The 111,767-nt window shown below is 72.0% G+C and carries 102 protein-coding genes, 1 tRNA gene and 1 pseudogene (2 of these 104 cut by a window edge); 41 read left to right on the top strand and 63 right to left on the bottom strand.

Annotated elements, in window-relative coordinates:
* From ACIHCX_RS21550 to ACIHCX_RS21560, 3 genes are all read right to left on the bottom strand, one after another.
* Positions 1 to 243: the 5' portion of a helix-turn-helix domain-containing protein gene (locus tag ACIHCX_RS21550; RefSeq protein WP_400031740.1), read on the bottom strand. The gene continues 324 nt to the left of window position 1, outside the view; the window shows 243 of its 567 coding nt (coding positions 1-243); it begins with the start codon at positions 241 to 243; its stop codon lies beyond the left edge, outside the window.
* Between the two features lie 293 nt (positions 244 to 536).
* Entirely contained in the window at positions 537 to 3,152 is a 2,616-nt protein-coding gene (locus ACIHCX_RS21555; protein WP_400031742.1) for an ABC transporter permease/substrate binding protein, read from the bottom strand.
* Positions 3,145 to 4,233 carry a glycine betaine/L-proline ABC transporter ATP-binding protein gene (locus ACIHCX_RS21560; RefSeq protein ID WP_400031744.1) on the bottom strand — a complete coding sequence of 363 codons (1,089 nt, stop codon included), beginning with the start codon at positions 4,231 to 4,233 and terminating at the stop codon, positions 3,145 to 3,147. The genes ACIHCX_RS21555 and ACIHCX_RS21560 overlap by 8 nt, the downstream gene beginning before the upstream one ends.
* Positions 4,234 to 4,438: 205 nt before the next feature.
* Between ACIHCX_RS21560 and ACIHCX_RS21565 the strand changes: the two genes are divergently transcribed.
* Positions 4,439 to 5,368 carry a 5'-3' exonuclease H3TH domain-containing protein gene (locus ACIHCX_RS21565; RefSeq protein WP_400032057.1) on the top strand — a complete coding sequence of 310 codons (930 nt, stop codon included), beginning with the start codon at positions 4,439 to 4,441 and terminating at the stop codon, positions 5,366 to 5,368.
* Between the two features lie 103 nt (positions 5,369 to 5,471).
* A complete protein-coding gene (locus ACIHCX_RS21570; RefSeq protein ID WP_400031746.1) occupies positions 5,472 to 6,320 on the top strand; it encodes a siderophore-interacting protein in 849 nt (282 codons plus the stop codon).
* A gap of 50 nt (positions 6,321 to 6,370) precedes the next feature.
* Here ACIHCX_RS21570 and ACIHCX_RS21575 read toward each other — a convergent pair whose 3' ends face one another.
* The 4 genes from ACIHCX_RS21575 to ACIHCX_RS21590 all read right to left on the bottom strand — a co-directional run bounded on the left by ACIHCX_RS21575 (position 6,371) and on the right by ACIHCX_RS21590 (position 9,700).
* The gene (locus ACIHCX_RS21575; RefSeq protein WP_400031748.1) at positions 6,371 to 7,147 is read right to left on the bottom strand and encodes an ABC transporter permease; all 777 of its coding nucleotides are present in this window, start codon (positions 7,145 to 7,147) and stop codon (positions 6,371 to 6,373) included.
* Positions 7,144 to 8,172 carry an ATP-binding cassette domain-containing protein gene (locus ACIHCX_RS21580; protein ID WP_400031750.1) on the bottom strand — a complete coding sequence of 343 codons (1,029 nt, stop codon included), beginning with the start codon at positions 8,170 to 8,172 and terminating at the stop codon, positions 7,144 to 7,146. Before ACIHCX_RS21580 ends, ACIHCX_RS21575 begins: the two co-directional genes overlap by 4 nt.
* A 191-nt stretch (positions 8,173 to 8,363) precedes the next feature.
* Entirely contained in the window at positions 8,364 to 9,011 is a 648-nt protein-coding gene (locus tag ACIHCX_RS21585; protein WP_400031752.1) for a PadR family transcriptional regulator, read from the bottom strand.
* 107 nt (positions 9,012 to 9,118) lie between these two features.
* Complete coding sequence (locus tag ACIHCX_RS21590; protein WP_400031754.1) at positions 9,119 to 9,700, bottom strand: GNAT family N-acetyltransferase; 582 nt, start codon at positions 9,698 to 9,700, stop codon at positions 9,119 to 9,121.
* 77 nt (positions 9,701 to 9,777) lie between these two features.
* On the opposite strand from ACIHCX_RS21590, the gene ACIHCX_RS21595 reads away from it, so the two are divergent.
* Positions 9,778 to 10,728, top strand: coding sequence for an RluA family pseudouridine synthase (locus ACIHCX_RS21595; protein ID WP_400031756.1), 951 nt, complete (start codon positions 9,778 to 9,780; stop codon positions 10,726 to 10,728).
* A gap of 161 nt (positions 10,729 to 10,889) precedes the next feature.
* On the opposite strand, the gene ACIHCX_RS21600 is transcribed toward ACIHCX_RS21595, so the two are convergent.
* From ACIHCX_RS21600 to ACIHCX_RS21650, 11 genes are all read right to left on the bottom strand, one after another.
* Complete coding sequence (locus ACIHCX_RS21600) at positions 10,890 to 13,742, bottom strand: DEAD/DEAH box helicase (RefSeq protein ID WP_400031758.1); 2,853 nt, start codon at positions 13,740 to 13,742, stop codon at positions 10,890 to 10,892.
* A 75-nt stretch (positions 13,743 to 13,817) separates the two neighbouring features.
* A complete protein-coding gene (gene tatC, locus ACIHCX_RS21605; protein WP_400031760.1) occupies positions 13,818 to 14,792 on the bottom strand; it encodes a twin-arginine translocase subunit TatC in 975 nt (324 codons plus the stop codon).
* A gap of 49 nt (positions 14,793 to 14,841) precedes the next feature.
* Positions 14,842 to 15,138, bottom strand: a complete 297-nt coding sequence (gene tatA, locus ACIHCX_RS21610) for a Sec-independent protein translocase subunit TatA (RefSeq protein WP_400031762.1) — start codon at positions 15,136 to 15,138, stop codon at positions 14,842 to 14,844.
* 255 nt (positions 15,139 to 15,393) lie between these two features.
* Entirely contained in the window at positions 15,394 to 15,588 is a 195-nt protein-coding gene (locus ACIHCX_RS21615; protein WP_400031764.1) for a hypothetical protein, read from the bottom strand.
* A 10-nt stretch (positions 15,589 to 15,598) separates the two neighbouring features.
* On the bottom strand, positions 15,599 to 15,859 hold the full coding sequence (locus ACIHCX_RS21620; protein ID WP_400032059.1) for a hypothetical protein: 261 nt from the start codon (positions 15,857 to 15,859) through the stop codon (positions 15,599 to 15,601).
* A gap of 29 nt (positions 15,860 to 15,888) precedes the next feature.
* Positions 15,889 to 16,974 (bottom strand): helix-turn-helix transcriptional regulator, encoded by a 1,086-nt coding sequence (locus ACIHCX_RS21625; RefSeq protein ID WP_400031766.1) that lies wholly within the window; start codon positions 16,972 to 16,974, stop codon positions 15,889 to 15,891.
* Positions 16,975 to 16,993: 19 nt separating this feature from the next.
* Positions 16,994 to 18,019, bottom strand: coding sequence for a helix-turn-helix transcriptional regulator (locus ACIHCX_RS21630; protein WP_400031768.1), 1,026 nt, complete (start codon positions 18,017 to 18,019; stop codon positions 16,994 to 16,996).
* 139 nt (positions 18,020 to 18,158) lie between these two features.
* Positions 18,159 to 18,530: an FKBP-type peptidyl-prolyl cis-trans isomerase gene (locus tag ACIHCX_RS21635; RefSeq protein ID WP_400031770.1), complete on the bottom strand. Its 372-nt coding sequence runs from the start codon at positions 18,528 to 18,530 to the stop codon at positions 18,159 to 18,161.
* Between the two features lie 91 nt (positions 18,531 to 18,621).
* Positions 18,622 to 19,623 carry an FKBP-type peptidyl-prolyl cis-trans isomerase gene (locus tag ACIHCX_RS21640; protein ID WP_400031772.1) on the bottom strand — a complete coding sequence of 334 codons (1,002 nt, stop codon included), beginning with the start codon at positions 19,621 to 19,623 and terminating at the stop codon, positions 18,622 to 18,624.
* Between the two features lie 218 nt (positions 19,624 to 19,841).
* Positions 19,842 to 21,203 carry a Pup--protein ligase gene (pafA, locus tag ACIHCX_RS21645; protein WP_100567758.1) on the bottom strand — a complete coding sequence of 454 codons (1,362 nt, stop codon included), beginning with the start codon at positions 21,201 to 21,203 and terminating at the stop codon, positions 19,842 to 19,844.
* A gap of 9 nt (positions 21,204 to 21,212) precedes the next feature.
* A complete protein-coding gene (locus ACIHCX_RS21650; RefSeq protein WP_400031775.1) occupies positions 21,213 to 22,481 on the bottom strand; it encodes an MFS transporter in 1,269 nt (422 codons plus the stop codon).
* Positions 22,482 to 22,602: 121 nt separating this feature from the next.
* On the opposite strand from ACIHCX_RS21650, the gene ACIHCX_RS21655 reads away from it, so the two are divergent.
* Positions 22,603 to 23,619, top strand: coding sequence for a LacI family DNA-binding transcriptional regulator (locus tag ACIHCX_RS21655; protein ID WP_400031777.1), 1,017 nt, complete (start codon positions 22,603 to 22,605; stop codon positions 23,617 to 23,619).
* A gap of 81 nt (positions 23,620 to 23,700) precedes the next feature.
* On the opposite strand, the gene prcA is transcribed toward ACIHCX_RS21655, so the two are convergent.
* From prcA to arc, 6 genes and pseudogenes are all read right to left on the bottom strand, one after another.
* Positions 23,701 to 24,453: a proteasome subunit alpha gene (gene prcA / locus ACIHCX_RS21660; protein ID WP_400031779.1), complete on the bottom strand. Its 753-nt coding sequence runs from the start codon at positions 24,451 to 24,453 to the stop codon at positions 23,701 to 23,703.
* A 56-nt stretch (positions 24,454 to 24,509) separates the two neighbouring features.
* On the bottom strand, positions 24,510 to 25,355 hold the full coding sequence (gene prcB, locus ACIHCX_RS21665) for a proteasome subunit beta (protein ID WP_400031781.1): 846 nt from the start codon (positions 25,353 to 25,355) through the stop codon (positions 24,510 to 24,512).
* Positions 25,307 to 25,492 (bottom strand): annotated as a pseudogene (locus ACIHCX_RS21670) (endonuclease domain-containing protein); the annotation flags it as partial. The gene prcB and the pseudogene ACIHCX_RS21670, both read right to left, overlap by 49 nt.
* A 181-nt stretch (positions 25,493 to 25,673) precedes the next feature.
* A complete protein-coding gene (locus tag ACIHCX_RS21675) occupies positions 25,674 to 25,892 on the bottom strand; it encodes a ubiquitin-like protein Pup (protein WP_100567752.1) in 219 nt (72 codons plus the stop codon).
* A gap of 180 nt (positions 25,893 to 26,072) precedes the next feature.
* Entirely contained in the window at positions 26,073 to 27,584 is a 1,512-nt protein-coding gene (dop, locus tag ACIHCX_RS21680) for a depupylase/deamidase Dop (RefSeq protein ID WP_400031784.1), read from the bottom strand.
* Between the two features lie 234 nt (positions 27,585 to 27,818).
* On the bottom strand, positions 27,819 to 29,585 hold the full coding sequence (gene arc, locus ACIHCX_RS21685; protein WP_358737178.1) for a proteasome ATPase: 1,767 nt from the start codon (positions 29,583 to 29,585) through the stop codon (positions 27,819 to 27,821).
* 242 nt (positions 29,586 to 29,827) lie between these two features.
* On the opposite strand from arc, the gene ACIHCX_RS21690 reads away from it, so the two are divergent.
* The gene (locus tag ACIHCX_RS21690) at positions 29,828 to 30,133 is read left to right on the top strand and encodes a ferredoxin (RefSeq protein ID WP_400031787.1); all 306 of its coding nucleotides are present in this window, start codon (positions 29,828 to 29,830) and stop codon (positions 30,131 to 30,133) included.
* A 68-nt stretch (positions 30,134 to 30,201) separates the two neighbouring features.
* Here the strand turns inward: ACIHCX_RS21690 and ACIHCX_RS21695 are convergent, their stop codons facing one another.
* The 3 genes from ACIHCX_RS21695 to ACIHCX_RS21705 all read right to left on the bottom strand — a co-directional run bounded on the left by ACIHCX_RS21695 (position 30,202) and on the right by ACIHCX_RS21705 (position 33,656).
* Positions 30,202 to 30,780, bottom strand: a complete 579-nt coding sequence (locus ACIHCX_RS21695) for a hypothetical protein (RefSeq protein ID WP_400032061.1) — start codon at positions 30,778 to 30,780, stop codon at positions 30,202 to 30,204.
* 174 nt (positions 30,781 to 30,954) lie between these two features.
* The gene (locus ACIHCX_RS21700; protein ID WP_392305983.1) at positions 30,955 to 31,857 is read right to left on the bottom strand and encodes a tRNA (adenine-N1)-methyltransferase; all 903 of its coding nucleotides are present in this window, start codon (positions 31,855 to 31,857) and stop codon (positions 30,955 to 30,957) included.
* Between the two features lie 50 nt (positions 31,858 to 31,907).
* Positions 31,908 to 33,656: a site-2 protease family protein gene (locus ACIHCX_RS21705; protein ID WP_400031789.1), complete on the bottom strand. Its 1,749-nt coding sequence runs from the start codon at positions 33,654 to 33,656 to the stop codon at positions 31,908 to 31,910.
* A gap of 171 nt (positions 33,657 to 33,827) precedes the next feature.
* Between ACIHCX_RS21705 and ACIHCX_RS21710 the strand changes: the two genes are divergently transcribed.
* Both ACIHCX_RS21710 and ACIHCX_RS21715 read left to right on the top strand, forming a co-directional pair.
* Positions 33,828 to 35,030 (top strand): RecB family exonuclease, encoded by a 1,203-nt coding sequence (locus ACIHCX_RS21710; RefSeq protein WP_400031791.1) that lies wholly within the window; start codon positions 33,828 to 33,830, stop codon positions 35,028 to 35,030.
* Between the two features lie 14 nt (positions 35,031 to 35,044).
* Positions 35,045 to 35,716, top strand: coding sequence for a response regulator (locus ACIHCX_RS21715; protein ID WP_192232903.1), 672 nt, complete (start codon positions 35,045 to 35,047; stop codon positions 35,714 to 35,716).
* 94 nt (positions 35,717 to 35,810) lie between these two features.
* On the opposite strand, the gene ACIHCX_RS21720 is transcribed toward ACIHCX_RS21715, so the two are convergent.
* From ACIHCX_RS21720 to metH, 3 genes are all read right to left on the bottom strand, one after another.
* A complete protein-coding gene (locus ACIHCX_RS21720; protein ID WP_400031794.1) occupies positions 35,811 to 37,415 on the bottom strand; it encodes an ABC transporter substrate-binding protein in 1,605 nt (534 codons plus the stop codon).
* Between the two features lie 418 nt (positions 37,416 to 37,833).
* The gene (locus ACIHCX_RS21725) at positions 37,834 to 38,535 is read right to left on the bottom strand and encodes an HAD family hydrolase (protein ID WP_400031796.1); all 702 of its coding nucleotides are present in this window, start codon (positions 38,533 to 38,535) and stop codon (positions 37,834 to 37,836) included.
* A 178-nt stretch (positions 38,536 to 38,713) separates the two neighbouring features.
* Positions 38,714 to 42,232 carry a methionine synthase gene (gene metH, locus ACIHCX_RS21730; protein WP_400031798.1) on the bottom strand — a complete coding sequence of 1,173 codons (3,519 nt, stop codon included), beginning with the start codon at positions 42,230 to 42,232 and terminating at the stop codon, positions 38,714 to 38,716.
* A 302-nt stretch (positions 42,233 to 42,534) separates the two neighbouring features.
* Here metH and ACIHCX_RS21735 point away from each other — a divergent pair, with 302 nt between their 5' ends.
* The 5 genes from ACIHCX_RS21735 (at position 42,535) to ACIHCX_RS21755 (ending at position 49,155) form a co-directional block, all read left to right on the top strand.
* Positions 42,535 to 43,299 carry an IclR family transcriptional regulator gene (locus tag ACIHCX_RS21735; RefSeq protein ID WP_400031801.1) on the top strand — a complete coding sequence of 255 codons (765 nt, stop codon included), beginning with the start codon at positions 42,535 to 42,537 and terminating at the stop codon, positions 43,297 to 43,299.
* A 648-nt stretch (positions 43,300 to 43,947) separates the two neighbouring features.
* Positions 43,948 to 44,742: an MIP/aquaporin family protein gene (locus tag ACIHCX_RS21740; RefSeq protein ID WP_400031803.1), complete on the top strand. Its 795-nt coding sequence runs from the start codon at positions 43,948 to 43,950 to the stop codon at positions 44,740 to 44,742.
* A gap of 81 nt (positions 44,743 to 44,823) precedes the next feature.
* On the top strand, positions 44,824 to 46,383 hold the full coding sequence (gene glpK / locus ACIHCX_RS21745; protein ID WP_400031805.1) for a glycerol kinase GlpK: 1,560 nt from the start codon (positions 44,824 to 44,826) through the stop codon (positions 46,381 to 46,383).
* 18 nt (positions 46,384 to 46,401) lie between these two features.
* Positions 46,402 to 48,018 (top strand): FAD-dependent oxidoreductase, encoded by a 1,617-nt coding sequence (locus ACIHCX_RS21750; protein WP_400031807.1) that lies wholly within the window; start codon positions 46,402 to 46,404, stop codon positions 48,016 to 48,018.
* Positions 48,019 to 48,162: 144 nt separating this feature from the next.
* Positions 48,163 to 49,155 (top strand): PAC2 family protein, encoded by a 993-nt coding sequence (locus tag ACIHCX_RS21755; RefSeq protein WP_400031809.1) that lies wholly within the window; start codon positions 48,163 to 48,165, stop codon positions 49,153 to 49,155.
* 61 nt (positions 49,156 to 49,216) lie between these two features.
* Here ACIHCX_RS21755 and mshC read toward each other — a convergent pair whose 3' ends face one another.
* From mshC to ACIHCX_RS21775, 4 genes are all read right to left on the bottom strand, one after another.
* Positions 49,217 to 50,446, bottom strand: a complete 1,230-nt coding sequence (mshC, locus tag ACIHCX_RS21760; RefSeq protein ID WP_400031811.1) for a cysteine--1-D-myo-inosityl 2-amino-2-deoxy-alpha-D-glucopyranoside ligase — start codon at positions 50,444 to 50,446, stop codon at positions 49,217 to 49,219.
* A gap of 75 nt (positions 50,447 to 50,521) precedes the next feature.
* On the bottom strand, positions 50,522 to 51,352 hold the full coding sequence (locus ACIHCX_RS21765; protein ID WP_400031813.1) for an SCO1664 family protein: 831 nt from the start codon (positions 51,350 to 51,352) through the stop codon (positions 50,522 to 50,524).
* Entirely contained in the window at positions 51,316 to 51,906 is a 591-nt protein-coding gene (locus ACIHCX_RS21770) for a DUF3090 domain-containing protein (RefSeq protein WP_400031815.1), read from the bottom strand. Before ACIHCX_RS21770 ends, ACIHCX_RS21765 begins: the two co-directional genes overlap by 37 nt.
* 79 nt (positions 51,907 to 51,985) lie before the next feature.
* Complete coding sequence (locus tag ACIHCX_RS21775) at positions 51,986 to 52,672, bottom strand: histidine phosphatase family protein (RefSeq protein ID WP_400031817.1); 687 nt, start codon at positions 52,670 to 52,672, stop codon at positions 51,986 to 51,988.
* 61 nt (positions 52,673 to 52,733) lie between these two features.
* Between ACIHCX_RS21775 and ACIHCX_RS21780 the strand changes: the two genes are divergently transcribed.
* Positions 52,734 to 53,735, top strand: coding sequence for a magnesium and cobalt transport protein CorA (locus tag ACIHCX_RS21780; RefSeq protein ID WP_400031819.1), 1,002 nt, complete (start codon positions 52,734 to 52,736; stop codon positions 53,733 to 53,735).
* 14 nt (positions 53,736 to 53,749) lie between these two features.
* On the opposite strand, the gene ACIHCX_RS21785 is transcribed toward ACIHCX_RS21780, so the two are convergent.
* Complete coding sequence (locus ACIHCX_RS21785; protein WP_400031821.1) at positions 53,750 to 54,538, bottom strand: ferritin-like domain-containing protein; 789 nt, start codon at positions 54,536 to 54,538, stop codon at positions 53,750 to 53,752.
* Between the two features lie 273 nt (positions 54,539 to 54,811).
* Entirely contained in the window at positions 54,812 to 55,867 is a 1,056-nt protein-coding gene (locus ACIHCX_RS21790) for an LLM class F420-dependent oxidoreductase (RefSeq protein WP_400031823.1), read from the bottom strand.
* Positions 55,868 to 56,039: 172 nt separating this feature from the next.
* Between ACIHCX_RS21790 and ACIHCX_RS21795 the strand changes: the two genes are divergently transcribed.
* Both ACIHCX_RS21795 and ACIHCX_RS21800 read left to right on the top strand, forming a co-directional pair.
* Entirely contained in the window at positions 56,040 to 57,023 is a 984-nt protein-coding gene (locus tag ACIHCX_RS21795) for an aldo/keto reductase (RefSeq protein WP_400031825.1), read from the top strand.
* A complete protein-coding gene (locus tag ACIHCX_RS21800) occupies positions 57,020 to 59,260 on the top strand; it encodes a helix-hairpin-helix domain-containing protein (RefSeq protein WP_400031827.1) in 2,241 nt (746 codons plus the stop codon). Before ACIHCX_RS21795 ends, ACIHCX_RS21800 begins: the two co-directional genes overlap by 4 nt.
* 84 nt (positions 59,261 to 59,344) lie before the next feature.
* On the opposite strand, the gene ACIHCX_RS21805 is transcribed toward ACIHCX_RS21800, so the two are convergent.
* Complete coding sequence (locus tag ACIHCX_RS21805) at positions 59,345 to 60,043, bottom strand: hypothetical protein (protein ID WP_400031829.1); 699 nt, start codon at positions 60,041 to 60,043, stop codon at positions 59,345 to 59,347.
* Between the two features lie 47 nt (positions 60,044 to 60,090).
* On the opposite strand from ACIHCX_RS21805, the gene ACIHCX_RS21810 reads away from it, so the two are divergent.
* On the top strand, positions 60,091 to 60,279 hold the full coding sequence (locus ACIHCX_RS21810) for a DUF5703 family protein (protein WP_400031831.1): 189 nt from the start codon (positions 60,091 to 60,093) through the stop codon (positions 60,277 to 60,279).
* 74 nt (positions 60,280 to 60,353) lie between these two features.
* Here ACIHCX_RS21810 and ACIHCX_RS21815 read toward each other — a convergent pair whose 3' ends face one another.
* From ACIHCX_RS21815 to ACIHCX_RS21825, 3 genes are all read right to left on the bottom strand, one after another.
* Positions 60,354 to 61,190, bottom strand: a complete 837-nt coding sequence (locus tag ACIHCX_RS21815) for a chaplin (protein ID WP_400031833.1) — start codon at positions 61,188 to 61,190, stop codon at positions 60,354 to 60,356.
* A gap of 190 nt (positions 61,191 to 61,380) precedes the next feature.
* Positions 61,381 to 61,614, bottom strand: a complete 234-nt coding sequence (gene chpH / locus ACIHCX_RS21820) for a chaplin ChpH (RefSeq protein ID WP_400031835.1) — start codon at positions 61,612 to 61,614, stop codon at positions 61,381 to 61,383.
* Positions 61,615 to 61,782: 168 nt separating this feature from the next.
* On the bottom strand, positions 61,783 to 63,108 hold the full coding sequence (locus ACIHCX_RS21825; RefSeq protein WP_400031837.1) for a M20/M25/M40 family metallo-hydrolase: 1,326 nt from the start codon (positions 63,106 to 63,108) through the stop codon (positions 61,783 to 61,785).
* A gap of 195 nt (positions 63,109 to 63,303) precedes the next feature.
* Between ACIHCX_RS21825 and ACIHCX_RS21830 the strand changes: the two genes are divergently transcribed.
* Positions 63,304 to 63,391 (top strand) — tRNA-Leu (locus tag ACIHCX_RS21830).
* A 105-nt stretch (positions 63,392 to 63,496) separates the two neighbouring features.
* Here ACIHCX_RS21830 and ACIHCX_RS21835 read toward each other — a convergent pair.
* Positions 63,497 to 64,789, bottom strand: a complete 1,293-nt coding sequence (locus tag ACIHCX_RS21835) for a phosphoribosyltransferase family protein (RefSeq protein ID WP_400031839.1) — start codon at positions 64,787 to 64,789, stop codon at positions 63,497 to 63,499.
* 7 nt (positions 64,790 to 64,796) lie between these two features.
* Positions 64,797 to 65,108: a dsRBD fold-containing protein gene (locus ACIHCX_RS21840; RefSeq protein ID WP_400031841.1), complete on the bottom strand. Its 312-nt coding sequence runs from the start codon at positions 65,106 to 65,108 to the stop codon at positions 64,797 to 64,799.
* Between the two features lie 176 nt (positions 65,109 to 65,284).
* Here ACIHCX_RS21840 and ACIHCX_RS21845 point away from each other — a divergent pair, with 176 nt between their 5' ends.
* A complete protein-coding gene (locus ACIHCX_RS21845; RefSeq protein WP_400031843.1) occupies positions 65,285 to 65,659 on the top strand; it encodes a YchJ family protein in 375 nt (124 codons plus the stop codon).
* 12 nt (positions 65,660 to 65,671) lie between these two features.
* Here the strand turns inward: ACIHCX_RS21845 and ACIHCX_RS21850 are convergent, their stop codons facing one another.
* Complete coding sequence (locus ACIHCX_RS21850) at positions 65,672 to 66,376, bottom strand: FadR/GntR family transcriptional regulator (protein ID WP_400031845.1); 705 nt, start codon at positions 66,374 to 66,376, stop codon at positions 65,672 to 65,674.
* A gap of 142 nt (positions 66,377 to 66,518) precedes the next feature.
* Here ACIHCX_RS21850 and ACIHCX_RS21855 point away from each other — a divergent pair, with 142 nt between their 5' ends.
* Both ACIHCX_RS21855 and ACIHCX_RS21860 read left to right on the top strand, forming a co-directional pair.
* Complete coding sequence (locus ACIHCX_RS21855; RefSeq protein WP_400032063.1) at positions 66,519 to 67,058, top strand: gluconokinase; 540 nt, start codon at positions 66,519 to 66,521, stop codon at positions 67,056 to 67,058.
* A 79-nt stretch (positions 67,059 to 67,137) separates the two neighbouring features.
* The gene (locus ACIHCX_RS21860; RefSeq protein WP_400031847.1) at positions 67,138 to 68,535 is read left to right on the top strand and encodes a gluconate:H+ symporter; all 1,398 of its coding nucleotides are present in this window, start codon (positions 67,138 to 67,140) and stop codon (positions 68,533 to 68,535) included.
* Positions 68,536 to 68,729: 194 nt separating this feature from the next.
* Here the strand turns inward: ACIHCX_RS21860 and ACIHCX_RS21865 are convergent, their stop codons facing one another.
* From ACIHCX_RS21865 to ACIHCX_RS21880, 4 genes are all read right to left on the bottom strand, one after another.
* A complete protein-coding gene (locus ACIHCX_RS21865) occupies positions 68,730 to 69,356 on the bottom strand; it encodes a cytochrome b/b6 domain-containing protein (protein WP_400031849.1) in 627 nt (208 codons plus the stop codon).
* The gene (locus ACIHCX_RS21870) at positions 69,340 to 70,029 is read right to left on the bottom strand and encodes a molybdopterin-dependent oxidoreductase (RefSeq protein WP_400032065.1); all 690 of its coding nucleotides are present in this window, start codon (positions 70,027 to 70,029) and stop codon (positions 69,340 to 69,342) included. The genes ACIHCX_RS21865 and ACIHCX_RS21870 overlap by 17 nt, the downstream gene beginning before the upstream one ends.
* A 141-nt stretch (positions 70,030 to 70,170) precedes the next feature.
* Positions 70,171 to 71,742 carry an APC family permease gene (locus ACIHCX_RS21875; protein WP_400031851.1) on the bottom strand — a complete coding sequence of 524 codons (1,572 nt, stop codon included), beginning with the start codon at positions 71,740 to 71,742 and terminating at the stop codon, positions 70,171 to 70,173.
* Positions 71,743 to 71,798: 56 nt separating this feature from the next.
* Positions 71,799 to 72,749, bottom strand: a complete 951-nt coding sequence (locus tag ACIHCX_RS21880) for a hypothetical protein (RefSeq protein ID WP_400031853.1) — start codon at positions 72,747 to 72,749, stop codon at positions 71,799 to 71,801.
* A 436-nt stretch (positions 72,750 to 73,185) separates the two neighbouring features.
* Between ACIHCX_RS21880 and ACIHCX_RS21885 the strand changes: the two genes are divergently transcribed.
* The 4 genes from ACIHCX_RS21885 (at position 73,186) to ACIHCX_RS21900 (ending at position 77,099) form a co-directional block, all read left to right on the top strand.
* Positions 73,186 to 74,097 carry a DMT family transporter gene (locus tag ACIHCX_RS21885; RefSeq protein WP_400031855.1) on the top strand — a complete coding sequence of 304 codons (912 nt, stop codon included), beginning with the start codon at positions 73,186 to 73,188 and terminating at the stop codon, positions 74,095 to 74,097.
* 122 nt (positions 74,098 to 74,219) lie between these two features.
* Positions 74,220 to 74,735: an NUDIX hydrolase gene (locus ACIHCX_RS21890; RefSeq protein ID WP_400031857.1), complete on the top strand. Its 516-nt coding sequence runs from the start codon at positions 74,220 to 74,222 to the stop codon at positions 74,733 to 74,735.
* 112 nt (positions 74,736 to 74,847) lie between these two features.
* Positions 74,848 to 75,870 (top strand): phosphotransferase family protein, encoded by a 1,023-nt coding sequence (locus ACIHCX_RS21895; protein WP_400031859.1) that lies wholly within the window; start codon positions 74,848 to 74,850, stop codon positions 75,868 to 75,870.
* Positions 75,871 to 75,875: 5 nt separating this feature from the next.
* Complete coding sequence (locus ACIHCX_RS21900; RefSeq protein WP_400031861.1) at positions 75,876 to 77,099, top strand: acyl-CoA dehydrogenase family protein; 1,224 nt, start codon at positions 75,876 to 75,878, stop codon at positions 77,097 to 77,099.
* Between the two features lie 66 nt (positions 77,100 to 77,165).
* Here ACIHCX_RS21900 and ACIHCX_RS21905 read toward each other — a convergent pair whose 3' ends face one another.
* Together ACIHCX_RS21905 and ACIHCX_RS21910 are read right to left on the bottom strand one after the other, a co-directional pair.
* Positions 77,166 to 77,759, bottom strand: coding sequence for a TetR/AcrR family transcriptional regulator (locus tag ACIHCX_RS21905; protein WP_400031863.1), 594 nt, complete (start codon positions 77,757 to 77,759; stop codon positions 77,166 to 77,168).
* A 155-nt stretch (positions 77,760 to 77,914) separates the two neighbouring features.
* Complete coding sequence (locus ACIHCX_RS21910; RefSeq protein ID WP_400031865.1) at positions 77,915 to 78,679, bottom strand: SDR family oxidoreductase; 765 nt, start codon at positions 78,677 to 78,679, stop codon at positions 77,915 to 77,917.
* Between the two features lie 182 nt (positions 78,680 to 78,861).
* Here ACIHCX_RS21910 and ACIHCX_RS21915 point away from each other — a divergent pair, with 182 nt between their 5' ends.
* Positions 78,862 to 80,103 (top strand): exo-beta-N-acetylmuramidase NamZ domain-containing protein, encoded by a 1,242-nt coding sequence (locus tag ACIHCX_RS21915; RefSeq protein WP_400031867.1) that lies wholly within the window; start codon positions 78,862 to 78,864, stop codon positions 80,101 to 80,103.
* Positions 80,104 to 80,195: 92 nt separating this feature from the next.
* Here ACIHCX_RS21915 and ACIHCX_RS21920 read toward each other — a convergent pair whose 3' ends face one another.
* Positions 80,196 to 83,006, bottom strand: coding sequence for a penicillin acylase family protein (locus ACIHCX_RS21920; protein WP_400031869.1), 2,811 nt, complete (start codon positions 83,004 to 83,006; stop codon positions 80,196 to 80,198).
* Positions 83,007 to 83,257: 251 nt separating this feature from the next.
* Here ACIHCX_RS21920 and ACIHCX_RS21925 point away from each other — a divergent pair, with 251 nt between their 5' ends.
* Positions 83,258 to 83,860 (top strand): hypothetical protein, encoded by a 603-nt coding sequence (locus ACIHCX_RS21925; RefSeq protein WP_400031871.1) that lies wholly within the window; start codon positions 83,258 to 83,260, stop codon positions 83,858 to 83,860.
* Between the two features lie 197 nt (positions 83,861 to 84,057).
* Here ACIHCX_RS21925 and soxR read toward each other — a convergent pair whose 3' ends face one another.
* On the bottom strand, positions 84,058 to 84,534 hold the full coding sequence (gene soxR, locus ACIHCX_RS21930) for a redox-sensitive transcriptional activator SoxR (RefSeq protein ID WP_400031873.1): 477 nt from the start codon (positions 84,532 to 84,534) through the stop codon (positions 84,058 to 84,060).
* Positions 84,535 to 84,645: 111 nt separating this feature from the next.
* Here soxR and ACIHCX_RS21935 point away from each other — a divergent pair, with 111 nt between their 5' ends.
* Positions 84,646 to 85,107: a MaoC family dehydratase gene (locus tag ACIHCX_RS21935; protein ID WP_400031875.1), complete on the top strand. Its 462-nt coding sequence runs from the start codon at positions 84,646 to 84,648 to the stop codon at positions 85,105 to 85,107.
* On the opposite strand, the gene ACIHCX_RS21940 is transcribed toward ACIHCX_RS21935, so the two are convergent.
* The gene (locus tag ACIHCX_RS21940) at positions 85,098 to 85,751 is read right to left on the bottom strand and encodes a TetR/AcrR family transcriptional regulator (protein WP_400031877.1); all 654 of its coding nucleotides are present in this window, start codon (positions 85,749 to 85,751) and stop codon (positions 85,098 to 85,100) included. The two genes, ACIHCX_RS21935 and ACIHCX_RS21940, sit on opposite strands and share 10 nt — an antisense overlap.
* Positions 85,752 to 85,852: 101 nt before the next feature.
* Entirely contained in the window at positions 85,853 to 86,140 is a 288-nt protein-coding gene (locus ACIHCX_RS21945) for a YiaA/YiaB family inner membrane protein (RefSeq protein WP_400031879.1), read from the bottom strand.
* A gap of 162 nt (positions 86,141 to 86,302) precedes the next feature.
* On the opposite strand from ACIHCX_RS21945, the gene ACIHCX_RS21950 reads away from it, so the two are divergent.
* The gene (locus ACIHCX_RS21950) at positions 86,303 to 86,944 is read left to right on the top strand and encodes a TetR/AcrR family transcriptional regulator (protein WP_400031881.1); all 642 of its coding nucleotides are present in this window, start codon (positions 86,303 to 86,305) and stop codon (positions 86,942 to 86,944) included.
* 94 nt (positions 86,945 to 87,038) lie between these two features.
* The gene (locus ACIHCX_RS21955; RefSeq protein WP_400032067.1) at positions 87,039 to 87,962 is read left to right on the top strand and encodes a DMT family transporter; all 924 of its coding nucleotides are present in this window, start codon (positions 87,039 to 87,041) and stop codon (positions 87,960 to 87,962) included.
* Between the two features lie 21 nt (positions 87,963 to 87,983).
* Here the strand turns inward: ACIHCX_RS21955 and ACIHCX_RS21960 are convergent, their stop codons facing one another.
* The 7 genes from ACIHCX_RS21960 to ACIHCX_RS21990 all read right to left on the bottom strand — a co-directional run bounded on the left by ACIHCX_RS21960 (position 87,984) and on the right by ACIHCX_RS21990 (position 95,162).
* A complete protein-coding gene (locus ACIHCX_RS21960) occupies positions 87,984 to 89,066 on the bottom strand; it encodes a Zn-dependent alcohol dehydrogenase (protein ID WP_400031883.1) in 1,083 nt (360 codons plus the stop codon).
* Positions 89,067 to 89,080: 14 nt separating this feature from the next.
* The gene (locus tag ACIHCX_RS21965) at positions 89,081 to 90,469 is read right to left on the bottom strand and encodes an aldehyde dehydrogenase family protein (protein ID WP_400031885.1); all 1,389 of its coding nucleotides are present in this window, start codon (positions 90,467 to 90,469) and stop codon (positions 89,081 to 89,083) included.
* 150 nt (positions 90,470 to 90,619) lie between these two features.
* Positions 90,620 to 91,996 carry an ABC transporter ATP-binding protein gene (locus ACIHCX_RS21970; RefSeq protein ID WP_400031887.1) on the bottom strand — a complete coding sequence of 459 codons (1,377 nt, stop codon included), beginning with the start codon at positions 91,994 to 91,996 and terminating at the stop codon, positions 90,620 to 90,622.
* A 224-nt stretch (positions 91,997 to 92,220) separates the two neighbouring features.
* Positions 92,221 to 93,051 carry a class F sortase gene (locus ACIHCX_RS21975; RefSeq protein WP_400031889.1) on the bottom strand — a complete coding sequence of 277 codons (831 nt, stop codon included), beginning with the start codon at positions 93,049 to 93,051 and terminating at the stop codon, positions 92,221 to 92,223.
* Complete coding sequence (locus ACIHCX_RS21980) at positions 93,038 to 93,703, bottom strand: hypothetical protein (protein WP_400031891.1); 666 nt, start codon at positions 93,701 to 93,703, stop codon at positions 93,038 to 93,040. Before ACIHCX_RS21980 ends, ACIHCX_RS21975 begins: the two co-directional genes overlap by 14 nt.
* 177 nt (positions 93,704 to 93,880) lie before the next feature.
* A complete protein-coding gene (locus ACIHCX_RS21985; protein ID WP_400031893.1) occupies positions 93,881 to 94,507 on the bottom strand; it encodes a TetR family transcriptional regulator in 627 nt (208 codons plus the stop codon).
* 7 nt (positions 94,508 to 94,514) lie between these two features.
* Positions 94,515 to 95,162 carry a hypothetical protein gene (locus ACIHCX_RS21990; RefSeq protein WP_400031895.1) on the bottom strand — a complete coding sequence of 216 codons (648 nt, stop codon included), beginning with the start codon at positions 95,160 to 95,162 and terminating at the stop codon, positions 94,515 to 94,517.
* Positions 95,163 to 95,304: 142 nt separating this feature from the next.
* Here ACIHCX_RS21990 and hmgA point away from each other — a divergent pair, with 142 nt between their 5' ends.
* The 3 genes from hmgA to ACIHCX_RS22005 are packed head-to-tail and all read left to right on the top strand — an operon-like array spanning position 95,305 to position 98,613.
* Positions 95,305 to 96,615, top strand: a complete 1,311-nt coding sequence (gene hmgA, locus ACIHCX_RS21995) for a homogentisate 1,2-dioxygenase (RefSeq protein WP_400031897.1) — start codon at positions 95,305 to 95,307, stop codon at positions 96,613 to 96,615.
* Between the two features lie 46 nt (positions 96,616 to 96,661).
* Positions 96,662 to 97,411: a GntR family transcriptional regulator gene (locus tag ACIHCX_RS22000; RefSeq protein WP_400031899.1), complete on the top strand. Its 750-nt coding sequence runs from the start codon at positions 96,662 to 96,664 to the stop codon at positions 97,409 to 97,411.
* Positions 97,412 to 97,437: 26 nt separating this feature from the next.
* Complete coding sequence (locus ACIHCX_RS22005) at positions 97,438 to 98,613, top strand: type ISP restriction/modification enzyme (protein ID WP_400031901.1); 1,176 nt, start codon at positions 97,438 to 97,440, stop codon at positions 98,611 to 98,613.
* A 16-nt stretch (positions 98,614 to 98,629) separates the two neighbouring features.
* Here the strand turns inward: ACIHCX_RS22005 and ACIHCX_RS22010 are convergent, their stop codons facing one another.
* Positions 98,630 to 99,346, bottom strand: coding sequence for a TetR/AcrR family transcriptional regulator (locus ACIHCX_RS22010; RefSeq protein ID WP_400031903.1), 717 nt, complete (start codon positions 99,344 to 99,346; stop codon positions 98,630 to 98,632).
* 64 nt (positions 99,347 to 99,410) lie between these two features.
* On the opposite strand from ACIHCX_RS22010, the gene ACIHCX_RS22015 reads away from it, so the two are divergent.
* The 3 genes from ACIHCX_RS22015 (at position 99,411) to ACIHCX_RS22025 (ending at position 102,500) form a co-directional block, all read left to right on the top strand.
* Entirely contained in the window at positions 99,411 to 100,367 is a 957-nt protein-coding gene (locus ACIHCX_RS22015) for an ATP-binding cassette domain-containing protein (RefSeq protein WP_400031905.1), read from the top strand.
* Positions 100,364 to 101,146: an ABC transporter permease gene (locus tag ACIHCX_RS22020; protein WP_400031907.1), complete on the top strand. Its 783-nt coding sequence runs from the start codon at positions 100,364 to 100,366 to the stop codon at positions 101,144 to 101,146. The genes ACIHCX_RS22015 and ACIHCX_RS22020 overlap by 4 nt, the downstream gene beginning before the upstream one ends.
* Before the next feature lie 145 nt (positions 101,147 to 101,291).
* On the top strand, positions 101,292 to 102,500 hold the full coding sequence (locus ACIHCX_RS22025; RefSeq protein ID WP_400031909.1) for a CaiB/BaiF CoA transferase family protein: 1,209 nt from the start codon (positions 101,292 to 101,294) through the stop codon (positions 102,498 to 102,500).
* A 42-nt stretch (positions 102,501 to 102,542) separates the two neighbouring features.
* On the opposite strand, the gene ACIHCX_RS22030 is transcribed toward ACIHCX_RS22025, so the two are convergent.
* Complete coding sequence (locus ACIHCX_RS22030) at positions 102,543 to 102,809, bottom strand: hypothetical protein (RefSeq protein ID WP_141362413.1); 267 nt, start codon at positions 102,807 to 102,809, stop codon at positions 102,543 to 102,545.
* A gap of 280 nt (positions 102,810 to 103,089) precedes the next feature.
* Positions 103,090 to 103,899, bottom strand: coding sequence for an SGNH/GDSL hydrolase family protein (locus ACIHCX_RS22035; RefSeq protein WP_400031912.1), 810 nt, complete (start codon positions 103,897 to 103,899; stop codon positions 103,090 to 103,092).
* Between the two features lie 262 nt (positions 103,900 to 104,161).
* On the opposite strand from ACIHCX_RS22035, the gene ACIHCX_RS22040 reads away from it, so the two are divergent.
* The 6 genes from ACIHCX_RS22040 to ACIHCX_RS22065 form a co-directional block, all read left to right on the top strand.
* Positions 104,162 to 104,584, top strand: a complete 423-nt coding sequence (locus tag ACIHCX_RS22040; RefSeq protein ID WP_400031914.1) for a hypothetical protein — start codon at positions 104,162 to 104,164, stop codon at positions 104,582 to 104,584.
* Position 104,585: 1 nt separating this feature from the next.
* A complete protein-coding gene (locus ACIHCX_RS22045; protein ID WP_400031916.1) occupies positions 104,586 to 105,680 on the top strand; it encodes a GNAT family N-acetyltransferase in 1,095 nt (364 codons plus the stop codon).
* Positions 105,681 to 106,072: 392 nt separating this feature from the next.
* Positions 106,073 to 106,894 carry a glycosyltransferase family 2 protein gene (locus ACIHCX_RS22050; RefSeq protein WP_400031918.1) on the top strand — a complete coding sequence of 274 codons (822 nt, stop codon included), beginning with the start codon at positions 106,073 to 106,075 and terminating at the stop codon, positions 106,892 to 106,894.
* Positions 106,891 to 107,961, top strand: coding sequence for a glycosyltransferase family 2 protein (locus ACIHCX_RS22055; protein ID WP_400031920.1), 1,071 nt, complete (start codon positions 106,891 to 106,893; stop codon positions 107,959 to 107,961). Before ACIHCX_RS22050 ends, ACIHCX_RS22055 begins: the two co-directional genes overlap by 4 nt.
* The gene (locus tag ACIHCX_RS22060; protein ID WP_400031922.1) at positions 107,958 to 108,773 is read left to right on the top strand and encodes a polysaccharide deacetylase family protein; all 816 of its coding nucleotides are present in this window, start codon (positions 107,958 to 107,960) and stop codon (positions 108,771 to 108,773) included. Before ACIHCX_RS22055 ends, ACIHCX_RS22060 begins: the two co-directional genes overlap by 4 nt.
* A protein-coding gene (locus ACIHCX_RS22065; RefSeq protein ID WP_400031924.1) for a lipopolysaccharide biosynthesis protein crosses the window boundary here: on the top strand, positions 108,766 to 111,767 show its 5' portion. It continues 1,009 nt past the right edge of the window; only the first 3,002 of its 4,011 coding nucleotides appear in the window; its start codon is at positions 108,766 to 108,768; the stop codon falls past the right edge of the window. Before ACIHCX_RS22060 ends, ACIHCX_RS22065 begins: the two co-directional genes overlap by 8 nt.

The raw sequence follows: 111,767 nt of genomic DNA on the forward strand, positions 1-111,767 counted from the left end.
GACGTCGACGCTGCACGCCGGATCGGCCGCCGCCAGCAGCTCCACGGCGGTGGTGCGCAGGGCGTCGGCGACCTTCTCCAGGGAGTTCTGGCTGGGCCGGGCCCGGTCGTTCTCGATCTGGCTCAGGAAGGGGACCGACAGGCCGCTGCGGTCGGCCACCACGGCGAGGGTGAGCCCGAGCGTGCGGCGGCGCCGCCGGACGGCCGCGCCCACCCGAAGGGGCCGTTCTTTGTTGTCGCCCATGGCTCCGGCTCCCTCCTTCGCTCGTCGGTCCGCTCCTCGTGGGGCCGCTGCCCGCGGGCCCGGTTCCGGGCGCACTCCCTCTGATGAGTTCTCTGCACCCTATGCATGTCCGGCAAACAGTTTCCTGTCGCCGTCACATGCCTGTAAGGATCGCGCGGCCCCGGGGCGCGTGGGGGTGGCTCTGCGTGGTTGGCCGGATTCCTCCTGTGGACAAGCGTGCGGGGCGGGCCCGTCCTGCGCATCGCGGGCGATGCGGGACGGGCCCGCCCCTTCGGCGGTGTCCGGGGCGGCGACTACTGCGGAGTCATCCGCGCCGGAACGTCCGGGTGCTGCTTCAGCCAGGCGGTGACGGCGTCGTCCTCGTGGCCCTGACCGAGCTTGTTGATCTCGCTCTCCAGGCTGCCGAGCTCGTCCTCGCTCATCCTGAAGTTCTTGATCCACTTGGTGAGCTGCGGGTACTGCTCGGGGAACTTGGCGCTGGAGATGGTGCGCACGGTGTTGCCCTCGCCGAACAGCTTCTTGTCGTCGGCGAGCTTGGTGAGGTCGTAGCGGCTGTACGCCCAGTGCGGCGACCACAGCACCACGGCCACCGGCTGCTTCTTGGCGTAGGAGCGCTTGAGCTCGGCCAGCATCGCGGGCGTGGAGCCGTCGACGACCTTGTACTCCTTGTCCAGGCCGTAGCCGGGCAGGACCTTGGTCTTCAGCAGGTCCATCTCGCCGGTGCCCGGCTCGATGCCGATGATCCTCCCGCCGAACAGGCTCGCCTTGCCCTTGAGGTCCTCCAGGGACTTCACGTCCTTGACGTAGGACGGCACGGCGATCTCCAGGGACGTCGGCTCGTACCAGGTGCCGAGGTCCCTGAGTCTGTCCTTGTTCCGGTCCCAGTAGTTCTTCTGGGCGTAGGGCAGCCAGGCGTCGAAGTTGAGGTCGATGTCGCCGCCGGCCAGGCCGGTGTAGACCGGGCCCACGTCCATCTGCTTCATGTTCATCCGGTAGCCGCGGCGCTCCAGGACGTTCTTCCACAGGTGGGTGACGGCGATGTCCTCGTCCCACGGGAACCAGGCCACGTTCAGGGTCCGCTTGGCCTCGGCCGGCTTGGCGGTCGAGCCGCCGGGCAGCGGGGCGAGCTTGTCGACGACGCCCGGGTTGTCCTTCAGCCAGGCGCGGACGGCGTCCTGCTGGCGGCCCTTGCCCGCCTTGTTGATCTCGGCCTCGAGGCCGGTGAGCTGCTTCTCGGTCAGCTTGAAGTTCTTCAGCCAGGCGCCGACGGTCGGGTCGTCGTTCGCGAAGCCCTTGCGGGCCAGCGTGTGCACGCCGTCGCCCGTGCCCCAGGCGCCCTTGGGGTCCTTCAGCTTCTTCAGGTCGAAGTCGCTGTACGCCCAGTGCGGTGACCAGAGCGTGACGACGATCGGTTCCTTCTTGCTGTAGGCGCGCTTCAGCTCGGCCAGCATCGCGGGCGTGGAGCTGTCGACGACCTTGTACTCCTTGTCCAGGCCGTACTCGGGCATGACCTTGCTCTTGAGCAGGCCCATCATGCCGGCGCTCGACTCGATGCCGGTGATCTTCCCGCCGAACAGGCTCGCCTTGCCCTTGAGGTCCTCGAGCGAGTTCACGTCCTTCATGTACGAGGGGACGGTCAGCTCCAGGGACGTCGGGCCGTACCAGGAGCCGAGGTCGTCGAGCTTGCTGCCGTACTTCTTCCAGTACTCGGCGTGGGTCGTCGGCAGCCAGGAGTCCGTCTCGAAGTCGACGTTGCCCTGGGCAAGCGCGGTGTAGAGCGGTCCGGCGTCGAACTGGCGGGCGTCGACCTGGTAGCCGCGCTGTTCGAGGACCTCCTTCCACAGGAAGGTGGAGGCGACGCCCTCGTCCCACGGGATGTACCCGATGGTGATCTTCTTGCCGTGGCCCACGTCGGTGCTCTCACCGGCGGCCGTCGCGCTGCCGCCGCCCGCGAAGAGGCCCATGCCGCCCGCGACCAGGGCGAGGACCACCACGCCGATCACGGCGATCTGCGGCCGCGGCCGGTAGGACCAGATCTTCAGGCCCTTGGCGGCCCGCGCCTTGGCGGCGGCACGCCGGCCGAGCGGCGAGACCTCGGTGCCCAGGGCACTGGTCATGCGGTCGAGGTAGATCGCGAGGATCACGATGGCGATGCCGGACTCGGAGCCGAGGCCGACGTTGAGCTGGCCGATGGCCTCGTTGACGTCGCCACCGAGACCGCCGGTGCCGACCATGCCGGCGATCGCGGCCATGGACAGACCGAGCATGATCACCTGGTTGACGCCGGCCATCACGGTGGGCAGCGCCAGCGGCAGCTGGACGCGCAGCAGCGTGTTGCGGGGCGTGGTGCCGAACGCCTCGGCCGCCTCGACCAGTTCCTTGTCGACCTGGCGGATGCCCAGCTCGGTCATGCGCACACCGGGCGCGAGGGCGAAGATCAGGGTGGCGACGATGCCCGCGGAGGCACCGGTGCCGAAGAACAGGATGGCCGGGATGAGGTAGATCATCGCGGGCAGCGTCTGCATGAAGTCCAGGACCGGCCGGACGACGGCGCTGACCCGGTCGGAGCGGGCCGCCCAGATGCCGACCGGCACCGAGATCACCAACGCGATGATCGTGGCGACGAGGACCAGCGACAGGGTCACCATCGCGTCCGACCACAGCTCCATGGAGTCGATGAACGCGAACCCCACGAAGGTGAGCACTCCGGCGAAGGAGCCGCGCAGCCACCAGGCGAGCACGGCGAAGATGCCCGCGAGCAGCAGCGGCTGCGGCGCCTGGAGGACGGCGTTGATCCCGTCGTAGGTGCCGGTGAAGACCGCCTTGAAGAAGTCGAAGAGCCAGGACATGTGGCCGAGCAGCCAGTCGACCGTGGAGTTGACCCAGTCGCCGAGCGGGATCCTAGGCACGGGCCACCGCCTTGTCGCCGCCCTTGTCCCGTGGCGCGTCGCAGCTCACCTGGGCGCTCTGCTCGTCGCCGAGGAAACCGACGAGGCGCTGCCGCGGGACGATGCCGACGAGGTCGTGGTGCTCGTCCAGCACGGCGACCGGGTGGGACACGCGGGCACTGATCGCGCACAGCTCGGTGAACGGGGTGTGCGGGGTCGCGGTGTCGCAGCCGCAGTCCGCCTCGTCGCCGCGCACGTCGCGGTCCATGACCGACTCCGCGGTCAGCACCCGGGAGCGGTCGACGTCCTGGGTGAAGGAGGCGACGTAGTCGTCGGCGGGGCGCAGCAGAATGTCCTCCGCGGTGCCGGTCTGCACGATGCGGCCGTCCCGCATGACGGCGATCCGGTCGCCCAGACGCATGGCCTCGTTGAGGTCGTGGGTGATGAAGACGATCGTCTTCTTCAGTGTCTTCTGGAGCTGGAGCAACTGGTCCTGCATGTCGCGGCGGATCAGCGGGTCCAGGGCGCTGAAGGACTCGTCCATCAGCAGCAGGTCGGCGTCGGTGGCCAGGGCGCGGGCCAGGCCCACACGCTGCTGCATGCCGCCGGAGAGCTCGTCGGGCCAGGAGGACTCCCAGCCGGCCAGACCGCACAGGGCGAGCGCCTCGTCGGCGCGGCGTTCGCGCTCGGCGCGGGGCACGCCCTGCACTTCCAGACCGTAGGCGGCGTTCTCACGGACGCTGCGGTGCGGGAAGAGCGCGAAGTGCTGGAAGACCATGCTGATCTTCTTGGAGCGGACGTCGCGCAGTTCGCGGTCGCTGAGCGCGGTCAGGTCCTGGCCGTCGAAGCGGACGCTGCCGGCGGTCGGCTCCAGCAGCCCGTTCAGCATCCGCAGGAGCGTGGACTTGCCGGAGCCGGACAGGCCCATGACCACGAAGATCTGGCCGGGATCGACGCTGAAGGAGGCGTCGATGACGGCGGCGGTGGTGCCGTCGGCGCGCAGGTCCTCGCGGTCGACACCCTGCCGTAGCTTTTCCACTGCCTGGTCCGGTCGTCGGCCGAACACCTTGAACAGGTGCTGGGCCTGAAGTCTTGAAGACACGCCTACCTCTTGTCTCGGGGCCAAGGACTGGATGCGGAGAGTCACTGACAGTTGAAGAAAGCAACCACCCTTCGATCCGAGGCGCGCCTGCCCAGACCCTTTTGGCTCAAACCAAACGTGGCCTGGTTCACAGTTCCCTCGCCCTGCGTCCACCAGGAATCCACGGTTTCCGCCTGCCCGGTGACTGTCGGTGCCGTACGGCATGATGCGGGGCGTGACCGGACGACTGATGCTCCTCGACACCGCCTCCCTGTACTTCCGCGCCTATTTCGGCGTGCCGGAGTCGATCAGGGCCCCGGACGGCACGCCGGTGAACGCCGTGCGCGGGCTGCTCGACTTCATCGACCGGCTGGTCAGGGACCACCGGCCCGATCGCCTGGTGGCGTGCATGGACGCCGACTGGCGGCCGGCCTGGCGGGTGGAGCTGATCCCGTCGTACAAGGCGCACCGGGTGGCCGTGGAGCACGCCGGCGGTCCGGACGAGGAGGAGGTGCCGGACACCCTGTCCCCGCAGGTCCCGGTGATCGAGTCCGTCCTGGACGCGGTGGGCCTCGCGCGCGTGGGCGTCGCGGGGTACGAGGCGGACGACGTGATCGGCACGTTCACCGCACGGGCGAGAGGCCCGGTCGACATCGTCACCGGCGACCGGGACCTGTACCAGCTGGTGGACGACGCCCGCGGGGTGCGGGTGCTGTACCCGGTCAAGGGCGTCGGCACGCTTCAGGCCACCGACGAGGCGGCGCTGCGCGAGAAGTATGGGGTCGACGGCCGGGGGTACGCGGATCTTGCGCTGCTGCGCGGCGACCCGAGCGACGGGCTGCCGGGCGTGCCCGGCATCGGGGAGAAGACGGCGGCCAGGCTGCTCGCCGAGTTCGGCGACCTGGCCGGGATCATGGCGGCCGTGGACGACCCGAAGGCGAAGCTCACGCCGTCGCAGCGCAGGCGGCTCGACGAGTCGCGGCCGTATCTCGCGGTGGCGCCGACGGTCGTGCGGGTCGCCGCCGACGTCCCGCTGCCGGACGTGGACACGGCGCTGCCGCGCGCCCCGCGCGATCCGGCGGCGCTCGACGAGCTGGCGGCCCGCTGGGGCCTGGGAGGCTCCCTCCAGCGGCTGCTCACCACCTTGACGGCGTGACGTCCGTGGCGACGCGCGCCGCCGGAGTCCGGACGGGAGGGGTACTCACCGGGTCGAGGTGTTAACTTAGGTAAACCTAAGCGAGGGGAACTGGGAGGCCGTCATGGCAGAACGTCCGGCGCGCAAGCCGCGCAGGGTTCACTCCGCGCAGGTCGTCCGGACCGAACGGCTGACCCCGCACATGCAGCGCGTGGTGCTCGGCGGGGAGGGCCTGGCCGACTTCTCGGCGGACACCTGCACGGACCACTACGTCAAGCTGCTGTTCCCGCCCGACGGGGTCACCTATGCCGAGCCCTTCGACATGCAGCGGATTCGCGAGGAGCTCCCGCGCGAGCAGTGGCCGGTGACCCGGACGTACACCGTGCGTGCCTGGGACCCCGGCCACCGCGAGCTGACGCTGGACTTCGTCATCCACGGCGACGAGGGTCTTGCCGGACCCTGGGCGTTGCTGGCGCGACCGGGCGAGACCGTGCGCTTCCTGGGTCCCGGCGGCGCCTACGCCCCGGACGCGAGCGCCGACTGGCATCTGCTGGTCGGTGACGAGAGCGCCCTGCCGGCGATCGCGCGCTCCCTGGAGGCGCTGCCCGAGGGTGCGACGGCCCACGCCTTCGTCGAGATCGCGGGCCCCGAGGAGGAGCAGAAGATCGACTCCGACGTGGAGGTGGTCTGGCTGCACCGCGGCGAGCGGCCCGTCGGCCGGGCGCTGGTGGAGGCCGTACGCGCGCTGCGGTTCCCCGAGGGCCGGGTGCACGCCTTCGTGCACGGCGAGGCCGGTTTCGTGAAGGAGCTGCGCCGGCTGCTGCGGGTCGAGCACGCCGTCCCCCGCGAGGACCTGTCGATCTCCGGCTACTGGCGCCTCGGCCACGACGAGGACGGCTGGCAGGCCTCCAAGCGGGACTGGAACGCGCGGATCGAGTCGGAGCAGGAGGGCGGCGCGGCGCCGGCCGCGTGAGCCGCACGCGAAGCGGCGGTACCCGGGCCGGTACCGCCGCTTCGCGTGGCTCAGACCGACCGCTGGTAGGAGCGGAACGTCCGTATCGACAGCCACACCGCGGCCACCGCGAGGCCGAGCAGCGCACCGCCGCGGCTGCCGACGAGGCTCCAGTCGGGATGCGCGGACATCGCGGAACGTCCCGCCACCATCGCCCAGTTGAGCGGGTTGAAGTCGGCGATGTGACGCATCCAGCCGGGCATCTGCGCCGGCGCCATGAAGGCGGAGGACAGGAACGTCAGCGGCAGCAGCAGGAAGGTGTTGATCCCGATGAGGGACTCCCGCTCCTGCACCAGCATTCCGAGCGCGTTGGACAGCGCCCCGAAGACCGTTCCCAGCAGCACCGAGGCGAGCACCAGGATCAGAACGCCGCCGACTCCGCCGGGGTAGTCGGCCCCGCCCAGCAGGCCGAGCAGCACGATGACGACCGACTGGAGGGCGGTGACCAGGCCGTTGTGGACCACGTTGCCGTTCATCAGGGCGGCCCGGCTGACCGGGGTGGTCAGGAAGCGGTTGAGCGTGCCGCGCTGGATCTCCTCCAACGTGCCCATGCCGGCCCACATGTTGGAGCTGAGCGCGCTCATCACCACCACGCCCGGCACCAGGTAGTCCAGGTACGAGGTGGTGCCGAAGCCGCCGAGCTCGACGACCTTCCTGAAGAGGTTGCCGAACAGGAACAGCCAGATCACCGGCTGGATCAGGGTGATGACCGCGTAGGCCGGCTGGCGCGCGAACACCATCATCTGACGCTGGGTCATGTACCAGGTCTGGGAGATCGCGGCGCTCATCGGGCACCTCCGGCAAGGGCGAGGGCCTCGGTCCCGGCGGCCGCACTCTCGGCTTCCGCCTCTGCGTAACGGCGGCCCGCGTAGCGGAGGTAGACGTCGTCGAGGGAGGGGCGGGCCACGGTCGCCGCGGCCACGGTGACCCCGGCCCGCTCCAGGCCCGCCAGGAGCGCGGGCACGGCGGCGGCTCCGTCGTCGGCGCGGGCGCTGATCCGGCGCCCGTCGATCAGCACCTCGTGCACACCGGGCAGGGCGCCCAGGGCGTCGGCGAGCGCCGTGCGTCCGGCCTCACCGACCGCCTCGCGCAGCTCCATGTGGACCGCGTCGCCGCGCAGTTCGCCCTTGAGTGAGTCCGGGGTGCCCTCGACGACGACCCGGCCGCGGTCGACGATGGCGATGCGCTCGGCGAGCCGGTCGGCCTCCTCCAGGTAGTGCGTGGTGAGCAGGATGGTCAGGCCCTCCTCGCCGGCCAGGCGGCCGATCTCGTCCCACATCGCCGCACGGGCCTCCGGGTCGAGGCCGGTGGTGGGCTCGTCGAGGAAGAGGACCTCGGGCCGGTGCACCAGTCCGAGCGCGACGTCCAGGCGCCGCCGCATTCCGCCGGAATAGCCCTTGACCGGGCGGCGGGCGGCGTCGGCGAGGCTGAACCGCTCCAGCAGTCCGTCGACCCGCCGGTCCAGGCCGGCGCCCTTCAGCCCGTAGAGCCGGCCCTGGAGCCGGAGGTTCTCGCGGCCGGTGGCGACCGGGTCGGCGCCCGAGCTCTGCGCGACCACGCCGATGGCGCGCCGCACCCGGTCCGGGTGGCGCAGCACGTCGTGGCCGGCCACGGTCGCCTCGCCGGAGTCGGGGCGGGCCAGGGTGGTGAGGATCTTGACGGTGGTGGACTTGCCGGCGCCGTTCGGGCCGAGGAGGCCGAAGACGGTGCCCGGCTCGACGGTGATGTCCATGCCGTTCAGGGCGGTGACGTCCCCGGGATAGGTCTTGGTCAGTCGGCGTGCCTCGACGGCGGGCGCACGGGTGGGACTCATGGCGGAGCTCTCCTGGATGAGTGGGTGTGGAGGGATGGCGAAGATCGCCGAATGATCCACGTGAGCGCGCCGGGCTATCCTGGGTGTGCCGCACCTCGATCGCCCGTTGAAGCCTCACGGTGGATTCGGCTCGGGGTTCGAGACCCTGGCGGGGCTGCTGCAACAGCCCTGCCGGGGTCTGTCTCATGGGTTCACTTCTGGTAGTGGCGTTCCTCGACTTCCTTGAACTCCGCGGGGATCTCCCCCGTCTCGTGGAACCGGCGCCAGCTCTCGACGCCCGGCAGTGAGCCCTCGCGGATCTCGCGGGCAAAGCCGCGGACCCACTCCGCCTCCGCCTCGGCCATGTGCTGGTGGTACTCCACCTCGACGACGAACAGACGCGGCAGCGTCTCGTAGAGCTTGTCCAGCACCGCACGTCCGCTCGCCACCCGCATCTCCAGGGCGGTCAGCCGCTCCTCCAGCAGCCGCACGACGTCGTCCGGGGGCAGCGCCCCCAGGAGCGAGAGCGCGGTCTCGAAGATCGGATACTCCTTGGCCGGTACGGCGACCAGGTCCGACAGCCAGCGCGTCATCTCCTCGCGGCCGGACTCGGTGAGCGCGTAGATCGTGCGCTCGGGGCGGTTGCCCCGCCGCTCCACGTCGACCACCTCGACGAAGCCACGCTCCTCGAGGTTCTGGACGACCGTGTAGAGCGAGCCGTAGTTGATCTTGGTGCTGGCGTCCTTGCCCTGGCGGCGCAGGGTCTGCGCGATCTCGTAGGGGTGCATGGGCTTCTGCCAGAGCGTGGTCATCACGGTCAGCGCGAGCGGATTGCTCAACTTCCTGCGCCCGCCGGCCATACCCATCACCTCGCTTCCGAATATCCGTAGCCGAACATATCGCGACTCGACTCCCTCCGTCAATGCACGCGATATATCGTGGCGCGCCTGGGCGCGGGAGCTCCTCCTCAGTCCCCGCGGACGCGCGCGTGCAGATGCATGTCGTGCCAGCCGTCCGCGTGGAGGCAGGAACTGCGCTTGGTGCCCTCCAGGGCGAAGCCGGTCCTGGCGGCGACGCGGCAGGAGGCGCCGTTGCCCACGGAGTGCAGGAGCTCCAGGCGGTGGAATCCGGTGTCCTCGAACGCCCAGTGGACGAGGGCCGCGGTGGCCCGCGAGGCCACCTGCCGGCCACGGGCCGTGGGAGCGGTCCAGTACGCCACCTCCGCCGCGCCGTCCTCGAACCGCACCTCGCGCAGCGCGACCCGCCCCACCGGGCGGCCGGTGTCCGCGTCGGCCACCGCCCACTGGGCCTCCCGGTCCGCCGCCCAGGCGGCACGCCACTCCTTGATCCAGCCCGCCGCCTCGGACTCGGACTCGGCGGCCCTGGCGTGCCACTGGTGCATGACCGGATCCTGGAAGACTTCGTGCACGAAGGGTGCGTCCTCGGGCGTCCAGGGCCGCAGGAGGAGACCGTCACCGGTGGCCAGGGTGGGCTGAGCGGTGCGTGCGAAGGTGCCGGCGGGAAGTACCGGGCTGGTGAGAAGAGGCATGGCCCCAGCCTGCCCGCCGTCGGGCAACCGGCGCAGGGGTTTTCCCGGGCCGCGGTCGGGCTCGTAGGCTTCGGTCGATGCGACGCAAGACCCGTACCCCGCCCTCCCCCCTGCCGCAGCGCCACGGGGTCGACCCGGTGCGGGTGCGGCTGCCCGTCGCCGGGGCGTGGGCCACCGTGCGGGCGTACCTCGTGGAGCGGCTGTCGGGGGCCGGGCCCGGGGTGGTCGGGGGCATGGTCGACGCGGGCCTGGTGGTCGGGGCCGACGGACGGGCCGTGGCGCCCGACGCGCCGTACGAGCCGGGGATGTACGTGTGGTTCCACCGGGAACTGCCCGAGGAGGTGCCGGTGCCGTTCCCGCTGCGGATCGTGTACCGCGACGAGCACCTCGTCGTCGCCGACAAGCCGCACTTCCTCGCCACCACCCCGCGCGGCGCGCACATCACCGAGACGGCGCTGGCCCGGCTGCGGCGGGAGCTGGGGATCCCCGCCCTGGGCGCCGCGCACCGCCTGGACCGGCTCACCGCCGGTCTTGTGCTGTTCACGGTGCGGCCCGAGGAGCGCGGCGCCTACCAGACGCTGTTCCGCGACCGGCTGGTGCGCAAGGAGTACGAGGCGGTGGCGCCCTACGACCCGGCGCTGGTCCTGCCGCGGACCGTGCGCAGCCGGATCGTGAAGGAGCGCGGGGTGCAGGCCGCCCGCGAGGTGGCGGGCGAGCCGAACGCCGTCACGCGCGTGGAGCCGGCCGAGCACCGTGCGGACGGGCTCGGGCGGTACCGGCTGATCCCCCGCACCGGGCAGACGCACCAGCTGCGGGTGCACATGAACGCCCTGGGCCTGCCGATCCTGGGCGACCCGCTCTACCCGGTGGTGACCGATCCGGCGCCGGCCGGTGACTTCCGGCGCCCGCTGCAACTGCTCGCGCGGACACTGGAGTTCACGGATCCGGTCACGGGGGTGGAGCACCGGTTCACCAGCGGGCGGGTGCTCCAGGCCTGGTCCGACCCCGCGGCATGGGCCGGTCGGTGACTCGGTGACTCGGTGAGTCAGGTGGTCAGTAGCCGCGCCACCAGCACAGGAAGCGCTGCCAGGCCCCCTGGCGACGGAAGAGGTGACGGACCGGGGGCCCGCTCCGGACATGGTCCCGGCGACGTCCGCCGGGACCATGTGATCGGTGCGATCGTCTCCGCCTAGCCGACCGAGGAGTAGGCCACGACCCCCCGCAGCAGCCCGTCCACCGCCTTGCGCGCGTTCCTGGTCACCGACGAGCCCTCCACCGGCGCCGCCGCCGAGATCTGGCCCAGCACGTCGATCACCTGCTTGCACCAGCGCACGAAGTCGCCCGCCGGCATCTCCGCCTCGCGCAGCACCTCGTCCAGGCCCTTGCCGGAGGCCCACATGTACGCGGCCCAGGCGAAGCCGAGGTCGGGCTCGCGCTGGCCCACCCCCTCGGTCTGGTTGATGCGGAAATCCTCCTCCAGGGCGTCGAGGCGGCCCCAGATCCGCACCATCTCGCCGAGCGCCGCCTTCGCCTTCCCCGAGGGGAGCTTGGGCGCCATGGCGTCGTCACTGACCCGCGCCTCGTACACCAACGCCGAGACGCAGGCGGCGAGTTCGGCCGGGCTCAGCCCCTCCCAGACGTGCTCGCGCAGGCATTCGCTGGCCAGCAGGTCGAGTTCGCCGTACAGCCGGGCGAGCCGCTTGCCGTGCTCGGTGACCTCGTCGCCGCGCAGGTAGTCGAGCTCGGTGAGCAGTGCGACGATCCGGTCGAAGGTGCGCGCGATGGTGTTCGTACGGCCCTCGATACGGTGCTCCAGCTGCTTGGTGTCGCGCAGCAGCCGGTGGTAGCGCTCGGCCCAACGGGCGTGGTCCTCGCGCTCGTCGCACCCGTGGCAGGGGTGGGCGCGCAGCGCGGCGCGCAGCCGGGCGATCTCACGGTCGTCGGCCGCCTGGGAGCGCCGCTTGCGGTGCCGCTCCGCCGAGATGTGCCCGGCCTTGGTGCGCAGCGCGGAGGCGAGATCGCGGCGGGACTGCGGGGAACGCGGGTTGAACGACTTCGGGATCCGCATCCGCTCCAGCGGCTCCACGGGCACCGGGAAGTCGATGGCCGCCAGCCTCTTGACCTGACGCTCGGCGGTCAGCACCAGCGGGCGGGGGCCGTCGTGGTACTCCAGGCCGTGGTGGCCGTTGGACCGACCCGCGGGCAGGCCCGGGTCCAGCACCAGCGCCAGGCCCGCGAACTTGCCGGTGGGGACGTGGATGACGTCGCCCGGCTTGAGCTTCTCGAGAGCGACGGCGGCCTCGGCACGCCGCTGGACCGCACCCTGCCGGGCCAGCTCGGTCTCCCGGTCCTTCAGCTCCCTGCGCAGCCGCGCGTACTCCGTGAAGTCGCCGAGATGGCAGGTCATGGAGGCCTTGTAGCCCTCGATGCCCTCCTCGTTGCGCTGCACCTGCCGGGAGATCCCGACGACCGACCGGTCGGCCTGGAACTGCGCGAAGGACGTTTCCAGCAGCTCGCGCGAGCGGTGCCGGCCGAACTGCTCGACCAGGTTCACCGCCATGTTGTACGACGGCCTGAAGCTGGAGCGCAGCGGGTAGGTGCGGGTACCGGCCAGCCCCGCCAGGTGTTCGGGGCTCATGCCGCGCTGCCACAGCACCACCGCGTGGCCCTCGACGTCGATGCCGCGGCGGCCGGCGCGGCCGGTGAGCTGGGTGTACTCACCGGGGGTGATGTCGGCGTGCTGCTCGCCGTTCCACTTCACGAGCTTTTCCAGCACCACCGAGCGGGCCGGCATGTTGATGCCGAGGGCCAGGGTCTCGGTGGCGAAGACCGCCTTGACCAGGCCCCGCACGAACAGCTCCTCGACGACCTCCTTGAAGGTCGGCAGCATGCCCGCGTGGTGGGCGGCGATACCGCGCTCCAGGCCCTCCAGCCACTCGTAGTAGCCGAGGACGTGCAGGTCCTCGGCCGGGATGGCGGCGGTGCGCTCCTCGACGAGGGCGCGAACCCGCTCGCGCGCCTGCTCGTCGTTGAGTCTCAGACCCGCGTGCAGGCACTGCTGGACGGCGGCCTCGCAGGCGGCCCGGCTGAAGATGAACGTGATCGCGGGCAGCAGGCCCTCGGCGTCGAGGCGCTCGATGACCTCGGGACGGCTCGGGGTCCAGATCCGGGAGCGCTGTCTGCGCTCCCGCTCGCGGTCGGCCTCGCGCATCGCGCGGCCGCGCCGGCGGTCCTGGAACGAGGGGCGGGTGGCCTCCATGCGGGCCATGCGCGTGAGGTCGGGGTTGACGGCCTTCCGATGGCCCTCGCCCTCCTCGAACAGGTCGTACATCCGGCGCCCGGCCAGCACGTGCTGGAACAGCGGAACGGGCCGGTGCTCGGAGACGATCACCTCGGTGTCCCCGCGGACGGTGTCCAGCCAGTCGCCGAACTCCTCGGCGTTGGACACGGTCGCCGAGAGGGACACCAGGGTCACCGACTCGGGCAGGTGGATGATCACTTCCTCCCACACGGCGCCGCGGAAGCGGTCGGAGAGGTAGTGCACCTCGTCCATGACCACATAGCCGAGGCCGAGCAGGGTCTGGGAACCGGCGTAGAGCATGTTCCGCAGCACCTCGGTGGTCATCACGACCACCGGGGCCTCGGAGTTGAGGCTGTTGTCGCCGGTCAGGAGGCCGACCTTGCCACTGCCGTAGCGACGGCACAGGTCGGCGTACTTCTGGTTCGACAGCGCCTTGATCGGCGTCGTGTAGAAGCACTTCCTGCCCTGCTGGAGGGCGAGGTGGACGGCGAACTCGCCCACGATCGTCTTGCCGGAGCCGGTGGGCGCGGCGACCAGTACGCCCTTGCCCGCCTCGAGCGCTTGGCAGGCCTCGATCTGGAACGGGTCGAGACCGAAGTCGTACATCTCGCGGAAGCCCGCGAGCGCGGTGGCCTGCTCGGCAGCTCGCCTGCGCGCTGCCGCGTACCGCTCGGCCGGTGAGAGGTCCTCTGTCATCGTGCTTTCGAGCGTACCGGGCCACACCGACAACAGGACGATCATTATCCCGATCGCCCCGGGGACGAGAAAGCCGGCCGCTCGCGGTGCGAGCGGCCGGCCCGGAGCCTGCGGTGGTGATCAGGTCGCGTCGTCGTACCCGTTGACCCGGCCCGTGTCGCCATCCCCGTCCGTGTCGTTCCGCTCCGGCAGGGCGCGGCGCGCGGTGACGGGTTCGACCTCGCCGATGTCCTCGGGTGTGAGGTCGAGCTCGGACGCCTCGTCGTCCGACGGTCCCTGCGCGGCCAGCCGTTCCTTGCGCCGGTCGTTGAACAGGGAGATGATCACCGCGACGAAGTACAGCGCGCAGATCGGTGCGGCCAGCGCCAGCATCGTCAGCGGGTCGGGGCTCGGCATGGCGACCGCCGCGAAGGCCGTGATGCCGACGACCATGCCGCGCCACCAGCCGAGCATGCGCCGCCCGGACAGGATGCCGGTGAGGTTGAGCATGACGAGCAGGAGCGGCATCTCGAACGAGAGTCCGAAGACGACCACCATGCGCGTGATGAGGTTGAGCAGGTCGTCCAGCGGCAGCAGGTTGTCGACACCACTGGGGGTGAAGTCGATCAGCACCCTGGCAGTGGTGGGCAGAATGTGGTAGGCGAAGTAGGCGCCCCCGAGGAAGAGCGGGAAGCCGGCGGCGACGAACACGTAGCCGTACTTCTTCTCGTGCTTGTGCAGCCCCGGGGCGACGAACGCCCACAGCTGGTAGAGCCAGACCGGCGAGGCCAGCACCACCCCCGTCATCAGCGACACCTTCAGCGCCAGCGTGAACGGCTTCAGCAGGCCGTTGATCGTGAGGTGCGCGCAGGCGCCGCTCTTCTCCGACTTCGCCAAGTCGAGGAACGACTGCCCACACCCCACCGAGTCCAGCACCGGCTTGGTGATGAAGTTGACGATGTCCTTGTAGAAGAAGGCGGCGACGACCGTCACGACCAGGATCGCCAGGACACCTTTCCCCAACCGGTTGCGCAGCTCACGGAGGTGCTCCGCGAGCGACATCCGCCCCTCGGGGTCCTTCTCCTTCTTGTCCCTCTTGCGGGCAGACTTGAGCAACCCACATCCTCATCTCGTACAGCGGACCGGAAGGCCTCCGGTCGTCCGGTCAGCGCTGAGTCGTGTCCGTCGGCTCGTTGACCGGGCGGGAGCTGGTCACGTCGCCGGGCGCGGCCTGGATGGTGCGCTGCGCCGGGGACTGCTGCTGCTCCTCGCCGGCCGGAGTCGCCGAACCGGCCGAAGCAGTCGACTTCTCGTCCTTCATCGCCTTGGCCTCGCTCTTCAGGATGCGCGCGGACTTGCCGAGCGACCGCGCCATGTCCGGAAGCTTCTTCGAGCCGAACACCAGGACGATCACCAGAACAAGAAGCACCAGGTGCCACGGCTCAAACGCACCACGGAACATTCGTCTTCACCTTCTCATCTGAGGCGGGGCGGGCAGGTCCGACCACTGGGACAGGCGTCCGACCATTGTGCTGCCAGCGATCGTAACGCGCAGGGGTGAACGCTGAGCAATCCCTGTGCGTACTCCTGCCGGAGCGGCCCGTGCCTCTTACGCGGGCCATGAACAGCAGCGTACCCGGCCACAGGGGCGACAGGGCAGGGCGTGTCGATCGAAAGCGCACGGCGTTCGGGATTTCCAGGACTTTCCCGGCAGGACTCACCTCGACTCCATCGCCCGGGCGGCGCTCAGGCTCGCCCGCTCCAGCTCCTCGGCGGCCCGGTTGATGCGCCGCGCCGACTCCGTGACCTGCCGGCCCAGGCGCTGCGCCTCGACGAAGACCCGGACGGCGAGCACTCCGAGCACCGCCAGCCCCACGAACCCCGCCGCCACCGCGAACATCGCCCAGAACATGACGCCGAGCCTAGAGGGTCGAGTGCAGGCGCAGCGTGCTGACCCCGCCACCGGTGAGCAGTTCCACGATCCGCTCGCCGGCCGGCTTGCGGACCGCAGCACCGCAGTCGGGGCAGGTGAAGGAGTAGAAGGTGGTACGGCTGCTGGCGCCGACGACCAGGCGCAGCGCGCTCGCGGCGAGCTCGAACCGGCCCCGGCAGTCGGGGCAGCCCGCCCGGAACACCACCGGAGTCACCCTCCGCATTCCGGCGAACGCCGCCGCCACCGACATCCCGGGCACCCCAGCCGTCGCCGACCTGCTCAAAGCCCCTGCTCCTGCCTGTCGTCACGCCCGTCGTGAACCACGTCCGCCCCCCGCGGCCCCCGCACCGCCACGGCGTCCACGGGACCCCCGGCCCCTTCGCACGCCGACTCGTACGCCGCCAGGGCCTCACGGGCCGCCTGCCGGGCACTGTCGGCCAGTTCCCGCGGGCCGACGATCCGCCCGTCCCGGCCCAGGCGCAGCGCCAGCCGCCGGAGCGACGCCGGATCGGGCGTGCGCAACGTGATGCGCAACCCGCCGTCGGGAAGCTCCTCGGCGCTGTCGTGCGGGTAGTACTCGGCGACCCAGCGGCCACCCGGACCGACCTCCACGACCACCTCCGGGTCCTCCGCGGCCGGCTGCACCAGGGCCTGCGACAGGTCGCGCAGCTCCATCTCCGGCGGCGCCGAGGGCTCGTCGAGGATCTTGATCTCGGCGACCCGGTCGAGCCGGAAGGTGCGCCGTGCCTCGGAGCGGCGGCACCAGGCCTCCACATAGGTGTGCCCGACGCTGACCAGGCGGATGGGGTCGATCTCGCGCTCGGTGACCTCGTCACGGGCGGGCGAGTAGTAGCGGATCCACAGCCGTCGCCGCTCGGAGATCGCCCGGTCCACGTCGGCGAAGACGCCGCCCTCGGACTCGAACGTCACCGACAGCCGGGAGCTGGCCCCGGCGGCCTCGCCGGCCGCGGCCTCCACCTTGGCCGTGGCCCGCAGCAGCGCCTGCCGGTCGCCCTCCCGCAGGCCGGGCAGCGTCGCCACCGCGCGGGCCGCCACCAGCAGCGCGGTCGCCTCGTCGGCGGCCAGCCGCAGCGGCTCCGCCGCCTCCGCCCCGAGCGCGGCGGGGTTGTGCCACCAGATGCGCTCACCGTCGGTGTCGATGTCGAGCAGATCGCCACCGCGGAAACTCGTACCGCACATGGGCAGCACGTCGAGGTCGGAGACCAGCTCGTCCTCGGTGATGCCGAAGGCGCGCGCCACGTCCTCGATCCGGGCGCCGGGGCGCTCCCTGAGATACGTCACCAGGGAGAGCATCCGCCGGGTCTGGTCGATGGCGCTCGCGGGCCTGACCGGTTTACCTGCCACAGTGTCGCTCCGCTCCCCCTCAAGCCCCGGCCACGGCACGCAGCCGGTCCAGCACGTCCGCCCGCAGCTCGGCCGGCTCCAGGACCACCACGTCCGGTCCGAACTCCACCAGCCAGGCGTCCAGCCCGTGCCCGTACGGGACGTCCAACTCATCCCAGCCGTCTCCGAGTTCCCGCACGGCGGTGGCCTTCGCCCGAAGGGGGTACCCGGCATCCGCGCGCAGCCGGATCCGCGCGGAGCGGTCGGCGCTCTCGCCCGCCCAGCTCGCCACGGTCTCGCGGACGGTGACGACGTCCGGGACCGGCGCGGTGAAGCCGCTGCCCCGGGAGCGGACCCTGCCGGTGATCCTGGAGAGCCGGAAGACCCGCTCGGCGCCGCGGTCGCGGTCGAAGCCGGCCAGGTACCAGTGGCCGCGCCAGCACTCCAGCGCCCACGGCTCGACGTGCCGGGTGCCGGGCTGGGCGGCGTTGGCCTTGCGGTAGTCGAAGGCGACCGGCCGGCGGTCGCGGCAGGCCAGCATCAGCGGCTCGAAGGCGGCCTCGTGCACCGGGATGCGCGGCTCCAGCGCGCCGTGCGCCTCGTAGGGGTCGACGTCCTCGGGCAGTCCGGCCGCGCGCAGCTTCTGCAGGGCGCCGCTGGCCGCCCCGGCCAGCCGGGCCTGCTGCCAGACCTTGGCCGCCAGGCCGAGCGCGGCGGCCTCCTCGGCGTCCAGGGTGATCGGCGGCAGCCGGTTGCTGTCCCGGCGGGCCAGGTAGCCGACCTCGCCGTCCAGGCTCTCGACGGTCTCGATGACCAGCCCGAGCTCCCGCAGGTCGTCCTTGTCCCGTTCGAACATGCGGTTGAAGGAGTCGTCGGACGCCGCCGCGCCCTTCTCCGCCCCGGCAGCCACGCCCTTGTCGCGGCCGGAGGCCACGCTTCTGTCGCGGCCGGAGGCCTCGACGTAAGCCTCGATGGACTCCCGCAGCTCGCGCTTGCTCAGCGGCCGCCGCGTTCCGAGCAGGCACAGCGCCAGGTTCATCAGCCGCTCGGCCTTGGCAATGGCCATCGACGCCCTTCACCTTCCCTATGGTCCCTATGACCGACGACCGTACCGCCCCGCGACGTACGGACAAAAGCCGAGGCCCATGCCCGGGCGGGCATGGGCCTCGGCTGATCGGATCCCGCGGGGATCCGGCGCCTGACGATCAGACCGCGACCAGGTCGCAAACGAAGATCAGCGTCTCGCCGGGCTTGATCCGGCCGCCCGCGCCGCGGTCGCCGTAGGCGAGGTGCGCCGGAATGGTCAGCTGGCGGCGTCCGCCGACCTTCATGCCCTGCACGCCCTGGTCCCAACCGGCGATGACCTGGCCGACACCCAGCTGGAAACGGAGCGGCGTACCGCGGTTCCAGGAGGCGTCGAACTCCTCACCGGTGGAGAAGGCCACGCCGACGTAGTGGACGGAGACGGTGTCGCCCTTCTTGGCCACCGGTCCGTCGCCCTCCCAGATCTCCTTGATCTCGAGGTCCGCCGGGGGCTCGCCGCCCGGGAAGTCGATCTCGGGCTTCTCGATGCTCACGTGATTCTCCTGCTCATCTACGACAAGGCAACCTGCACAGTCTTACATCCCCGCGGGGTGCGCGCCCGCGCCGGGAGACCGCGGCGCGGCGCTACATCGCCGCCAGGATGTCCACCGTGAAGACCAGCACCGAGTCCTTCTTGATGCCGCTGTTGGGGGGCGGGTTGTCGCCGTAGCCGAGGGCCGGCGGGACGACGATCAGGACCCGGCTGCCGACCTTCTTGCCCGCCAGCCCCTGGGCCCAGCCCTTGACGACCTGCTGGAGGGAGAACGACGTCAGCGCATCGCGCTTGTACGTCGAGTCGAACTCCTTGCCGTCCTGCCACAGCACGCCCTTGTACTGGACGAGCACGGTGTTCTCCGGCTTGACCGCGGGACCGTCGCCCTCGATCACGTAGTCGGCCACGAGGTTCTTGGGCGCGGCCGTCTTGGGCACGGTGATGGACGGGGCGGCGCCGTCGGTGTTGGTACCGACCTTGGGCAGGTCGGCGTTGTCCTGGGCGACGATCTTGCCCTTGGCCGAGCTCTTGGAGTTGAAGGTGTTCTGGATGTCGACGACGAACACCAGCGTGTCGGTGCCCTTGATTCCGGCCTGGGCGTTGCCCTGCGTGCCGTATCCCCAGGTGGGCGGCACGGAGAACAGGACGCGGCTGCCCACCTTCTTGCCGGCCAGGGCATAGCGCCAGCCGTCGATGATCGTGCCCTGGGCGAGCTGGATGACCAGGGGCGCCTTGCGGTCGTAGGAGTTGTCGAAGAGCTTCGCCGTGTCCCAGATCTGCCCCAGGTAGTGCGCCTGGACGTAGTCGTTCTCCGCGACGGTGCGGCCGCCGCCCGCGATCACCGTCTTGACGGCGATGTCCTTCGACGGGGCACCACTGCCCTTGGCGACGGTCGGCTTCTCGCCGAACTTCGTGCCCGCGGTGATCGCCGGCAGCGGCCCGGAGACGATCTTCGGCGAGGGCGCCACGGACGGCTCGGAGGGCGACGGCGACGGGCTCTCGCTGGCCTTGCTCGAACCGGCCTTGTCGTTGCCGCAGGCGGCCAGGGTGACAAGTCCCGCGGGTACGGAAAGAAGGAGTGAGCGACGGCGCACGGTGGGGGCCTCGTAATCGGTCGATCTTCTGATGGCGTGCGCGCTACCTTACTGACGTTTCGCTGCCGATCGGGTCTGCGGCCCGCCCCGGTTTCGGCCGGAGGTCCGGGGTCGTCCCCCGGAAAGCACTGTCGTGGTGAGCAGGGCGCCGTACGGAGAACGTACGGCGCCCGTGTGGCGTTCCGGCTCCTCGAACCGGTATCCGCGTTGCGCCGGGCTCACATTCCGGCGATCAGTTTCTCCACCCGGTCGTCCACCGAACGGAACGGGTCCTTGCACAACACCGTCCGCTGGGCCTGGTCGTTGAGCTTCAGGTGCACCCAGTCGACGGTGAAGTCCCTGCGCTGTTCCTGCGCCCGCCGGATGAAGTCGCCGCGCAGCCGGGCCCGAGTGGTCTGCGGGGGCACCGACTTGCCCTCGAAGATCTTCAAGTCGTTGCAGATCCGGGTGGCTTGGCCCTTCTTCTCCAGCAGGTAGTACAGGCCACGACGGCGGTGGATGTCGTGGTAGGCGAGGTCTATCTGGGCGACCCGCGGATGCGACATGGTCATGTTGTGCTTGGCCCGGTACCGCTCGATGAGCTGGTACTTCATCACCCAGTCGATCTCGGTGCCGATGCGGTCGAGGTCCTCGGTCTCGATCGCGTCCAGCGTACGGCCCCACAGCTCCAGCACCCGCTCCACCGTGCCGGTGCGGATACCGCGCCGCTCGCAGAAGTCCACGGCCTTCTCGTAGTACTCCCGCTGCACCTCCAGCGCGGAGGCCTCGCGGCCGCTGGCCAGGCGCACCTTGCGGCGGCCCGTGATGTCGTGGCTGACCTCGCGGATCGCCCGGATCGGGTTCTCCAGGGTCAGGTCGCGCATCACCGTGCCCGCCTCGATCATGCGCAGCACCAGGTCGGTCGCGCCCACCTTGAGCAGCATCGTCGTCTCGGACATGTTGGAGTCGCCCACGATGACGTGCAGCCGCCGGTAGCGCTCCGCGTCCGCGTGCGGCTCGTCGCGGGTGTTGATGATGGGCCGCGAACGGGTGGTCGCCGAGGAGACGCCCTCCCAGATGTGCTCGGCCCGCTGGCTCACGCAGTACACCGCGCCGCGCGGGGTCTGCAGAACCTTGCCCGCCCCGCAGAGCAGCTGCCTGGTGACCAGGAACGGGATGAGGATGTCCGCGAGGCGTGAGAACTCCCCGTGCCGTGCCACCAGATAGTTCTCGTGGCAGCCGTAGGAGTTGCCCGCCGAGTCGGTGTTGTTCTTGAAGAGGTAGACGTCGCCCGCGATTCCCTCCTCGTGCAGGCGTCGTTCCGCGTCTACCAGAAGCCCTTCCAGAATGCGCTCGCCGGCCTTGTCGTGGGTGACCAGTTCGATCACATTGTCACACTCGGGTGTCGCGTATTCCGGGTGTGACCCCACGTCGAGATAGAGCCGGGCGCCGTTTCGCAGAAAGACATTGCTGCTGCGGCCCCATGACACGACACGGCGGAAGAGGTACCGCGCCACCTCGTCAGGCGACAGGCGGCGCTGTCCCCTGAACGTGCACGTGACGCCGTACTCGTTCTCCAGCCCGAAAATGCGGCGGTCCATGACTGAACATTACGCCCGATCCTCTGCGCTCAAACGGGGTTCGGCAGCACGATTTGGATCATTTTCCGATGAAGCGGCAACCACCGCCCTCCCGGCGGGAGCTGTGAGGACCCGTCCGGTGAGCAGCAGCACCAGCAGCGACACGGCCCCGGCGACGCTCGGCACCGCGAAACCCCACAGCGCGCCGCCCGCCTCGACCACCGGTCCCGCGGCGCCCGTTCCCACGGACGCGCCCACGGTGAACGTCGTCACCAGCCAGGAGAAGGCCTCCGTCACCGTGCCGGCCGGCGCGTGCCGGTCCACGATGATGAACGCGCAGGCGATGCACGGCGCCAGGAACACCCCGGACAGCACCGTCAGCGCCACCATGGCCACCGCCCCCGGCATCAGCAGCAGCGGCAGGTAACACACCGCCAGAAGGGCCACCAGCAGGCGCAGTCGCCGCTCGGGCGCGCCCGCCCACTGGCGGGCGCCGTAGACGGCACCGCCGACCAGCGCGCCGAGCCCCAGCGCGGCCATCAGCCAGCCGTACACCGCGTCCCCGCCGTGGTCGTCGGCGTAGGGCACCGCCGCCACCGTGATGGAGCCCAGGGCGACACCGACGAAGAGGAACGCGCCGAGCAGCGCCAGCAGACCGGGCGAGCGCAGCGCCCCCAGCCAGTGCGCCTCCCGGGGCGCCGAACGCCAGTCCCGCGAGGGCTGCGAGAGGACCACGGACAGCGCGCCGAGCACGCCGACGGCGTTCAGGACCACCAGCGCCGCCTGCGCCGACCACAGAGAGACGCAGAGGGTCACGAGCAACGGGCCGACGGTGAACATCACTTCCTGGGCCACGGCGTCCATCGCGTACGCCGTGTGCACCTGGTCCTCCCGGCGCAGCACCGAGGGCCACAGCGCCCGCAGACCGCCCTCCAGGGGCGGGGTGAAGAGCCCGGCGGCCGCCACCGCCGTGTACGCCAGGGCGGGCGGCTGGGTCCCGTTCAGGGCGAAGACCGTCATCGCCAGCGCCGCGGCGAGCGCGGCCGGCAGCTGGACACGGGGCTGCCCGTGCAGGTCCACGAGGCGCCCCAGCACGGGCTGGCCGACCGCGTTGGCGACGCCGTACACCGCCGCCAGGGCGCCCGCGAGGCTGTACGTGCCGCCCTCCGCGCGGACGAACAACACGATGGCGATCGCCGCGGTGGCGTTGGGCAGCCGCCCGACGAGCGTGCCGGTCAGCAGCCGGGCGGCGTGCCTCGCTCTGAGGATCTCCAGGTATCCCCCGAATCCCACGGCCATCGCCCTACCTTCCACCGGTTCGCCCGAGGCGCTGGAGCAACCTCTGGTGTTACGTATAACGTCCTCGGTCATACGTACCATGTGCGCTGTTCACCAGTCCAGACGAAGGAGCGTCCCCGCGGTGGCACCCAGCAGCACGCGCCCCACCAGCCGCGACGTCGCCCACGCCGCCGGGGTGTCCCAGGCCGCCGTCTCCCTGGTCCTCGGCGACAAGTGGCGCGGCAGGGTGTCGCAGGCGACCGCAGAACGGGTGCGCCGGGCCGCCGAGGAACTCGGCTACCGGCCCAACCTCGCCGCCCGCAACCTGCGCCTGGGCCGCACCCGCACCGTGCTCCTGGTCGTCCCCGCGCTGACCACCGAGTTCTTCGCCGGCGTCTACACCGGCGCCGCGCGCGTCGCCGCCGAGCACGGCTTCGGCCTCGTCCTCTACCCCTCCCCCGAGGGCATCGGCCCGGCGCGCAACCCCTTCGCCTCGGCCCAGGCGGCGCTGGACGGCGTGATCGCCTCCTCCATGGCCGCCGACGCGCTCACCGCGATCCGCGGCGACCAGCTGCCGCTGGTCATGCTGGACAGCGACCCCGCGGGCAGCCCGGGCGCCGCGACCGTCAACCTGGACATCGCCGACGGCGTGCGCCAGGTCGCCGACCACCTGCTCGGGCTCGGCCACCGGCGCTTCCTTCACCTCGCGGCGGACGTGGCCTCCTGGACCTTCGAGGTGCGGGCGGGCGAGCTGAGCGCCCGGGTGGGCGCGGTGCCCGGCACCTCGGTGCGCACCGCCCGCGCCCCGATCTCCATCGAGGGCGCCAGGGCCGCCACCGAGGCCGCCCTGAGCGCCCCCGGCCCCCGGCCCACCGCACTGGTCTGCGACGACGACAAGCTCGCCGCAGGCGCCTACAAGGCCCTGCGCCGCCTCGGCCTGCGCGTGCCCGACGACGTCTCCGTCACCGGCGTGGACGACCTCGCCCTCGCCACCGCCATCGACCCCGAGCTCACCACCGTGCGGCTGGACGCCGAGCTGTTCGGGGAACGGGGCATGCACGCCCTGCTGGCCGTCCTCGAGGGCCGCGCTCCCGCCGGCGGGGACATCCCCGTGGAACTCGTGGTACGGGGCTCCACGGCGCCACCCGGCACCCCCTGAAGCCGTCCAGCCCCCGAAACGCCCGGGTGCCCCGGCCTGCCAGCAGGCCGGGGCACCCGGGAAACGGGGTGAGGGGCGGGACTACTTCTCCTCGGAGCCGTCCTCCTCGGCGCTCTCCGCCTCGGTCGCCGCGCCGTCGGCCTCGAGCAGCCGGGCCAGCTGACGGCCCACGATGCGCTTGAACTTGCGCTTCTGCGGACGCGTACGGTCCAGCACCGCCACCTCCAGGCGCTCGGCGGGGATCTCCCGCTCGCTGCCGTTGGTGTCGCGGGACAGGGCCTGCACGGCCAGCTTCAGCGCCTCGGCCAGCGACATGCCGTCCCGGTGGCGCTGGTCCAGGTAGCCGCTGATCTGCTCGGCGTTGCCACCGACCGCGACCGAGCCGTGCTCGTCCACGATCGACCCGTCGTGCGGCAGCCGGTAGATCTGGTCACCGTCCGGGGTCTGCCCCACCTCGGCGACCACCAGCTCCACCTCGTACGGCTTCTCCGCGGCGCTGGAGAAGATCGTGCCCAGCGTCTGGGCGTACACGTTCGCCAGGCCGCGGGCGGTCACGTCGTCCCGGTCGTAGGTGTAACCGCGCAGGTCGGCGTAGCGGACACCGCCGATGCGCAGGTTCTCGTACTCGTTGTACTTGCCGGCGGCCGCGAACGCGATCCGGTCGTAGATCTCGCTGAACTTGTGCAGCGCGCGGGACGGATTCTCACCGACGAACACGATTCCGTCGGCGTACTGCAGCACGACCAGGCTGCGGCCACGCGCGATGCCCTTGCGGGCGTACTCCGCCCGGTCGGCCATCGCCTGCTGAGGTGAGACATAGAACGGCGTCGACACCGGTTATCCGTCCCTTTCTGTAGAAGTCACTGGATCACCCGGACAAGGACCGCCGGCTAGAGCAGCGCGGCCCGCGGGCCGTCCGGCTGCTCCAGGCGCCGCTGGAGCACCGAGCGGGCGATCTCGGAGGACTCGTCCTCGGTGAGCCGACGGAATCCGTCCTCGGTGATCACGGTGACGATCGGATAGATCCGGCGGGCGACATCGGGACCACCGGTCGCCGAGTCGTCGTCTGCCGCGTCGTACAGGGCCTGGACCACCAGCGTCGTGGCCTCGGCCTCGGTCAGGTCCTCCCGGAAGAGCTTCTTCATCGCGCCGCGCGCGAAGATCGAGCCGGAGCCCGTGGCCGCGAAGCCGTGCTCCTCGGAGCGGCCGCCCGTCACGTCGTAGGAGAAGATCCGGCCCTTCTCGCGGTCCAGGTCGTACCCCGCGAAGAGCGGGACCACGGCCAGTCCCTGCATGGCCATGCCCAGGTTGGAGCGGATCATGGTCGACAGCCGGTTCGCCTTGCCCTCCAGCGAGAGCTGCGTCCCCTCGACCTTCTCGAAGTGCTCCAGCTCCAGCTGGAACAGCTTCACCATCTCCACCGCCAGACCGGCGGTGCCGGCGATGCCGACGGCCGAGTACTCGTCCGCCGGGAACACCTTCTCGATGTCCCGCTGCGCGATCACGTTCCCCATCGTGGCCCGCCGGTCACCGGCCAGGACGACACCGCCCGGGAAGGTCGTCGCCACGATGGTGGTGCCGTGCGGCGCCTCGACCACGCCCTGGGTCGGCGGCAGCCGCCGCTTCCCCGGCAGCAGCTCCGGCTGGTGCTCGGCGAGAAAGTCCATGAACGAGGAGGATCCAGGCGTCAGGAAGGCGGCCGGTAGACGCCCGGTGCTACGAGTGTTGGCTTCCACGCGTTTCCTTCCGGGTAGTCGGCAGCTCGGTCCACCGCTTCGGGATCGTCCCTCAACAGGCCGAGGCCGGAGTTGCAGTTGATGCACAGTACGCCACGGACCCTACCCGCCTCGCGGCGGTGATCCACATGAACGGCCCAAGCCCTGGGGCGGCTCGGTGCGGCTCGCGCACGGCCCCTCACCGAGCCCTCGCACCGAGCCCTCACGCGGGCGGCCGACGCCCGGAAACGAGGGCCGCGCGCGGCACGGCCTCACCGCACCGCACGCAGCTGCTCTCGTCAACCGGCCCGTCCGCCACCGCCACCGCTTGTCAGGCGCTCACTGACCGCCCTTTTGCACGAACGAGCGCACGAAATCCTCGGCGTTTTCCTCGAGTACGTCGTCGATCTCGTCCAGCACGGAGTCCACGTCGTCGCTCAGCTTCTCGTGGCGTTCCTTGAGGTCGTCCGCGGCCTGCGCGTCCTGGGACTGCTCCTCGACCTCCTCGGTGGAACGCGTGGCCTTCTGCTGCCCGCCACCGGTGTCCTTCGTTGCCATAACCCTCACCCCGCTCAGTTCGCCCGACATGGTCGGCATTACGGCCGATCGGTGATGTTCCGACCCTACAAGCCGGGTCCGACATCGGCCCCGCACTTCCTCCAACGCACGAGGGCCACTTCGATGATTCCCGGCACCGGGGGTTTCCACCCTGGGCGGCCCGCCCGGTCCGGGGCCCGCTCAGCTGCCGGAGAGCACCCTGACCAGGTCCTCCGCGGTTCGGCAGCGGTCGAGAAGCTCCTTGACGTGATTACGCGTTCCGCGAAGCGGTTCCAGGGTTGGGACGCGCTGGAGCGAGTCCCGGCCCGGCAGATCGAAGATCACCGAGTCCCAGGAGGCCGCGGCCACGTCGTCGGCGTACTGCTCCAGGCAGCGGCCGCGGAAGTACGCGCGGGTGTCCTCCGGCGGCTTCCTGCGGGCCCGGTCCACCTCGGTCTCGTCCAGCAGCCGCTTGATGCGGCCCCGGGCCACCAGGCGGTTGTACAGGCCCTTGTCGGAGCGCACATCCGCGTACTGGAGGTCGACGAGGTGGAGGCGGGCGGCGTCCCAGTCGAGGTCGTCACGGCGCCGGTAGCCCTCCATGAGCTCCCGCTTGGCGACCCAGTCCAGCTCGCCGGCCAGGCTCATGGGGTCGTTCTCGAGCCGGTTGAGGGTGTCCTCCCAGCGGGACAGCACGTCCTTGGTCTGCTCGTCGGCGTCCGCGCCGAACCGCTCCTCCACGTACTTGCGCGACAGCTCGTAGTACTCCATCTGGAGCTGCACCGCGGTGAGTGTCCGGCCGCTGCGCAGGGTGATCAGGCGCCGCAGGCCCGGGTCGTGCGAGACCTGGTGGAGCGTGCGAACGGGCTGGTCGACGGCCAGGTCGACGGCGATGAAGCCGTCCTCGATCATGGACAGGACCAGGGCGGTCGTGCCCAGCTTGAGGTAGGTCGAGATCTCGGAGAGGTTCGCGTCACCGATGATCACATGCAGCCGGCGGTACTTCTCCGCGTCGGCGTGCGGTTCGTCGCGCGTGTTGATGATCGGCCGCTTGAGCGTCGTCTCCAGGCCGACCTCGACCTCGAAGTAGTCCGCGCGCTGGCTGAGCTGGAAGCCGTGCTCGTGGCCGTCCTGTCCGATGCCGACACGGCCGGCGCCGGTGATGACCTGGCGGGAGACGAAGAACGGCGTCAGGTGGCGCACGATGTCGGCGAAGGCGGTCTCCCGCTTCATCAGGTAGTTCTCGTGCGTGCCGTAGGAGGCGCCCTTGTTGTCGGTGTTGTTCTTGTAGAGGTGGATCGGCTGGGCACCGGGCAGCTGGGCCGCCCGCTCCGCGGCCTCGGCCATGATCCGTTCGCCCGCCTTGTCCCACAGGACGGCGTCTCGCGGGTTGGTGACCTCGGGGGCGCTGTATTCGGGGTGGGCGTGGTCGACGTAGAGCCGTGCGCCGTTGGTGAGGATGACGTTGGCCAGGCCGATGTCCTCGTCGGTGAGCTGGCTGGCGTCCGCGGCCTCGCGGGCGAGGTCGAAGCCCCGGGCGTCGCGCAGCGGGTTCTCCTCCTCGAAATCCCAGCGCGCCCGGCGGGCCCGGTGCATGGCCGCCGCGTAGGCGTTGACGATCTGGGATGAGGTGAGCATGGCATTGGCATTGGGGTGGCCGGGAACGGAGATCCCGTACTCCGTCTCGATGCCCATTACTCGCCGTACGGTCATGCGGCCCTCCTTGCCCGGCTGCGCCCTCGGTCGTGGGCGTCGCTCAAGTACCGCTGGTGCCCGGGTGCCTGTGCGGTGCCCGTCCCCGCACTGCGCGACCCGGCGGTACGAACGAGCCTAGAACGCCTTTGCGCTGGTGGGGAGATCATTTGCGTCATTGCCTGCTCCATGCGGCGGCCCGGAAACAGCCGACTGCGGGTACCCCACCGAGGGCACCCGCAGCCACCCGTGCTTTTACAGGTACTGACCGGTGTTCGCCACCGTGTCGATGGAGCGTCCGGTGTCCGCGCCCTGCTTTCCGGTGATGAGGGTGCGGATGTAGACGATCCGCTCGCCCTTCTTTCCGGAGATCCGGGCCCAGTCGTCGGGGTTGGTGGTGTTCGGCAGGTCCTCGTTCTCCTTGAACTCGTCCACGCAGGCCTGGAGCAGGTGGGAGACGCGGAGGCCCTTCTGGTTCTTCTCGAGGAAGTCCTTGATCGCCATCTTCTTGGCGCGGCCGACGATGTTCTCGATCATGGCGCCGGAATTGAAGTCCTTGAAATAGAGGACTTCCTTGTCACCGTTGGCGTAGGTGACCTCCAGGAAGCGGTTCTCCTCGGTTTCGGCGTACATGTGTTCCACCGCGGTCTGGATCATGCCCTGGACCGTGATGTCCTTGTCGCCGCCGTGTTCCGCGAGGTCGTCCGAGTGCAGCGGGAGACGCTCGGTGAGGTACTTCCCGAAGATGTCCTTGGCCGCCTCGGCGTCCGGACGCTCGATCTTGATCTTCACATCGAGGCGGCCGGGCCGCAGGATGGCCGGGTCGATCATGTCCTCGCGGTTGGAGGCGCCGATCACGACCACGTTCTGCAGGCCCTCCACACCGTCGATCTCGGCGAGCAGCTGGGGGACGATGGTGTTCTCCACGTCCGAGCTGACGCCGGAGCCGCGGGTGCGGAAGAGGGACTCCATCTCGTCGAAGAAGACGATGACGGGAGTGCCCTCGCTCGCCTTCTCCCGGGCCCGCTGGAAGACGAGGCGGATCTGCCGCTCGGTCTCGCCGACGTACTTGTTCAGCAGCTCCGGGCCCTTGATGTTGAGGAAGAAGCTCTTGCCCGCCGCCTGCCCCGTGACCTCGGCGACCTTCTTGGCGAGCGAGTTCGCGACCGCCTTGGCGATGAGCGTCTTGCCGCATCCGGGAGGTCCGTAGAGCAGGACACCCTTCGGCGGGCGCAGCTCGTGCTCCTTGAACAGGTCCGGGTAGAGGTACGGCAGCTCCACGGCGTCCCGGATGGCCTCGATCTGGTTTCCGAGGCCGCCGATCTGCTCGTAGCCGATATCGGGCACCTCTTCGAGGACGAGTTCCTCGACCTCACTCTTGGGCACGACCTCGTAGACGTAACCGGACCTGGGCTCGAGCAGGAGGGCGTCGCCGGGGCGGATGGTGACGTCCAGCAGCGGCTCGGCGAGCCGTACCACCCGCTCCTCGTCGGTGTGCCCGAGCACCAGGGCCCGCTCGCCGTCCTCGAGGATCTCCTTGAGGGTGACGATGTCGCCGACACGCTCGTACTCCATGGCCTCGACCACGTTGAGCGCTTCGTTGAGCATCACTTCCTGGCCGCGCCTGAGCTCGTCGAGCTCCACGCTGGGGCTCACGTTCACCCGCAGCTTGCGACCGCCGGTGAAGATGTCGGCGGTGCCGTCCTCGTTGGCCTGGAGGAAGACTCCGAAGCCGGCCGGCGGCTGGGCGAGCCGGTCGACCTCCTCCTTGAGGGCCACGATCTGGTCGCGGGCCTCGCGGAGCGTGTTCGCGAGGCGTTCGTTCTGAGCGGACACGCCGGCCAGGTTGGTCTGCAACTCGACGATCCGCTCCTCGAGAATCCTCGTGTGACGCGGAGAGTCGGCGAGCTTGCGGCGCAGGACGGCGATCTCCTGCTCAAGGTAGGCGATCTGCCCGGCCGGGTCGTCGGACCCGCGTCCCGGGCGGATGCCGCGGTTCATGTCGTCGTCGTGGGCTGCCACGGTCCTCACCTCCTCCAAGGGGAGCTGGACGCTTCCAGACCCTACCTGGGTGGGTGTCGATTGAAACCCCTAGATCACAAAGACTGCGGGGTGTGTCCGATCTTCACCCTTGCGCTCTCCCTCACGCCAGGGGAATACCCACCGAACATGATTGGAAAGCGGGCACAGGTAGGCTCGACACGTTCAACACCCGTCAGAGCTGGCCGGATTCCCGTACGGCTCGACGTGATACGGCAGGAGAGATGACCGTGCAGCAGCGGACCTCGGACGGTGGCGAGGCACTGGAGGTCTGGATCGACCAGGACCTGTGTACCGGCGACGGCATCTGTGCGCAGTACGCGCCGGAGGTGTTCGAGCTGGACATCGACGGTCTGGCCTATGTGAAGAGCCCGGAGGACGAGCTCCTTCAGGAGGCCGGAGCGGCAACGCCCGTACCGCTCCCGCTTCTCACGGACGTGGTCGACTCGGCCAAGGAGTGTCCGGGCGAGTGCATCCACGTGCGCCGCGTCGCGGACCGGGTCGAGGTGTACGGACCTGACGCGGAGTGACCGCATCGGCGCGAGACGTCACTATTGTCTGGTTTCTCACATTTCCGCGGACTGCGTCCGGTATGTGGTCAGATACCGCGCGCCCCGGCGTCCGTGGAGCGGACGAACGCGCCGTTCTGCCACCGCCACTTCACGCTGTCCTTGAGGTCGGGGCAGCAATTCGGCACGTCGGGTGAGGAGTAGCCGAGCAGGGTGGCGCTCACGGCGCCGTCGCGGACGGCGAAGTCCGTGACCGTGTACCGGTCCTTGACGTCGACGAGGGTGGCGACCACGCGGGGCTCGGCGGTGTCGGCGGCCCGGGTGAGGACGTAGACGGCGTCGGGCGGGGTGCCCATGGCGGCGTCGCAGTGCACCACGGCCACGGTCTCCGGTCTGCCGTCCCCGTCGAGGTCTCCGGAGGCCTTCTTCGCCACCACGGCCCGCACCGGGCCGCAGTCGATCGGGAAGGTGACGCCGGCGGTGCTCGGCGCCGCCTCGGTGGCGGGTGCGGAGTTCGCGCGGGTGCCCTGCGGCTGGGCGGCCGTGGCCGAGCCGGGCTGCACGAGCGAGGAGAGGGCCACCACGCCGGCGACCGCGGTCGCGGTGGCCATCCAGTGGATGGGGCGGGTGTCCGTGTGGGCCAGTTCCGGAACGGCGGACTGCTGCACTAGGAGCATCTCCTGCGAGGGCTGTGCCGGTGGGGGTGGCCAGCATCGTGCCACACGTCACAGTGCGGGGGAACGGCGGGGTGGGGTCAACGCGAGGGCGCCGTGGTGGAGTTCCCTGTGGTCGTCGGGAACTCCACCGCGGCGCCCGTGTGTTGCGTGCGGTGGCGGGGCGCGTCAGCGGGTGGCGCCGCCGTCGGCGTTGGGGCCCTCGTAGTCCTCGCCGTAGGCACCCTTGGCGGGCCGGCGGCGGCGCATGGGCGGCTCGACGCCGTCCGCGAGCCTGCGGGCGGTGAGCAGGAAGCCGGTGTGGCCGATCATGCGGTGGTCCGGACGGACGGCCAGGCCCTCGATGTGCCAGTTGCGGATCATCGTCTCCCAGGCGGTCGGCTCGTTGAAGCAGCCGATCTCGCGGATGGACTCCACGGTCCGGGCGAGCTGGGTGGTGGTCGCGACGTAGCAGCACAGGATGCCGCCGGGGACGAGCGCCTTGGAGACGGCCTCCAGGCACTCCCAGGGGGCGAGCATGTCGAGGATGACGCGGTCGACGTCGGTGTCGGAGAGGTTGTCCTGGAGGTCTCCGACGGTGAGCTGCCAGGCGGGGTGCGGGCCGCCGAAGTAGCGCTCCACGTTCGCCTGGGCGATCTCGGCGAAGTCGGCGCGGCGCTCGTAGCTGTGCAGCATGCCCTGGTCGCCGATGGCCCGCAGCAGGAAGCTGCTGAGCGAGCCGGAGCCGACGCCGGCCTCCACGACGCGGGCGCCGGGGAAGATGTCGGCGAAGGCGAGGATCTGCCCCGCGTCCTTGGGGTAGACGACGGCTGCCCCGCGGGGCATGGACAGGACGTAGTCGGGGAGCAGGGGGCGCAGCGCGAGGTAGGCGACGTTGCCGGTGGTGCGGACAACGCTGCCCTCGGGTGCGCCGATCAGCTCGTCGTGCGGGAAGGACCCCTTGTGGGTGTGGAAGTTCTTCCCGGCCTCGAGCGTGAACGTGTAGTGGCGGCCCTTGGGGTCGGTCAGCTGTACCTGGTCCCCGACCTTGAAGGGCCCGCGGCGGCGGGCGGCACCGGTCGGTTCGGACATGTGACCAGCCTACCGGTCCCCGGCGGGCCCTCCGACCACCTGGAGCGGCCCTACGCGGAGGCCGACGGGCGGGCCATGGCCTTGACGAAGGCGCGCTCCACGTCGGCCGCGGACAGCACGCCGTAGATCTCGCCGCCCTCCTCCACCACGAGGTACTCGGTCGCCGGGGTGGCGCGCAGCATGTCCAGGAGGTCCTCGCCGGCGAGGTCGGCGGGCACGCGCATGCCGTCGGTGAGCTCCTGGGCGAGTTCGCTGGCGTAGACCCAGGGGCGGCGGTGTTCGGGTACGCCGACGATGGCGGACTCGCGGACGAGGGAGAGCGGCTCGCCGTGGCCGTCGACGACGACCAGGGCGCGGGCGCCGGCGGCGTTGGCGCGGCGCAGGGCCTCGGCCAGGGAGGTGTTGGTCTCGACCGGGACGGCGCGGCGGGTGAGGTTGCGGGCGCGCAGTTCGGGGAGGTGTTCGCGCAGCCGGGCCATGCGCAGGCTGTTGCCGGCGCCGGTCCAGATGATCGCGGCCAGGATGGCGGCGAGCAGGGCGTTGGTGACGGTGCTCATGCCGACGGTGTCCTCGGCGGTGTTCCCGAGGGCGTCGGACTGGGTGACCAGGGGCAGTCCGATCAGCACGGCGACCGCGAGCGCGCGGCCGACCCAGGCTGCGGCGACGGTGCCGCTCATCGGTCTGCCGGTGATCTTCCAGACGACGGCGCGCAGCATGCGGCCGCCGTCGAGGGGCAGGCCGGGCAGCAGGTTGAAGGCGGCGACGATGAGGTTGGAGATCATCAGACCGGCCAGCAGGACACCGACGACCGTGCCGCGCTCGAAGGGGCGCAGGGCGGCGTAGAAGACACCGGCGAGGATCAGCGAGAGCAGCGGGCCGACGAAGGCGAGGACGAACTCGCGGCCGGGGGTCTCGGCCTCCTTCTCGATCTCGGAGACGCCGCCGAAGAACTGGAGCTGGATCCGCCGGACCGGGAGCTTGAAGCGCAGGGCGGCGATGGTGTGGGCGAGTTCGTGGACGAGGACGGAGGCGTAGAAGGCGACCGCGAAGAACAGGGCGACGAGGTAGCGGGCGGCGCCGAGCTCGGGCAGGACCCGGTCGAGCTGTCCGCCGAACACCCAGGTGATCAGCGCGGCCACGAGGAACCAGCTGGGCGCCACGTACACGGGCACGCCGAAGGGGCGCCCCATGAGGAGCCCGCCGCGGGGCTCGTTCGGGCGCCGCGGTGGCGTCTGCCCGGTCCCGGAACGGGCGAGAGTGCGGTCGGGGTGCGTCTCGGGGGGCGTGCGGTCGCCGGGTGCGGGGGCGGGACCCTCGGCAGGGGCACCGGCATCGCGACCGGCGGCCGGGGCACCGCCGTGGGCGTAGCCGCGCTCGGGGTGGGCGTCGGGGTGGGCGTCGTCGGTGCGGGGCGGGTCCTGCGGGGTGTCGACGGAGCGCTTCGGCTCCTCCGTCCCCTTGGGGTGGTCAGCACCGGTCGGCTCTTCAGCAGCCGTCGACTCCTCAGCGGCCGTCGGCTCTTCCGCCCCCTTCGGCTCCTCAGCCCCAGTCGGCTCCTCAGCCCTCCTGGTCTCCTCAGCCCCAGCCGTCTCCTCGGCTCCCTTCGTCTCCTCCGTGTCGCCCTCTGTTGTTCCAGTGGCGGGCACGTCGGTCGGCGGGGACGGCTCGGGCGGGGCGGCGTCGGCGGGCTCGGAGCCCCGGCCCACGGAGTCGGGGGTCGGGTCCACAGGGCCCGTGCGGCGATCTGCCGACTCGTCCTTGCCGGAACGCGGCTGTCCGCTCCCGCCGCTCACGTCCACGGTGTCCCCTCGTTCGAAGCGTCTCCCGTGCCTGACGGCCGGAAGGTCTCGGGTCGATGGTATGCGGCCGTCGCAATCGCTCACGCCCGGCACCCCATGTGTTTTCCCCACTTCACGCACAACATGACTGTCCCCGGGTCACTGTCGGTGGCGGGCCGTAGGGTCTGGGGCATGGAGACGAGCACGGAGGGCGAGCCCGGCACCCCGCACGACGCCGTGGTACCGGAGCCGACCCCGCCGGACACGGCGCGGACGGCGGTCCCGGCGCAGAAGGCCGTCGGCCGGGACGCGACGGCCGGCGGGGGCGACGCGGGCCCTGCGGCCGCGGACGATGCGGCTGTGGACGGCGCGGCCACGGACGGCGCGGACGGTCCGGATGGCGGCGGCGCGGAGGTGCGCGAGGCGGCCGCCGGTCGCCCCGTCGTGCACGGCCCGGCGCCGGGCGGACACGAGGCGTGTGCCGCGCCGGGGACGGACGTGCCCGTCGGCGACGGGGGCTCGGGCGTGCGGGCCGCCCGGGCTGCCGTGCCGCCCGGTTCACTGTCTCCTTCCCGGGCCGGGGACTTCATGCAGTGTCCGTTGCTGTACCGGTTCCGGGTGATCGACCGGTTGCCGGAGAAGCCCAGTGAGGCGGCGACGAGGGGCACGCTGGTGCACGCCGTGCTGGAGCGGCTGTTCGACGCGCCCGCCGCGGAGCGGACCGCGCCGCGGGCCAAGGGGCTGGTCCCGGGCCAGTGGCAGCGGCTGCGCGAGGCGCGGCCCGAGCTGCTGGAGCTGTTCGCGGACGACACCGACGGCGAACGGCTGGCGCGCTGGCTGGCGGAGGCGGAGCGGCTGGTGGAGCGCTGGTTCACGCTGGAGGACCCGACCCGTCTCGAGCCGGCCGAGCGGGAGCTGTTCGTCGAGGCCGAGCTGGACTCGGGGCTGACGCTGCGCGGGATCATCGACCGGGTGGACGTGGCGCCCACGGGCGAGGTGCGGATCGTCGACTACAAGACAGGCAAGGCGCCCCGCCCCGAGTACGCCGAGGGCGCCCTGTTCCAGATGAAGTTCTACGCCCTGGTGGTGTGGCGGCTGAAGAAGGTCCTCCCGCGGCGGCTGCAACTGGTGTACCTGGGCAGCGGCGACGTACTGACCTACGACCCGGTCCTCGCCGACCTGGAGCGGGTCGAGCGCAAGCTGCTGGCGCTGTGGGAGGCGATCCGGCTGGCCACCGAGACCGGTGACTGGCGGCCGCGCCCCACCAAGCTGTGCGGCTGGTGCGACCACCAGGCCCACTGCCCGGAGTTCGGCGGCACTCCCCCGCCCTACCCGCTGCCGCTGAGGGCGGCGGAGTCCGGCACCGCGTCGCAGGGCAGAATGGGGCCGGACTAGCGAAGGAGACTCACGTGGCCATCCGCGTCCTACTGGTCGACGACCAGCCGCTGCTGCGCACCGGATTCCGGATGATCCTGGAGGCCGAGCAGGACCTCGCGGTCGTGGGCGAGGCCGGAGACGGTCTTCAGGCCCTGGACCAGGTCCGGGCCCTTCAGCCCGATGTGGTGCTGATGGACATCCGCATGCCGCGGATGGACGGCGTGGAGGCGACCCGGCAGATCACCGGTCCGGAGCGGAACGGTCCGGCGAAGGTGCTGGTGCTGACCACCTTCGACCTCGACGAGTACGTGGTGGAGGCACTGCGCGCCGGTGCGAGCGGCTTCCTGCTCAAGGACGCGCCCGCCAACGAACTGGTGCAGGCGATCCGGGTGGTCGCGGCCGGCGAGGCGATGCTGGCCCCGAGCATCACACGCCGGCTGCTGGACAAGTACGCCACGCACCTGCCCTCCGGGGAGGAGCCGGTGCCGGACACCCTGCACACCCTCACCGACCGTGAGGTGGAGGTGCTGAAGCTGGTGGCGCGCGGCCTGTCCAACGCGGAGATCGCCGCGGACCTGTTCGTCAGCGAGACGACGGTCAAGACGCATGTCGGGCACGTGCTGACGAAGCTGGGGCTGCGCGACCGTGTGCAGGCCGCGGTGTACGCGTACGAGAGCGGCCTGGTGCGCCCCGGCGCGCAGTAGCGGCGCCGGCCGGCGGTACGACGCACCGCGCGACGAAGGGCGCCCCTCCCGGAAGACCGGGAGGGGCGCCCTTGGTGGCGGGGGTGGTCGCGGGTCAGCTGCTCACACCGCGGCCGAGCTCCCACAGCTGAAGCGTCGACGAGGAGTTGAGGGCGTACGCGGTGCCCGTGATGTTGTCGCGGGCGGCGACGTACTGCTTGCCCTGCCACAGCGGGATCATCGGGACCTCACTGGCGACGATGTCCTGAATGTCCGTCAGGCTGGCGGACGCGGAGAGCCGGTCGGCCTGGCGACGGGACTGCGGGATCAGGGTGTTGCGGATCTCGCTGTTGGCGTACGGCGTGTTCAGGGTGTTGCCCTTGTCGAGGAACGGCGCCAGGTAGTTGTCGGCGTCCGGGAAGTCCGGGAACCAGCCCATGCCGTAGACGTCGTACCGGCCCTTCTTCTCCGCCGGGCGGAAGGTGTCCCAGGGGGCGCCCTGGATGTCGATGTCGAACAGGCCGCTGTCGTTGAGCTGCTGCCGAAGGATCTCGAACTCCTTCTTGGTGGCCGAGCCGTAGTGGTCCGTCGTGTAGTGCATCGTCAGCTTCACCGGGGTGGTGACACCGGCCTTCTCCAGCGCCGTACGGGCCTTGGCCACGCTGGGGTCGCCGTACCGGTTGAAGAAGGAGTTGGAGTGACCGGTGATGGTGGCCGGGACCAGCGAGTACAGCGGCTCGGCCTGGGTGCCGTACACCTCGGAGACGAGTTCGCCGCGGTTGATGACCTGGGCCATGGCCTCACGCACGGCCTTGGACTTCACCGACGGGGCGTCGGTGTTGAAGGCCAGGTAGCGGATCTCCAGGCCGGCCGCCTCGACGATGCCGACCTTGCTGTCCTTGTCGGCCGACAGCGTGCGGATCTGCTCGGGCGACATAGTGCGGGTCATGACGTCGATGTCGCCCTTGTCCAGCGCATCGCCCATGGCCTTGGCGTCCGGGAAGGAGCGGATCTGCACCTTGTCGTTGTTGACCTTCAACGTCCCCTGGTAGTTGGGGTTCTTGGTGAAGACGGCGTCGACCATCTCGCCGTTCTTGACGTCGGCCTTCATGGTGTACGGGCCGGAGCCGTCCACGGCGAAGCCGTCGCGGAGCTTGTCCTTCTCGTAGTCCTTGGGGTTGACGATGCCCGCGACGGGCGTCGACAGCTTGTACGGGAAGATGGCGTCGGCGGTGTTGAGGTGGAAGATGACCTCGCGGTCACCCTGGGTTTCCACGGTGTCCACGGTGGACAGCAGGGCGGCCGGACCGCCGTCGACATTGATGGCGAGGGCGCGGTCGATGGAGTACTTCACGTCGGCCGCGGTGACGGGGTCGCCGTTGGCGAACTTCAGGCCCTCGCGCAGGGTGCAGGCGTAGCGCTCGTTGCCGCTGTCCGTGAAGCCGCACTTCTCGGCCGCCTCCGGGACGGGGTCGCCGTCGCCCTTCGGCTGGATCATCAGGGTCTGCACGGTCTGGCGCAGGATGTTCCAGGTACCGACGTCGTAGGCGAAGGCCGGATCGACGGGTGCCGGGGCCTCCTCGTCAGCGGTGAACCGGTCCGTGGTGCCGACGACGATCGCGTCGCCGCTCTTGCTGCCGCTGTCGGAACCGCCGCACGCGGCGAGTACCGGCGCGAGCAGCCCGACCACGGCCGGCAGCACCAAAGTCTTGCGGTTCATGCTCGAGTTTCTCCAGAGCTCTCATGTCCGTGCATCCCGCATACAAAGGTGTTGCGACGGATCACGGGGGCAGGGTCGATGTTCTCGCGACGAGATTAGTCCTCCCTCGCAGAACCGTTCGCGGTCACCGGAGTTGAGTTCCCATCACGCAGCGGAACCGGGTGTGGACGGACCGGAAACCCGTCACCGGAAGGATTCGTGCAGCGTTTCACCAAACGGGACACAAGGACGCCCGCACGGCATCCGAGGGCAGGCGGACAGCACGCTCCGGACCCCTTGTCGACCCCTCGAGGAGTGGGGAACGTCACACGTGAAAGGAGGGGGATGCGGACCGGAATTCAGCCAAAGGCGAGCTTCGAATTCGCTCGGACATCCGGCAGAGGCATTATCCGCGGAGCTTGGCACGCTGGGTGAACAGTTAGCGCATTTCTGTCATCAGACTGTGCAGAAATGGCAGGTTCACGTCTTCCAGGGTGGGAACGACGGTCCGCCGGAAGGCCGGGGGAATGGGAGCGACGGAGGGGACGGCGACGACCCGGCAGCCGGCGGCCTCCGCCGCGGCGACGCCGGTGGCGGTGTCCTCGATCACGGCACACCGGGCCGGCTCCGCGCCGAGGCCGGCGGCGGCCAGCAGGTAGGGGTCGGGGTACGGCTTGGTCCGCGAGACCTCGTCACCGGCCACGGACAGGGCGAAGTGCTGGGGACCGAGCGAGGTCAGGACCCGGTCGATGATGCGGCGGTGGGAGGCGGAGACCAGGGCGGTCGGGATCCGCTGCTCGGACAGTTCGGCCAGCAGCCGTGCGGCGCCCGGCATCAGGGGGAGCCCGCCGTCGATACGGGCCTCGAAGCCCTGGTTCAGCAGGGGGGTGACCTCGGCGAGGGTGACGGCGGCGCCGGTGGCCTCGATGAGAAAGCCCGCGCTGCGGGTCATGGGGCCGCCGACGACGACGTGTCTCCAGGAGTCGTCGAGCGTGTGCCCGAGGGCGGCGAAGACCTCGACCTCGACGTCCCACCAGAAGCCCTCGGTGTCCACCAGGGTTCCGTCCATGTCCAGGAGCACGGCCTGCAAGGCCGAGCCTTCGGCCGTACGGGTTCCGAGCGCCGGTACCGTGCTGGTCATCCGCGCATACCTCCTCGAGGGACGATCAGGCCGGTTCCCACACGGGGAACCGGCCTGCGATGGACCGACAATTGTACGGCGCCCACCACCGAAACGCTTGCACGAACCGCCCGTACCGGTCCCTGCGCAGGGGCCGGAAGGACCTCTCGACCATCCTGGTGACCGGGGGGAACCCGGGTCAGCGGGCGTTGAAGTACTTGGCTTCCGGGTGGTGGATGACGATGGCGTCGGTGGACTGCTCGGGGTGGAGCTGGAACTCCTCGGAGAGGTGGACGCCGATGCGCTCGGGGCGGAGGAGGTCGGCGATCTTGGCACGGTCCTCCAGGTCGGGGCAGGCGCCGTAGCCGAGGGAGAAGCGGGCGCCCCGGTACTTCAGGGCGAACATGTCCTCCATGCCGGCCGGGTCCTCACCGGCGAAGCCCAGCTCGGCGCGCACGCGGGCGTGCCAGTACTCGGCGAGCGCCTCGGCCAGCTGCACGGACAGCCCGTGCAGCTCCAGGTAGTCGCGGTAGGAGTCGGCGGCGAACAACCGCGCGGTCTCCTCGCCGATCCTGGAGCCGACGGTGACCACCTGGAAGCCGACCACGTCCCTCTCCCCCGACTCCTCCGGGCGGAAGAAGTCCGCCAGGCACAGCCGGCGGCCGCGGCGCTGGCGGGGGAAGGTGAAGCGGGTGCGCTCGTTGCCCCGCTCGTCCAGGATGACCAGGTCGTCGTCCTTGGACACGCAGGGGAAGTAGCCGTGGACCACCGCGGCCTCGAGCAGGTTGTCCGTCTGGAGCCGCTCCAGCAGGCCGCGCAGCCGGGGCCGGCCCTCGGTCTCGACGAGTTCCTCGTAGGTGGGCCCGGCGCCGGTGCGGGCCTGCTTCAGCCCCCACTGGCCCTTGAACAGGGCGCCCTCGTCCAGCCAGGAGGCGTACTCCTTGAGCTGGATGCCCTTGATCACCCGCGTGCCCCAGAACGGCGGCTCGGGGACCGGGTTGTCGGTGGCCACGTCGGAGCGGACGTGGCCCTCCTCGGGCCGCTGCTCCTCGACCACCTGGGCGGTGGCGGCCCGCACCCGGCGCTGCCGCAGCTCGGGCAGCTTCGCGCCCGGCACGCCCCGCTTGACCCCGATCAGGGCGTCCATCAGGCGCAGCCCCTCGAACGCGTCACGGGCGTAGCGGACCTCGCCGTCGTAGATCTCGTACAGGTCCTGCTCGACGTAGGCGCGGGTGAGGGCGGCGCCGCCGAGGATGACCGGGTAGCCCGTCGCCAGGCCGCGGGCGTTGAGCTCCTCCAGGTTCTCCTTCATGATCACCGTGGACTTCACCAGCAGCCCGGACATGCCGATCACGTCGGCCCGGTGCTCCTCGGCCGCCTCCAGGATCGCCGAGACGGGCTGCTTGATGCCCAGGTTGACCACGTTGTAGCCGTTGTTGGACAGGATGATGTCGACGAGGTTCTTGCCGATGTCGTGCACGTCACCGCGTACGGTCGCCAGCACGATCGTGCCCTTGCCCGCCTCGTCGGTCTTCTCCATGTGCGGCTCCAGGTGGGCGACCGCGCTCTTCATCACCTCGGCCGACTGGAGCACGAACGGCAGCTGCATCTGGCCGGAGCCGAACAGCTCGCCGACGACCTTCATCCCGTCGAGCAGGGTGTCGTTGACGATGTCCAGGGCCCTGCGGGTGCCCAGGGCCTCGTCCAGGTCCTGCTCCAGGCCGTTCTTCTCGCCGTCGATGATCCGCCGCTTCAGCCGTTCCTCGAGCGGCAGTGCGGCCAGTTCCTCGGCCCTGCCCGCCTTCAGCGACTTCGCCGTGGCGCCCTCGAACAGCTGCATGAGCTTCTGCAGCGGGTCGTAGCCCTCGCGGCGGCGGTCGTGGATCAGGTCGAGCGCGGTGGTGACCTGCTCGTCGTCGAAGCGGGCGATCGGCAGGATCTTGGACGCGTGCACGATCGCCGAGTCCAGGCCCGCCTTGACGCACTCGTGAAGGAACACGCTGTTCAGCAGGATCCGGGCGGCCGGGTTCAGACCGAAGGAGATGTTCGAAAGGCCCAGCGTGGTCTGCACCCGGGGGTGGCGCCGCTTCAGCTCCCGGATGCCCTCGATGGTGGCCACACCGTCACCGCGGGACTCCTCCTGACCGGTGCAGATGGTGAAGGTCAGACAGTCGACGAGGATGTCCTCCTCGCGGATGCCCCAGTTGCCGGTGAGGTCCGCGATCAGCCGCTCGGCGATCTCCACCTTCTTCTCGGCGGTACGGGCCTGGCCCTCCTCGTCGATGGTCAGCGCGATCAGCGCCGCCCCGTGCTCCCGCGCCAGGGCCGTCACCCGCGCGAACCGCGACTCGGGCCCGTCGCCGTCCTCGTAGTTCACCGAGTTGATCACCGCTCGGCCGCCCAGCTTCTCCAGGCCGGCCCGGATCACGTCCACCTCGGTGGAGTCCAGCACGATCGGCAGTGTCGAGGCCGTGGCGAACCGGCCCGCCAGCTCCCGCATGTCCTCGACGCCGTCCCGGCCGACGTAGTCCACGCACAGATCCAGCATGTGCGCGCCCTCGCGGATCTGCTCGCGTGCCAGCTCCACGCAGTCGTCCCAGCGGCCCCCCAGCATGGCCTCACGGAACTTCTTCGACCCGTTGGCGTTCGTCCGCTCGCCGATCGCCAGGTACGAGGTGTCCTGGCGGAAGGGCACGGTCTGGTACAGGGAGGCCGCGGCCGGCTCCGGGCGCGGGCTGCGCTCCACCGGAGCCAGGCCCCGCGCCCGCTCGACCACCTGGCGCAGGTGCTCCGGCGTCGTACCGCAGCAGCCCCCCACCAGGGACAGCCCGTAGTCGCGGACGAAGTGCTCCTGCGCGTCGGCCAGCTCCGGCGCCGTCAGCGGGTAGTGCGCGCCGTCCTTGGTGAGCACGGGGAGGCCGGCGTTCGGCATGCACGACAGCGGGATCCGCGCGTGCCGGGACAGGTAGCGCAGGTGCTCGCTCATCTCGGCGGGGCCGGTCGCGCAGTTCAGGCCGATCATGTCGACGCCCAGCGGCTCCAGCGCCGTCAGCGCGGCACCGATCTCCGAGCCCAGCAGCATGGTGCCGGTCGTCTCCACCGTCACCGACACGATCAGCGGGACCTCGTACCCGGCGGTCTCCATCGCGCGGCGGGCCGCGATGACGGAGGCCTTGGTCTGGAGCAGGTCCTGGGTGGTCTCCACCAGCAGCGCGTCCGCGCCCCCGGCGAGCAGGCCCTCGGCGTTCTGCCGGTAGGCGTCGCGGATGGCGGCGAAGGTGGTGTGGCCCAGCGTCGGCAGCTTGGTGCCCGGGCCCATGGAGCCGAGCACCCAGCGCGGGCGGCCGTCCGCGCTGGTGAACGCGTCCGCCGTCTCGCGGGCGATGCGGGCGCCCGCCTCGGACAGCTCGGCGACCCGCTCGGCGATGTCGTACTCACCCAGGGCGGTCAGGTTGGCCCCGAACGTGTTGGTCTCCACGCAGTCCACGCCGGCGTCGAAGTAGGCGGAGTGGACCGAGCCGACGATGTCCGGGCGGGTGACGTTCAGGACCTCGTTGCAGCCCTCCAGCTGCTGGAAGTCGTCCATCGACGGCTCCTGGGCCTGGAGCATGGTGCCCATCGCCCCGTCGGCGACCACCACTCGGGTGGCGAGCGCCTCACGCAGGGCGGACACGCGGGTCCGGCTGTCGGCGGAAGGGGTGGACGGCAACGAGGCCATGAAGGGGCTCCCTTGGGGTGCGACGGCTGTCGGCTTTGCGCGTTCCCGGGGGCGAGCACGGGGCTGCCCCGGGCGAGGCGCACGCCGCCAGAGTAGCCGGGACCGGCCCCTGACGTTCGCGGAGTCCACCAAGCGGACGAGGATGACGGCGGGAACACCCCGGGTGGCCGGTGTCGAGCGACAGGAGTCGGCTCAGCATTGGCGGGGGATCGGCACGGACCGGTAGTGTTCGGCATTGTCGAACGGGCGTCACGGCGGGAGTCGTTCCGCCGGCGGTCGAAGGGGACGGAGGCGGGACGCCGATGGCACGGAACATCCAGTCGCTCGAGCGGGCGGCCGCGATGCTGCGGCTGCTGGCGGGCGGTGAGCGGCGGCTGGGCCTGTCGGACATCGCCTCCTCGCTGGGCCTCGCCAAGGGCACCGCCCACGGCATCCTGCGCACCCTCCAGCACGAGGGCTTCGTGGAGCAGGACGGGGCTTCCGGGCGGTACCAGCTGGGCGCGGAGCTGCTGCGTCTGGGCACCACCTACCTCGACGTGCACGAACTGCGGGCGCGCGCCCTGGTGTGGACGGACGACCTGGCCCGGTCCAGCGGGGAGAGCGTCTACCTGGGCGTGCTCCACCAGCACGGCGTGCTGATCGTGCACCACGTCTTCCGGCCCGACGACAGCCGGCAGGTGCTGGAGATCGGGGCGATGCAGCCGCTGCACTGCACGGCTCTGGGCAAGGTGCTGGCGGCGTACGACCCGGTGGCGCACAGCGAGGCGGTCGAGGCGGACCGCAAGGCGTTCACGGACCGGACCGTGTGCGGGATCGACGACTTCGAGCACATCCTCGACGTCACGCGCGCGCGTGGCTACGCCGCCGACGTGGAGGAGACCTGGGAGGGCGTCGCCTCCATCGCCGCCCCGATCCACGACCGGCGGCGGATGCCGGTCGGCGCGGTCGGCATCACCGGCGCCGTGGAGCGGGTGTGCCGGGACGGCGAGTTGCGCCAGGACCTCGTCGCGGCGGTACGCGACTGCGCCCGCGCGGTCTCACGCGACCTGGGCGCCGGCCGGTTCTGACCCCCACGGAGCCATGGCGCGGGCAGAGCGCCGCGCCCTCGTAGTCTCCCGGGCCCGGCGGGCGGCCGGCCTCCCGTGCCTGCGCGGTCCGCTCGCCGCCATGCTTCTACGACCCGGCCACCGCGCCCTCGCAGCCCCGGCCAGGCCCACTCGGCGACGGCCGGTGCCCCAAGGCCGGCCACAGATGCTCACAGACGGCGACCACCCGCCGCGCCCCGGCGGGGTCGGCCACGACGGCACGGCCCACCGCCATGCCCGCACAGACGGCCACCCCGCCCTCCGGCCACCAACTCCGCCCACGGCAGTCGCCGCCCTGCCCTCCCGGCCCGTCGTCCCGCCTTCGCGGGCGGCCGCCGTGGGCGCGTGGACGGGCCGCCGTGGGCAGGTGGCTCGTGGCCGGCCGGTGGGTCCCGGTTCGGGGCGGGGGATCAGTAACGATCGCGGTTTCGGTGACAGGGCCCTTGACGGTCGCGTGGTGCGAGACGAGACTCCCGTCCAGCGGTCGGCATTGTCGAACACCTTGCGGCAATACGCGTTAGAGTGTGACAACGCCAGGGCCGGCATCGCCCTCACCCCCGAGGGCACGAGCTCCCGGACGGAGGGACCCGGGGTTCGGCTACCTCTGGACGAAGGACAAAGGAGTCGCGGGTGTCCAGCTCCGACATCTTCATCGGCGAGACCATCGGTACCGCCGTACTCATCCTGCTCGGCGGCGGGGTCTGCGCCGCGGTGACGCTGAAGGCCTCCAAGGCCCGTAACGCCGGCTGGCTCGCCATCGCCTTCGGGTGGGGGTTCGCCGTGATGACGGCCGTGTACATCTCGGGCCCGCTCTCCGGCGCCCACCTCAACCCGGCCGTGACGGTCGCCCTCGCGATCAAGAACAGCGACTGGACGAACGTCCCGACCTACCTCGGCGGCCAGATGCTCGGCGCCATGATCGGCGCGACCCTGGTCTGGGTGGCCTACTACGGTCAGTTCCACGCCCACCTCACCGACCGGGAGATCGTCGGCGGCCCCGGCGCGCAGGCCACCGCCGCCAAGGCGGTCGAGGCCCAGGAGAAGAGCGCCGGCCCCGTCCTCGGCATCTTCTCCACCGGCCCCGAGATCCGGCACGCGGCGCAGAACCTCGCCACGGAGATCGTCGGCACCACCGTGCTGATCCTCGCAGTCCTCACCCAGGGCCTGAACGACCAGGGCAACGGCCTCGGCATACTCGGCGGCCTGATCACCGCGCTCGTCGTCGTCTCCATCGGCCTCTCCCTCGGCGGCCCCACGGGCTACGCCATCAACCCCGCCCGTGACCTCGGCCCCCGCATCGTCCACGCCCTGCTGCCGCTGCCGAACAAAGGCGGCTCCGACTGGGGCTACGCCTGGATCCCGGTGGTCGGCCCGCTGATCGGCGGCGCCATCGGCGCGGGCATCTACAACGCCGCCTTCGCCTGACGCCGCCCTCGCCCGACGGGCACCGCGCCGCACCAGAACGCCGTATCCCGCCCCATCGACCACGGACCCCAGGAGCAGAAAGTGACCGACGCCCACTCCGCCGGCCTCGCATCCCACGGCCAAGGGCCCTTCATCGCCGCCATCGACCAGGGCACCACCTCGAGTCGCTGCATCGTCTTCGACCGGGACGGCCGGATCGTCTCCGTCGACCAGAAGGAACACGAACAGATCTTCCCCAAGCCGGGCTGGGTCGAACACGACGCCACCGAGATCTGGACCAACGTCCAGGAGGTCGTCGCCGGAGCCATCGCCAAGGCCGGCCTCACCCGCGACGACATCAAGGCCATCGGCATCACCAACCAGCGCGAGACCACCGTGCTGTGGGACCGGAACACCGGCGAGCCCGTCCACAACGCCATCGTCTGGCAGGACACCCGCACCGACGCCCTGTGCAAGGAACTGGGCCGCAACGTCGGCCAGGACCGCTTCCGCCGCGAGACCGGCCTCCCCCTCGCCTCCTACTTCGCCGGCCCCAAGGCCCGCTGGCTGCTCGACAACGTCGAGGGCCTGCGCGAGCGCGCCGAGGCGGGCGACCTGCTGTTCGGGACCATGGACACCTGGGTCATCTGGAACCTCACCGGCGGCACGGACGGCGGCGTACACGTCACGGACGTCACCAACGCCTCCCGGACCCTCCTGATGAACCTGCACACCATGCAGTGGGACCCGAAGATCGCCGAGTCGATCGGCGTACCGACGCGGATCCTGCCCGAGATCCGCTCCTCCGCCGAGGTCTACGGCGAGATCAGGGGCGGCAGGCTGGGCGACCTGCTCGGCGGCGTCCCGGTCGCCTCCGCGCTCGGCGACCAGCAGGCGGCCCTTTTCGGCCAGACCTGCTTCTCCGAGGGCGAGACCAAGTCGACGTACGGCACCGGCACCTTCATGGTGATGAACACCGGCGACAAGATCATCAACTCCTACAGCGGGCTGCTGACCACCGTCGGCTACCAGATCGGCGAGGACAAGCCGGTCTACGCCCTGGAGGGCTCGATCGCCGTCACGGGCTCCCTGGTCCAGTGGATGCGCGACCAGATGGGCCTGATCTCCACCGCGGCCGAGATCGAGACGCTCGCGCTCTCGGTCGAGGACAACGGCGGCGCCTACTTCGTACCGGCCTTCTCCGGTCTGTTCGCCCCGTACTGGCGCTCCGACGCCCGCGGCGTGATCGCCGGCCTGACCCGGTACGTGACCAAGGCGCACCTCGCGCGCGCCGTCCTGGAGGCCACCGCCTGGCAGACGCGGGAGATCGCGGACGCCATGACCAAGGACTCCGGTGTCGAGCTGACGGCGCTGAAGGTCGACGGCGGCATGACCTCCAACAACCTGCTGATGCAGACGCTCTCGGACTTCCTCGACGCGCCCGTGGTGCGGCCGATGGTCGCCGAGACCACCTGCCTCGGCGCCGCCTACGCCGCCGGTCTCGCCGTCGGCTTCTGGAGCGGCACCGACGACCTGCGCGCCAACTGGCGCCGGGCCGCCGAATGGACCCCCCGCATGGACGCGGACACCCGCGACCGTGAGTACAAGAACTGGCTCAAGGCCGTCGAGCGGACCATGGGCTGGCTCGAGGACGAGAGCTGACGAGGAGCAAGAACCAGCATGACCAGTCAGTCCACCCTGCAGTCCGTGCCCGCCCTGGGGACGGTTCCGGTCCTCGGCCCGAATCCGAGCCGTGCCGAGACCCGGGACCAGCTCTCGAACGCGGCCTACGACCTCCTCGTGATCGGCGGCGGCATCCTCGGCATCTCCACCGCCTGGCACGCCGCGCAGTCCGGTCTCAGGGTGGCCCTGGTCGACGCCGGCGACTTCGCCGGCGCCACCTCCTCCGCCTCCTCCAAGCTGCTCCACGGCGGTCTGCGCTACCTGCAGACCGGCGCGGTGAGGCTGGTGGCGGAGAACCACTTCGAGCGCCGTGCGGTCTCCCGCCAGGTGGCCCCCCACCTGGCGAACCCGCTCACCTTCTACCTCCCCGTGTACAGGGGCGGGCCGCACGGCGCCGCGAAGCTCGGGGCGGGCGTGTTCGCCTACTCCGCGCTGTCCGCCTTCGGCGACGGCGTCGGCCACCTGCTCAGCCCGGCGAAGGCCGCGCGGGACGTGCCGGAGCTGCGCACCGAGAACCTCAAGGCCGTGGCCGTCTACGGCGACGACCAGATGAACGACGCGCGCATGGCGCTGATGACGGTCCGCGCCGCCGTCGAGTCGGGCGCGGTCGTCCTCAACCACGCCGAGGTGACCGGTCTGCGCTTCACCCGGGGCCGGGTCACCGGTGCCGAGCTGCGGGACCGGCTGTCCGGCGAGGAGTTCGGGGTCGACGCCCGGCTGGTGCTGAACGCGACCGGCCCGTGGGTCGACCACCTGCGCCGCATGGAGGACCCGAACGCGGCACCGTCCATCCGGCTGTCCAAGGGCGCGCACCTGGTGCTGAAGCGCACGGCCCCGTGGAAGGCCGCGCTGGCCACCCCGATCGACAGGTACCGCATCACCTTCGCCCTCCCCTGGGAGGACATGCTGCTGCTCGGCACCACCGACGAGGAGTACGAGGGCGACCCGGCCGACGTCGCGGTCACGGACAAGGACGTCGCCCAGATACTCGACGAGGCCGCGTTCTCCGTACGCGACCAGCAGCTCGACCGGGAACTGATCACGTACGCCTTCGCCGGGCTGCGGGTACTGCCGGGCGGCCCCGGGGACACCGCCAAGGCCAAGCGCGAGACGGTGGTGACCGAGGGCAGGGCCGGCATGCTGTCCGTGGCGGGCGGCAAGTGGACCACCTTCCGGCACATCGGCCGTACGGTGATGAGGAAGCTGGAGTCCCTGCCGGGCCACCCGCTGGGCGACGACTTCGAGCCGATCTCCTCGCTGCCCGGGAAGCTGCCGCTGCCGGGCATCGCCAACCCGCGCGCGGTCGCCCACCGGCTCCTCGTGGACCGTCCGGCGCCCGGCCCGCGCATGGCCGCCGACACCGCCAAGCACCTGGCCACGCACTACGGTTCGCTGGCCTTCGACATCGCCCGGCTGGCGAACGAGACCCCGGAGCTGGGCGAGCGGATCCACCCGGACGCCCCGGAGATCTGGGCGCAGGTCGTCTGGGCCCGCGACCACGAGTGGGCCGAGACGGCGGACGACGTGCTGCGCCGGCGGACGACGCTGACGATCCGCGGCCTGGCCACGGACGAGGTACGGACGAAGGTGCGGGACCTGCTCGACGGGAGGTGACCCGGCCTGGCCACCGTGGGTGTTCGAAGGACTCGGACGGGGCAGTGATCCGTTCACTCCCCCGTGCAAGGGGGCTGCGGGCGCCCCCGCCGAACGCCGTAAGGTTGGTGGGTCAGGCGAGGGCACGTCGGAAGGAGGCACTGGGTGATCGAGCTCGAGGGGGTTCCCGAGCTGATCGACCCGGTCATGGTGGCCGCGTTCGAGGGCTGGAACGATGCCGGCGACGCCGCCTCCACCGCGGTCGCGCATCTGGAGAGGGAGTGGAAGGGCGAGGTGTTCGCGGCGCTGGACGCCGAGGACTACTACGACTTCCAGGTCAACCGCCCCACCGTGTTCATGGACGGGGGCGTGCGCAAGATCACCTGGCCGACGACCAGGTTGTCGGTGGTCCGGGTCGGCGGAGAGAAGCCGCGCGACCTGGTGCTGGTCCGCGGCATCGAACCGTCGATGCGCTGGCGCTCGTTCTGCAACGAGCTGCTCGGTTTCGCGCACGAGCTGGGCGTGGAGCTGGTGGTCATCCTGGGCGCCCTGCTCGGGGACACCCCGCACACCCGTCCGGTCCCGATCAGCGGGACCACGTCGGATCCGGATCTGGCCCGCAGCATGGACCTGGAGGAGACCAAGTACGAGGGGCCGACGGGCATCGTCGGGATCCTCCAGGAGGCCTGCACGCACGCGGGTGTCCCGGCCGTCTCACTGTGGGCGGCGGTCCCGCACTACGTGTCGCAGCCGCCGAACCCGAAGGCCACGCTGGCCCTCCTCAACCGCCTCGAGGACCTGCTCGACCTGCGCATTCCGCTGGGCGAGCTGCCGGAGGACGCGCGTGCCTGGCAGGTGGGCGTGGACCAGCTGGCCGCCGAGGACAGCGAGGTCGCGGAGTACGTCCAGACGCTGGAGGAGGCCCGGGACACCGCCGAGCTGCCGGAGGCGTCGGGCGAGGCGATCGCCCGTGAGTTCGAGCGGTATCTGCGGCGCCGGGACGGCGGCGGCCCCTCGTCGGGCGGCCACGCCACGGCGGACGGCGGCGAGGGCGGCCCGTATCTGCGGGACGGCCCGGGCAGCAGGCCACGGCCGTCGATGCCGCCGAAGGCGGAGTCGGACGACGGGGACGCCGGGAACGACTCGTCGGACGAGTGAACGGATCAGGGGCGGTGCGCGCGACGCGCACCGCCCCTGATGCCGTGTCCGGCCGGACGGGTCAGACGGCCACGCCCAGCAGGGCGTCCACGGCGCGCGAGACGAGACCGGGGGCGCCGGTGTCCTCACCGCCGCGCTCCTGCTGGAGGGCCACCCAGCGGTCGACCGCGGCGAGCGCCGCCGGGGCGTTCAGGTCGTCGGCGAGGGCGTCGCGGATCTCCTCGACCAGCGCGTCCGCCGGCGGGCCGTCGGGCCGGGAGACGGCCGAGCGCCAGCGGCCCAGACGTTCGACGGCTTCCTCGAGCACCTGGTCGGTCCACTCCCAGTCGGAGCGGTAGTGGTGGGCGAGGAGCGCGAGGCGGATCGCGGCGGGGTCGACGCCGTCGCGCCTGAGCTGCGAGACGAAGACCAGGTTGCCCCGGGACTTGGACATCTTCTCGCCGTCGAGCGCGACCATGCCGGCGTGGACGTACGCCTTGGCCATGGGGAACTCGCCGGTGAGCACCTGGGCGTGCGAGGCGCCCATCTCGTGGTGCGGGAAGGCGAGGTCGGAGCCGCCGCCCTGCACCTCGAAGCCCATGCCGAGGTGGTCCAGGGCGATGGCGACGCACTCGATGTGCCAGCCGGGCCGGCCGCGGCCGAGGGAGCCCCCGTCCCAGCTCGGCTCGCCGTCCCGGGCGGCCATCCACAGCATCGGGTCGAGCGGGCTCTTCTTGCCCGGACGGTCCGGGTCGCCGCCGCGCTCGGCGGACAGCAGCCGCATGGCCTCGGCGTCGAGGTGGGAGACCTCGCCGAAGTGGGGGTCGGACCCGACGGAGAAGTAGACGTCACCCTCGAGCTCGTACGCCGCACCCAGGTCCCGCAGCCTCTCCACCAGCGGGACGATGCCGGGTATGGCCTCCACGGCGCCGATGTAGTGGCGGGGCGGCAGCATCCGCAGGGCCGTCATGTCCTCGCGGAACAGGGCGGTCTCCTGCTCGGCCAGCTCCACCCAGTCGACGTCGTCGCGCTGCGCCCGCTCCAGCAGCGGGTCGTCGACGTCGGTCACGTTCTGGACGTAGTGCACCTGCCGCTTGGTGTCGAGCCACACGCGCTGCACGAGGTCGAACGCGTTGTAGGTCGCCGCGTGCCCCATGTGGGTCGCGTCGTACGGGGTGATGCCGCAGACATAGATACGGGCGACGGGACCGGGGTCGAGAGTGACCAGGCCGCCGGTCGCGGTGTCGTGGATGCTGAGGTCGCGGCCCTCACCAGGCAGGGCGGGGACTTCGGAAGCGGGCCAGGCATGCATGTCATGAGCGTAACCGGACCGCGGTCCCGTCTACGAACCGGACCACCCCGGATGGCCGGATCACCCCGCCTGGTCTCAGACAGGGGGCCAGGGGATCGCCGGCCAGTCCCCGTTCGGCTCGGGGTGTGCGCCGGTGGTGAGCAGTGTGGTCACGCGTGCGCGGGTGGCGTCGAGTTCGGCCGGGGTGATCAGGGCGGACAGCCGGGCCGCCAGGGGGGCGCCGTCGCGCAGGGCGTCCTTCAGGGCCTTGAGGACGGCCAGGATCCCGGGCGGGAGCGGTTCGCCCGCCCAGCCCCACAGGAGCGTGCGCAGCTTGTTCTCGACGTGGAAGGTGACGCCGTGGTCGATGCCGTAGAGGTGTCCGTCCGGGGTCGGCAGCAGGTGGCCGCCCTTGCGGTCGGCGTTGTTGATCACCGCGTCCAGCACGGCCATCCGGCGCAGCCGCTCGTCGTCGGCGTGCACAAGGAGCGCCGTGCTCCCCTCGCCGACCTCGGCGAAGCCGATTGCCTTCCACCCCGGGCCGGGTTCCTCGGCGTCCAGCAGCGCGAGCAGCTCGGCTTCCGGGGTCGCCTCGATCCACAGCTGGACCATGCCCTGCCCGTAGGGGCCGTCGCGCAGCACGGTGGGCGGTACCAGGGACCAGCCGGTCGCCTCGGAGACCTCGTACGCCGCCACCTCGCGGGCGGCGAGGGTGCCGTCGGGGAAGTCCCACAGCGGACGCTCCCCGGCGACCGGCTTGTACACGCAGGACGCCTCCCGGCCGTCGTGGGCGACCGTGCAGAACAGTGCCGCGTTGGAGGCCTCGCGGATGCGGCCGCGCACGGTCAGCTCACCGCGGGCGAGCAGCTCGGCGGCCTCGGCGCCGGGCGTCACGCTCCGCGGCGGTATCCGTTCTGGCGCGGACATACGTGTCCTTCCGGGTCGAGCGGGAGACTGCACAGCGGACACGGCGGCCGCCCGGCGTTGACGACGTCGAGGGCGCGCTTGGCGAAGGCCCTGGCCTGCGCGCCGGTGAGCCGGACCCGCAGCATCGGGGGGCCGTTCTCCTCGTCCTGGAGCAGCCGCTCCTCGGCCTCGGCGAGGTCCTCCTCGGACTCCGCGTCGAGTTCGACCAGGGCCTGCGCCTCGACGATCATGCGCTGTTCCTCGCCGTCCCAGGCGAGCGCCATGGTGCCCACCCGGAACTCCTCCTCGATGGGAGTGTCCAGCGGACCGGTGTCGGCGACCTCACTGGGCGCCATGGCGGGCACGGCGGCGCTGCCGCCGCTGCGCCGCAGCACCTCGTCCAGCAGTTCGTCCATGCGCTCGGCGAGCGCGGCGACCTGGGTCTTCTCCAGGGCCACGCTGGTCACCCGGGGGCCTGCGGTGGCCTGGAGGAAGAACGTACGGCGCCCGGGCAGTCCGACCGTACCGGCCACGAAGCGGTCCGGCGGGTCGTAGAGGAACACCTGACGGGACACGTCCTGTCTCCATGGGAATCGTGAGAACGTCTGAATCGGGAAGTCGAGAGCGACCGCTTCACCCTACTGCGGCCGACGATCACGGTGCGCCCGCGCCGCCGCCGACCGGTGCGTCGCCGCCTTCGGGCTCCTCGCGCGGCGCCAGGGACGCGAAGTTCCCGGTGTCGCCGAGCCGCACCAGGAAGGGCCGCAGCCTGGTGTAGCGGATCGCGGTGACGGAACAGGGTTCGACGGAGATCCTCTGGAAGAGGTCCAGATGAAGGCCGAGCGCGTCCGCGACGAGGGACTTGATGATGTCGCCGTGGGAGCACATGAGGTAGACGGCGTCGGCGCCGTGGTCGCGCTCCACGCGCGCGTCCCACTCGCGCACCGCCTCGGCCGCGCGGGTCTGCATCGCGCGCATGGACTCGCCCCCGGGGAACGCGGCCGCCGAGGGGTGCGCCTGCACCACCTCCATCAGCGGCTCGTCCTTGAGCTCGGCGAGCTTGCGGCCGGACCAGTCGCCGTAGTGGCACTCGCCGATCCGCTCGTCCGTGTGCGCGGTCAGTTCCGGGCGGGCCGCCAGCAGCGGTTGTACCGTTTCCCGGCAGCGCTGGAGCGGGCTGGTGACGACTTCGGCGATCGGCAGTCCGTCGAGCCGCCCCGGCAGCGCCGCGGCCTGCGCGGTGCCGCGTTCGTCCAGGGCGACCCCGGGGGTCCAGCCGGCGAGCAGCCCGGCGGTGTTGGCGGTGGAGCGTCCGTGCCTGACGAGGATCAGCGTGGGCATGCGGCCAGGGTAGGCGTACGGACGCTCCGGGTCGCGACCGGACGAAGGGAGAACACGCTCTGTGATCGTCGACTGCGCCGTCTACCGTGACGGCCACCGCGCTTCGGGCCACGCCGACCTCTCCGGTGCCCTGACCTCGGCCCGGGCCGCCGGGGGTTTCGTGTGGGTGGGGCTGCACGAGCCGAGCGAGCAGGAGTTCGGCCTGGTCACCGAGGAGTTCGCGCTGCATCCGCTGGCGGTCGAGGATGCCCTGAAGGCGCATCAGCGGCCCAAGCTGGAGGTCTACGACGACTCGCTGTTCGCGGTGCTCAAGCCCGTGGTGTACGAGCAGCGCGGCGACGCCGTCTCCACCGGCGAGATCATGATCTTCCTCGGCGACTCGTTCGTGGTGACGGTCCGTCACGGCGAGGGCGACGGGCTTGCCGCCGTGCGGCGCCGTCTCGAGCAGGACCCGGAGGTGCTCGGACACGGCCCGACCAGCGTGCTGTACGCCATCGCCGACACCACCGTCGACCACTATCTGGACGTGGCCGCCGCGCTCCAGACCGACCTGGAGGAGCTGGAGACGGAGGTCTTCTCGCCGGACGGGGGCGGATCGCGGAGCTCCGCCTCACGGATCTACGCCTTCAAACGGCGGATCACGGAGTTCCGGCGGGCGACGGGCCCGCTGGCGCTGCCGATGTCCCGCCTGGGCGGCTCCGGCACGAGCCTGTTCACCCCGGCCGTGCCCTTCGTGGACGACAGGGCGCGGCCCTTCTTCCGGGACGTCAGCGACCATCTGACCCGGGTCAACGACTCGGTGGAGAGCCTGGACCGGCTGGTCTCGGACATCCTGTCGGCGCATCTGGCGCAGACCGGCGTCCAGCAGAACGACGACATGCGGAAGATCTCCGCGTGGGCGGCCATGGCCGCGGTGCCCACGATGATCGCCGGCGTCTACGGCATGAACTTCACGCACATGCCCGAACTGCACTGGCTCTGGTCCTACCCGGCGGTGATCCTGCTGATGGCCGCTCTGGAGGCGCTGCTGTACCGGCTGTTCAGACGGCGGGGCTGGCTGTAGCTCCCGCGCCCCCGTCAGGCGTACTCGGGTGCCGGGGACGCGGGTCCGCCGAGGGCGTCGCGGCGCGCGGGCATGCGCAGGGTCTCCATCCGGCGCCTGCCCACCAGCCGCTCGTGGACGTACACGGCGTGGATACCGGCCACCAGGAGCGCCGACCTGGCCGCGGACCAGCCGAGGACGCGGCCCATGCGGGCCATGACGGCGAGGCTGACGTCGCGGTGGACGCGGATCTCGGCGAGCGCGCACGCGTGCAGCGTCCGCTGGATGGTCCGGCCGTACCCGGCGGCGGCGAGGCGCAGCAGTTCCTCGTGGCAGTAGGCGAGGTGGTTGTCCTCGTCCCGCGCGATCATCCGCATCGCCCGCCCCATGTAGGGGTGGTCGCCGAAGTGCCGGCACAGCAGCCTCATCTGCTCGCAGGCGCGCTGTTCGGTGACCCGGCTGTGGGCCAGGTAGACGACGATGTCCTCCACGGTGAGCGGCTCGTCGGTGCGCAGCCGCTCGTGTGCAAGACCGATGCCCCGCCGTTCCAGGAGCATCGTGTAGTCGGTCTCCGGGGGCACCGGAACGGGTTCCAGACCGCGCTTTTTCAGCAGGGCGCGGAAGATCCGGCCGTGCTTGTCCTCGTCCGCCCCGTGGCGGGCGATCCGCGGGGCGAGGCCGCGCTCGGCGGGCGGTACGAGCGCGGCGATCCGGCCGTTCTCCCAGCCGCCCTGTGCCTCCCCGCCGGCCGCGACGGAGCAGAACAGCCGGAAGGCGTCGTCGTGGTCGAGGATCTCCTGGAACAGGCTCCTGGGCGTAAGCACCGCGGGCCACCTCCTGCCTGACTGCCGCGCAGCACGAGTCAAGTGCGACCACGCGGGTGCCGCAACAGGGGTGTGGCCGCACTGCGCCGAACGGGGGAGCGTGCGGCGGACGCCGGGTGCCGCGGAGCGGGGCCGGACGCGGGCGTAACCGCGCGGCGGCGGGCGCGTTGTTCTCCGTGACGGCCGTGGCGGGGAAGACCCCCCGAGCCCCCACCACGGCCGCGAAAAGCCCCCGACGTACCGCCCGCCGCCCGCCCTTGTCGCGGCGGGCGGTCACGCCAGTCCGGAGCGCTCCAGGGCCTCGGTGCCGGCCCGGAGCGAGGCGAGCCGCTCCTCCAGCGTGAAGCCCGCGGGGGCGAGGGTCAGCGTGGTCACCCCGGCCGCCGCGTAGGCCTTCATGCGGTCCGCGATCCGGTCGACGGAGCCCAGCAGCGTGGTCTGGTCGATGAGTTGCTGCGGCACGGCGGCCGCGGCGCCCTGCTTGTCGCCGGACAGGTACGTGTCCTGGATCTCGGCGGCCTCCTTCTCGTAGCCCATGCGGCGGGCGAGCTGGTTGTAGAAGTTCTGCTTGCGGCTGCCCATGCCGCCCACGTACAGCGCGGTGTAGGGGCGGAAGGTGTCGGCGAGGCGGGAGACGTCCTTGTCGTCGCCGACGGCCAGCGGCAGGGTCGGGCAGACGTCGAAGCCGTCCAGGGTCCGGCCGGCCTTCTCGCGGCCGGCGCGCAGGTGCTTGACCGCGGTCTCCTCGAGGTGGTCGGCGGAGGGGAAGATGAGCAGCGCGCCGTCGGCGATCTCGCCGGTCTGCTCCAGGTTCTTCGGGCCGATGGCGGCGATGTAGAGCGGGATGTGCTCGCGCTGCGGGTGCACGGTCAGCTTGATCGGCTTGCCGGGGCCGCCCGGTAGCGGCAGCGTCCAGTGCGCGCCGTCGTACGTGAGCCGCTCGCGTGTCATCGCCTTGCGGACGATCTCGACGTACTCGCGGGTGCGGGCCAGCGGCTTGTCGAACTTCACGCCGTACCAGCCCTCGGACACCTGCGGTCCCGAGACGCCGAGGCCGAGCCGGAAGCGGCCGCCGGAGAGGGAGTCCAGCGTGGCGGCCGTCATCGCCGTCATCGCGGGCTGCCGGGCGGGGATCTGGAAGATGGCCGAGCCCACGTCGATGCGTTCGGTCTGCGCGGCGACCCAGGTGAGCACGGTGGCCGCGTCCGAGCCGTAGGCCTCGGCGGCCCAGCACACGGCGTACCCGAGCCGGTCCGCCTCCTGTGCGACGGCCAGGTTGTCCGCGTCCATGCCGGCACCCCAGTAGCCGAGGTTGATCCCGAGCTGCATGCCGTTCCCCTTACCGATCAGTAACGTCCGTTGTGCGGGGAACACTAGCGCGGGCCCGCCGCACGCGGCAGTGCACGGCCTGCGGCACGCCCGTTCGCGGCGCCGCCCCGGGCGGGGCCGGGTTGTCCACAGGTCACCCACGTGTCGGCCGTGGCCAGTAATCTCGGCGACCATGGAGCAGAGGCATCTCGGCCGTACGGGCCTGCGCGTGTCCCGCATCGGCCTCGGCACCCTCACCTGGGGCCGGGACACCGACGAGCACGACGCCGCGGACATGCTGAAGGTGTTCTGGGACGCGGGCGGCACCCTCGTCGACACGGCGGACGTGTACGGCGACGGCCAGGCCGAGTACCTGCTCGGCCGGCTCATGGACGGCCTCGTGCCCCGCCGCGACCTGGTCCTCTCGACCAAGGCGGGCAGTGTGCCGGACCCGGACCGGCGCTTCGACGGCTCCCGGGGCCATCTGCTGGCCGCGCTGGACGCCTCCCTCGCCCGCCTCGGCACGGACTACGTCGACCTGTGGCATGTCCACGCCTTCGACCCGCACACGCCCCTGGAGGAGACCCTCCACGCCGTCGACCTCGCCGTCGGCAGCGGCCGGGTGCGGTACGCGGGCGTCTCCAACTTCTGCGGCTGGCAGTTGGCCAAGGCGGCCACCTGGCAGCTCGCGGCGCCCGGCGCGCGGACGCGGCTGGCGAGCACCCAGATGGAGTACTCGCTGGTGCAACGCGGCGTCGAGCGCGAGGTACTGCCCGCCGCGCTGGACCTCGGCGTCGGCCTGCTGCCGTCCTCCCCGCTGGGCCGCGGCGTGCTGACCGGCAAGTACCGCAACGGGACACCACCGGACTCGCGGGGCGCCTCGGAGCACCTGGCGCCGTTCGTCGAGCCGTACCTGGACGACGCCGCGGGCCGCATCGTGGACGCGGTGTCCACAGCGGCGGACGGGCTGGCGGTGAGGCCCCTCGAGGTGGCCCTCGCCTGGGTCCGGGACCGGCCCGGCGTGACGGCACCGATCGTCGGCGCCCGCACCGCGCAGCAGCTCACGGCGGTGCTGTCAGTGGAGGCGCTTAGTCTTCCTGACGAGATCTGCCGGGCACTCGACGACGTGTCGGAGCCCGTGCACCGCTATCCCGATCACGACTGGAGCACGCTGTGAGCACGGAGCCGGAGACCACGGAACAGACCGGGCCTGGCACCCCGGACCCCGGGGCGGACAACGGCCCGCGCCACGACGGCCCGGACAGGGACGAGCCGCCGGGCGTGGCGGCGGAGGGCTCGGAGGGCTCGGGCGGGGAGGAGAAGTCCGAGGCCGAGGCCGAGTTGGCGGCTCAGCGGGTCGAGCGGGCCCGGATCGAGCAGCGGAAGGCCGAGCGGAAGGGCCCGATCGAGAGCGGCGGCAGGCTCAGCGGCACGGCGGCCGACCTGCTGGCCGCGGTGCGGGCCGTCGAGAGCGGCGAGAGGCCCTCGGCCACTGTCTTCGCCGAGCCCGATCCCCCACCGCGCCGCGCCGCGCCCGAACCGGCACGGGCGCCGGGGACCGCGGTGCCCGAGGCCGTCACCGCGCCCGCCGGGCCGGCGCCGGAGACCGTCCAGGCGGTGCGCCGGGTGCTGGCCCGCGGCGGCGCCCCGGAGACGCTCGCCCCGCAGGTCGCCGCGTCCCTCGGCGAGGGTGCCGAGGAGCGGCTGCACGCCGACCCCTGGCAGTTGCTGCACGTCACCGGTGTACGGCCGGAGCAGGCAGACGGGTTCGCGCGCGCCCTGCTCGGCGCGGAGTGCCGCCCGGACGACGAGCGCCGCGGCCGGGCCCTCACCGTGTGGCTGCTGGAGCAGGCCGCCCTCGCCGGGCACACGGCCCTGGAAGCCCCGGCCCTGACCGCCGCGCTGGCCCAGCGGGCGGTGCCCGACCCCGAGGCGGCCCTGCACGGCACGCTGGCCCAGGGCGAGGCCCTGATGTTCCAGGACGCCCTGGAGGACGCCCCGGCCACCGAGGAGGCGGGCGAGGACGACGAGCATCCGGTGCGCGCCCTCGTCGGCCTGGAGCGGTACGCGCTCGCCGAGGAGAGCCTGGCCGACGGACTCGCCCGTCTGATCAACTCCGCGCCGAAGGAAGCCGGTTCGGCCTCGGACTGGGAGCGGGCCGCCGCCTCCGCCCAGGGCTCGACCGCCGAGTTGCTCCGCGCCGCCGCGAGCCACGGCCTGGTGCTGCACACGGGCGGGGAGGCGTCCCGGGTGGAACCCGCGCGGCTGCTGGGCGAGGCGGGTCGTCTCGGGCTGCGCGCCTGGGCCGCCGCCCACAGCCCGCTCGGCCGGGACGGCTTCGGGCAGCTCCTCCGGGACGTCTCGCAGGCGCGGGAGCCCGCGGAGGCACAGGAGCACTCGGAGGCGCCCGCGCCCGCCGTCGCCACGGTGGCCGGACTGCTCTCCGGCGCCGAGGGCCCCGGCCGGGACGCGGACGGTTCGCTCGCGCTGGACCTCCTCGTCGTGCTCGACGCGCCCCAGTTGGACGTGGAGACGGCGGCCCTGCTGGTCGAATCGCTGCCGGACGGGGCGCGGCTGGTGCTGGCCGGGGATCCCGCGGTGCTGTGGTCCGTGGGGCCGGGACGGGTGTTCGCGGATCTGCTGGCGGCCCGGGTGTGTCCGCAGGTCGCCTCGCGCGTGCCGGACCCGGGCCCGCTGGGCGAACTGGTCTCCGGCATCGGCGCCGGCGAGCTGAACCAGGTGGCGGCGCCCGGCAAGGAGGTCGTGATCGTCCCGGTGCGGGACGCGGGCGAGGCCGTGCACCGGACCGTGCAGCTCGTCGCGGACTCGGTGCCGCGGGCGATCGGCGTCCCGGCCGACCAGACCGTGGTGATCACCCCCGGTCACGGCGGCGCGGCCGGCACGCGTGCGCTGAACACGGCGCTGAAGGAGCGGCTCAACCCGGGCCCCGGCCGCTTCGGCGGTTTCGACCCGGGCGACCGGATCGCCTACTCCCCCGCCCCGGGCCGTACGCTGCCCGGTCAGGTGGTGAAGGCCGACGCCGAGGGGCTGCACCTGTCCTGCTCGGGTGCTCACGTGGTGGTCCCGAAGGAGCGGGTGGAGACGCATCTGCGGCACGGATGGGCGCTGACGGCGCACCAGGCCGTGGGCGGCCGGTGGCCCGCGGTGGTCGTCGTCCTGCCCGGCGACGCGGCGCGGGCGCTCAGCCGCCCGTGGGTCTACACGGCGTTCGGCCGGGCCGCCCGGCATCTGTCCGTGGTGCACGGCGTGGAGCAGGCGCTGCCCCGAGCCGTCGCCGAGATCCCGGCCAAGCCCCGTACGACCCGCCTGCCCGTCCTGCTCCAGCCCCCGGCGCAGGATTCCGGGACGGCCCCAGGGACGGACTCCGGAACACAGGAGCGCACGGGCGGCTGACCTGCCGGAACGCACGCCCCGTCCGCCGTGGACCCGCCCTGCGTGCGACCGGGCGGACCGGCGGTCGCCGGTCCGCGCGCGGCCTCAGCGGTCGTTCGCGTCCAGCGGTTCCAGGTCCTCGTCGTCGAGGGGCGCGTCGAAGCGGTCCTCGCCCAGGTCGTCGTCCTCGTCGTCCTCGTCGTCGAAGACCGCGCTGACGTCGAAGCGGCAGACGACCCGCTCGGGGTCGACGTGCTCGAAGGGCGCTTCCAGCCATTCGCCCGGGTCGGCGGGCTCGTCCGCGGCGACGACCCACACGGTGGAGTCGCCCTCCTCCAGACCGAACTCCTTGTGCCGGGAGGCGATCTCGTCCGGTTCGAACTCGCCGAACAGGATGCCGATCGCCCCGTGCACCGTGCCGGAGGCGCCCTCGGTGGTGCCCAGGACGGCCTCGGAGTCCGCGTCCTCCACCCGCTGGGCCTGTGCCCGCAGCCGCTGCGGCTCGGCCACGGCGTAGTCGCGGCGGATCAGCACGCTGAGCGCGTTCGGCTCCTCGGGACCCGTGTACGGCGGCAGCGAGTCGTCACCGGGGATCTCGAAGGGCGTGACCTCGTCGTGGCGGTCGTAGAGCAGTTCGTCGTACGCCTCCGCGGCCGCGGCCAGCTGGTTGAACGCCTCGTAGACGGCCGGGTCCTCGTCCCCCGACTTGCGTTCGACCGCGGCCAGGTGGCGGTCGAGCGCGGTCTTGACCGCCTCGGCGGCGGCGCGTACCTCGGCAGCGGTGGGCTGCGCAGCATCAGACATAGTGCAGACGCTATCCGTACCGGGCCCCAGCCCGCACAATAGATGCGATGCCGGAATACGAATTTGTCGACGTGTACGTCCCGCGCGGGGTGTCCCGCAAGGAGACGGCACGTCTGCTGACGGACCACGCCGAGTACGGGCACTGGGAGTTGTGCCGTCTGAGCCTGCTGCGCGACGGCAGCCGCAAGGTGCGGTTGCGCCGGCGGATCATCCGCCAGGTACGCGCGACCTGGTGAGCTGAGGCGGCCCGAGCCACGGCGGGCCCCGCCGATGCGGGGCCCGCCCTGTCATGCACGTCGCCGAATGCGGGCTACCTGGCGCAGGCCCGGGCCCTGCGGTACAGCACGACACCCGCGAGCAGCGCGCCCGCGCCCACCGGCAGGACGGCGTCCATCGGCAGTTCGCTGCCGGTCCGGGCGAGCTGTGCCCGGTCGTGGGCCGCGGCGACGGTCTGCACGCCCGGCTGGTTCACCCGCGTCGAGCCGCCGGTCGACCCACCGGAGGTGCCGCTGCCGCCCCCCGTCGAGGGCGGCGTGGTCGGGGTCCCAGGAGTACCGGGGGTACCGGGGTGGCTGGGGATGCCCGGATGACCGGGATGTCCCGGGTGGCCCGAGTGACCACGGTGGCCCGGGTGGCCCGGGTGACCACGGTGGCCCGGGTGACCCGGCGTGCCGGGCGGGATCTCCCGGTCGCCGCCCGGGGGCGTGGTGCGGCTCCCGCCGCCGATGGCGCAGTGGTTGCCCAGGGCCGGGTTGGCCGCACCGATCACGTCGATGCTGTTGCCGCAGACGTTGACGGGCACGTCGACCGGCACCTGGACGTGGTTGCCGGAGCCGACTCCCGGCGAGCCACTGGTGCGCCCTTCGGCGTGCGAGCCGCCGTGGTGCCCGGACGCGCTGCCGCCGCCGTGCTGGGCGCAGGTGTTGCCCGCCGCCGGGTTGAGCAGCCCGACGACGTCGATGGTGTTGCCGCAGACGTTCACCGGCACGTGCACCGGCACCTGCACGGTGTTGCCGGACAGCACGCCCGGTGAGCCGGACGCGGCGCCGAACGCGCCCGCGTCGGCGTGGGCGTAGCCGCTCGCCGCGGCGATCACGCCGGTGGCCGCGGCCATCGTCATCAGGCCCTTGCGGGTGACCTGTCGCATGTTGCTGAATACCTGCCTTCGACCTTCTCGAACCTTCCGGAACGCGCGGTCACGTCCGCCGGGATTCCGCCGTCGCGACCTCGCCGTGAACCGGTCGGTCCCGGAGCGCATGGCGGGCGCTCCGGGGCCGACGGGTTCGGACCCCCCACGGAGTCGATGGAGTCAGACCCTCACGGGGCGGGGCACAACGTCAGTGGTGGGCGCAGGTGTTGCCGAAGGCGGGGTTCAGCAGCCCGATCACCGAGATCGTGTTGCCGCACACGTTCACCGGCACGTGAACGGGCACCTGGATGACGTTGCCGGAAAGGACGCCCGGGGACTGCACGGCAGCACCCTGGGCGCCCGAGTCGGCGGCGGCCATCCCCGCGCCCGCGAGAACCAGTCCACCGGTGGCGACCGCGGCAGCGACGACCTTCTTGATCATTATTCCTCCTCATTGACAAAGGCGATCTCATGTTGCTGATCGCATCACCTGTAACGAGGAGGAACTAATCGGGATACGAGCTTATGGTCGCATTCACTCGTCCCGGTCTCTCCCGCACGCGCGGTCGATTACCGAGGTCAAGCCGGTGATGACGGATCCCGGCGGACCTCAGGACGCGTCGATGAACCGGTCGAGCACGCGCACCCCGAACTTCAGGCCGTCCACCGGCACCCGCTCGTCCACGCCGTGGAACATGCCCGCGAAGTCCAGCTCCGGGGGCAGCTTCAGCGGCGCGAAGCCGAAGCCCCGGATGCCCAGGTCGTCGAAGGACTTGGCGTCGGTGCCGCCGGAGAGCATGTACGGGATGGCCTTCGCGACCGGGTCCTCGGCCAGCAGCGCGGACTGCATCGCCTCGACCAGGTCCCCGTCGAAGGTGGTCTCGACGGCCTTGTCGGAATGCACGTCCTCGCGCCTGACCTTCGGTCCCAGGATCCGGTCGAGGTCGGCGAGGAACTCCTCCTCGAAACCGGGCAGGAAGCGCCCGTCGACGTGCGCGGTGGCCTCGCCCGGGATGACGTTGACCTTGTAACCGGCGCCCAGCTGCGTGGGGTTGGCGGTGTTGCTCAGGGTGGCGCCGATGAGCTTGGCGATGCCGCCGAGCTTCGCGATCGTGCCGTCCATGTCCTCCGGGTCGAGCCTGGTGCCGAGCGCGTCGCCCAGTTCGTCCAGGAAGGCGCGGGTGGTCTTGGTCACGCGCACCGGGAACCGGTGCCGCCCGAGCCGGGCGACGGCCTCGGACAGCTCGGTGATCGCGTTGTCCCGGTGGATCATCGAGCCGTGCCCCGCGGTGCCGGCCACGGTCAGCTTCATCCAGTGCATGCCCTTCTCGGCCGTCTGGATCAGGTACAGCCGCCGCTGTTCGCTGACGGTGAAGGAGAACCCGCCCACCTCGCTGATCGCCTCGGTGACCCCCTCGAACAGGTCCGGGTGCTTGTCCACCAGGTACCGGGCGCCGTACGTGCCGCCCGCCTCCTCGTCGGCGAGGAAGGCGAGCACGATGTCCCGCGGGGGCCTGCGTCCGCTGCGCAGCCGGTCGCGCACGACCGCCAGCGTCATCGCGTCCATGTCCTTCATGTCGACCGCGCCGCGGCCCCACACGCACCCGTCCGCGACCTCGCCGGAGAAGGGGTGGTGGGTCCAGTCGTCGGCGTTGGCCGGTACGACGTCGGTGTGACCGTGGATCAGCAGCGCGGGCCGGGAGGGGTCCTCCCCCTCGATGCGGGCCACCGTCGAGGCCCGGCCCGGGTGCGACTCGAAGATCTTCGGTTCCAGCCCCACCTCGGCGAGCTTCTCGGCGACGTACTCGGCCGCCGCGCGCTCACCGGGTCCGGAGTGGTCGCCGTAGTTGCTGGTGTCGATCTGGATCAGCTCGCGGCAGAGGTCCACGACCTCGTCCTCGCCGGTGACGCCCCTGGCCGTGCCCGTCTCGCTCACGCTGCTTCCTCCCGCTGTGTGCTGGTGGCCACCCCGTGTACCGGTGGTCCACTCATCCTCCCCCTCCCCCGCGCCAACCCCAAGAGAGCCTCCGTCCCCGGCCGCCCGCGCGCGGGGGCGGGGTGATCGGGCCTGCCCGAAAGCCTGGTAATGTTTCCTTCGTCGCAGCGGGAAGCCCCGCACGACAGACACCTGGTCCGGGTGGCGGAATGGCAGACGCGCTAGCTTGAGGTGCTAGTGCCCTTTATCGGGCGTGGGGGTTCAAGTCCCCCCTCGGACACCATCGGAAAACGGCGTCGACCTTCATCGGTCGGCGCCGTTTTCCGTGTTCCCGTCGCGGGCACGCCTGCGCGCGCCCCGCGCCCCGCAGCCGTGCGCAGCCCCGGGCCTACACGTGCGCCGGTGCCATGTGGTCCGTGAACCAGTCCCGGGCCAGGTCGGTCACCGCCTCCAGGGTGCCGGCCTCCTCGAAGAGATGGGTGGCGCCGGGGACGACGGCGAGCCGGCTCTCGCAGCGCAGCAGGGACTGTGCCCGGCGGTTGAGGTCGAGGACGACGGTGTCGGCGCCGCCGACGACGAGCAGGGTGGGCGCGGTCACGGCCGGCAGGCGCGGCCCGGCGAGGTCGGGACGGCCGCCTCGGGAGACGACCGCGGCTATGCGCGCGCCGGGTTCCGCCGCGGCCCAGAGGGCGGCGGCCGCGCCGGTGCTGGCACCGAAGTAGCCGATCGCCAGTTCTCCGGTGCCGGGCCGGCCGCGCAGCCAGTCGGTGGCCCCGGTGAGCCGGTCGGCCAGCAGCGTCGTGTCGAACACGTTGGCCCGGTCCCGCGCCTCCTCCTCGGTGAGCAGGTCGAACAGCAGGGTGCCGAGGCCGGCCCGGTTCAGGCCCTCGGCGACGAACCGGTTGCGCGGGCTGTGCCGTCCGCTGCCGCTGCCGTGTGCGAAGAGCACGATGCCGACGGCGTCGGGGGGCACGGTCAGGTGGCCGCCGAGCCGCACGGCGCCGGCCGCCACCTCCACCTCGCGATCGAGGTTGAACCGGTGGGGACGGTTCGCCGCCCGACGGAGGCAGGCGACCACGTCCTCGTCGTCGAGCTGGGCGAAGTCGGCGTAGAACTGGCCGACCGCGAAGAAGTCCGGCGGGGTGGCCAGGGACACGAGTTCGTCGGCCTCGCCGGCGAGCCGGTGCGTCCAGTCCGGCGGTGCGACGGGGACCGCCAGCACGGTCCGCGCCGCCCCGCGGGCGCGGACCGTCCGGCAGGCCGCCCGTGCGGTCGAGCCGGTGGCGACGCCGTCGTCGACGACCACGACGGTCCGGCCCGCGACGCCGACCGGCGGCCGTTCGCCCCGGTAGCGCGCGGAACGCCGGTCGAGCTCGCCGCGTTCGCGCTCCTCCACGCGCGCGAGTTCCCCAGGGGTGACGCGTGCCTCGCGCAGCACGTCCTCGCCCAGTACGCGTACGCCGTCCTCGCCGATCGCCCCCATGCCCAGCTCCGGGTGGGAGGGCACGCCGAGTTTCCGTACCAGGCACACGTCCAGTGGGGCGCCGAGGGCGTCCGCGACGACCTCGGCCACGGGGACGCCGCCCCGGGGCAGGCCGAGCACCACGACGTCCCGGCCGGCGAGGTCTTCCAGGCGGGCGGCCAGCCGCCGTCCCGCGTCGAGGCGATCCGTGAAGAGCACCGTTCGTTCACTCCCTGGAGGTCCACAGGGGGACGGGAGGCGTCGCCTCGGGCGCTCCCACCGCGTCGATGTCGCCCGCGGCGGCGCGCAGCAGCTCACGGCCGAGCGCGATGAGCGCGCGGCCGGCCGCCAGTTCGTCGCCGATCTCGGGCACCGCCCTGTCGTACGGATTGCGGCGGGCCTCCGCCCGGGTCTCCACGACGTTGTCGCCGGTGTCCAGGACGATCCGGGCGGTGGTGTCCGGGTCGTGTTCGGACAGGTACAGGCTGAGCCGCCACTCCTTGACGGACGGAAGCCGGCTGCCGAGGGGTCGAGTCATCGTCCGTGTCTCCTCAACTCCGCTAGGAGGCAAGGCCACACTGTCGAGGCGACGAGCCACCCCGGCGTGGCCTCCGTCTTCCACTGTGCCCCCGTCGCGCGCGTGCCGCACGGGCGCGACGGGGAAGCGGGCGCACCGGGGGCCGGGCAGTGCGCCGGCGCGGGCAGAATGGGGGCATGACCACGCGTTCCTGCCCGTGCGGACTGCCCGAACCGTACGAGAGCTGCTGCGGCCGCTGCCACGGAGGTGCCGCCGCGCCGACCGCCGAGGCGCTGATGCGGTCGCGGTACAGCGCCTTCGTGCGGCGGGACGCGGGCTATCTGCTGCGGACCTGGCACCCGCGGACCCGGCCGGCCCGGCTCGACCTCGATCCCGGGATGCGCTGGACGGGGCTGGAGATCCTCGGGACGACGGACGGCTCGGCCTTCCACAGCACCGGGACGGTGACGTTCCGGGCGTCCTACCGTGGGGGTTCGCTGCTGGAGCGCAGCCGGTTCGAGCGGGTCGACGGGGCCTGGGTGTACGTGGACGGGGACTTCCCCGAGCAGTGAGGACGCGCCGGGCTACGGTGCCAGGACGTCCAGTTCCTGGAGGGCGCCGACGGTGATCTCACGGGTCAGCCGCTCGGCGCGGTCCGCGTCACGGGCCCGGACCGCCTCGGCGAGCTGGACGTGGAGGGTGACGGCGGCGGGGTCGGGCTCCTCGAACATGACCTCGTGGTGGGTGCGGCCCGCCAGGACCTCGGCGACGACGTCGCCGAGGCGGGCGAACATCTCGTTCCCGGAGGCGCTGAGGATCACGCGGTGGAAGGCGACGTCGTGGACCAGGTACGCCTGAAGCCGGTGGTGGCCGCGTGAGTTGGCGACCATGCCGAGGGCGCACTCGGTGAGCTCGGCGCACTGTTCGGAGGTGGCGAGCCGGGCGGCCAGGCCTGCGGCGACCGGTTCGACGGCGGAGCGCAGCACAGTCAGCGACCGCAGCTGCCGGGGCCGGTCCGCGCCGGCCAGGCGCCAGCGGATGACCTGCGGATCGTAGACGTTCCACTCGGTCTGCGGGAGCACGGTCACGCCGACCCGGCGGCGCGAGGCGACCAGGTGCATGGACTCCAGGACGCGGACCGCCTCGCGCATCACGGAGCGTGACACGTCGAAGCGCTGCGCCAGTTCGTCGGTGCGCAGCACGCTGCCCGGCGGATACTCGCCCGCGGTGATGGCGGGGCCGAGGGTGTCCAGTACGCGGCCGTGCAGCCCTCGGCCCGGTGTGCTCATGCACTCAGCGTACGGGGCAGATCACGTTCCCAAAAAGTCAGACTTATATGTCACAGAGACTTGAATTAGTCGTACCTATGGGTTTCAGTGTGGCGGACGCCGGATGTCGGCGTCCCATGTCGAGGAAGACAGCGAGGCAGTGATGCGCACCCCCCACGTCGTCGTGGTGATGGGCGTCGCCGGCACGGGCAAGACCACGATCGGTCCCCTGCTCGCCGCCCGGCTCGGCGTCCCGTACGCCGAGGGCGACGACTTCCACCCGCAGGCCAACATCGCGAAGATGACGGCCGGGATCCCGCTCGGCGACGAGGACCGGTGGCCGTGGCTCGACGCCATCGGCGCCTGGGCCCACGGGCGGGCGGGGCTCGGCGGGGTGGTGAGCAGCTCCGCGCTGAAGCGGTCGTACCGGGACCGGCTGCGGGCCGCGGCTCCCGGCGTCGTCTTCGTGCACCTGACGGGCGACCGGAAGCTCATCGAGGAGCGGATGGCGCACCGCCGGGGTCACTTCATGCCGACGGCGCTGCTGGACTCCCAGTTCGCCACGCTGGAGCCGCTCCAGAGGGACGAACGGGGCGTCGCGGTCGACGTCTCCGGGTCGCCCGAGGAGATCGCCGCACGCGCGGTGGCCGCGCTGGACGGCCTCGACAGCTCCACGCAGTCCCCGCAGGACCAGCGGCTCTGAGCCCCGGCGCCGCTCCCCCGCACTCGCCGACTGCGGCACTCCCCTCCCCACCGTCCCTCTTCACCTGCAAGGGAACACCGTGACCAGACTCAGCGTCGAGATGCTGGCAGCGGACGCGCCCCCGCCGATCACCTCGGCCGGCCACGCTCAGCTCGGCATCGCCGTCCTCGCGGGCATCGCCGTCATCGTCCTGCTCATCACCCGGTTCAAGCTGCACGCCTTCCTGTCCCTGACCATCGGATCGCTGGTGCTCGGCGCGGTCGCCGGGGCACCGCTCGACAAGGCGATCACCAGCTTCACCACGGGCCTCGGCTCCACCGTCGCCGGCGTCGGCGTGCTGATCGCCCTCGGCGCGATCCTCGGCAAGCTGCTCGCCGACTCCGGCGGCGCCGACCAGGTCGTCGACACGATCCTGGCGAAGGCCAAGGGGCGGGCGATGCCGTGGGCGATGGTGCTGATCGCCTCCGTGATCGGTCTGCCGCTGTTCTTCGAGGTCGGCATCGTGCTGCTGATCCCGGTCGTGCTGATGGTGGCCAAGCGCGGAAACTACTCCCTGATGCGCATCGGCGTCCCGGCGCTGGCCGGCCTGTCCGTGATGCACGGTCTGATCCCGCCGCACCCCGGCCCGCTGGTCGCCATCGACGCGGTCAAGGCCAACCTGGGCGTGACGCTGGCGCTCGGCATCCTCGTCGCCATACCCACGGTGATCATCGCCGGTCCGCTGTTCTCCAAGGTCGCGGCCCGCTGGGTGGACGTCCCCGTCCCGGACCGGATGCTGCCCCAGCGTCCTTCGGAGGAGCTCCAGCGGCGTCCGGGCTTCGGCGCCACGCTGGCCACGGTGCTGCTCCCGGTGGTGCTGATGCTCGCCAAGGCCCTGGTCGACATCGTCGTGGACGACCCGGCGAACCTGACCCAGCGCGTCTTCGACGTCATCGGCTCGCCGATGATCGCGCTGCTCGCCGCCGTGCTCGTCGGCGTGTTCACGCTGGGGATGCCGGCCGGGTTCAGCAAGGAGCGCATCTCCTCGACCGTCGAGAAGGGCCTCATGCCCATCGCCGGCATCCTGCTGATCGTCGGCGCGGGCGGCGGCTTCAAGCAGACGCTGATCGACTCCGGGGTGGGCCAGATGGTCCTGGACATCTCCAAGGACTGGTCGATCCCGGCACTGCTGCTGGCCTGGCTGATCGCGGTGGCGATCCGGCTCGCGACCGGTTCGGCGACCGTGGCGACCATCTCGGCGGCCGGTCTGGTCGCCCCGCTCGCGGCCGACATGTCGACCACGCACGCCGCCCTGCTGGTGCTGGCGGTCGGAGCCGGCTCGCTGTTCTTCAGCCATGTCAACGACGCCGGGTTCTGGCTGGTGAAGGAGTACTTCGGGCTGAGCGTCGGCCAGACGATCAAGAGCTGGTCGGTCATGGAGACGATCATCTCGGTGGTGGCGGGCGCCCTGGTCCTGCTGCTCTCCCTGGTGATCTAGGGCCTCTCGTTTGGATCATGCCGGGCTCGCGGGGTCCGGCCTGATCCAAACGAAAGACCCTAGCCGTACGCCGTAGGCGGCGGACGTGCCCCGGACACCACCCGGTCACGGCCGCCGCCTTCGTACGTCCCCGCATCCCCACGAACCGACGGTGCCCTGCGAGCGGCCGGGTGGCCTACGAACCGCCGACGGCCCTATGGGCGCCACAGCGGGTGCTGTTCCGTCGCCCACGCGCGCGTCACCAGGCCGGTGCGCAGGCCGCGGCGGGCCTCCGGGTCACCGAGGGCCATGCCGATGTGGCCGGCCAGGACGACGCCGACGGTCAGGGCGAGCCAGTCGTGGACGAAGGTCGCGCTGGTGCGCCAGGCCACGGGGGTGAGATGGGTGAACCACATCATCAGACCCGTACCGAGCATGACCAGGCCGGCGCCGGCGATCCAGGCGGCGTAGATCTTCTGGCCGGCGTTGAACTTCCCGGCCGGGCGGGAGGCGGGCCGGTGGTCGCGGCGCAGGGCGGCGCGCAGCCAGACGCGGTCGTGCCGGCCGAAGCGGTTGAGGAAGCGCAGGTCGGCGCGGAAGGCGCGGGAGGCCAGGCCCAGCAGGACCGGTACGGGCAGGGCGACACCCGCGCACTCGTGGACGCGGACGACCAGTTCGCGCCGGCCGACCAGTTCGGCGAGCTGGGGGATGTACAGGAAGGCCGCCGTCATCACGCACACGCCCATGAGCGCGGCCGTGGTCCGGTGCACCCAGCGCTCGGCCCGGGTGAAGCGGCGGACGCGGGTGCCGGGCGGGGCCGGAGTGTCAGCTCGTAGGGGCATCGCCGCGTCCGTTCGAACGGCCGACCCAGGCGTCGACGTCGTAGCCGAGGTGCTCCCAGTAGCCGGGCTCGACGCGGTCGGTGACGGTGATGCCGGAGAGCCACTTGGCCGACTTGTAGAAGTACATGGGGGCCACGTACAGGCGGACCGGACCGCCGTGCGCGTAGGTCAGGTCCTCGTCCCGCATGCGCAGCGCGACCAGCACGTCGGGACGGCGGGCCTGGGCGAGGGTGAGGCTCTCGGTGTAGGTGCCGTCGAAGCAGGTGAAGCGGACGGCTCCGGCGCCCGCCCGCACTCCGGCCGCGTCGAGCAGCCGGGAGAGCCGTACGCCCTCGAAGGGGGTGCCGGGCACCCGCCAGCCGGTGACGCACTGGACGTCGCGGACCAGGCGAGTCCGGGGCAGGGCCCTGAGGTCGTCCAGCGTGTAGGTGGCGGGGTGGTCGACGAGGCCGTCGACGGTGAGGCGGTAGTTCGTGGCGTCCTTGTGCGGGACCGAGGCGGCGACCGAGTAGTAGCGGAAGCCGCCGCCGTTCGGCAGCAGGCCGGTCAGACCGGTGGGGTCCTTGCCCGCCACCGCGCCGAGCAGGTCCTCCATGCCGCGTTGCAGCGTGGGCGCGGTGGCCAAGCCGAGGGCGCCGAGGCCGAGGGTGGCGAGGAAGATCCGGCGGCCCATGGGGCTGCCTTCCTCCTCGGGCCGGCCCTCCTCCTCCGGGAGTCGGGGGTTCACCCCTCCATTCGAGCACCCGCGCCCCCGGGTGGGCCAGGGATCGCGGGTGCTCGTCAGGCTTCCGTCACCGTTTCCGGTGGCCGGGGCTCAGGACGCCGTCTCGGCCGCCTCCGCGGTCTCCTCCGCCTCCGCGGCCTTCTCCAGCTGGAAGGCCTCGTTGCCCAGTCCGATGCGGGCGTGCGCCTCCGGCCGGCGGGAGCGCAGTACGGCGCCCTGGACCAGGCCGACGACGAGGGCGAGGCCGATGATGCCGGGCAGCACCCGGCTCAGGGCCGAGCCGGGGCCGGCGTCGACCAGGACGTCGAAGTCCTTGACCGTGTAGGTGGCGATGACCAGCAGCGCCACCGCGGCCACGGCGGAGGTGACCAGCCGCCAGGCCTGCGCGGCCGCCGCGCCGCGCCGGACGAAGAAGACGATCACCGACACGCTGGCCGCCGCCATCAGCACGATCACACCGAGCGCGCCGAGGTTGCCGAACCAGGTGAACAGGTGCAGCACGGGCGCGGTCGGGTCGCCGGCCGGCTTGTCGTCGGTGACGGCGAAGGCGATCACGATGACCAGCGAGACGATCGTCTGCGAGAGGGATCCGGTCGCGGGCGCGCCGCTGGAGCTGGACGTGCGCCCGAAGGCGGCCGGCAGCAGGCCCTCGCGGCCCATGGCGAAGGCGTACCGGGCGACGACGTTGTGGAAGCTCAGCATGGCCGCGAACATGCCGGTGACGAACAGGACGTGCAGGACGTCGGTGAAGGTGGCGCCGAGCCGCGACTCGGTCAGGGTGAACAGCAGCCCCGCGCTCTCCTTCTCCGCCGTGCCGATGATCGCCGAGGGGCCGGTGGCGACGGTGAGGGCCCAACTGCTGATCGCGAAGAAGACGGCGACGCCCGCGACGGCGAGGAACATCACGCGCGGGACCAGGACGTGGGGGCGGCTGGTCTCCTCGGCGTACACCGGGGCCTGCTCGAAGCCGAGGAAGGCCGCGATGCAGAAGCACAGCGCGGTGCCGATGCCGGCGCCGGCGAGCGTGTCCGGGTTGAAGGCGTGCAGGGACAGGCCCTCCTTGGCGGGGTCGGCGACGGCCGCCACGTCGAAGATCACGACGAGTACGACCTCGATGACCAGCAGCACGCCGAGCACGCGCGCGTTGACGTCGATCTTCAGCCAGCCGAGCGCCCCGACGACGGCCGCGGCCACCAGCGCGGGGATCCACCAGGCGACGCTGAGGTCGGCGTACGTGGCGAACAGGTTGGAGACCTCGAAGCCGAAGATCCCGTAGATGCCGGCCTGGAGCGCGTTGTAGGCGACCAGGGCGACGAGCGCCGCGCCGGCGCCCGCCGTGCCGCCCAGGCCGCGGGAGATGTAGGCGTAGAAGGCGCCCGCGTTGTGGACGTGGCGGCTCATCTCGGCGTACCCGAAGCTGAAGAGGATCAGGACGGCGCCGAGGAGTACGAAGAGCAGCGGCTGTCCGACGATCCCCATCACCGCGAATGTGGTGGGCATGACACCCGCGACCACCATGAGCGGGGCGGTCGCGGCGAGCACGGAGAGCAGCAGACCCCCCGTGCCGAGGCGGTCGGCGCGCAGGGCGCGCTCCTGCCCCTTGAAGGTGCTGATGCCGCCCTCGGCGGTGGTTCTGCTCGTGCTCGAACTGCCCGTCGTCATCGGGGGTTCGTCCTTTCGGGCGTCGGGGTCGTGGTGCGTACGGGATGTGCGGGGCACTACACCGCACCGAGCGCGCCGGCGCGCGCGATGCGGAAGGCGGTGTACGGATCTCGGTCGGGGTACGCCCACGGCGCCTGCGTGGGATGGTCACCGATGCGGTGGAACAGGGCGGCGGCCTCGGCGCCCCGGCCCTCGCAGTGCTTGGCGTGGGCGAGGAAGTTCAGATCGACCAGGCGGCGCGGATGGCCCTCCTGCTCCCACTCCAGCCACCAGTCGAAGGCGGACTTCATCACCTGGCGGGCCCGGCGGCCCGTCCAGTGCCCGGAGGCCGCCGGGTCGGCCTGCGCGTGGCCGGCGCCGGCCAGGACGCGGTAGCGCTCGGCGTGCGCGACCACCGGGAGCATGGCGAGGGGGGAGTCGGCGGGTGCCTGCTCGGCGGCCCAGTTGGCGAAGTCGTAGACCTCGTGCAGCGGGTCCGGGCCGGCGTCGGCGTGCCGCTCGGCCAGCTGGGCCACCATCAGGTGGTGGGCGTGGTGGTGCTCGGGATGGCGGTGGCGGACCTTGTCGAAGAGGCGGACCACCTCCTCCTCGTCGCCCAGGCCCCGCTCCAGCAGGAGCAGGCCGAACCACGGCGTGGGGTCGGCGGGCGCGAGCTCGGCCGCCGTCCGGCAGGCCTCGCGGGCCCGGTCGGGCTTCTCCCGGCCGCACAGGGCCTGCTGGACCAGGGACAGGCCGAGCAGGACGGAGGCGTCGGCGGATTCGGGCTCGGCGAGCAGCCAGTCACGGGTCCAGGCCGTGGTGTGGGACTCCTCGGCGAGGACGGTGAGGCGGTGCCCGCGGCGGTCCCAGTCGTCCTTGGTGCGGACCAGCAGCGAGCGCACAGCCTGCCACCGTCCCTGTGCCAACGCCGTGCGCGCCTCATGGAGTTCGGTGTCGTCGAGAGCGGTGTCGAAGGCCTGGGCGGCTCGCTTGCGGCCGCGTCCGAGGGGAGGCGGGGGTGGGGACACCGCGGAACTTCCTCACGCGCTCTTTGTTCGTGGCCTGGTACGCCCAGGGAGCGGCCCCCGTTCGGCCCACCGGCCTCGGCTGCTCGTCGGTCATCGGCTTGCCATCGGCTGATCACGGACAGCAAACCCCCAGCCCGTGCTCTCCGTCAAGGGTCGCCCGTGCGTTACACGCGTCAACTGCCTTTTAGCAGACGGTACTTGTGAGGGCGTCCGGCGGCCGTGCCGTGGCGCCGGTCCGTCCCGCGGGAGGGTCACTCCCCTGGCGTACGCCAGGGCGCGGCGGTGCCTCGAGTTCGCCCGCGGCCCGGAGCTGCGCCCTCGCCGCTGATCGCGGGACGTCGCGACCGGGCCGGCCGAGCGGATCCGGGTCGTCCCGGCAGCGGGGCGGGCCCCGGGACGCTACAGTCGGCCATTACGCACCCCGTGGCCCGGCCGGATGATCGAGGTACGCAGCGTGTCGGTTCTGGTTGTGATTCTCGCCGTGAGCGCCGCCTGCTGCCTGGGCTTCGGTTTCGTGCTCCAGCAGAACGCGGCCCAGCGGGCACCGCTGAGGGACTTCCTCTCGCCCCGGCTGCTCCTTGACCTGATGAAGGTGCCGCGCTGGCTGGGCGGTCTGGGGCTGATGATCGGCGGCATGATGCTGGGCGCCTTCGCCCTGGGCCGGGGCGAGATCTCGCTGGTGGAACCGCTGCTGGCCACGAACCTGCTGTTCGCCCTCGCCCTGTCCCGCCGGCAGACCAGACAGCCACTGGGCCGCCAGGGCTGGGCGGGGCTCGTCCTGCTGGCCGGCGGCGTGACCGCGTTCATCGTGGCGGGCCGGCCGCGCGCGGGCAGCGCCGTCACCGATCCGCTGCGGCACTGGCTGATCATCGGTGCGGTGGTGGGCGTGGCCCTGCTGCTGACGGCGTTCGCCAAGCACTCGCGGCTGAGCTGGGGACCGGTCCTGCTGGCGGTGGCCGCCGGGCTGCTCTACGGCGTGCAGGACGCGCTGACCCGGGTGAGCGGGCAGCGGTTCTCGGCGGGCGGCTGGGCGGAGCTGTTCACCGGCTGGCAGCCGTACGGGCTGCTGGTGATCGGCGTCACCGGGCTGATCCTGGTGCAGAGCGCGTTCGAGACGGCACCGCTGCGCATGTCCCTGCCGGCCCTGACCGCGGCCGAGCCGCTGACCGGGATCGCCTGCGGGGTGGGGTTCCTCGGCGACCGGCTGCGCACCGACACCGGGGCGCTGGCCTGGGAGGCGTCGGGCCTCGCGGCGATCGTGGCGGGCATCGTCCTGCTCGGGCTGCACCCGGCGATGCCCTACGGGTCGGGAGTGCCGGCGCAGAAGCGCGACCTGCAGGCACGCTGAGCCAGGCGGGGCCCGCGGCACCGGCCTGACCGGCGGCCCGCATGAAGGCGCGGCCCGCCCCGGAGATGCAGCCCGCGTGGAGGCGCGGCCTGCTTGGAGGCGCAGCCTGCTTGGATGGCGGTATGAGCGCTTCAGACGAGATCCTCGACATCGTCGACGAGCACGACCGGGTCGTCGGACGGTCCCCGCGCGGCGAGGCCTACGCCAGGGGACTGCGCCACCGCTGCGTCTTCGTCCAGGCCCGGGACGCGGAGGGCCGCCTCTTCGTCCACCGGCGCACCCCCACGAAGCTGGTCTTCCCGTCCCTCTACGACATGTTCGTCGGCGGGGTGGTCGGCGCGGGCGAGGCCTACGACGACGCCGCCCTGCGCGAGGCCGAGGAAGAACTGGGGGTGACGGGGCTGCCCCGCCCGGAGTACCTCTTCACGTTCCTGTACGACGACGGCGCCGGCCACACCTGGTGGTCGGCTGTCTACCAGGTCCGCTGCGACCTGCCGGTACGGCCGCAGGTGGAGGAGGTCGCCTGGCACGACTTCCTGCCGGAGGCCGAGGTGGAGCGCCGCCTGGGCGAGTGGCAGTGGGTACCGGACGGACTGGCCGCCTACGAGCGCCTGAAGGCCCACCGCTCGCCGGGGTGACCCGGACCCGACGACGACACCGGGCTTGTGGGGGCTTCGGTTTGCGCACTGGACGGCATACCGACCGGTCGGCATCATGTGGGGGACCCGTTCGTCCGTCAGAGGAGCGTTGATGAGCCCCGACCACCCGCCCGGACTCGATCTCGACCAGCTGCGCGGACTGCTCGACCGGGAGCGGCCCGGTCTGGTGCGGGGCCCGCTGACCGGCCGGCTGATCGAGGGCGGACGGTCGAACCTCACCTACGCGGTCTCGGACGGCGCCTCGCGGTGGGTCGTACGGCGTCCCCCCTTGGGCCACGTCCTGGCCACCGCGCACGACATGGGGCGCGAGCACCGGGTGATCAGCGCCCTGCACCCGACCAAGGTGCCGGTGCCGCGCCCGGTGCTGCTGTGCGAGGACGAGGACGTGCTCGGCGCGCCGTTCTACGTCATGGAGTTCGTCGAGGGCACCCCGTACCGCACCGCGCGGCAGCTCGCCCCGCTGGGCGAGGAGCGCACCCACGGCGCCGTGCTGTCCCTGGTGGACACCCTCGTCGAGCTGCACACGGTGGACCCCGCCGAGGTGGGCCTGGCCGACTTCGGGCGCCCCGAGGGCTTCCTGGACCGCCAGCTGCGCCGCTGGGGCAAGCAGCTGGCGGCCTCCCGCAACCGCGAGCTGGCCGGTGTCGACGAACTGCACGCGGCGCTCGGGCGCGCGCTGCCCGCCTCCCCCGCCCCGACCGTCGTGCACGGCGACTACCGCCTCGACAACGTGCTGCTCGGCCCGGACGACCGGATCACGGCGGTCCTCGACTGGGAGATGTCCACCCTCGGGGACCCGCTGACCGACCTGGGGCTGCTGGTGATGTACAGCACGCCGCTGGGCATGCCCGACTCGCCGGTGTCCACCACCGCCGAGGCCCCGGGGCACCCGTCCGCTGCGGAGCTGGTCGAGCGGTACGCGGAACGCTCGGGGCGCGACGTGCGGGCCGTCTCCTGGTACACGGCGTTCGCCTGGTTCAAGCTCGCCGTGATCCTGGAGGGCATCCACTACCGGTACACGCTCGGCCAGACGGTCGGACCGGGCTTCGACCGCATCGGCGACCTCGTCCCCGTCTTCGTCGACCACGGACTGACCACTCTTCAGGAAGGCTGACGGACATGGACTTCGCGTTCGACGCGCGCACCGAGGAACTGCGGGCCAGGCTCCTGACCTTCATGGACGAGTACGTCCACCCGGCCGAGGCGGTGGCCGAGGAGCAGCGGGCCGCGCCGGCCTCCCCGTGGGACACCCCGGCCGTGGTCGAGGAGCTGAAGGCCGAGGCGCGCAGGCAGGGCCTGTGGAACCTCTTCCTGCCGGACGCCGAGTACGGCGCCGGGCTGACCAACCTCCAGTACGCCCCGCTCGCCGAGATCACCGGCCGCTCCCCGCACCTCGCCCCCACCGCGCTGAACTGCGCGGCGCCCGACACGGGGAACATGGAGGTGCTCGCGCAGTTCGGCGACGAGTGGCAGAAGAAGCAGTGGCTCGAACCGCTGCTCGCGGGCGAGATCCGTTCGGCGTTCGCGATGACCGAGCCGGAGGTGGCCTCCTCGGACGCCACCAACGTCACCACGCGCATCGAGCGCGCCTCCGACGGCTCCGACGAGTACGTCATCACCGGCCGCAAGTGGTACATCTCCGGCGCGATGAACCCGGACTGCAAGATCTTCATCGTGATGGGCAAGACCGACCCGGACGGCCCGGACATCCGCCGCCAGCAGTCCATGGTGCTCGTGCCGCGCGACACACCCGGCGTCACCGTGCGGCGCGCGATGCGGGTCTTCGGCTACGAGGACCACTCCCACGGCGGCCATGCCGAGGTGGTCTTCGACCACGCGCGCGTACCCGTCTCCCACCTGATCGGCGAGGAGGGCGGCGGCTTCGCCATCGCCCAGGCCCGGCTCGGACCCGGCCGCATCCACCACTGCATGCGGCTGATCGGCATGGCAGAGCGGGCGATCGAGCTGATGTGCCGGCGGGCCGTGTCCCGCACCGCCTTCGGCAAGGCGCTGGCCCAGCAGGGCGTGGTCCACAACTGGATCGCGGACGCGCGGGTCACCGTCGAGCAACTGCGGCTGCTGGTGCTGAAGACGGCCTGGCTGATGGACACCGTCGGCAACAAGGGGGCGCACACCGAGATCCAGGCCATCAAGATCGCCACGCCGCGCGCGGTGGTCGACATCCTCGACCGGGCGATCCAGCTGCACGGCGCGGGCGGTTTCAGCCAGGACCTCCCGCTCGCCGAGCTGTACGCGGGCGCGCGCACGCTGATGATCGCCGACGGGCCGGACGAGGTCCACCAACGGTCGCTGGCGCGGCGGGAGCTGAAGAAGTACCTCTGAGCACCCGCACGGGCGCGTGCGGGTGCGGGACGGGGTCGGCCGGCCGGCCCTACGCGCGCCCGCCCGCTACGGCCGCAGCGCCCGCAGCAGCAGGTCGGCCAGGTGGTCGGCAACCTGCTGGGGGCTGAGCGGGCCCTCGGGGCGGTACCAGGTCGACAGGTGGTGGACGGAACCGAAGTGGTAGTCGACCACCAGGTCGGCCGGGGTCGCCGTGGAGAAGACGCCGGTCCGCTGGCCCTCCTCGACCAGCGCGCGGAAGCGTTCGTGGTAGCGCCGGCGCTCGGCCCGCACCTGCTTGTTCTTCTCCGGCCCGAGGTGGTGCATCGAGCGGAAGAAGATCATGGCGTCGTCGAGGTTCTCGATGGTGGTGACCACCACGTCCGCCGCCGCGTCCCGCAGCCGCTTCTCGACCGGTTCGTCGGCGTCCGCGAAGGCGTCCAGGCGCTCCTGCTGGACGCGCAGCACGCGCGCGTACACCTCGTGCAGGAGGTCGTCCTTGGAGCCGAAGTAGTGGTACAGCGCCCCCTTGGTGACACCGGCCGCCTCGACGATCTCCTGCACCGAGGTGCGGTCGTAGCCCTGTTCGGCGAAGAGCCGGGTGGCGGCGGCCAGGAGCCGCTGCGGCACCGGAGCGCCGCCTGAGTCCGTCGTTCTGGGCACCTGCCGCCACCTGCCTTCCGTGTTCCTGTTCGTTTTCGTTCCTGTTCGCCCTGCTGCCTACGGGAACGCGGTTCCCGACGGAGGATCTTCCCATTCGCCGTCCCCGGCAGGTCCGGCAGGATCCCGGTCGGCCCCGGTCGCCTGCGCCCCGGGTGTCACTGGATCTCCTCCCATTTCCGCTGGAGGTGGTTCATGTTCGTGAGCCAGCGGTCGGGGTCGACGGCCCGGGCCCGGTAGAACCCGGCGACCTCGGGGTGCGGCAGGATCAGGAAGCGGTCCTCGGCGATGCCCTCCAGCAGGGCGTCGGCCACGTCCTCGGGTTCGATCGCGGTGGGTCGCAGCACCAGGTCGCCGGCGCTGCCGGTGGCGGCCAGCATGTCGGTGCGCACGCCCTGCGGGCAGATCGCGTGCACCTTGATCCCGCGGTGGCGGTAGGTCAGCGACAGCCACTCGGCGAAGGCGTAGGCGCCGTGCTTGGTGACGCTGTACGGGGCCGCGCCGATCATGGTGAGCAGCCCGGCCGCCGACACGGTGGACACGAACCGGCCACTGCCGCGTTCCAGCCAGGCGGGGAGCAGCGCCTGGGCGGCGCGGACGTGGGCCATGACGTTGACGTCCCAGGCGTGTGCCCACACCTCCTCGCCGGCCGCCTCCGAACCGCCCGAGCCGAGGCCCGCGTTGGCGCAGTAGACGTCGACCGTTCCGCCAAGGGCGTCGCGGGCCGCGGCGACGACCTCGGAGGCGTCGCCCGGGAGCGCGATGCCGCCGATCTCCCCGGCGACGGACGCGGCCCGGTCGGCGTCGAGGTCGTTGACGACGACCCGGGCCCCCTCGGCGGCGAACCGGCGGGCCAGCGCGGCGCCGATGCCACCCCCGGCTCCGGTGACGACCACTCCCGCATCCCGCACGGCTCGCACCATCGGTCTCCTTCGTCATGGCTCCGACACGACGCGGATCGGCTCCGCCGCATCAGACTAACCAGTCGGTATGTGGTACTGGAAGGGATCTCCGCAAGGAGGCGCGGTCCGCTTCGTTCCCTGGAGCACGGGCGCACGCTAGCGTGCGTGAACATGACACCCGCAGCGATCACGGAGGTCACTGTATGAAGCTGTCCAGACGGAGCCTGCTCGCCACCACCGCCGCCGCGGCGGCCACCGGGGCCATGGCGGCCCCGGCCCAGGCCGCACCCGGAGGCAACAGCCCGCTGCGCACCGGTTTCGAGCGCCTCGACGCCGGGGGCTACGCCTCGCTGCGCGGGCAGCGGGTCGGGGTCGTCACCAACCCGACCGGCGTCACCCGGGACGTGCGGCACATCGTGGACGTGATGCACGCCGACCGCCGGGTGAACCTGGTGGCCGTCTTCGGCCCCGAGCACGGCTTCCGCGGCACCGCGCAGGCGGGCGGCTCGGAGGGCCGCTACGACGACCCGGCCACCGGGCTGCCGGTGTACGACACGTACCTCAAGAGCGGGCAGCTGCTCGCCGACGTCTTCACGGCCTCCGGCGTGGACACGGTCGTCTTCGACATCCAGGACGCGGGCGCCCGCTTCTACACCTACATCTGGACGCTCTACGACTGCATGGAGGCCGCGGCCCTGGCCGGCAAGCGCTTCGTGGTGCTCGACCGGCCCAACCCGGTGACCGGCCGGGAGGCCCTGGGGCCGGTGCTGCACCCGGAGTTCGCGACCTTCGTCGGACGGAAGCCGATCGCGCAGGCGCACGGCATGACCGTCGCCGAACTGGCGCGGCTGTTCAACGGCGAGTTCCTGACCACGCCGGTCCCGCTGGAGACCGTCCAGATGACCGGCTGGCGGCGGTCGGACTTCTACGACGCCTCCGGGCTGCCCTGGGTGCCGCCGAGCCCGAACATGCCGACCCCCGACACCGCCCTGGTCTACTCCGGAACGTGTCTGTTCGAGGGCACCAACCTGTCGGAGGGACGGGGCACCACCCGCCCCTTCGAACTGCTCGGCGCGGCGGGCGTCGACGGGCGCTGGGCGGCCGCGGCCAACGCGCTGCACCTGCCGGGCGTGTACTTCCGGGAGGCGTACTTCGCGCCCACCTTCTCCAAGTTCCAGGGCACGACCGTCGGCGGCGTGCAGATCCACGTGCACAACCGCAACGCCTTCGATCCCGTGCGGACCGGGATCGCGCTGCTCGTGACCGCCCAGCAGGTCTGGAGCGGCTTCGAGTGGCGCTCGGACAACTGGATCGACACGCTCACCGGATCCACCCGGGTGCGCACGGCGATCGACGCCGGCGCGGGCACCGACGAGGTGGTGGCGGCCTGGCAGCAGGAGCTGGCCGCGTTCCGGAAGACACGGAAGCGGTACCTCCTCTACTGATGAGCCGTGCCCCCTGGTGCTGATGAGCCGTGCCCCCGGCCGGCCGCCCGGTCGGGTCGACCGGGCGGCCGCCATCCCTCGTCCACCGGCACCTAACGGTGGCTGGTGTACTCCACGACCTGCTGGAAGGTCGGGCGGTTCTGCCAGCCGATCCTCCCGTGCCCGATGCCGCCCAGGGCGCGCTGGACGATCGAGTCGGCGCACCACTGGTCGCCCGCGGAGCACTGGTCGTCGCCTGGGTAGACCTGGGCCGGGGTCGCCGCGGCCGCCTGCTTCAGGGTGCTGATCAGGGTGTCCCGGCAGGAGCTCGGGCTGCCGCCGCCGCAGAACGTCCGTGCCAGCGGACCCCGCACCGGCTCACCGAGCACCGCCCGGATGTCCTTGTCGACATAGCTCCACCAGCCGTACTGGAAGGCGCTTCCCGCGTGCGAGCCGGTCGGGCCGTGCCCGGCCGACGGGGACTCGTCCACCGGCAGGTTGGCGGTGAAGGCGCCGTACAGGTCGCTGCCGAGCCCCGGTTCGAACTCGGCCTTCACCAGCAGCGGCCACCAGGCGTCCAGGATCCTGACGGCCTCGGCGTCGGCGTAGGTCCTGGAGCCCGCCGAGGTCTCGGTGCGCCTGGCGCCCGCGGACAGCCATGTCTGGAGCTTGCCCACCGCCGCCGCGGCCGCGGAGTCGGTCACCGGCGAGCTGTTGATCACCTTCAGCAGGTTCGGCAGCACGTCCTCGGCCCTGAGGTCGGTCACAGCCGCGTCCGCCATCGCCTTCACCAGCGAGGCACGGGTCACCCCGCCGGCCGCGACCAACTTGCTCACCCGGTCCTCCAGCAGGTCGCCGCGGTGCACGGAGCCGTTGCCCCAGGAGGCCGCGGAGTAGTCCAGGGCCTGCCTGTTGTTCCAGGAGATGTAGTAGTCCTGGTCGACGGAGGCGGGGTGGGCGGAGGGCGGGGTGTAGTCGGCGGTGTTGGCCGCCGGGTCCCAGTTCCGCCACTCGTACGCCGGCCGCGCCCACACCGGGAACTCGGCGTCCACGCCGTTCGCCCGCACCGGGTTGTCGCCGCTGTTGTAGTACGCGGTGTGCCGGGAGTCGGCGTAGAACCAGTTGAACGTGTAGTTGATGTGCTGCGTGGCCTTCTGGAAGCCCTCGGGGCCCTGGACGAAGTCGGGGTCGTTGAGCATCTGGAAGCCGACGATCGAGTCGGCCTCGTGCAGGAAGGAGGAGCGCAGGGTGGTGTAGGCGACCTTCTTGCCGCCGACGGTGGCGCGGTACTCGACCGGGCCGTACTTCGTGCGCCACACGCGCATGGTGTAGGAGCCGGCCGCCGTTCCGTCGGCGACGGTGGGCTTCCAGGAGTTGGTCTGCTCGACCTCGTCCATCGCCGTGCAGGTGCCGCGGTACAGGTAGTGGTGGTCGTCCTGGCACAGTTCGACGGCGTAGGTGTCGATGATGTCCTGGCCGGAGGTCGTGGCGCTCCACGAGTAGTCCTGGCCGCGCCCGAGTTCGACGTACATGCTCAGGCCGGCGAAGGAGGCGCCGCGGGCGCTGATGCCCGGACCCTGGATCTCCTGGAGCATCAGCAGCTGGGGCGCGAAGTAGCCGGTCTGCGGGCCGAAGACGGCGACCGGGTGGCCGCTCGCGGTGTGCTCGCCGCTCACGACGAGGGCGTTGGACATCCCGCGCCGTGCGGAGGACAAGGCGCTCTTCGCGGCCGAGGAGGTGGCGCCCCGCGCGGCCGCGGTCGCCGCGCTGCCGGTGCGGTCGTACACCAGCGGCTCCTGGGTCACCGAGCCGGCGTCGGGCAGGGCCAGGCCCTCGGGGGCGTCGGGCTTCGTCGCGTACGGGTAGCTCCTGCCGTCGTGCACGGTCAGGACGGCCTCGGGGTCGTTGCGCTCCCGGAAGGACTCCCAGACCCTGGTGCCCTCCTCGACGCCGAACTTGGCCTGGGCGGCCAGCAGGGACAGCGCGTTGTCCACCTCGCCGCCGCCGCCCGAGCCGAACAGGGCGCCGACCACGGAGCCCAGCGCCACCAGGTCGGTGACCTTGAAGTGGGCGATGGTGCCGGCGTTGGTGATCGAGTCCTTGTGGCCGGTCAGGACGTACTCGCCGGGGAAGTAGCGGCCGGGGTCGGAGGCGTCGATGTAGGCGTTGATGCCGTCGAGGTAGGCGGTCACGTCGGCGAGGACCTGCTGCCCGCGGGCGCCGTTACCGGCCACGGCGCGGTCGATCTGCGCCTGGAGGTCGGCCTCGGTGTACGGGGCGTTGCGCCAGAACTCCTGTTCCAGGCCCTGGTTGGCGGCCGCGCCGCCGGCGAAGGCGGTCAGCTGCCCGCGGCCGACGTGCCGGAAGACGTCCATGAGCCACAGCCGGTCCTGGGCGGCGGCGTACCCGGCGCCGAACTCGGCGCCGTAGCGGGTGGTGCCCGTGATGTGCGGTACGCCGGTCTTCTTGTCGCGGACGATCGTCACGTCGGCGCGGCCCGCGGGCCGCACGGTGGAGGCGACCTGTCCGGAGGGGACGCCGAACGAGGCGTCGTTGAAGAAGGAGTTGATCTTCGCGTCGGTGAGCGCCGGGTAGCCCGTGGCCAGGTCGGCGTACGGGCCGAGCTGGTCCTCGGCGTGGCCGGGCTGGATGCCGAAGGCCTGGTTGAGGAGGATCTCGGCGAGGGTGGCGTTGCCGTTCTCGCCGGGCGGCAGGATGTCGGAGCACCGGCCGCCGCAGTGGTCGGCCGGGGCCGCGGCGGTCGCGCCCGCGGTGCCGGCCGGCGTCCCGGCCGCCGCGGCTTGGGAAAAGGGTGACAAAAGACCGGTAATGAGGACGCATACCGATGCGGTCTTCAGGAACCCGGGGAATCCGCGGGGAGTTCTCAGTCTGTCGAGCGCGATGCGTGGGGTGCGCCGTGGCATGGCAACTCCTCCCTGACGGGGGTGGTGCCGGACGTTACCGCCGGTATCCCCCCGGGGGAAGATGAACATGCGTCACTTTTTGGCGGCACCCCGTGAAGGTCAACCAGGGCGGCGTTATGGCGGACATCGGAAAACGGATGGAGCCGGATCGGGCGTCGGCACGTCTATCCGGCGGAGCAGTCGTGACGGCTCCGTACGACGACGCCGCAGTGACCGAAGTGCGGATGCAGGTGTGACGGAGGTGCAGGGCGATGGCCGGTTTCCGGAGTCTGGCGAGACAGGTGAGGGACCCGCGGTGCGATCTGGCGCTGCGGCGTTACTCGCTGCGCAAGTGCCTCGAGCGGTTCGCTCCCTATGGGCACAGGGCGACCTGGGACCATCTGTGCTCCCGGGCCGGGTTCGGTCCCGAGGACAGGTCCCCCGATCCGGTGCGGCTCGTGGCCGCATTGGACGAGTTGGAGGAGGCGCGTTCGGTGTGGCTCGACTACGAGGCCGGGTTCGCCAGGCGCCGTAAGCAGGAGAAGCACGACGGGCTGCGCAGGCCGGGCAGCGTGGACGACTGGCACCGGATGACCTGGGGCGGCTTCGGGGTCGCCTGGTGCGACGACCCGCGGGTGCACCCGCGCGAACCGCTGGCCGAGGTGCTGCGCCGGCTGATCGCCGCACTGGAGCGCGAACCGGGTGCCGCGTGCCCGGTGTGCGGCGGGGAGCGGCTGGCCTGGACGTACGACCTGGATCACGAGCCGTCGTCCGGACCGGTCTGCGCGGACTGCGGGATCCTGGTCCCGCTGCCCGTCCTCAAGCCCGAGGCCCTGGCGTACACGAGGCGCGGGCGGCTGCTGATGTCCGCCTGACCCACGACGACAGGCCTTCCACGAGGGGTGCGCCGGTCCTGCCGGACGGACGAGAGGACGCCGCGCAGCCCGCCCGGCAGTCCGGAGCCCGCCCGGCGGATCGGCGGCGCGTCGGCGTCGCCGGCCCGGCGGCCACGGCGCGCGGTCGACGGGCGGTTCGTCGAGCCACCGGTCCGCGCTCGCGCACCGACCGCAGGCTACGCGCGGCCGGTACCGCTCCCCCGCTCCGCCATCAGACGTGAGCCCGTCAGACGTTCACCGAACACGTCGTCCGGGTTGGACAGCACACAGGTGTCCAGGGACAGGCAGCCGCAGCCGATGCAGTCGGTGAGATGGTCGCGCAGGCGGTTGAGCTGCCTGATGCGCTCGTCGAGTTCGGAGCGCCAGGCCTCGGAGAGGCGGGCCCAGTCCTCCCGGGTGGGGGTGCGCTCCTCGGGGAGCCGGGCGAGCGCCTCACGGATCGTGGCGAGCGGGATGCCCACGCGCTGCGCCGCCCGGACGAAGGCGACCCGGCGCAGGGTGTCGCGGGAGTAGCGGCGCTGGTTGCCCGAGGTGCGGCGGCTGCTGATCAGGCCCTTGGACTCGTAGAAGTGCAGGGCGGAGACGGCGGCGCCGCTGCGCGCCGCCAGCTGGCCGACGGTCAGCTCGTGGATCTTCTCGGGGATCTGGGGCACCTCTCAGAGCCTACCCACCGCGCCGCCCGCCCGGTCCGTTGACAGGGGCCCCGCGGCCGACCATGCTAAGCAGTTGCTTAGACTTCGTCCCCGAGGTGGGAGGCCCGACACATGGCAGAGCCGAGGATCTTCACGTCCCCCGGCGAACTCAGGGCGGCGGTGGGTGAGCGGCTGGGGTACACCGACTGGCTGGAGATCGACCAGAAGCGGATCGACCTGTTCGCCGACGCGACCGGCGACCACCAGTGGATCCACGTGGACCCGGAGAAGGCCGCCGCCGGCCCCTTCGGCACCACCATCGCCCACGGCTATCTGACCCTGTCGCTGCTCCCGGTCTTCGGGCCGCAGCTGATCGAGGTCGAGGGTGTGCGGATGGGCGTCAACTACGGCACCAACAAGGTCCGTTTCCCCGCCCCCGTCCCGGTCGGCTCACGGCTGCGGTGCACCGCCGTGATCACCGGCGTGGACGACGTGCCGGACGGGGTGCAGGTGACCGTCGCCTTCACCGTGGAGCGCGAGGGCGGCGACAAGCCGGTGTGCGTGGCGGAGTCGGTGGTGCGGTACTACCGGTAGGCCGGCCCCCGGGGGACGTGCTCCCCGGCCCCGACCATCCGCAGCACGAGGTCGGCGTACAGCGCGCCGACCTCCTCGGGGGTGCGGGGGCCGCCGACGTCGAACCAGCGGGCGACGTCCACGCACAAGGACAGCACGGCCAGCGTGGTGCCGCGCACGTCCAGCACGTCGAACTCGCCCGAGGCCACACCCTCCTCGATCACCCCGCGCACCTCGGCGTCGACCTGGCGGCGCAGCGCGAGGATCTCCGCGCGGGCGTCCGGACCGAGCGAGTCGAGTTCGTACTGCACGACCCGGGCGGTGGTGCGCCCGCCCGCGTGCCAGCGCACGAAGGAGCTCACGGCGTCGGCGAGCCGCTCGGTCGCGCTGCCGTCGCGCCGGGTGGCGGTGCGCAGGACCTCCAGCGCCTTCTCGTGGCCGATCCGGCTGATGCGGTGGAGGAGTTCCTCCTTGGTCCGGTAGTGGATGTAGAGGGCGGCCGGGCTCATTCCGGCCCGGCCCGCGATGTCACGGGTCGTCGTCGCGTGGTAGCCCCGCTCGGCGAAGGCCTCCACGGCGGCCACGAGCAGCCGCCGGGCCGCGTCCGGGGTGACCTCGCCCCACGGCTCCGGGTCACCGCCCGTCGTCTCCTCCGCCGTAGTCATCGCTCGCTCGCCCCTCCTGGTCGCGTCAGGGGGTCCACCATACCGCCGAGGGTGAGCGCTCGCTTAGCCTGCCGGGTCGGCACCGTGCGCGGCCCGCGGCCTCACAGCTTCTCGAACGGATCGTGTTCGGCAAGCAGCTTCTCCAGGCGGGCCTGGTCGACCCGGCTGACGATCCGCCCCGCCTCCTGGCGGTCCCTGATCACCTTGGCGAGCGTGAAGGAGGAGGTGACAAGGTACAGGACGGCGATGGCGAGGAAGGCGCGCACCCAGGCGTCGGCGTTCAGCCTGAAGATGCCGACGGTGGTGGCCGCCATGGCGATGGCGAAGGAGGCGACCGACTGGCCGTAGAAGGCGGCCGTGCTCTGCTGTTTGACCGGTGTGTCACTCATGGCGACCAGCGTCGGCCCACGGTCCCGCCGCCGCATCCGCCCGGATACTCAGCTCGCCTACTCAGAAACCCGGGTACCGGGGCATATCCGGATACCGGCGCCGGGACCGGAGCGTCCGTGCGGACGGCGCCCGTGCGGTCCCGCGGCTCTACGATGTGCGCCATGGCCCGACCCCGCACCCCGCTCCTCAGCACCGGCCGCATCGTCGCGACGGCGCGGGAGCTCGTGGACGCGGAGGGCCTGGCGGCCGTCTCCACCCGCCGGCTCGCCGCCGAACTCGGGGTGAGCGGGCCCTCGCTCTACAACCACTTCCGGACCAAGGACGAGATCCTGGAGGCGGTCGCGGACTCGGTGAGCGCCCAGGTCGACCTGTCGATGTTCGAGGACGGCCGGGACTGGCGGACCGCGCTGCACGACTGGGCCGTGTCCTACCGGGCCGCCCTGCGCGCGCATCCGAACATCGTCCCGGTCCTCGCCCGCGGCCCCGGCCGCCGTCCCGCCGCGCTGCGGCTGGCCGACGCGGTCTACGGCGCGATGGCCGACGCGGGCTGGCCCCCGGCACAGGCGACCTCGATCGGCGCGCTGATGCGGTACTTCATCATGGGCTCCGCGCTCGGCTCCTTCGCCGGCGGTTTCGTGGACGACGCCGGCGCCTACGACCCGGCCGACTACCCGCGCCTCGGGCAGGCCCACCTGCTGGCCGAGCAGCAGGAGAAGATCGACGAACGCGCCTTCGAGACCGGCCTCGCGGCCCTGCTGGACGGGCTGGCGCGACAGTACGAGCAGGTGGAGCGGAGCGCGTGAGCACACCGCCGCGCCGAGTGCGCCGCCGGCCGGTCCTGGCCGTCCGAAATCCGCGAGCCCTGCCCTTTTCGCCCACCTAGCCTCAGGAAGCATGATGAGCATCCCCCCGTCCCGCCTGGCCACCGCGGCCGCCACGGTCACCGTGGTGCTGTGGGCCTCCGCCTTCGTCTCCATTCGCAGCGCGGGTGCCGCGTACTCACCGGGTGCGCTGGCCCTCGGGCGGCTGCTGGCCGGGGCCCTGACACTGGGTGCGATCTGCCTGGTGCGGCGGGAGGGGTGGCCGCCGCGGGCGGCCTGGCGCGGGATCGCGATATCCGGGCTGCTGTGGTTCGGCTTCTACATGGTGGCCCTGAACTGGGGCGAGCAGCAGGTGGACGCCGGTACCGCGGCCCTGGTGGTCAACGTCGGCCCACTGCTGATCGCGCTGCTCGGGGCGCGGCTGCTGGGGGATCCGATGCCGCCGCGGCTGCTGGCGGGCATGGCGGTGTCGTTCGCGGGGGCGGTGACCGTGGGCCTGTCGATGTCGGGCGGGGGCGGCTCCTCGGTGCTGGGCGTGGTGCTGTGCCTGCTGGCGGCGGTCGCGTACGCGTCCGGGGTCGTCGCTCAGAAGCCGGCGCTGGGCCGGGCGAGCGTGCTGCAGGTGACGACGTTCGGGTGCCTGGTCGGTGCGGTCGCCTGCCTGCCCTTCGCGGGCCGGCTGCTCCACGATGCCGCCCGGGCCCCGCTGCCGGCCACGCTCAACATGGTCTACCTGGGCGTGTTCCCGACCGCGCTCGCCTTCACGACCTGGGGGTACGCGCTGTCCCGTACGACCGCGAGCCGGATGGGCGCGACGACGTACGCCGTCCCCGCGCTGGTGGTGCTGATGTCGTGGCTGGCGCTGGGTGAGGTGCCGGGGCTCGTCACCCTGGTGGGCGGGGCCCTGTGCCTGGCCGGAGTGGCGGTGTCCCGCTCCCGCCCGCACCGCCGGACTTCGCGGACGGCGCACGAGGAGCCCCGGCCGGAACGCGTGTCCTGACCCGGGCCCGAGCAGCGCGCCTCAGAACTCCACCAGCGCCCGGCCGCCCTTGCCGGCCAGCATGTTCTCGAAGGCGGCCGGGATGTCGTCCAGGGAGATCCGGTCGGTGACCAGGGTGGCCAGGTCCAGCCGGCCGGTGCGGACGTGCTCGGCGAGCACGGGCAGGTCCCTGGCCGGATCCGAGTTGCCGTACACGCAGCCGGTCAGGGTGCGGCCCCAGTGGAAGAGTTCCAGCGCGTTGAAGGTGACCTGCTCGTCCTTGCCGCCGATGCCGACGACCGTCGTGCGGCCGCCGCGGCGGGTGGAATCCCAGGCGGCGCGGATGGTGACCGCGCGGCCCACGCACTCCACGGCGGCGTCGACCCCCTGCTTCCCGGTGAGGGCGCGGATCTCGCGCGGGGTGTCCGCGGTGGCCGGGAGGAAGTCCGTGGCGCCCGCCCGGCGGGCGAGTTCCTCCTTGTCCGGGGAGACGTCCACGGCGACGATCCTCTCGGCGCCGGCGATCCGGGCGGCCTGGAGGGTGGCGAGGCCCACTCCGCCGACGCCGAACACCGCGACCGTCTCGCCGGGGCGCACCTTCGCCGCGTGGTGGACAGCGCCGTAGCCGGTGAGGACGGCGCAGCCGAGGAGCGCGGCCTCGGTGACCGGGACGCCGTCCGGCAGGGGCAGCACGCACGAGGCGGCGACCACCGTCTCCTCGGCGAAGGCGGCGACGTTCAGGCCGGGGTGCAGTTCGGTGCCGTCGCCGGTGCGGGCGTGCACGTCGGCGGCGCCGTTCATCGCGCGGGCGCACAGCCAGACCTCGCCGAGCGAGCAGGCGTGGCACTTCCCGCAGGACGGCGCCCAGTTGAGCACCACCGGGTCGCCGGGCGCGACGTGGGTGACGCCCTCGCCGACCGCGAGGACGGTCCCCGCTCCCTCGTGGCCGAGGACGGCGGGCACCGGTACCCGCAGGGTGCCGTTGGTCAGGGACAGATCGGAGTGGCAGACCCCGGCGGCGGCGAGCCGGACGCGGACCCGGCCGGGCCCGGGCTCCGGCAGTTCGATCCCGGTGATCTCCAGCGGGGAGCCGATGGCGGGCAGGACGGCGGCACGTACGGCCATGACGCGGGACTCCCTTAGAACTGGAGGGACTTGGTCTGGAGGTACTCGGTGAGGCCGTGGGCGCCGAGTTCGCGGCCGACACCGGACTGCTTGTAGCCGCCGAACGGCGCGAGCGGGTTGAACCGGCCGCCGTTGATGTCGACCTGGCCGGTGTCCATCCGGCGGGCGAAGGCCACCGCCTCCGCCTCGTCGCCCGCCCAGACGGCGCCGGCGAGACCGTAGACCGTGCCGTTGGCGATGCGCAGGGCGTCCTCCTCGTCGTCGTAGCGAAGGACGGTGAGGACCGGGCCGAAGATCTCCTCCTGGGCGACGGTCATAGCGGGGGTGACGTCGGCGAGGACGGTGGGGCTGACGAAGTAGCCCCGCTCGCGCGGGGATTCGGGGCCGCCCGCGACGAGGCGGGCGCCCTCGGCGACGCCCTTCTCGATGTAACCGCGCACACGCGCCCGCTGCTTGGCGTTCACCACGGGGCCGATGCGCTCGCCGTACTTGGCGGCGGCCGTCGCGGCCAGGGCGACGGCCTCCTCGTACTGGTCGCGGTGGACGAGCATGCGGGTCCAGGCGCTGCACGTCTGGCCGGAGTTGGACATGACGTTGGCAACGCCGACGTTCACCGCCCTGGCGAGGTCGGCGCTCGGCAGGATGACGTTGGCGGACTTGCCGCCCAGTTCCAGGGCGACCCTCTTGACGGCGCCGCCCGCGATCGCGCCGATCCGTTTGCCGACGGCCGTGGAGCCGGTGAAGGAGACCAGGTCCACGTCCGGATGCTCGGCGAGCGCCTGCCCGGCGGCCGGGCCGAGGCCGGTGACCAGGTTGAACACGCCCGCCGGGAGTCCGGCCTCGTCGACCGCCCCGGCGAACAGCCGGGCGGTGAGCGGGGTGTCCTCGGCGGGCTTGAGGACGACGGTGCAGCCGGCGGCCAGCGCGGGGGCGGCCTTGGCGACGATCTGGTGGAGCGGGTAGTTCCAGGGGGTGATCGCGCCGACCACGCCGACCGGCTCGTGGTACACGGTGGAGTTGCCGACCTTCTCCTCGAAGGCGTACGTCGCCGCCAGGTCGGCGTAGGAGCCGGCGACCGCGATCGGCAGGCCCGCGTGGACCGTCCGGGCGAAGGCGGGCGGGGCGCCGAGTTCGGCGGTGACGGTCTCGGCGATCTCCTCCTCGCGGGCCGCCAGCGCGTCCCGCAGGGCGGCCAGGCGGGCGGCCCGTTCGGCGGGCGGTGTGGCGGACCAGCCGGGCAGGGCGGCGCGGGCCGCGCGTACGGCCGCGTCGACGTCCTGGGCGGTGCCCGCGGGCACGGTGCCGATCACCCGTTCGTCGGCCGGGTTCACCACCTCGATGACGTCCGGGCCCGCGGCGGGACGCCAGGCGCCGTCGATGTACATGCCGTCGTGTGCCTTCATCGTGCTCCTCCGGGCGGGGCCGTCGCCGGTCTTGTCCGCGTGGACAGGCTTCCGCGTGGACAGGCTACTGACAGCCCATAAACTAGCGCCGGTAGCTTTCGGCCGCCGCACGCCCCTCACCCGGCCGGCCCGCGGCCCGCGCAGGCGCCGTCACTCCTCCAGGTCGGGCAGGCGGTCCGGGGCCGGGCAGATGCGCTCGCCGCGCTGGTCGAAGACGAACAGGCGGGCGAGGTCGACCAGGAGCGGCACCTGCATGCCCTGCCGCAGTTCGACGTCCGGCGTGGTCCGCACGACCAGGTCGCCGGGCAGGCGCGGCTCGGGCGCGGCGACCGGTTCCGGCGCGGTGTCGGCGGGGTGCTCCAGCACCACCACGGGGCCCGCGCGCAGGGCGTCCGCCCGGTCCCGCAGCCGGTTGAGGACCGTGCCCTCGCGCCGGCGGCGCCGGGTCGGGCGCCGGACGGGGCGCGGGGCCTCCAGATCCGGTACGACGGCGGGGCGGGAGCCGGTGTTGAAGTGGACGAGGACCTCGTGGCCCTGGAACTCCACGTGCTCCACCAGCCCGGTGATCGCCACCTCCCCGGGCCGGGCGACGGGCGCGGGGGCTCCCGTTCGCCGGGCCGAGGCCGAGAGCCTGGGGGCGATCCGGACCGCCTCCGAGCGCAGGCCCACGATCACCTCGCGGCCCTGCTGCACGCGCAGCAACTGGTGGTCCAGGGAGAGGGGTTCGGGCAGGCGCAGGAACTGCTTGCCCAGGCTGATGGTCATGGCGCCGTCGAGCGGGGCGCGGACCAGACCGCGCAGCAGGTTGATGCGCGGGGTGCCGATGAAGGCGGCCACGAAGACGTTGCGAGGCATGGCGTACACCGCGCGCGGGGTGTCCACCTGCTGGAGGACGCCGCCGCGCAGGACGGCGACCCGGTCGCCCAGGGACATGGCCTCGGACTGGTCGTGGGTGACGTAGACCGTGGTGACGCCCAACTCCCGGGTCAGCTTGGATATCTCGGCGCGCAGGTGGTTGCGGAGCTTGGCGTCGAGGTTGGACAGCGGCTCGTCCATCAGGAAGGCCGAGGGGTGCCGGGAGATCGCGCGGCCCATGGCGACGCGCTGGCGTTCACCGCCGGAGAGCTGGCTGGGGAAGCGTTCGAGGATGTCCTCGATGCCCAGCATCCGGGCGGTGGCGTCGACGCGGCCGCCGGGGTCCGCGCCGGGCGACTCGATGCGCAGCGGGAAGCCGATGTTGTCGCGGCTGGTCATGTTGGGGTAGAGCGCGAAGTTCTGGAAGACCATCGCCATGTCCCGGCCGGAGGGCGGTAGGTCGTTGCCGTACTCGCCGTCGAGCAGCAGCTGCCCCTCGGTGATCTCCTCGAGTCCGGCGATCATCCTGAGCACGGTGGACTTCCCGCAACCGGAGGGGCCGAGCAGCACCAGGAACTCGCCGGGTGCGATGTCGAGCGAGAGGCGGTCCACCACGCGGACGCCCTTGGCGTAGGTCTTGCTCACGTCGTGCAGAGAGATGGCGCGTGTCATGAGGCATTCCCCCGGGACTCACCAGAGCACTGTGGCTCCGCGGGTCGAACGCCTCGTGCGGGTCGTACGGGGCGTATGAGTCACGGAAGTTAACGGAATGTACGCACCTGGGGGAAGAGACCGGGCAGGATCCGATACCGCCGTCCGCCCGGCGAGGAAGCGGACGATCACGTTCAGGGGCGGGCGGCCGGCGGTGGACCACCCGCCCGCCCCGCCGCGCGGGGTCAGCGCGTCGAGGTCAGGTGGGCGAAGACGACGACGTTGCTGGAGTAGCCGGCTCTGTGGGTGTAGAGGCCGCCGCAGGTGATCACGCGCAGCTCGGGGCGGCGGGACGTGCCGTACACCTCCTTGTCCGGGAAGCGGGCCTTGTCGAAGACCCGCACCTTGTCGACGGTGTAGACGGCGGTGCGGCCGTCCTGGCGCCGGACCTCGATGCGGTGGCCCGGCCCCAGCTGGCCGAGCGCGGCGAAGACGGCGGCGCCGGACCTGGTGTCGCGGTGCCCGACCGCGACCGCCGTGCCGGGTTCCCCGGGCGTGGGGCCGCCGTCGTACCAGCCGACGAGCCTGGGCTTGTCGAGCGGCGGCGTCCGGAGCTCCCGGTGGTCGTCGAGGCCGACCCCGGTGATCGGCGCGTCGACGTGGAGGAAGGGGATGCGCAGGGTGGTCGCGCGGGACCGGGGCAGCGGCACGGGCGGGCGGGAGGAGGAGGCTGCGGGCGCCGGCGAGGCGGACGTCCCGCGGGCCGGGCCGGAGCCGTTCGCACCGTCCGTGCCCGAAGCGCCGCGATCGGGACCGCCGCGGTCCGGGCCGCGGTCGTCCGGGCCGCCGTCGTCCGTCCTGCCGCCGTTCTCCCCGCCGCCGTCCGTCCCGGAAGGACCCGGGTGGGCGGGGGCCACGGCGCCCGGCCCGGCGGCTCGCTCCGGCGCACTGCCGTCGTGCTGCCCACCGCACCGGTTCCCTGCCGTGACCAGGACGACCGCGAGCACGGTCGTCCTGGTCAGGCGGTAGGCGCGGGTCCGGTACCAGGGCCTGCGTCCGCGCCTACGCGGCGCCATGCGGGCGCCGGCGGACCAGCCGCATGTACACGACCCCGCTGACCACGACCAGCCCCACGGCGCCGGCCCCGGTCACCGGAGAGAAGGCCGCGACCGAGGAGGCGAGGCCGCCGCCGCCCGCGTGGACGCCGCCCAGCGGGCCGCCGCGGTCGATGCGGCCCGCGCCCGGCACCTCGTGGCCGCGGCCCGGGTCCTCGATCCGGCCGCCCGGACCGTGCGCCCCCTCGCGCCGGCCTTCCTCACGGCAGTTGACGCGGAAGATCTTCTCCTTGGGGGTGCCGGCGACGGTCCAGGAGAGCTTGTACTGACCGTCGGCGAGCCCCAGCGGGTCGGTGTGGCCGGCCCCGGTGGCCAGGGGGATGGTGCCGGTGACGGTGGCACTGTTGGGCAGCGGTGGCTGCGGCTGGATGGTGTAGCCGATGCTGGGCAGGACGTCGAAGTTGACGGCGTCCAGGTAGAACCGGCAGACCACGGGGTCGTCCTTCGAGACGCCGAAGGGCACGCCCACCCGATGGATCTTGATGTCGCCGGCTTCCCCCTGGGCCGCGGCGGACGGCGCCGCCAGCCACACGGCGCCCGCCGCGGTCAGGGCCGTCAGGGCGGCGGCACTGACGCGGGAGCCGACGGTGCGTGGGTTGGTCAGGGTGGGCATGCGCGTTCCTCCGAGTCAGACGATTTTCATACAAATCGCTCTTTCGTCTGACTGCCTTTCACATGCGTTCGCGACCCATGGCGAGCGGCACCCGACGCGCCGTCAGCTTTCCCCCACCCGGCGCAACCCTTTCCCGCCGTTGGCGCCGAAGGCCGCGCGGCATGGCGGGAATCGGCCTCAGTCCAGCACCCGTGCCAGGTAGGCACGCAGCATTCGCCGCATCTCCTCGATGATCCGCTCGTCGCCCTGTGCGTCGACGCGGAAGGCGAGTTGGACCAGGGTGTCGGCGGTCTCGACGGCGATCAGGAAGGTCCGGCGAAGGTCGTCGTCGGGCGGGCGGCGCAGATGGCCGGACAGGAGGTCGGTGAGCCGGTCGGCGACGCGGTGGTTGGGTTCGGCGCAACGGGCGCCGACGGGGATCTGGTTGCCGAAGTCGACGAGGGAGAATCCGGGGGCGGTCCGCTTCATCGCCAGGTACTCGTCCAGGACGGCGTCCATGGCGGCGCGCCACCCGCCGTCCCCCGCTTCCCCCGCCTCCCCTGCCTTCCTCAGCCGCTCGGTGACGCGCTCCGTGTACCGGTCGAGGTTGCGCTGGGCGAGCGCGTCCACCATCTCCCGCTTGTTGCCGAAGAACCGGTAGACCGAGCCGATGGGCACGCCGGCGCGCACCGCGACGGCACGCGTGGTCAGCTCGTCGTAGCCGACCTCGTCGAGGAGATCGGCGCAGGCGTCGAGGATCCTGGCCAGCCGTTCGGCGCTGCGCCGCTGCACGGGCGCACGGCGAAGCGGGGTCGAGTGGGACACGGCTTCATCATGCCTTTCCCCGGCGAGCGGGTGAAGCGCGCCCGGCGGCAGGCCGGACCGCGCCCCGGCGCGGCTCCGCGATCACGGCCCGGGACGCGTCCTGCGGAGGCAGCGCCGGGGAGGAGTCCCTCGACGACGCGGCCCGGGACGACTCCGGGACCGAGGCCGTGATGTCGACCGTGCTCTGCACCGGGTGGCCGGCGACCGCCCAGACCGTGCCGTCGTCGGCGTGGAGGCGGACGGTGACGTGATGGGTGCCGTGGGGGACGAACCGGCCGGAGAGGCGGTACTCCGGGGCGCGCAGGCGGCCGACGAGCCGGCCGTCCACCAGCAGATGGGCGAGGCCGCGGCCCGCCGCCGCCCGGGCCGCCGTGCCGTCCGGGGAGAAACGGAAGCGGCGCACGGTCAGCCGTACGTCCCAGTCGCCGTCGGTGTCCGGCCACACCTCGACACGGACCTCGGGAGCGGCCTTCCGCTCCACCTCGCGGTAGCGCCGGCCCTCCTCGTCGGTGTGGTCGAGGAGCTTGCCCACGGGCTCGGCCGGTTTCCCGTCCGCCGGCCCGTGGGCGGCCTTTGGTCCACAGCCCACCGCCCCGGCGAACAGCAGAGCCGAGGCCGCGAGCGCAGCGAGTGATCCCCGCGTCCACGACGACATGACGGGGAGCGTAGAGCAGGGGCAGGCCCCGCCGGATCCCCCTGGAGTCGGGTTCCCTCCTCCGCCCGGAGTAGGGGGTCTTGCGCCCCGGAAAACGCAATCCTACGGTGTCCCATAGGAATCAGGTTGCAAGGGAGCGATCATGAGCGGGGACGCACGCAGGACCGCCGGGAAACCGACCTACCTCTCCGGTTTCGGCAACGAGCACAGTTCCGAGGCGGTTCCGGGCGCACTGCCCGAGGGCCGCAACTCCCCGCAGCGCGCCCCCCTCGGGCTGTACGCGGAGCAGCTCAGCGGTACGGCCTTCACCGAGCCGAGGGCCCACAACCGCCGCTCGTGGCTGTACCGGATCCGCCCGTCGGCCGCGCACCCGGCGTTCACCCGGACCGGCAACGGCACGATCCGCACGGCGCCGTTCACCGAGACGGTGCCCGACCCCAACCGGCTGCGCTGGAACCCGTTGCCGGAGCCCGCCCCGGGCACGGACTTCCTCGCCGGACTGTGGACCCTGGGCGGCAACGGCGACGCCACCCAGCGCACCGGCGTGGCCGTGCACCTGTACCACGCCGACTCCTCGATGGAACGCGTCTTCAGCGACGCGGACGGCGAGTTGCTGATCGTGCCGGAGCGCGGTGGGCTGCTGCTGCACACCGAGTTCGGGCTGCTGCAGGCCGGGCCGGGGGAAGTGGCGCTCGTCCCGCGCGGGGTGCGCTTTCGCGTGGAACTCCTCGACGCCACCGCGCGCGGCTACGTCTGCGAGAACTACGGCGCCCCCTTCCGCCTCCCCGACCTCGGCCCGATCGGCGCCAACGGCCTCGCGAACGCCCGGGACTTCCGCGCTCCGGTCGCCGCCTACGAGGACACCGAGGGCCCGGTGGAGGTGGTGAACAAGTTCTGCGGCACCCTGTGGACCGCGACCTACGACCACTCCCCGCTCGACGTGGTGGCCTGGCACGGCAACCTCGTGCCGTACGTCTACGACCTGCGCCGCTTCAATGTGATCGGCACGATCTCGTACGACCACCCGGACCCGTCGATCTTCACGGTGCTGACCTCGCCCTCCGACACCCCGGGCCTGGCCGGTGTGGACTTCGTCGTCTTCGCGCCGCGCTGGCTGGTCGGCGAGGACACCTTCCGGCCGCCGTACTTCCACCGGAACGTGATGAGCGAGTACATGGGCCTGATCGAGGGCGCCTACGACGCCAAGGCGGAGGGCTTCGTGCCGGGCGGCGGCTCGCTGCACAACATGATGTCGGCGCACGGTCCGGACCGGGAGACCTTCGACCGGGCGAGCGCGGCGGAGCTGAAGCCGCAGAAGATCGACGACGGGCTGGCGTTCATGTTCGAGACGCGCTGGCCGCTGACGCTCACGCCGCACGCGGCCGGGGCCGAGCACCTCCAGCGGCGGTACGACGACGTCTGGCAGGGGCTCGAGCGGAACTTCCGGCCCTAGGAGCTTTCCCTTGCCCTGATCGATTGTCTACCGGTACGGATGACCCGTGACCTCCTTCGCCCCCGATTCGATCGTCCTGAACCGCAAGTTGCCGCTGTGGTACCAGGTGTCGCAGTCGCTGCGCGCCTCGATCCTCGGCCGCTCACCCCAGGACCCGCTGCGCCTGCCCACCGAGGAACAACTGGCGGGGCACTACGGCGTGAGCGTGCTGACCATGCGGCAGGCGCTGAAGGAGCTGGAGGACGAGGGGCTGATCACCCGGCACCGGCGGCGCGGCACGTTCATCGAGCCCGGTGCCCGGCGGGGCGCCCCGGTGCGGCTCCTCGGCTCGGTGGACGCCATCGTGGCCCAGCAGTCCGGCATGACCACCGAGCTGCTGGCCCACGGTCCGGAGGCGGTGCCCGCCGAACTCGCCGAGTACTTCCCGGATCTGGGCGAGGTGGCGACGTACCACCGGCTGCGCGGCGACGAGAAGACCGGTGAGCCGACCAACCACGCCCGCAACTACGTCCGTCCGGAGCTGGCCCGCCGGATGGCGCCGGAGGACCTGGTGCGGTGGCCGATGACCAAGGTGCTGCGGGACGTGGTGGGCGCGGACATCAGCCGGATCACGGACACCGTCCAGGCCCGGCTGGCCGACCCGGAGACGGCGCGGCTGCTCCAGGTCCCGCTGCTCAGCCCGATCCTGCACTACACGGGGATCACCTACGACGCGGCGGGGCGGCCGCTGGACGTGGCGGTCATCCACTACCGGGGGGACCGCTTCTCCTTCACGGTCACCCTCGACGCCACCTGACCCGGCCGCCCGGGCCAGGTCGTACGATGCCCGGCGTGACGCACGACGACGCTGTGCCGCTGGCCGACCTCATGCCGTGGTCCGTCGCACCGCCGCGGCTGGGCCGGGGGTGGCCGGTGGCTCCCGACGCGGACTGCCTGAAGGCCCGTTGGGACGCCCTGCTGGCGGCCGAGGGCCCAGGCCGGGAGGCCCTGTTCGAGCCGACGCGCTCGCGCACGCCGTACACGGCCGTCGGGCAACTGCCGGGCCGTACCGGCGGCACCGGGAGGCTGATCCGCGCCTCGGGTCCGTGCCCGGAGCCGGTACGTGTGCTCGTGGCACCCTTCGACGAGCAGTGGCTGATCCCCGACCACCGCCTGATCGACGCGGCCCGCCCCGAGTTGTGGCGGGTGGCGGACGCCCGGCAGGTCTTCGTGGCGGAGACGGCCGCCGCGCCCGGCACGACGGAGCCGCTCCTGCTGGCGACGTCCCTGCTGCCCCTCCTGCGCCCAGGCCGTATCCGGCCCCTGTACCGCCGCCCGGGCGGCGCGGAACCGAACCTGGCACCGGGCCTGCTGGAGCACCTGGCCACCTGCCTCGGGCACTCCCCCACCCCGCTGGACGTCCTCGCCTGGACGCTGGCCGCGGTACGCTCCGGCCCCGGCGGCCCGGTCGTCCCGCTCACCGAGGACGCCGGACTCTGGGGGGCCGGTGTCGAGTGGGGCCGTCGCGCGCTCCGGCTCATGCGCCGCGACGGCGAGCGCCCCAAGCTCCCCGGCGGGCGCCGCCCCTACGTCCGCGCGCCCCTGCCTGCCCGCCCGCTCACCGTCCACTACGACCGCGCCAAGGAAACCCTCCACCTCGACGAGGGCCGGATCTCGCCGGTGCCGTCCGAGGCCTGGGACTTCGCGATCGGGCCGGTCCGTGTCCTGGAGCAGTGGTTCGCGGCGCGGGCTACGGAGGCCGGAGCGGGGACTCTGGCGGCCATCCGGCCTGCGGCCTGGACGCAGGCGTGGACGTCCGAATTGCTGGAGCTCATCACCGTCCTGGCGCTGCTGGCCGAACTCCGTCCGAAGAGAGATGAGTTGGCGATCCATGCCACGATCACGCCGGCCGGGCTGCGCAAGGCGGGCGTGTTGCCCGTACCGGACGCGGCCCGTCGGCCCGCTTCGGTGCTGGACCACCACGAGGAGGGTCCGGAAGGGCAGTTCACGCTGATCTGAGGCGATCTGAGGTGACCTACGCCCGGGCGGGGTCGAAGGCGTCCAGCACCCGCCCCAGAGCCCGCTCGAACACCGCCTCCAGGTCGATCGGCCCCGCGTCCTCCATGAAGGCCGCGGCCATGCGCGGATAGGCGCCGGTGGCGACCTGGCCGCCCAGGTAGGCGATCCGCACCGCGTTCTCCTGCTCCTCGGACCAGGGCAGCGAGCGGGTGCGTTCGGCGGTGGCCAGCTCGTTGGAGACGTACATGGTCACCACGGCGTTGACCATGGCGACCAGTTCCATCTTCGTGCCGTAGGACGCCTCGAGGGGGTCCAGGCAGACCAGGCAGTGCTCCAGGTAGCGCAGGGCGTTGGGGCTGAAGCCGTAGATCGCGGACATCAGGCGGGGCAGCCAGGGATGGCGGCGCATGAGGGCCCGGCTCTGGTGGGCCACCCGGAGCGTGTCGGCGCGCCAGTCGCCGCACGGCTCCCACAGCTCGTGCTCGCCGCTGACGACGTCCACCATCAGCTCGTACAGGTCCTCCTTGCGGGGGACGTAGTTGTACAGCGACATGGTGCCGCAGCCCAGCTCGGCGGCGACGTGCCGCATCGACACCGCGTCCAGCCCGCCGGCGTCGGCGATCCGTACGGCCGCCGCCGCGATGTCCGCACGCGTGTAGGCAGGCCTCGGCCCCCGTCCCGCCCGCTCGGGACGGGCCCAGATCACTTCGGGTTCGGCCGCTCGGCCAGCCATCGATCATCACCTCGCCCCACCATCGTAGTTACGTACACCGTACGCAGTGCGCTATGGTCGACCCATGACTGCTACGTACGCTGTACTTAGTGAAGGTCTGGAGAAGCGGTTCGGGGATGTCCACGCCGTGCGCGGCCTGGACCTGGCGGTGCCCGAGGGCACGGTCTGCGGGGTGCTCGGGCCGAACGGCGCCGGCAAAACGACGGCCGTACGACTGCTCACCACGCTGCTGCGGCCGGACGCGGGCTCGGTCCGGGTGGCCGGGCACGACCTGGTGCGCGAACCCGCCGCCGTCCGCCGCCGGATCGGGGTGACCGGACAGGACACGTCCGTCGACGCGGACCTCACCGGGCGGCAGAACCTGTGGCTGTTCGCCCGGCTGCACCGCGTCCCGAACGCGTCGGCGCGCGCCGACGAGCTGCTGGAGCGGTTCGGTCTCACCCAGGCCGCCGACCGGACCGCGTCCACCTACTCGGGCGGGATGCGGCGCCGCCTGGACCTCGCGGCCAGTCTGCTGCGCCGGCCCGCCGTGCTGTTCCTCGACGAGCCGACCACCGGCCTCGACCCGGCCAGCCGCAACCACATCTGGGACTCCGTGCGCGAACTGAAGCGGCAGGGCACGACGGTGGTGCTGACCACCCAGTACCTGGACGAGGCCGACCGGCTGGCCGACGACATCGCCCTGGTGGACCGGGGGCGCATCGCGCACACCGGCTCCCCCGCCGAGCTCAAGGCGCTGATCGGGACCCACGCCGAGGTCGTCGTCCCACACGCGGACGACATGCCGCGGGCGGCGGCCGTCCTGGACCGGCTCACCGGCTCCGAGCCGCTGTTCGAGCCGGAGCGGCGCGCCGTCGGCGCGGTCACCACCGACCCGACACTCACCCTGCCCCGGCTGGTGCGTGAACTCGACGCGGCGGGCGTGCCGTTGCTCGACGTGAGCCTGCGACCGCCCACCCTGGACGACGTCTTCCTCCGGCTGACCGGAGAATCCCGCGCAACGGAGGAGATCGCGGCATGAGCGCGCTCACGTACGACGGCAGGGCGATGGTGGGCCGGCAGCTGCGTCGGGTCCGCAACAACCCGGGCCTGGCGATCCTGACCCAGGTCATGCCGATCAACATGCTGCTGTTCTTCGGCTACGTCTTCGGCAGCGCGCTGGCGATGCCCGGCCGGGAGTACCGCTCCTTCCTGTTGCCCGGACTGCTCGCGGCGACCGCGGCGGGCGGCATCATGACCGGGATGTTCCAGGCGGCGCAGGACACGCACCGGGGCGTGATGGACCGCTTCCGCACCATGCCGGTGAGCCGGGCGGCCGTGCCGCTCGGGCAGGCGGTGGCCGACCTCGTCGTCACGGCCGTCGGGACGGTGCCGCTGCTGCTGGTCGGGCTGGCAGTGGGCTGGCGGATCGAGGGCGGTGCGGCGGACGCGCTGGGCGCGGTGGGCCTGTTGCTGCTGTTCCGGTTCGCGTGCACCTGGATCGGGATCCTCCTCGGGCTGCTCACCCGCAGCGAGGAGGCCGCCGGGCAGCTCGGCGCCGCCACCTTCGTGCTGCCGCTGCTGTCCAACGCCTACATCCCGACCGACAACCTGGCGGGCTGGCTGCGCGCGACGGCCGAATGGAACCCGATCAGCGCGGTGACCACCGCCCTGCGCGACCTCTTCGGCAACGCCCCCGTCCCCGAGGGCGCCGCCTGGCCGGTGGCCCACCCCGTCGCCGGATCGCTGGCCTGGTGCGCGCTCCTGATCGCCGTGTGCGCACCCCTCGCCGTCCGGCGTTACGCCCGTGGAGAGGACTGACAGCGACTACCGGAACGCCCTGACCGCCGGCCGGCGCGTGCCCCCGCTCGGCGGTCAGGCGCCCCGGCCGTGCCCCCGGCACGCAGGGCGACCCCGTCGGTGACCGGCCACGCCCCGCTGCTGACAAAGCCACCGGGCGCGGGTGATGATCCAGGGCATGGATCAGCTTCCGCCGCCCCTGGAGGGCATCACCGTGGTCGCTGTCGAGCAGGCCGTGGCGGCGCCGTTCGCCACCCGGCAGCTCGCCGATCTCGGAGCCCGGGTCATCAAGGTCGAGCGGGTGGACGGGGGTGACTTCGCGCGCGGGTACGACACCGCGGCGGGCGGACTCGCCTCGCACTTCGTGTGGTGCAACCGGGGCAAGGAGTCGATCGCGCTGGACCTGAAGGACCCGCGGGGTCTGGCCCTCGTACGGCGTCTGGTCACCCGGGCGGACGTGTTCGTGCAGAACCTCGCCCAGGGCTCGGCGGCCCGGCTCGGGCTGGACGCGGCGACACTGTGTGCCGAACATCCGCGGCTGATCGCCGTCGACATCTCGGGCTACGGGTCAGGGGGTCCGTACGCTCACAAGCGGGCCTACGACATGCTCGTGCAGTGCGAGGCGGGGCTGGTGTCCGTGACCGGCACACCGGAGCAGCCGGTGAAGGCGGGGATCCCGGCGGCGGACGTCGCGGCGGCCATGTACGCGTTCTCCGGCGTGCTGGCCGCGCTGGTGCGGCGCGGCGCGACCGGGCGCGGCGGTCCGGTGGAGGTGTCGATGCTCGAGGCGCTCGCCGAGTGGATGGGGCATCCGCTGCATCACGCGCTGCACGGCGGGACCGCCCCGGCGCGCACCGGCCTTGCGCACGCCGTCATCGCCCCCTACGACGCCTTTCCGACCGCGGACGGCGTCCTGGTGCTGCTGTCGGTGCAGAACGACCGGGAGTGGCGCAGGCTCGCCGAACAGGTGCTGGGCCGGCCCGAGCTGGGGACGGATCCGGCGTTCGCGACGAACGCGGCGCGGGTCGAGAACCGGGAGCGCACCGACGAGCTGGCCGGAAAGGCGCTGGGTGCGCTGGATGCCGACGAGGCGATGGCCCGGCTGGAGGGCGCGGGCATCGCCTGCGCGCGGCTGAGGGACGTGCACGAGCTCGCGGGGCATCCGCAGCTGGCGGCCCGGGAGCGGTGGCGGGAGGTGGGGACGCCGGTCGGGCCGCTCAGGGCGCTACTGCCCCCGATCACGCTGCCGGGCGGGACCGGGCCGAGCATGGGGGACGTGCCCGCGCTCGGACAGCACACCGGGCCGCTGCTGCGCGCCGTGGGGATGACGGACAGCGAGATCGCGGAGCTGCGCCGGGACGGTGTGGTGGCCTGAGCGCGGGTCAGGTGAACGGGCCGAGGGGCCGGCGGTCGGGACTCAGCGCGCGCCGAACAGCGAGCGGCGCAGCCGGCGCAGCGGTGCGAACAGCGACACACGGTGGACCCGAGCGCGCCTGCCGGTGCGGTCGTGCGGGCCGCGTGCGGTCAGCTCGCGCATCAGCGACGTCGCCTCGGCCGTCTCCCGCTGCGGCACGGCGGGGCCGGCCAGCACCGACAGATGGCGGTCGAGACGCGAGCTGGTCGCGCTGCTCCCGCAGGTGATCGCAGGGACTCTGGCCCTGCTGCGCACTGTTATCTGCTCCATGTCACTCCCCACCCGTACGAGTCCACCCGGCCCGGGCAGACTAACCCTATCGCCCCGGCCGGGCACTCGTGTATCGCGGTGGCAGGATTCACCTTCTGTGGAGGGGTGTTGACGATTACCCACCGAATCCGACAGATTTCAAGGCGAGTTGAACAATTGCGCCCGTAGTGGGCCGAAGTGACCCACGGCCGGCATGCGCGCAGCCGCGTGAGCGGGCGGAGGCCCCGGCGGTCAGGGCCTCCGCTTCAAGCGCGAAGGAAGTTCTGCCGGCGCCGAGAGGTCAGGCAGCGCTGTTGAACACCGGCAGGTAGCCGCCGGACTGGCCGGCCGCCGTCGGGTGGTACGAGTCGCTGATGTGGAGCCAGTCCACACTGTGCAGCCAGGAGTTGCCGGAGCAGATCTCGTGGCCGGTGAAGGTGGAGCGGACGTCACCGAAAGTGAAGCCGTGGTTGGCGGCGACCTTGGCGATCGCGACGTCCATGTAGTCGGAGGCGGCGTTGATGGCGGAGCGCTTGGTGTCGGAGAGTCCGAGGCAGAGCTGCCCGATCAGGTAGAAGCGCGGGTACCCGATCACGACCACGCGCGCGTTCGGCGCCTTGCCGCGGATCGTCGAGTAGAGGTTGTCGAGCTTGCCGGGCAGCGTCGAGTCGATGTACGCCCTGGCGGTGTTGATGCGGTCGATGCAGCCGCTGTCGGACTGCAGCACACAGGTCGTCATGACGTCGGCGAATCCGGCGTCGTTGCCGCCGATGGTGATCGAGACGAGAGAGGTGGCGGAGTTGAGCGAGCCGAGCTGCTTCGCCAGCACATCGTCCGTACGGGCGCCCGAGCAGGCCTGGAAGTCGAACGAGGACGGCGAGTGGGCCGCGTTCCAGAGGTAGGGGTAGGCGTTCGTGCTGCGGCTGCAGTCGCCGCTGGAGCTGATGTAGTTGCCGGCGCCCACCCCGGAGGAGTAGGAGTCACCGAGGGCCACATACGGGCCGCTCGCCGCCAGTTGGGATGCCTGGGCCGCCGCCGCCCCTGTCAGGGCGAGGCAGACGGCCAGGAGGAGAGAACCGACATAGGCGGAAACGCGGGAACTTCGTCTCATGGAACCTCCCTATTAGCAGGAACTCTGCGGTAACCGTGGTAGCAGCTACGCGTGTTGAGTGGGAAGTGTCCATGTCAAAACTCTTATGCGATCAACGAAAACCGTTGTGACGCACGAGGCCCGGGAGGTCAGGAACCGGCCACTCGAAAGGGTTGCGCGGGCGGGCGAGAGCCCGTACGGGCGGCTTCCGCATCTTGACGGGCGCCGTGGGCTGCGCGACATTGAAGCCCGGCATCCGGCGCTTCGGGGGGCAAAGTCGCCAATGCAGACCATAGGCATCAAGACAGCTTCAACACCGGACACACAGCGGGCGCGGCCAGGGCCGGGGAGGGACCTGTCACCGCTGCTCGCGGGCGCCGCGACGGCAGTCGCGGGGATCGGCGCGCTGCTCGCGCTCACCGGCTCCGGCTCACCGCTGCGCGGTCCGCTGACGCTGTTCTTCCTGCTCGCGGCGCCGGCCGCGGCCATCGCCGCCGCCCTGCGCGGGCTGGATCCTTTCGGCCGTGTCCTCGTCTCGGTGGCGGGCTCCGTCGTTCTCGACATGCTGGTGGCCCAGGGGATGCTGGCCGTGCACCGATGGTCCGTCAGCGGCGGACTGCTGGCCGTCACCGCGTTCAGCTCCCTCGTTCTCCTGCTGGTTCTGGTACGGCGGCGCGGCCGTACGGCGAGAAGACAGGGCTCCTGACGTGGACATCAGCGTGTACCGCCCCGGCGAGCTGACCGCCGCCGACCGCACGGCGTGGACCGCGATGCAGTCCAAGGCCCATCTGCACGGTGCGGAGGAGCTGGCGAACCCCTTCCTGTCCCCCGAGTTCGCGCTCGCGGTGGGCCGGTGCAGACGCGGGGTGCGGATCGCGGTGGTCCGGGAGGACGGCGAACCCGCCGCGTTCTTCCCGTTCCAGAGATCGGCCACCGGCGTCGGCCGGGCCGTCGGGCTCGGCGTCTCCGACTGCCAGGGCCTGGTGCACCGGCCCGGCTTCACCTGGGACACCCGCGAGCTGCTGCGGGCCTGCTCACTGGCCGTCTGGGAGTTCGACCACCTGGTCACCGGTCAGGAGCCGTTCGAGGCGGGAGCCTCCGGCAGCTTCCCGTCCCCGGTCATGGACGTCGACCGGGGCTACGCCACCTATCTGAGTGAACTGCGCGCGCGCTCACCGAAGTTCACCCGGACCACGCTCGCCAAGGAGCGCAGGCTGGGCCGTGACACGGGCCCGGTGCGCTACGTCCACGACGAGCGCGACCCCGCCGTGCTGCACAAGCTGATGGCCTGGAAGTCCGCCCAGTACCGGCGGACCGGGCGCAGCGACCGCTTCGCGCACGAGTGGATCACCCGTCTGGTCACCCGGCTGTTCCACACCCGCTCCGATCCCTTCGCGGGAATCCTGTCGGTGCTGTACGCGGACGGCCGGCCGGTCGCCGCCCACTTCGGACTGCGCACCGAACGGGTCCTGGCCTGCTGGTTCCCGGCCTACGACCCGGCGTTCGCGAAGTTCTCCCCGGGGCTGGTCCTGCATCTGCGCATGGCCGAGGCGGCCGCCGCCGACGGCATCGCGTACCTGGATCTCGGCCGGGGCCAGAAGGAGTACAAGGACTCCCTGAAGACGCGCGAACTCAGCGTGTCCGAGGGGTGGGTGACCAGACGTCACCCGGTGGCGGTCGGGCATCGGGCGCGTCGCGCCCCGGTCCGGGCGCTGCGCAACACGGTGCTGTCGCGGCCGGAACTGTTCGGGCCCGCGGACAGGATCCTCCGACGCGTGGGACACCTTCGCTCCAGGCACTGAACCGCACATACAGGGTTGCGTTACGGCAAAACCAACAAAAACGTGAGGCCTCGTTCCAGGTCTTGCCATACTGGTTCAATCATCAATACCGTCGTACATCTCACCCGCATCGGACCGTCGGCAAGCGGCTCAAGGGGAGGGCTCGGGGCCGAGACGTTCCGGCGCGGAGCGCGGTAGGGGGGTGCCGTGCTCGGTGACCGCAGGTGTGACCGAGCCGTGCCGCGCGACCGGCTGCCGTTCTTCCGGCAGGCCGGGCAGCTTTGCCAGCTCACCCGGCGTGCCAGGAGAACCGTTCCGGCGCGCCCCGGGTGATCAACCCCCCTTTCGAACCGGACACACAGCCGGGCCGCCCGAGGGGCGGGCGACCCGCCGGACGAGAGGGAACACGACTCATGAGCTCCGTTCTGCGCCCGCCTTCGTCGGGACAGGGTCCGACGCTCACCACGGAATATCGGCCCATCTCCTCGCACCTGGCCATCACACCGCCGGTGAGCGTGGTGATCCCCGCCATGAACGAGGCGGAGAACCTGCCCTACGTCTTCAAGACGCTTCCGGAGTGGATCCACGAAGTGGTTCTCGTGGACGGCAACTCCACCGACGGCACCGTCGAGGTGGCCCGGGAACTGTGGCCCAAGGTGAAGGTCGTCGGGCAGCACGGCAAGGGCAAGGGGGACGCCCTGATCACCGGATTCGAGGAGTGCACCGGCGACATCATCGTGATGGTCGACGCGGACGGCTCGGCCGACGGCGGCGAGATCGTCTCCTATGTCTCCGCCCTGGTCTCGGGCGCGGACTTCGCCAAGGGCTCCCGGTTCGCCAACGGCGGGGGCACCGACGACATGACCTTCATCCGCAAGCTCGGCAACCGGGCCCTGTGCGCCGTGGTCAACCGCAAGTTCGGCGCCCGCTACACCGACCTGTGCTACGGGTACAACGCGTTCTGGCGGCACTGCCTGGACAAGATCGAGCTGGACTGCACCGGCTTCGAGGTCGAGACGCTGATGAACATCAGAGTGGTCAAGGCCGGACTGAAGGTGCAGGAGATCCCCAGCCACGAGTACCTGCGCATCCACGGGACCAGCAATCTGCGCGCCGTGCGGGACGGGCTGCGGGTGCTGAAGGTGATCCTCGCGGAGCGGTCCAACCGGCGTGAACTGCGCCGCCGGGTCCGCCGGTCCCCGATGCTCGAAGCGCTGCGGGGAGAGGCGTCTTGAGCGGTCTCGGCATCTCCGTCGTGATCTGCGTCTACACCGAGGACCGCTGGGAGGACATCCTCGCGGCGGTCTCCTCGGTGCGGGCGCAGTCCCGGCCCGCCCTGGAGACCCTCCTGGTGGTGGACCACAACCCGGCGCTGCTGGAGAGGCTGGCCGAGGAGTACAAGGAGTACAGGGAGTACCGGGACGACGGCGGGGTGCGGGTGCTCGCCAACGCGGGCCCACGCGGCCTGTCCGCCGGCCGCAACACGGGCATCGCCGCCTCCCGCGGCGAGATCGTCGCCTTCCTCGACGACGACGCCGTGGCCGAGCGCGACTGGCTGCGGTACTTCGCCGAGGGGTACGCGGACCCGCGGGTCATGGCCGTGGGCGGCCGGACGGTTCCGGTCTGGGCGTCGGGCCGCCGGCCGGCCTGGTTCCCGGAGGAGTTCGACTGGGTGGTGGGTTGCACCTACCGCGGCCTGCCGCCCGGCCGGGTCCGGGTGCGCAACGTGCTCGGCGGCAACGCCTCCTTCCGGCGCACGGCGTTCGAGGCGGCGGGCGGCTTCGCCACCGGCATCGGCCGCGACGGCGACAAGCGCCCGCTGGGCTGCGAGGAGACGGAGTTGTGCATCCGGCTCACCCGGGCCCTGCCGGACGCGGTCCTCCTGATCGACGACCGGGCCGTCATCCACCACCGGGTGCCCGAGGCACGCGAGCACTTCCGCTACTTCCGCACCCGCGCCTACGCCGAGGGCCTGTCGAAGGCGCTGGTCGCGCGGAGCGTCGGCGCGCAGAAGGGCCTCGAGTCCGAGCGCCGCTACAGCACCCGGGTGCTGCCCGCCGGGGTGGCCCGCGGGCTGCGGGACGCGCTGCTGGCCCGACCGGGCGGCGCGGGCCGGGCCGGAGCGATCGTCGCCGGGGTACTCACGGCCGCGGGCGGCTACGCCGTCGGCAACGCCAGGGCCCGGCGGACCGGCACGACGTTCTCGGCGACCGCGATCGACCAGACCCCGCCGAGCGGGACGACCGCGCGGACGCCGCCGGGTGGAAGGGCCGCGCAGGACAAGGGGGGACCTACCGCATGAACGGCCGTATCAGCGTACCCGTGCCGGTGCTCATGTACCACGCGGTCGCGCCGGAGCCCAACGAGGCCACCCGTGAACTGTCCGTGGCGCCGGAGGCGTTCGCGGAGCAGATGGCCGTGCTCAAGGACCGGGGCTTCCAGCCGGTCACCACGGCCCGGCTGGCCGGGCACTGGCGCGGCACGGGCCTGCCGCCGCTGCCCCCGAACCCCGTCCTGATCACCTTCGACGACGGGTACGAAGGCGTGCACCGCTACGCCCTGCCGACACTGGACCACTACGGCTTCCCCGCCACGCTGTTCGTCTCCACGGGCTGGATCCGCGGCGCCCACGACACCGGCGGGGGCCTGGACACCATGCTCGACTGGGACCAGGTGCGCGAACTCGCGGCCGGCGGGGTCGAGATCGGCGGGCACAGCCACACCCATCCGCAGCTCGACCAGCTCGACGACGACACCCTGTGGTCGGAGCTGATCCGCTGCAAGGAGATCGTCGCCGGGGAACTGGGCACCGTGCCCGCCTCGTTCGCCTACCCCTACGGCTACTCCAGCAGCCGGGTACGGGCCCGGGTGCGGGCGGCGGGCTTCACCCAGGCCCTCGCCGTCGGCAACGCCCTGGCCCGCCGGCGGCAGGGCCCGTACGCCCTGCGCCGGCTCACCGTACGCCGCGCCACCACCACCGAGGAGTTCGAGCGGATCGTCCAGGGCCGCGCGATCACCCGGAACTTCGCCAGGGACCGTGCCCTCACCAAGGGTTACGCCATGGTCCGCAGAGCCCGACAGGTCCGCCGGAAGGCCATCCGTACCCGTGTCTGACACGACCACCACCACCGAGGCATCGGCCACCGGGCCCGAGGCGCCCGATCAGCAGGGGCGCCGTCTGCGGCTGCCCGGACGGGGCCGGTCCCCGGGCGGCAACCCGCTGTTCCGCAACGCCTACGCGCTGATGCTCAACACCGGGATCTCCGCGGTGCTGGGCCTCGGCTACTGGCTGGTCGCCGCCCGCTACTACTCCGACGACGCGGTCGGCCAGGGCTCGGCCGCCATCGCCGCCATGAAGCTCCTCGCCGGGCTGACGGCGGTCACGCTCACCGGCGCCCTGGCCCGCTTCATCCCGATCGCCGGCCACGCGACCAGGCACCTCATTGCCCGTACGTACATGGGCAGTTCGGTGATCGTGGGGTGCGCGGCCGGGGTGTTCCTGCTCACCCTCGACGTGTGGGGGCCGTCGTACCGCTTCCTGCACGGGCTCACCCACGGCCTCGGCTTCGTCGTCGCCGTCATGGCGTGGAACCTGCTCACCCTCCAGGACGGGGTGCTGACCGGGCTGCGCAACGCGCCCTGGGTCCCGGTGGGCAACACCGCGTTCTCCGCGGTGAAGCTGGCCCTGCTGGTGGGGCTCGCCGCCGCGATCCCGACGACCGGCGTCTTCGTCTCCTGGGTCGCGGCGATCGCCTTCTCCATCGTGCCGCTGGGCTGGCTGGTGTTCCGGCGCCTGGTGCCCCGGCACGTACGGGCAACCGAGGACCACGCCAAGCCGCCGACGGCCAAGGAGCTCGGGCGGTTCCTGGCCGGCGACTACACCGGCTCGCTGTTCTCCCTTGCGGTCGTCTACCTGGTGCCGGTGATCATCGCCGCGCAGGTCAGCTCCGCCGACAACGCGTACTTCTACATCACGACCACGATCGGCGGCACGGTCAACCTGCTCGCCATCAACATGGGTGCCTCGCTGACCGTCGAGGGGTCGCACGACCCGGCCCGGCTGGCCGCCAACACCCGTGCGGCACTGAAGCGGATGACCCGCATCATGCTGCCCATCTGCGGACTGCTGTTCCTGCTGGCCCCGTACATCCTGCACGTCTTCGGCGAGGGCTACGCGCACGCGGCCACCCCGCTGCTGCGCTGGTTCGCCGTCGGCGCGCTGCTGCGGGTCGTGATGGAGACGTACTTCGCCGTGCTGCGCGCCCAGAGCCGTACCGCCGGACTGGCCTGGTTGCAGGGTCTGTTGTGCGCGCTGGTTCTTGGCCTGACGGTGCTGCTGCTCCCCCGGATGGGACTGACCGGCGCCGGCGTCGCGGAGATCTCCAGCCTGGCCGTGATCGTCGCGATCGCCGCGCCGAAGCTGTACCGGACCGTCAGGGCCGCGCCCGCCGCCGGCGTCCCCGACGAGGCGGCGCCCGACGGGGACCTCGCCGACCTGGGGGCGCGCGAGGCCCCCGCCGACACCTCGCCGCCCCGGCGGCCCGCCTGGGCGCTGGACTCCGACACCGTCGCCCTGGGCCTCCACGTCGACTTCGATCACGTGGAGCGCCGGCCTGACGTACGCCCCGGACCGGGCACCCCGCCCGGCGGCACCGCGGCGGCGGACCCCGACCTGCCGCCGGCCGGGCCGCACGGCCCGCAGGCGCTGGGACTGCCGGTGGAGGAGCGGAAGCCGGACCCGCCGTCCTCGCCGGAACCGGCCGAACGGGAGGTGGACGCCCCGTTCGGGACGGAGGAGCGGGCCGTGCTACCGGACGGTGCGTACTCCCCCGCCGAGCGTGCCGCCGCACCGAACGGCCCGTCCACCACCGGCGATCGGGGCGCCGCACCGGACGGGTCGTACACCACCGAGCCGGCCGTAGCACCGGACGGCCCGTACTCCACCGGCGAGCGTGCCGTCGTACCGGAGGCGGGCTTCGCGGCCGGGGACCGGGGCGTCGTGTCGGAGGTGGGGGTGGGGACCTCGCCGCGGGAGGTCGCGGCGGAGGAGGACGCCCTCGCCCCGAGCGGGCCCGGCCCGTCCTGGCGGCAGCGGCTCGTGCCCACCCGGGCCGGTGTCCTGCTCGGCTGTCTGCTGACCGCGGCCCTGCTGCTGTACTGGGTGCCCGCGCTGCGTCTGGACGACTCCGACCTGGACCGGATGGGCGGCCTCGGCCTCGTCTCGGTGCTGCCGCTGCCGACCCTGGCCGGCGCCGCGCTGCTGATCGGGGTGTTCGCCGCGCTGCTGTGGCTGCGCCGCGAACACCGGGCGCTGCTGCTGGTCACCCTGGTCGCCACCGTCGTCTCCCTGCACGCGCTGCCCGCGGTGATCGAGAGCGCGCCGCGCTTCGCCACCGCCTGGCAGCACCTCGGCTTCCTCGACTTCATCGACCGCACCGGAGCGGCCGTACCGGACCTGGACGCGCGGTGGAGCTGGCCCGGGTTCTTCGCGGTGGCCGCCTTCGTCGCCCGCGCCTGCGGTCTGAGCGACCTCACCGAGGTCATCCGCTGGTGGCCACTGACCGTCCAACTGCTCTACCTGCCCCCCATGTTCCTGCTGACCCGCTCCCTACGGGCGAGCTGGCGGGCCAGGTGGACCGGCGTGTGGATCTTCGTGCTCGGCGGCTGGGTGGGCCAGGACTACTTCTCCCCGCAGGGCTTCACCTATCTGCTGTACCTGGCCTTCGTGGCGATCCTCCTCGTCTGGTTCCGGGCGCCGCGGATGCTGTGGACCAAGGCCCGGCCCGGCGAGGCCGAGGTGGAGCCGACCGACCGCCGGCAGCGGGCGGTGCTGCTCCTGGTGCTGATCGGCCTGTTCGCCGCCAGTGTCCCGGCGCACCAGCTCACCCCGTTCGTGATGCTGGGGGTTCTGGCCGTGCTTGTCCTGGTCCGCAGGTCCGAACTGCGCGGTCTGCCGGTGCTGTTCGCGGTGCTGGCGGCGTTCTGGCTGGGGTTCATGGCCGAGCCGTACTGGTCCGGGCACTTCGACGAGCTGTTCGGCGGGGTCGGCGGGGTCGGCAGCAACGTCTCGACGTCCGTCTCCGGCCGGATCCAGGGCGGCGACTCGAC

The sequence above is a fragment of the Streptomyces sp. NPDC052043 genome (assembly GCF_044548235.1).
Taxonomy (GTDB): Bacteria; Actinomycetota; Actinomycetes; order Streptomycetales; family Streptomycetaceae; genus Streptomyces.

What these genes read in the sequence shown, in the direction of transcription:
- ACIHCX_RS21565 (WP_400032057.1), top strand. Translation starts at nt 4,439, where the DNA reads ATGCGGGGCGTGACCGGACGACTGATGCTCCTCGACACCGCCTCCCTG.
- ACIHCX_RS21570 (WP_400031746.1), top strand. Translation starts at nt 5,472, where the DNA reads ATGGCAGAACGTCCGGCGCGCAAGCCGCGCAGGGTTCACTCCGCGCAG.
- ACIHCX_RS21575 (WP_400031748.1), bottom strand. Translation starts at nt 7,147, where the DNA reads ATGAGCGCCGCGATCTCCCAGACCTGGTACATGACCCAGCGTCAGATG.
- ACIHCX_RS21580 (WP_400031750.1), bottom strand. Translation starts at nt 8,172, where the DNA reads ATGAGTCCCACCCGTGCGCCCGCCGTCGAGGCACGCCGACTGACCAAG.
- ACIHCX_RS21585 (WP_400031752.1), bottom strand. Translation starts at nt 9,011, where the DNA reads ATGGCCGGCGGGCGCAGGAAGTTGAGCAATCCGCTCGCGCTGACCGTG.
- ACIHCX_RS21590 (WP_400031754.1), bottom strand. Translation starts at nt 9,700, where the DNA reads ATGCCTCTTCTCACCAGCCCGGTACTTCCCGCCGGCACCTTCGCACGC.
- ACIHCX_RS21595 (WP_400031756.1), top strand. Translation starts at nt 9,778, where the DNA reads ATGCGACGCAAGACCCGTACCCCGCCCTCCCCCCTGCCGCAGCGCCAC.
- ACIHCX_RS21600 (WP_400031758.1), bottom strand. Translation starts at nt 13,742, where the DNA reads ATGATCGTCCTGTTGTCGGTGTGGCCCGGTACGCTCGAAAGCACGATG.
- tatA (WP_400031762.1), bottom strand. Translation starts at nt 15,138, where the DNA reads ATGTTCCGTGGTGCGTTTGAGCCGTGGCACCTGGTGCTTCTTGTTCTG.
- ACIHCX_RS21615 (WP_400031764.1), bottom strand. Translation starts at nt 15,588, where the DNA reads ATGTTCTGGGCGATGTTCGCGGTGGCGGCGGGGTTCGTGGGGCTGGCG.
- ACIHCX_RS21620 (WP_400032059.1), bottom strand. Translation starts at nt 15,859, where the DNA reads ATGTCGGTGGCGGCGGCGTTCGCCGGAATGCGGAGGGTGACTCCGGTG.
- ACIHCX_RS21630 (WP_400031768.1), bottom strand. Translation starts at nt 18,019, where the DNA reads ATGGCCATTGCCAAGGCCGAGCGGCTGATGAACCTGGCGCTGTGCCTG.
- pafA (WP_100567758.1), bottom strand. Translation starts at nt 21,203, where the DNA reads ATGGACCGCCGCATTTTCGGGCTGGAGAACGAGTACGGCGTCACGTGC.
- ACIHCX_RS21650 (WP_400031775.1), bottom strand. Translation starts at nt 22,481, where the DNA reads ATGGCCGTGGGATTCGGGGGATACCTGGAGATCCTCAGAGCGAGGCAC.
- ACIHCX_RS21675 (WP_100567752.1), bottom strand. Translation starts at nt 25,892, where the DNA reads ATGGCAACGAAGGACACCGGTGGCGGGCAGCAGAAGGCCACGCGTTCC.
- dop (WP_400031784.1), bottom strand. Translation starts at nt 27,584, where the DNA reads ATGACCGTACGGCGAGTAATGGGCATCGAGACGGAGTACGGGATCTCC.
- ACIHCX_RS21690 (WP_400031787.1), top strand. Translation starts at nt 29,828, where the DNA reads ATGACCGTGCAGCAGCGGACCTCGGACGGTGGCGAGGCACTGGAGGTC.
- ACIHCX_RS21700 (WP_392305983.1), bottom strand. Translation starts at nt 31,857, where the DNA reads ATGTCCGAACCGACCGGTGCCGCCCGCCGCCGCGGGCCCTTCAAGGTC.
- ACIHCX_RS21710 (WP_400031791.1), top strand. Translation starts at nt 33,828, where the DNA reads ATGGAGACGAGCACGGAGGGCGAGCCCGGCACCCCGCACGACGCCGTG.
- ACIHCX_RS21720 (WP_400031794.1), bottom strand. Translation starts at nt 37,415, where the DNA reads ATGAACCGCAAGACTTTGGTGCTGCCGGCCGTGGTCGGGCTGCTCGCG.
- ACIHCX_RS21725 (WP_400031796.1), bottom strand. Translation starts at nt 38,535, where the DNA reads ATGACCAGCACGGTACCGGCGCTCGGAACCCGTACGGCCGAAGGCTCG.
- metH (WP_400031798.1), bottom strand. Translation starts at nt 42,232, where the DNA reads ATGGCCTCGTTGCCGTCCACCCCTTCCGCCGACAGCCGGACCCGCGTG.
- ACIHCX_RS21735 (WP_400031801.1), top strand. Translation starts at nt 42,535, where the DNA reads ATGGCACGGAACATCCAGTCGCTCGAGCGGGCGGCCGCGATGCTGCGG.
- ACIHCX_RS21750 (WP_400031807.1), top strand. Translation starts at nt 46,402, where the DNA reads ATGACCAGTCAGTCCACCCTGCAGTCCGTGCCCGCCCTGGGGACGGTT.
- mshC (WP_400031811.1), bottom strand. Translation starts at nt 50,446, where the DNA reads ATGCATGCCTGGCCCGCTTCCGAAGTCCCCGCCCTGCCTGGTGAGGGC.
- ACIHCX_RS21765 (WP_400031813.1), bottom strand. Translation starts at nt 51,352, where the DNA reads ATGTCCGCGCCAGAACGGATACCGCCGCGGAGCGTGACGCCCGGCGCC.
- ACIHCX_RS21775 (WP_400031817.1), bottom strand. Translation starts at nt 52,672, where the DNA reads ATGCCCACGCTGATCCTCGTCAGGCACGGACGCTCCACCGCCAACACC.
- ACIHCX_RS21790 (WP_400031823.1), bottom strand. Translation starts at nt 55,867, where the DNA reads ATGCAGCTCGGGATCAACCTCGGCTACTGGGGTGCCGGCATGGACGCG.
- ACIHCX_RS21795 (WP_400031825.1), top strand. Translation starts at nt 56,040, where the DNA reads ATGGAGCAGAGGCATCTCGGCCGTACGGGCCTGCGCGTGTCCCGCATC.
- ACIHCX_RS21805 (WP_400031829.1), bottom strand. Translation starts at nt 60,043, where the DNA reads ATGTCTGATGCTGCGCAGCCCACCGCTGCCGAGGTACGCGCCGCCGCC.
- ACIHCX_RS21810 (WP_400031831.1), top strand. Translation starts at nt 60,091, where the DNA reads ATGCCGGAATACGAATTTGTCGACGTGTACGTCCCGCGCGGGGTGTCC.
- ACIHCX_RS21815 (WP_400031833.1), bottom strand. Translation starts at nt 61,190, where the DNA reads ATGCGACAGGTCACCCGCAAGGGCCTGATGACGATGGCCGCGGCCACC.
- chpH (WP_400031835.1), bottom strand. Translation starts at nt 61,614, where the DNA reads ATGATCAAGAAGGTCGTCGCTGCCGCGGTCGCCACCGGTGGACTGGTT.
- ACIHCX_RS21840 (WP_400031841.1), bottom strand. Translation starts at nt 65,108, where the DNA reads ATGACTCGACCCCTCGGCAGCCGGCTTCCGTCCGTCAAGGAGTGGCGG.
- ACIHCX_RS21845 (WP_400031843.1), top strand. Translation starts at nt 65,285, where the DNA reads ATGACCACGCGTTCCTGCCCGTGCGGACTGCCCGAACCGTACGAGAGC.
- ACIHCX_RS21850 (WP_400031845.1), bottom strand. Translation starts at nt 66,376, where the DNA reads ATGAGCACACCGGGCCGAGGGCTGCACGGCCGCGTACTGGACACCCTC.
- ACIHCX_RS21855 (WP_400032063.1), top strand. Translation starts at nt 66,519, where the DNA reads ATGCGCACCCCCCACGTCGTCGTGGTGATGGGCGTCGCCGGCACGGGC.
- ACIHCX_RS21865 (WP_400031849.1), bottom strand. Translation starts at nt 69,356, where the DNA reads ATGCCCCTACGAGCTGACACTCCGGCCCCGCCCGGCACCCGCGTCCGC.
- ACIHCX_RS21870 (WP_400032065.1), bottom strand. Translation starts at nt 70,029, where the DNA reads ATGGGCCGCCGGATCTTCCTCGCCACCCTCGGCCTCGGCGCCCTCGGC.
- ACIHCX_RS21875 (WP_400031851.1), bottom strand. Translation starts at nt 71,742, where the DNA reads ATGACGACGGGCAGTTCGAGCACGAGCAGAACCACCGCCGAGGGCGGC.
- ACIHCX_RS21885 (WP_400031855.1), top strand. Translation starts at nt 73,186, where the DNA reads ATGATCGAGGTACGCAGCGTGTCGGTTCTGGTTGTGATTCTCGCCGTG.
- ACIHCX_RS21890 (WP_400031857.1), top strand. Translation starts at nt 74,220, where the DNA reads ATGAGCGCTTCAGACGAGATCCTCGACATCGTCGACGAGCACGACCGG.
- ACIHCX_RS21895 (WP_400031859.1), top strand. Translation starts at nt 74,848, where the DNA reads ATGAGCCCCGACCACCCGCCCGGACTCGATCTCGACCAGCTGCGCGGA.
- ACIHCX_RS21900 (WP_400031861.1), top strand. Translation starts at nt 75,876, where the DNA reads ATGGACTTCGCGTTCGACGCGCGCACCGAGGAACTGCGGGCCAGGCTC.
- ACIHCX_RS21910 (WP_400031865.1), bottom strand. Translation starts at nt 78,679, where the DNA reads ATGGTGCGAGCCGTGCGGGATGCGGGAGTGGTCGTCACCGGAGCCGGG.
- ACIHCX_RS21915 (WP_400031867.1), top strand. Translation starts at nt 78,862, where the DNA reads ATGAAGCTGTCCAGACGGAGCCTGCTCGCCACCACCGCCGCCGCGGCG.
- ACIHCX_RS21920 (WP_400031869.1), bottom strand. Translation starts at nt 83,006, where the DNA reads ATGCCACGGCGCACCCCACGCATCGCGCTCGACAGACTGAGAACTCCC.
- ACIHCX_RS21925 (WP_400031871.1), top strand. Translation starts at nt 83,258, where the DNA reads ATGGCCGGTTTCCGGAGTCTGGCGAGACAGGTGAGGGACCCGCGGTGC.
- ACIHCX_RS21935 (WP_400031875.1), top strand. Translation starts at nt 84,646, where the DNA reads ATGGCAGAGCCGAGGATCTTCACGTCCCCCGGCGAACTCAGGGCGGCG.
- ACIHCX_RS21940 (WP_400031877.1), bottom strand. Translation starts at nt 85,751, where the DNA reads ATGACTACGGCGGAGGAGACGACGGGCGGTGACCCGGAGCCGTGGGGC.
- ACIHCX_RS21945 (WP_400031879.1), bottom strand. Translation starts at nt 86,140, where the DNA reads ATGAGTGACACACCGGTCAAACAGCAGAGCACGGCCGCCTTCTACGGC.
- ACIHCX_RS21950 (WP_400031881.1), top strand. Translation starts at nt 86,303, where the DNA reads ATGGCCCGACCCCGCACCCCGCTCCTCAGCACCGGCCGCATCGTCGCG.
- ACIHCX_RS21955 (WP_400032067.1), top strand. Translation starts at nt 87,039, where the DNA reads ATGAGCATCCCCCCGTCCCGCCTGGCCACCGCGGCCGCCACGGTCACC.
- ACIHCX_RS21960 (WP_400031883.1), bottom strand. Translation starts at nt 89,066, where the DNA reads ATGGCCGTACGTGCCGCCGTCCTGCCCGCCATCGGCTCCCCGCTGGAG.
- ACIHCX_RS21965 (WP_400031885.1), bottom strand. Translation starts at nt 90,469, where the DNA reads ATGAAGGCACACGACGGCATGTACATCGACGGCGCCTGGCGTCCCGCC.
- ACIHCX_RS21970 (WP_400031887.1), bottom strand. Translation starts at nt 91,996, where the DNA reads ATGACACGCGCCATCTCTCTGCACGACGTGAGCAAGACCTACGCCAAG.
- ACIHCX_RS21975 (WP_400031889.1), bottom strand. Translation starts at nt 93,051, where the DNA reads ATGGCGCCGCGTAGGCGCGGACGCAGGCCCTGGTACCGGACCCGCGCC.
- ACIHCX_RS21980 (WP_400031891.1), bottom strand. Translation starts at nt 93,703, where the DNA reads ATGCCCACCCTGACCAACCCACGCACCGTCGGCTCCCGCGTCAGTGCC.
- ACIHCX_RS21990 (WP_400031895.1), bottom strand. Translation starts at nt 95,162, where the DNA reads ATGTCGTCGTGGACGCGGGGATCACTCGCTGCGCTCGCGGCCTCGGCT.
- hmgA (WP_400031897.1), top strand. Translation starts at nt 95,305, where the DNA reads ATGAGCGGGGACGCACGCAGGACCGCCGGGAAACCGACCTACCTCTCC.
- ACIHCX_RS22005 (WP_400031901.1), top strand. Translation starts at nt 97,438, where the DNA reads ATGCCCGGCGTGACGCACGACGACGCTGTGCCGCTGGCCGACCTCATG.
- ACIHCX_RS22010 (WP_400031903.1), bottom strand. Translation starts at nt 99,346, where the DNA reads ATGGCTGGCCGAGCGGCCGAACCCGAAGTGATCTGGGCCCGTCCCGAG.
- ACIHCX_RS22015 (WP_400031905.1), top strand. Translation starts at nt 99,411, where the DNA reads ATGACTGCTACGTACGCTGTACTTAGTGAAGGTCTGGAGAAGCGGTTC.
- ACIHCX_RS22020 (WP_400031907.1), top strand. Translation starts at nt 100,364, where the DNA reads ATGAGCGCGCTCACGTACGACGGCAGGGCGATGGTGGGCCGGCAGCTG.
- ACIHCX_RS22025 (WP_400031909.1), top strand. Translation starts at nt 101,292, where the DNA reads ATGATCCAGGGCATGGATCAGCTTCCGCCGCCCCTGGAGGGCATCACC.
- ACIHCX_RS22030 (WP_141362413.1), bottom strand. Translation starts at nt 102,809, where the DNA reads ATGGAGCAGATAACAGTGCGCAGCAGGGCCAGAGTCCCTGCGATCACC.
- ACIHCX_RS22035 (WP_400031912.1), bottom strand. Translation starts at nt 103,899, where the DNA reads ATGAGACGAAGTTCCCGCGTTTCCGCCTATGTCGGTTCTCTCCTCCTG.
- ACIHCX_RS22040 (WP_400031914.1), top strand. Translation starts at nt 104,162, where the DNA reads ATGCAGACCATAGGCATCAAGACAGCTTCAACACCGGACACACAGCGG.
- ACIHCX_RS22050 (WP_400031918.1), top strand. Translation starts at nt 106,073, where the DNA reads ATGAGCTCCGTTCTGCGCCCGCCTTCGTCGGGACAGGGTCCGACGCTC.
- ACIHCX_RS22060 (WP_400031922.1), top strand. Translation starts at nt 107,958, where the DNA reads ATGAACGGCCGTATCAGCGTACCCGTGCCGGTGCTCATGTACCACGCG.